Source organism: Neotabrizicola sp. VNH66, from assembly GCF_049445895.1.
Taxonomy (GTDB): Bacteria; Pseudomonadota; Alphaproteobacteria; order Rhodobacterales; family Rhodobacteraceae; genus Pseudogemmobacter.
In genome coordinates, this window is sequence record NZ_JBMSDW010000003.1 from 108,392 (window position 1) to 219,285 (window position 110,894).

The 110,894-nt window shown below is 66.8% G+C and carries 106 protein-coding genes (2 of these 106 running past the window's edge); 52 read left to right on the plus strand and 54 right to left on the minus strand.

Annotation, left to right across the window (positions count from 1 at the left end):
• The 8 genes from ACO2Q5_RS05290 to ACO2Q5_RS05325 all read left to right on the plus strand — a co-directional run.
• On the plus strand, nt 1-250 hold the final stretch of the coding sequence (locus ACO2Q5_RS05290) for an acyl-CoA dehydrogenase C-terminal domain-containing protein (RefSeq protein WP_423288642.1). Its footprint begins 1,523 nt before the window's first position; only the last 250 of its 1,773 coding nucleotides appear in the window; the start codon falls outside the window, past its left edge; its stop codon occupies nt 248-250.
• 59 nt (nt 251-309) lie between these two features.
• Nucleotides 310-522 (plus strand): hypothetical protein, encoded by a 213-nt coding sequence (locus ACO2Q5_RS05295; protein ID WP_423288644.1) that lies wholly within the window; start codon nt 310-312, stop codon nt 520-522.
• A 295-nt stretch (nt 523-817) separates the two neighbouring features.
• Entirely contained in the window at nt 818-1,453 is a 636-nt protein-coding gene (locus tag ACO2Q5_RS05300) for a glutathione S-transferase family protein (RefSeq protein ID WP_423288646.1), read from the plus strand.
• A gap of 3 nt (nt 1,454-1,456) precedes the next feature.
• Nucleotides 1,457-1,822 carry a membrane protein insertion efficiency factor YidD gene (gene yidD, locus ACO2Q5_RS05305; protein WP_423288648.1) on the plus strand — a complete coding sequence of 122 codons (366 nt, stop codon included), beginning with the start codon at nt 1,457-1,459 and terminating at the stop codon, nt 1,820-1,822.
• A 19-nt stretch (nt 1,823-1,841) separates the two neighbouring features.
• A complete protein-coding gene (locus ACO2Q5_RS05310) occupies nt 1,842-3,053 on the plus strand; it encodes an acetyl-CoA C-acetyltransferase (RefSeq protein ID WP_423288650.1) in 1,212 nt (403 codons plus the stop codon).
• On the plus strand, nt 3,053-3,523 hold the full coding sequence (locus ACO2Q5_RS05315; protein ID WP_423288652.1) for a cupin domain-containing protein: 471 nt from the start codon (nt 3,053-3,055) through the stop codon (nt 3,521-3,523). Before ACO2Q5_RS05310 ends, ACO2Q5_RS05315 begins: the two co-directional genes overlap by 1 nt.
• Nucleotides 3,520-4,488, plus strand: coding sequence for a cupin domain-containing protein (locus ACO2Q5_RS05320; protein ID WP_423288654.1), 969 nt, complete (start codon nt 3,520-3,522; stop codon nt 4,486-4,488). Before ACO2Q5_RS05315 ends, ACO2Q5_RS05320 begins: the two co-directional genes overlap by 4 nt.
• Nucleotides 4,485-6,674 (plus strand): 3-hydroxyacyl-CoA dehydrogenase NAD-binding domain-containing protein, encoded by a 2,190-nt coding sequence (locus ACO2Q5_RS05325; RefSeq protein ID WP_423288656.1) that lies wholly within the window; start codon nt 4,485-4,487, stop codon nt 6,672-6,674. Before ACO2Q5_RS05320 ends, ACO2Q5_RS05325 begins: the two co-directional genes overlap by 4 nt.
• A 39-nt stretch (nt 6,675-6,713) precedes the next feature.
• On the opposite strand, the gene ACO2Q5_RS05330 is transcribed toward ACO2Q5_RS05325, so the two are convergent.
• The 6 genes from ACO2Q5_RS05330 to trpS form a co-directional block, all read right to left on the minus strand.
• Complete coding sequence (locus tag ACO2Q5_RS05330; RefSeq protein WP_423288658.1) at nt 6,714-7,364, minus strand: Type II secretory pathway, pullulanase PulA; 651 nt, start codon at nt 7,362-7,364, stop codon at nt 6,714-6,716.
• 8 nt (nt 7,365-7,372) lie between these two features.
• Nucleotides 7,373-7,705, minus strand: a complete 333-nt coding sequence (locus tag ACO2Q5_RS05335; protein WP_423288660.1) for a tRNA-binding protein — start codon at nt 7,703-7,705, stop codon at nt 7,373-7,375.
• A complete protein-coding gene (gene proC / locus ACO2Q5_RS05340) occupies nt 7,702-8,514 on the minus strand; it encodes a pyrroline-5-carboxylate reductase (protein WP_423288662.1) in 813 nt (270 codons plus the stop codon). Before proC ends, ACO2Q5_RS05335 begins: the two co-directional genes overlap by 4 nt.
• A 30-nt stretch (nt 8,515-8,544) precedes the next feature.
• Nucleotides 8,545-9,045 (minus strand): YbjN domain-containing protein, encoded by a 501-nt coding sequence (locus tag ACO2Q5_RS05345; RefSeq protein WP_423288664.1) that lies wholly within the window; start codon nt 9,043-9,045, stop codon nt 8,545-8,547.
• Nucleotides 9,046-9,422: 377 nt separating this feature from the next.
• Nucleotides 9,423-10,523 (minus strand): hypothetical protein, encoded by a 1,101-nt coding sequence (locus ACO2Q5_RS05350; protein ID WP_423288666.1) that lies wholly within the window; start codon nt 10,521-10,523, stop codon nt 9,423-9,425.
• A 14-nt stretch (nt 10,524-10,537) separates the two neighbouring features.
• Complete coding sequence (gene trpS / locus ACO2Q5_RS05355) at nt 10,538-11,593, minus strand: tryptophan--tRNA ligase (protein ID WP_423288668.1); 1,056 nt, start codon at nt 11,591-11,593, stop codon at nt 10,538-10,540.
• A 95-nt stretch (nt 11,594-11,688) separates the two neighbouring features.
• Between trpS and ACO2Q5_RS05360 the strand changes: the two genes are divergently transcribed.
• The gene (locus ACO2Q5_RS05360; protein ID WP_423288670.1) at nt 11,689-12,378 is read left to right on the plus strand and encodes a rhomboid family intramembrane serine protease; all 690 of its coding nucleotides are present in this window, start codon (nt 11,689-11,691) and stop codon (nt 12,376-12,378) included.
• On the opposite strand, the gene murJ is transcribed toward ACO2Q5_RS05360, so the two are convergent.
• The 3 genes from murJ to ACO2Q5_RS05375 are packed head-to-tail and all read right to left on the minus strand — an operon-like array spanning nt 12,375 to nt 17,932.
• Nucleotides 12,375-13,919, minus strand: coding sequence for a murein biosynthesis integral membrane protein MurJ (murJ, locus tag ACO2Q5_RS05365; RefSeq protein ID WP_423288672.1), 1,545 nt, complete (start codon nt 13,917-13,919; stop codon nt 12,375-12,377). The genes ACO2Q5_RS05360 and murJ overlap by 4 nt on opposite strands.
• 37 nt (nt 13,920-13,956) lie before the next feature.
• The gene (locus tag ACO2Q5_RS05370; RefSeq protein ID WP_423288674.1) at nt 13,957-16,725 is read right to left on the minus strand and encodes a [protein-PII] uridylyltransferase; all 2,769 of its coding nucleotides are present in this window, start codon (nt 16,723-16,725) and stop codon (nt 13,957-13,959) included.
• Nucleotides 16,726-16,759: 34 nt separating this feature from the next.
• Entirely contained in the window at nt 16,760-17,932 is a 1,173-nt protein-coding gene (locus ACO2Q5_RS05375; protein WP_423288676.1) for a penicillin-binding protein activator, read from the minus strand.
• 88 nt (nt 17,933-18,020) lie between these two features.
• Between ACO2Q5_RS05375 and rsmI the strand changes: the two genes are divergently transcribed.
• From rsmI to gshB, 3 genes are read left to right on the plus strand one after another with little or no spacing between them, the layout of a single operon-like run.
• Nucleotides 18,021-18,896 carry a 16S rRNA (cytidine(1402)-2'-O)-methyltransferase gene (gene rsmI / locus ACO2Q5_RS05380; protein WP_423288678.1) on the plus strand — a complete coding sequence of 292 codons (876 nt, stop codon included), beginning with the start codon at nt 18,021-18,023 and terminating at the stop codon, nt 18,894-18,896.
• A gap of 17 nt (nt 18,897-18,913) precedes the next feature.
• Nucleotides 18,914-19,312: a YraN family protein gene (locus ACO2Q5_RS05385; RefSeq protein WP_423288680.1), complete on the plus strand. Its 399-nt coding sequence runs from the start codon at nt 18,914-18,916 to the stop codon at nt 19,310-19,312.
• A gap of 59 nt (nt 19,313-19,371) precedes the next feature.
• On the plus strand, nt 19,372-20,316 hold the full coding sequence (gshB, locus tag ACO2Q5_RS05390; RefSeq protein WP_423288682.1) for a glutathione synthase: 945 nt from the start codon (nt 19,372-19,374) through the stop codon (nt 20,314-20,316).
• A 188-nt stretch (nt 20,317-20,504) separates the two neighbouring features.
• Here gshB and ACO2Q5_RS05395 read toward each other — a convergent pair whose 3' ends face one another.
• The 6 genes from ACO2Q5_RS05395 to hrpB all read right to left on the minus strand — a co-directional run bounded on the left by ACO2Q5_RS05395 (nt 20,505) and on the right by hrpB (nt 27,993).
• The gene (locus ACO2Q5_RS05395) at nt 20,505-22,016 is read right to left on the minus strand and encodes a YifB family Mg chelatase-like AAA ATPase (RefSeq protein WP_423288684.1); all 1,512 of its coding nucleotides are present in this window, start codon (nt 22,014-22,016) and stop codon (nt 20,505-20,507) included.
• A 138-nt stretch (nt 22,017-22,154) separates the two neighbouring features.
• Nucleotides 22,155-23,027, minus strand: coding sequence for a glutathione S-transferase (locus ACO2Q5_RS05400; RefSeq protein ID WP_423288686.1), 873 nt, complete (start codon nt 23,025-23,027; stop codon nt 22,155-22,157).
• Nucleotides 23,028-23,102: 75 nt separating this feature from the next.
• Nucleotides 23,103-23,666 (minus strand): histidine phosphatase family protein, encoded by a 564-nt coding sequence (locus ACO2Q5_RS05405; RefSeq protein WP_423288688.1) that lies wholly within the window; start codon nt 23,664-23,666, stop codon nt 23,103-23,105.
• Complete coding sequence (cobU, locus tag ACO2Q5_RS05410; protein WP_423288690.1) at nt 23,663-24,190, minus strand: bifunctional adenosylcobinamide kinase/adenosylcobinamide-phosphate guanylyltransferase; 528 nt, start codon at nt 24,188-24,190, stop codon at nt 23,663-23,665. The genes ACO2Q5_RS05405 and cobU overlap by 4 nt, the downstream gene beginning before the upstream one ends.
• Nucleotides 24,187-25,548, minus strand: coding sequence for a 30S ribosomal protein S12 methylthiotransferase RimO (rimO, locus tag ACO2Q5_RS05415; RefSeq protein WP_423288691.1), 1,362 nt, complete (start codon nt 25,546-25,548; stop codon nt 24,187-24,189). Before rimO ends, cobU begins: the two co-directional genes overlap by 4 nt.
• 42 nt (nt 25,549-25,590) lie before the next feature.
• Nucleotides 25,591-27,993 carry an ATP-dependent helicase HrpB gene (hrpB, locus tag ACO2Q5_RS05420; RefSeq protein ID WP_423288693.1) on the minus strand — a complete coding sequence of 801 codons (2,403 nt, stop codon included), beginning with the start codon at nt 27,991-27,993 and terminating at the stop codon, nt 25,591-25,593.
• Nucleotides 27,994-28,258: 265 nt separating this feature from the next.
• On the opposite strand from hrpB, the gene ACO2Q5_RS05425 reads away from it, so the two are divergent.
• Nucleotides 28,259-29,443 (plus strand): MFS transporter, encoded by a 1,185-nt coding sequence (locus tag ACO2Q5_RS05425; protein WP_423288695.1) that lies wholly within the window; start codon nt 28,259-28,261, stop codon nt 29,441-29,443.
• On the opposite strand, the gene ACO2Q5_RS05430 is transcribed toward ACO2Q5_RS05425, so the two are convergent.
• From ACO2Q5_RS05430 to ACO2Q5_RS05440, 3 genes are all read right to left on the minus strand, one after another.
• The gene (locus tag ACO2Q5_RS05430) at nt 29,422-29,973 is read right to left on the minus strand and encodes an isochorismatase family protein (protein WP_423288697.1); all 552 of its coding nucleotides are present in this window, start codon (nt 29,971-29,973) and stop codon (nt 29,422-29,424) included. The two genes, ACO2Q5_RS05425 and ACO2Q5_RS05430, sit on opposite strands and share 22 nt — an antisense overlap.
• 14 nt (nt 29,974-29,987) lie before the next feature.
• Nucleotides 29,988-30,914 (minus strand): ornithine carbamoyltransferase, encoded by a 927-nt coding sequence (gene argF / locus ACO2Q5_RS05435; RefSeq protein ID WP_423288699.1) that lies wholly within the window; start codon nt 30,912-30,914, stop codon nt 29,988-29,990.
• A gap of 88 nt (nt 30,915-31,002) precedes the next feature.
• On the minus strand, nt 31,003-32,181 hold the full coding sequence (locus ACO2Q5_RS05440) for an aspartate aminotransferase family protein (protein ID WP_423288701.1): 1,179 nt from the start codon (nt 32,179-32,181) through the stop codon (nt 31,003-31,005).
• 286 nt (nt 32,182-32,467) lie between these two features.
• Between ACO2Q5_RS05440 and ACO2Q5_RS05445 the strand changes: the two genes are divergently transcribed.
• On the plus strand, nt 32,468-33,112 hold the full coding sequence (locus ACO2Q5_RS05445; RefSeq protein WP_423288703.1) for a GcrA family cell cycle regulator: 645 nt from the start codon (nt 32,468-32,470) through the stop codon (nt 33,110-33,112).
• Nucleotides 33,113-33,175: 63 nt separating this feature from the next.
• On the opposite strand, the gene ACO2Q5_RS05450 is transcribed toward ACO2Q5_RS05445, so the two are convergent.
• Nucleotides 33,176-33,502 (minus strand): GNAT family N-acetyltransferase, encoded by a 327-nt coding sequence (locus ACO2Q5_RS05450; RefSeq protein WP_423288705.1) that lies wholly within the window; start codon nt 33,500-33,502, stop codon nt 33,176-33,178.
• 205 nt (nt 33,503-33,707) lie between these two features.
• On the opposite strand from ACO2Q5_RS05450, the gene ACO2Q5_RS05455 reads away from it, so the two are divergent.
• The 3 genes from ACO2Q5_RS05455 (at nt 33,708) to ACO2Q5_RS05465 (ending at nt 37,265) form a co-directional block, all read left to right on the plus strand.
• Nucleotides 33,708-34,637, plus strand: a complete 930-nt coding sequence (locus tag ACO2Q5_RS05455; protein WP_423288707.1) for a response regulator — start codon at nt 33,708-33,710, stop codon at nt 34,635-34,637.
• On the plus strand, nt 34,637-35,008 hold the full coding sequence (locus ACO2Q5_RS05460) for a hypothetical protein (protein WP_423288709.1): 372 nt from the start codon (nt 34,637-34,639) through the stop codon (nt 35,006-35,008). The genes ACO2Q5_RS05455 and ACO2Q5_RS05460 overlap by 1 nt, the downstream gene beginning before the upstream one ends.
• A gap of 76 nt (nt 35,009-35,084) precedes the next feature.
• A complete protein-coding gene (locus ACO2Q5_RS05465) occupies nt 35,085-37,265 on the plus strand; it encodes a histidine kinase N-terminal 7TM domain-containing protein (protein WP_423288711.1) in 2,181 nt (726 codons plus the stop codon).
• A 4-nt stretch (nt 37,266-37,269) separates the two neighbouring features.
• Here ACO2Q5_RS05465 and ACO2Q5_RS05470 read toward each other — a convergent pair whose 3' ends face one another.
• From ACO2Q5_RS05470 to ACO2Q5_RS05485, 4 genes are all read right to left on the minus strand, one after another.
• Nucleotides 37,270-37,635, minus strand: coding sequence for a response regulator (locus ACO2Q5_RS05470; protein WP_423288713.1), 366 nt, complete (start codon nt 37,633-37,635; stop codon nt 37,270-37,272).
• Between the two features lie 201 nt (nt 37,636-37,836).
• Nucleotides 37,837-38,517 (minus strand): response regulator, encoded by a 681-nt coding sequence (locus tag ACO2Q5_RS05475; RefSeq protein ID WP_423288715.1) that lies wholly within the window; start codon nt 38,515-38,517, stop codon nt 37,837-37,839.
• Between the two features lie 585 nt (nt 38,518-39,102).
• Nucleotides 39,103-40,086 (minus strand): response regulator, encoded by a 984-nt coding sequence (locus ACO2Q5_RS05480; RefSeq protein WP_423288717.1) that lies wholly within the window; start codon nt 40,084-40,086, stop codon nt 39,103-39,105.
• Nucleotides 40,087-40,204: 118 nt separating this feature from the next.
• Nucleotides 40,205-43,480, minus strand: coding sequence for a PAS domain S-box protein (locus ACO2Q5_RS05485; RefSeq protein ID WP_423288719.1), 3,276 nt, complete (start codon nt 43,478-43,480; stop codon nt 40,205-40,207).
• Nucleotides 43,481-43,936: 456 nt separating this feature from the next.
• Between ACO2Q5_RS05485 and ACO2Q5_RS05490 the strand changes: the two genes are divergently transcribed.
• Nucleotides 43,937-44,104 (plus strand): hypothetical protein, encoded by a 168-nt coding sequence (locus ACO2Q5_RS05490; protein WP_423288721.1) that lies wholly within the window; start codon nt 43,937-43,939, stop codon nt 44,102-44,104.
• A 43-nt stretch (nt 44,105-44,147) separates the two neighbouring features.
• On the opposite strand, the gene ACO2Q5_RS05495 is transcribed toward ACO2Q5_RS05490, so the two are convergent.
• A complete protein-coding gene (locus ACO2Q5_RS05495; RefSeq protein ID WP_423288723.1) occupies nt 44,148-44,609 on the minus strand; it encodes an Lrp/AsnC family transcriptional regulator in 462 nt (153 codons plus the stop codon).
• Nucleotides 44,610-44,712: 103 nt separating this feature from the next.
• Between ACO2Q5_RS05495 and putA the strand changes: the two genes are divergently transcribed.
• The 3 genes from putA (at nt 44,713) to ACO2Q5_RS05510 (ending at nt 49,541) form a co-directional block, all read left to right on the plus strand.
• Entirely contained in the window at nt 44,713-48,168 is a 3,456-nt protein-coding gene (gene putA / locus ACO2Q5_RS05500; protein ID WP_423288725.1) for a bifunctional proline dehydrogenase/L-glutamate gamma-semialdehyde dehydrogenase PutA, read from the plus strand.
• A 190-nt stretch (nt 48,169-48,358) separates the two neighbouring features.
• A complete protein-coding gene (locus ACO2Q5_RS05505; RefSeq protein WP_423288727.1) occupies nt 48,359-49,096 on the plus strand; it encodes a rhomboid family intramembrane serine protease in 738 nt (245 codons plus the stop codon).
• An 85-nt stretch (nt 49,097-49,181) separates the two neighbouring features.
• Complete coding sequence (locus tag ACO2Q5_RS05510; protein ID WP_423288729.1) at nt 49,182-49,541, plus strand: GFA family protein; 360 nt, start codon at nt 49,182-49,184, stop codon at nt 49,539-49,541.
• A gap of 375 nt (nt 49,542-49,916) precedes the next feature.
• On the opposite strand, the gene ACO2Q5_RS05515 is transcribed toward ACO2Q5_RS05510, so the two are convergent.
• From ACO2Q5_RS05515 to ACO2Q5_RS05535, 5 genes are all read right to left on the minus strand, one after another.
• Entirely contained in the window at nt 49,917-50,705 is a 789-nt protein-coding gene (locus ACO2Q5_RS05515) for an inositol monophosphatase family protein (RefSeq protein WP_423288731.1), read from the minus strand.
• 86 nt (nt 50,706-50,791) lie between these two features.
• A complete protein-coding gene (locus ACO2Q5_RS05520) occupies nt 50,792-51,286 on the minus strand; it encodes a hypothetical protein (RefSeq protein WP_423288733.1) in 495 nt (164 codons plus the stop codon).
• A complete protein-coding gene (locus ACO2Q5_RS05525) occupies nt 51,283-51,708 on the minus strand; it encodes a L,D-transpeptidase (RefSeq protein ID WP_423288735.1) in 426 nt (141 codons plus the stop codon). The genes ACO2Q5_RS05520 and ACO2Q5_RS05525 overlap by 4 nt, the downstream gene beginning before the upstream one ends.
• A gap of 37 nt (nt 51,709-51,745) precedes the next feature.
• Complete coding sequence (locus tag ACO2Q5_RS05530; RefSeq protein ID WP_423288737.1) at nt 51,746-52,504, minus strand: DUF1194 domain-containing protein; 759 nt, start codon at nt 52,502-52,504, stop codon at nt 51,746-51,748.
• Nucleotides 52,505-52,682: 178 nt separating this feature from the next.
• Nucleotides 52,683-53,591, minus strand: coding sequence for a LysR family transcriptional regulator (locus ACO2Q5_RS05535; protein WP_423288739.1), 909 nt, complete (start codon nt 53,589-53,591; stop codon nt 52,683-52,685).
• Nucleotides 53,592-53,678: 87 nt separating this feature from the next.
• On the opposite strand from ACO2Q5_RS05535, the gene metF reads away from it, so the two are divergent.
• From metF to ACO2Q5_RS05555, 4 genes are all read left to right on the plus strand, one after another.
• Nucleotides 53,679-54,548, plus strand: a complete 870-nt coding sequence (gene metF / locus ACO2Q5_RS05540; protein WP_423288741.1) for a methylenetetrahydrofolate reductase [NAD(P)H] — start codon at nt 53,679-53,681, stop codon at nt 54,546-54,548.
• 131 nt (nt 54,549-54,679) lie between these two features.
• Entirely contained in the window at nt 54,680-55,120 is a 441-nt protein-coding gene (aroQ, locus tag ACO2Q5_RS05545) for a type II 3-dehydroquinate dehydratase (protein ID WP_423288743.1), read from the plus strand.
• 15 nt (nt 55,121-55,135) lie between these two features.
• Entirely contained in the window at nt 55,136-56,260 is a 1,125-nt protein-coding gene (locus ACO2Q5_RS05550; protein ID WP_423288745.1) for an AMP-binding protein, read from the plus strand.
• On the plus strand, nt 56,257-57,312 hold the full coding sequence (locus tag ACO2Q5_RS05555; RefSeq protein ID WP_423288747.1) for a thiolase family protein: 1,056 nt from the start codon (nt 56,257-56,259) through the stop codon (nt 57,310-57,312). The genes ACO2Q5_RS05550 and ACO2Q5_RS05555 overlap by 4 nt, the downstream gene beginning before the upstream one ends.
• Nucleotides 57,313-57,364: 52 nt before the next feature.
• Here ACO2Q5_RS05555 and ACO2Q5_RS05560 read toward each other — a convergent pair whose 3' ends face one another.
• The 5 genes from ACO2Q5_RS05560 to ACO2Q5_RS05580 all read right to left on the minus strand — a co-directional run bounded on the left by ACO2Q5_RS05560 (nt 57,365) and on the right by ACO2Q5_RS05580 (nt 61,304).
• The gene (locus ACO2Q5_RS05560) at nt 57,365-57,907 is read right to left on the minus strand and encodes a biotin transporter BioY (RefSeq protein WP_423288749.1); all 543 of its coding nucleotides are present in this window, start codon (nt 57,905-57,907) and stop codon (nt 57,365-57,367) included.
• A 27-nt stretch (nt 57,908-57,934) separates the two neighbouring features.
• A complete protein-coding gene (locus ACO2Q5_RS05565) occupies nt 57,935-58,531 on the minus strand; it encodes an energy-coupling factor transporter transmembrane component T family protein (RefSeq protein WP_423288751.1) in 597 nt (198 codons plus the stop codon).
• Nucleotides 58,506-59,246: an energy-coupling factor ABC transporter ATP-binding protein gene (locus ACO2Q5_RS05570; protein ID WP_423288753.1), complete on the minus strand. Its 741-nt coding sequence runs from the start codon at nt 59,244-59,246 to the stop codon at nt 58,506-58,508. Before ACO2Q5_RS05570 ends, ACO2Q5_RS05565 begins: the two co-directional genes overlap by 26 nt.
• A gap of 387 nt (nt 59,247-59,633) precedes the next feature.
• The gene (locus tag ACO2Q5_RS05575) at nt 59,634-59,903 is read right to left on the minus strand and encodes a glycine zipper 2TM domain-containing protein (protein ID WP_423288755.1); all 270 of its coding nucleotides are present in this window, start codon (nt 59,901-59,903) and stop codon (nt 59,634-59,636) included.
• 123 nt (nt 59,904-60,026) lie between these two features.
• Nucleotides 60,027-61,304, minus strand: coding sequence for a 4-aminobutyrate--2-oxoglutarate transaminase (locus ACO2Q5_RS05580; protein WP_423288757.1), 1,278 nt, complete (start codon nt 61,302-61,304; stop codon nt 60,027-60,029).
• 230 nt (nt 61,305-61,534) lie between these two features.
• On the opposite strand from ACO2Q5_RS05580, the gene dprA reads away from it, so the two are divergent.
• Both dprA and topA read left to right on the plus strand, forming a co-directional pair.
• The gene (dprA, locus tag ACO2Q5_RS05585) at nt 61,535-62,686 is read left to right on the plus strand and encodes a DNA-processing protein DprA (RefSeq protein WP_423288759.1); all 1,152 of its coding nucleotides are present in this window, start codon (nt 61,535-61,537) and stop codon (nt 62,684-62,686) included.
• Between the two features lie 223 nt (nt 62,687-62,909).
• Nucleotides 62,910-65,507, plus strand: a complete 2,598-nt coding sequence (gene topA / locus ACO2Q5_RS05590) for a type I DNA topoisomerase (protein ID WP_423288761.1) — start codon at nt 62,910-62,912, stop codon at nt 65,505-65,507.
• 82 nt (nt 65,508-65,589) lie between these two features.
• Here topA and choV read toward each other — a convergent pair whose 3' ends face one another.
• The 3 genes from choV to choX form a co-directional block, all read right to left on the minus strand.
• Nucleotides 65,590-66,636 (minus strand): choline ABC transporter ATP-binding protein, encoded by a 1,047-nt coding sequence (gene choV / locus ACO2Q5_RS05595; protein ID WP_423288763.1) that lies wholly within the window; start codon nt 66,634-66,636, stop codon nt 65,590-65,592.
• Nucleotides 66,633-67,466: a choline ABC transporter permease subunit gene (choW, locus tag ACO2Q5_RS05600; RefSeq protein ID WP_423288765.1), complete on the minus strand. Its 834-nt coding sequence runs from the start codon at nt 67,464-67,466 to the stop codon at nt 66,633-66,635. The genes choV and choW overlap by 4 nt, the downstream gene beginning before the upstream one ends.
• Before the next feature lie 131 nt (nt 67,467-67,597).
• Nucleotides 67,598-68,527: a choline ABC transporter substrate-binding protein gene (gene choX / locus ACO2Q5_RS05605; protein WP_423288767.1), complete on the minus strand. Its 930-nt coding sequence runs from the start codon at nt 68,525-68,527 to the stop codon at nt 67,598-67,600.
• A gap of 105 nt (nt 68,528-68,632) precedes the next feature.
• Between choX and betI the strand changes: the two genes are divergently transcribed.
• The 4 genes from betI to ACO2Q5_RS05625 all read left to right on the plus strand — a co-directional run bounded on the left by betI (nt 68,633) and on the right by ACO2Q5_RS05625 (nt 72,749).
• Nucleotides 68,633-69,217 (plus strand): choline-binding transcriptional repressor BetI, encoded by a 585-nt coding sequence (betI, locus tag ACO2Q5_RS05610; RefSeq protein ID WP_423288769.1) that lies wholly within the window; start codon nt 68,633-68,635, stop codon nt 69,215-69,217.
• A complete protein-coding gene (gene betB / locus ACO2Q5_RS05615) occupies nt 69,214-70,668 on the plus strand; it encodes a betaine-aldehyde dehydrogenase (RefSeq protein ID WP_423288771.1) in 1,455 nt (484 codons plus the stop codon). Before betI ends, betB begins: the two co-directional genes overlap by 4 nt.
• Before the next feature lie 121 nt (nt 70,669-70,789).
• Complete coding sequence (gene betA / locus ACO2Q5_RS05620; RefSeq protein ID WP_423288773.1) at nt 70,790-72,439, plus strand: choline dehydrogenase; 1,650 nt, start codon at nt 70,790-70,792, stop codon at nt 72,437-72,439.
• A 70-nt stretch (nt 72,440-72,509) separates the two neighbouring features.
• The gene (locus ACO2Q5_RS05625; RefSeq protein WP_423288775.1) at nt 72,510-72,749 is read left to right on the plus strand and encodes a YdcH family protein; all 240 of its coding nucleotides are present in this window, start codon (nt 72,510-72,512) and stop codon (nt 72,747-72,749) included.
• Between the two features lie 59 nt (nt 72,750-72,808).
• Here ACO2Q5_RS05625 and ACO2Q5_RS05630 read toward each other — a convergent pair whose 3' ends face one another.
• The 5 genes from ACO2Q5_RS05630 to secG form a co-directional block, all read right to left on the minus strand.
• Nucleotides 72,809-74,212, minus strand: coding sequence for a helix-turn-helix domain-containing protein (locus tag ACO2Q5_RS05630; RefSeq protein ID WP_423288777.1), 1,404 nt, complete (start codon nt 74,210-74,212; stop codon nt 72,809-72,811).
• Nucleotides 74,213-74,261: 49 nt separating this feature from the next.
• The gene (locus tag ACO2Q5_RS05635; RefSeq protein ID WP_423288779.1) at nt 74,262-75,473 is read right to left on the minus strand and encodes a multidrug effflux MFS transporter; all 1,212 of its coding nucleotides are present in this window, start codon (nt 75,471-75,473) and stop codon (nt 74,262-74,264) included.
• 7 nt (nt 75,474-75,480) lie between these two features.
• Nucleotides 75,481-75,834, minus strand: coding sequence for a DMT family protein (locus ACO2Q5_RS05640; protein WP_423288781.1), 354 nt, complete (start codon nt 75,832-75,834; stop codon nt 75,481-75,483).
• A 178-nt stretch (nt 75,835-76,012) separates the two neighbouring features.
• The gene (locus tag ACO2Q5_RS05645) at nt 76,013-77,656 is read right to left on the minus strand and encodes a CTP synthase (protein WP_423288783.1); all 1,644 of its coding nucleotides are present in this window, start codon (nt 77,654-77,656) and stop codon (nt 76,013-76,015) included.
• Nucleotides 77,657-77,802: 146 nt separating this feature from the next.
• Nucleotides 77,803-78,237, minus strand: coding sequence for a preprotein translocase subunit SecG (gene secG, locus ACO2Q5_RS05650; RefSeq protein ID WP_423288785.1), 435 nt, complete (start codon nt 78,235-78,237; stop codon nt 77,803-77,805).
• A 151-nt stretch (nt 78,238-78,388) separates the two neighbouring features.
• Here secG and ACO2Q5_RS05655 point away from each other — a divergent pair, with 151 nt between their 5' ends.
• Nucleotides 78,389-79,330 (plus strand): DMT family transporter, encoded by a 942-nt coding sequence (locus ACO2Q5_RS05655; RefSeq protein WP_423288787.1) that lies wholly within the window; start codon nt 78,389-78,391, stop codon nt 79,328-79,330.
• On the opposite strand, the gene ACO2Q5_RS05660 is transcribed toward ACO2Q5_RS05655, so the two are convergent.
• The gene (locus ACO2Q5_RS05660) at nt 79,320-79,985 is read right to left on the minus strand and encodes a thiamine diphosphokinase (RefSeq protein WP_423288789.1); all 666 of its coding nucleotides are present in this window, start codon (nt 79,983-79,985) and stop codon (nt 79,320-79,322) included. The genes ACO2Q5_RS05655 and ACO2Q5_RS05660 overlap by 11 nt on opposite strands.
• A gap of 135 nt (nt 79,986-80,120) precedes the next feature.
• Between ACO2Q5_RS05660 and ACO2Q5_RS05665 the strand changes: the two genes are divergently transcribed.
• Complete coding sequence (locus ACO2Q5_RS05665; protein WP_423288791.1) at nt 80,121-82,883, plus strand: hypothetical protein; 2,763 nt, start codon at nt 80,121-80,123, stop codon at nt 82,881-82,883.
• Nucleotides 82,884-82,926: 43 nt separating this feature from the next.
• Here the strand turns inward: ACO2Q5_RS05665 and ACO2Q5_RS05670 are convergent, their stop codons facing one another.
• Together ACO2Q5_RS05670 and ACO2Q5_RS05675 are read right to left on the minus strand one after the other, a co-directional pair.
• Nucleotides 82,927-83,172 carry a DUF2842 domain-containing protein gene (locus ACO2Q5_RS05670; protein WP_423288793.1) on the minus strand — a complete coding sequence of 82 codons (246 nt, stop codon included), beginning with the start codon at nt 83,170-83,172 and terminating at the stop codon, nt 82,927-82,929.
• Between the two features lie 51 nt (nt 83,173-83,223).
• Nucleotides 83,224-84,516, minus strand: coding sequence for an adenylosuccinate synthase (locus ACO2Q5_RS05675; protein ID WP_423288795.1), 1,293 nt, complete (start codon nt 84,514-84,516; stop codon nt 83,224-83,226).
• A gap of 196 nt (nt 84,517-84,712) precedes the next feature.
• Here ACO2Q5_RS05675 and ACO2Q5_RS05680 point away from each other — a divergent pair, with 196 nt between their 5' ends.
• From ACO2Q5_RS05680 to ACO2Q5_RS05710, 7 genes are all read left to right on the plus strand, one after another.
• Nucleotides 84,713-85,324 carry a (d)CMP kinase gene (locus tag ACO2Q5_RS05680; RefSeq protein ID WP_423288797.1) on the plus strand — a complete coding sequence of 204 codons (612 nt, stop codon included), beginning with the start codon at nt 84,713-84,715 and terminating at the stop codon, nt 85,322-85,324.
• Nucleotides 85,325-85,417: 93 nt separating this feature from the next.
• Nucleotides 85,418-87,499, plus strand: a complete 2,082-nt coding sequence (locus tag ACO2Q5_RS05685) for a CHAT domain-containing protein (protein ID WP_423288799.1) — start codon at nt 85,418-85,420, stop codon at nt 87,497-87,499.
• Entirely contained in the window at nt 87,496-88,161 is a 666-nt protein-coding gene (locus ACO2Q5_RS05690; RefSeq protein WP_423288801.1) for a hypothetical protein, read from the plus strand. The genes ACO2Q5_RS05685 and ACO2Q5_RS05690 overlap by 4 nt, the downstream gene beginning before the upstream one ends.
• Before the next feature lie 217 nt (nt 88,162-88,378).
• Nucleotides 88,379-90,058, plus strand: a complete 1,680-nt coding sequence (gene rpsA / locus ACO2Q5_RS05695; protein ID WP_423288803.1) for a 30S ribosomal protein S1 — start codon at nt 88,379-88,381, stop codon at nt 90,056-90,058.
• A gap of 192 nt (nt 90,059-90,250) precedes the next feature.
• Nucleotides 90,251-90,532, plus strand: a complete 282-nt coding sequence (gene ihfB, locus ACO2Q5_RS05700; RefSeq protein WP_423288805.1) for an integration host factor subunit beta — start codon at nt 90,251-90,253, stop codon at nt 90,530-90,532.
• A 71-nt stretch (nt 90,533-90,603) separates the two neighbouring features.
• Nucleotides 90,604-90,966 carry a LapA family protein gene (locus ACO2Q5_RS05705; RefSeq protein WP_423288807.1) on the plus strand — a complete coding sequence of 121 codons (363 nt, stop codon included), beginning with the start codon at nt 90,604-90,606 and terminating at the stop codon, nt 90,964-90,966.
• Nucleotides 90,963-91,634, plus strand: a complete 672-nt coding sequence (locus tag ACO2Q5_RS05710; protein WP_423288809.1) for a phosphoribosylanthranilate isomerase — start codon at nt 90,963-90,965, stop codon at nt 91,632-91,634. Before ACO2Q5_RS05705 ends, ACO2Q5_RS05710 begins: the two co-directional genes overlap by 4 nt.
• A gap of 24 nt (nt 91,635-91,658) precedes the next feature.
• On the opposite strand, the gene ACO2Q5_RS05715 is transcribed toward ACO2Q5_RS05710, so the two are convergent.
• Nucleotides 91,659-92,435, minus strand: a complete 777-nt coding sequence (locus tag ACO2Q5_RS05715) for a DUF4394 domain-containing protein (protein WP_423288811.1) — start codon at nt 92,433-92,435, stop codon at nt 91,659-91,661.
• 339 nt (nt 92,436-92,774) lie between these two features.
• Between ACO2Q5_RS05715 and trpB the strand changes: the two genes are divergently transcribed.
• From trpB to ACO2Q5_RS05735, 4 genes are all read left to right on the plus strand, one after another.
• Nucleotides 92,775-94,007 (plus strand): tryptophan synthase subunit beta, encoded by a 1,233-nt coding sequence (trpB, locus tag ACO2Q5_RS05720; RefSeq protein WP_423288813.1) that lies wholly within the window; start codon nt 92,775-92,777, stop codon nt 94,005-94,007.
• A 223-nt stretch (nt 94,008-94,230) separates the two neighbouring features.
• Complete coding sequence (locus ACO2Q5_RS05725) at nt 94,231-94,665, plus strand: PepSY domain-containing protein (RefSeq protein ID WP_423288815.1); 435 nt, start codon at nt 94,231-94,233, stop codon at nt 94,663-94,665.
• A 108-nt stretch (nt 94,666-94,773) separates the two neighbouring features.
• The gene (locus ACO2Q5_RS05730; protein WP_423288817.1) at nt 94,774-95,172 is read left to right on the plus strand and encodes a hypothetical protein; all 399 of its coding nucleotides are present in this window, start codon (nt 94,774-94,776) and stop codon (nt 95,170-95,172) included.
• A gap of 30 nt (nt 95,173-95,202) precedes the next feature.
• Nucleotides 95,203-95,775 carry a helix-turn-helix transcriptional regulator gene (locus ACO2Q5_RS05735; protein ID WP_423288819.1) on the plus strand — a complete coding sequence of 191 codons (573 nt, stop codon included), beginning with the start codon at nt 95,203-95,205 and terminating at the stop codon, nt 95,773-95,775.
• Here the strand turns inward: ACO2Q5_RS05735 and ACO2Q5_RS05740 are convergent.
• From ACO2Q5_RS05740 to ACO2Q5_RS05750, 3 genes are all read right to left on the minus strand, one after another.
• Nucleotides 95,729-96,118 carry a group III truncated hemoglobin gene (locus ACO2Q5_RS05740; RefSeq protein WP_423288821.1) on the minus strand — a complete coding sequence of 130 codons (390 nt, stop codon included), beginning with the start codon at nt 96,116-96,118 and terminating at the stop codon, nt 95,729-95,731. The genes ACO2Q5_RS05735 and ACO2Q5_RS05740 overlap by 47 nt on opposite strands.
• 38 nt (nt 96,119-96,156) lie before the next feature.
• Nucleotides 96,157-96,531: a DUF2237 family protein gene (locus ACO2Q5_RS05745; protein WP_423288823.1), complete on the minus strand. Its 375-nt coding sequence runs from the start codon at nt 96,529-96,531 to the stop codon at nt 96,157-96,159.
• Nucleotides 96,532-96,594: 63 nt separating this feature from the next.
• Entirely contained in the window at nt 96,595-97,773 is a 1,179-nt protein-coding gene (locus tag ACO2Q5_RS05750) for an FAD-dependent oxidoreductase (protein WP_423288825.1), read from the minus strand.
• 186 nt (nt 97,774-97,959) lie between these two features.
• On the opposite strand from ACO2Q5_RS05750, the gene ileS reads away from it, so the two are divergent.
• Nucleotides 97,960-100,899, plus strand: a complete 2,940-nt coding sequence (ileS, locus tag ACO2Q5_RS05755) for an isoleucine--tRNA ligase (RefSeq protein WP_423288827.1) — start codon at nt 97,960-97,962, stop codon at nt 100,897-100,899.
• Nucleotides 100,900-100,965: 66 nt separating this feature from the next.
• Here ileS and ACO2Q5_RS05760 read toward each other — a convergent pair whose 3' ends face one another.
• Nucleotides 100,966-101,151: a DUF1127 domain-containing protein gene (locus tag ACO2Q5_RS05760; RefSeq protein ID WP_423288829.1), complete on the minus strand. Its 186-nt coding sequence runs from the start codon at nt 101,149-101,151 to the stop codon at nt 100,966-100,968.
• A 100-nt stretch (nt 101,152-101,251) separates the two neighbouring features.
• On the opposite strand from ACO2Q5_RS05760, the gene ACO2Q5_RS05765 reads away from it, so the two are divergent.
• The 4 genes from ACO2Q5_RS05765 (at nt 101,252) to ACO2Q5_RS05780 (ending at nt 104,094) form a co-directional block, all read left to right on the plus strand.
• Nucleotides 101,252-102,151: a LysR family transcriptional regulator gene (locus ACO2Q5_RS05765; protein WP_423288831.1), complete on the plus strand. Its 900-nt coding sequence runs from the start codon at nt 101,252-101,254 to the stop codon at nt 102,149-102,151.
• A 20-nt stretch (nt 102,152-102,171) separates the two neighbouring features.
• Nucleotides 102,172-102,621: a methylated-DNA--[protein]-cysteine S-methyltransferase gene (locus ACO2Q5_RS05770; RefSeq protein ID WP_423288833.1), complete on the plus strand. Its 450-nt coding sequence runs from the start codon at nt 102,172-102,174 to the stop codon at nt 102,619-102,621.
• A 73-nt stretch (nt 102,622-102,694) separates the two neighbouring features.
• Complete coding sequence (locus tag ACO2Q5_RS05775) at nt 102,695-103,183, plus strand: ABZJ_00895 family protein (RefSeq protein ID WP_423288835.1); 489 nt, start codon at nt 102,695-102,697, stop codon at nt 103,181-103,183.
• 74 nt (nt 103,184-103,257) lie between these two features.
• A complete protein-coding gene (locus ACO2Q5_RS05780) occupies nt 103,258-104,094 on the plus strand; it encodes an EamA family transporter (RefSeq protein WP_423288837.1) in 837 nt (278 codons plus the stop codon).
• 11 nt (nt 104,095-104,105) lie between these two features.
• Here the strand turns inward: ACO2Q5_RS05780 and ACO2Q5_RS05785 are convergent, their stop codons facing one another.
• The 4 genes from ACO2Q5_RS05785 to fsa all read right to left on the minus strand — a co-directional run bounded on the left by ACO2Q5_RS05785 (nt 104,106) and on the right by fsa (nt 107,383).
• On the minus strand, nt 104,106-104,810 hold the full coding sequence (locus tag ACO2Q5_RS05785; protein WP_423288839.1) for a CDP-alcohol phosphatidyltransferase family protein: 705 nt from the start codon (nt 104,808-104,810) through the stop codon (nt 104,106-104,108).
• Nucleotides 104,811-104,869: 59 nt separating this feature from the next.
• Nucleotides 104,870-105,808, minus strand: a complete 939-nt coding sequence (locus ACO2Q5_RS05790; protein ID WP_423288841.1) for a tyrosine recombinase XerC — start codon at nt 105,806-105,808, stop codon at nt 104,870-104,872.
• Entirely contained in the window at nt 105,805-106,497 is a 693-nt protein-coding gene (locus ACO2Q5_RS05795; protein ID WP_423288843.1) for a DUF484 family protein, read from the minus strand. Before ACO2Q5_RS05795 ends, ACO2Q5_RS05790 begins: the two co-directional genes overlap by 4 nt.
• 232 nt (nt 106,498-106,729) lie before the next feature.
• A complete protein-coding gene (gene fsa / locus ACO2Q5_RS05800) occupies nt 106,730-107,383 on the minus strand; it encodes a fructose-6-phosphate aldolase (RefSeq protein WP_423288845.1) in 654 nt (217 codons plus the stop codon).
• A 111-nt stretch (nt 107,384-107,494) separates the two neighbouring features.
• Here fsa and ACO2Q5_RS05805 point away from each other — a divergent pair, with 111 nt between their 5' ends.
• The 3 genes from ACO2Q5_RS05805 to ACO2Q5_RS05815 form a co-directional block, all read left to right on the plus strand.
• Nucleotides 107,495-109,684, plus strand: coding sequence for a primosomal protein N' (locus tag ACO2Q5_RS05805; protein ID WP_423288847.1), 2,190 nt, complete (start codon nt 107,495-107,497; stop codon nt 109,682-109,684).
• Nucleotides 109,685-109,748: 64 nt separating this feature from the next.
• Complete coding sequence (locus ACO2Q5_RS05810; protein ID WP_423288849.1) at nt 109,749-110,327, plus strand: nitroreductase family protein; 579 nt, start codon at nt 109,749-109,751, stop codon at nt 110,325-110,327.
• Nucleotides 110,324-110,894: the 5' portion of an EI24 domain-containing protein gene (locus ACO2Q5_RS05815; protein ID WP_423288851.1), read on the plus strand. The gene runs 125 nt beyond the window's last position; the window shows 571 of its 696 coding nt (coding positions 1-571); it begins with the start codon at nt 110,324-110,326; its stop codon lies beyond the right edge, outside the window. The genes ACO2Q5_RS05810 and ACO2Q5_RS05815 overlap by 4 nt, the downstream gene beginning before the upstream one ends.

Sequence of the window (110,894 nt, forward strand, 5' to 3'; positions counted from 1 at the left end):
GGCGCTGTCCGGCTCCTATGACTTCATGCATCTGATGGGCCATGTCTGCCTTGGCCTGATGTGGACGCGGATGGCGAAGGCGGCTTTCGTGGCGCTGGATGGCGGCACCTCGGACAAGCTGTTCTACGAGACCAAGATCGCCACCGGCCGCTACTACATGGCGCGCCAGCTGCCGGCCTGCGCGATGCATCTGGCGCGGATCGAAAGCGGTGCCGATCCGGTCATGGCCTTGGCGGCCGAGGCGTTCTAACCTGCGGCGAAACGGGGCCGTCCGCGGCCCCGCCCACCCGCTCCGAAAGGCCCCCGCCCATGCCCCGCCGCTTTCGCCTGACCCGCCGCTTCCCCGTCGCCATGACCGAGGACGGCTACCGCAGGCTGAAACGTTTCGCGACCGAGGCGGGGCTGGACGAGGGCGAGGCTTTGTCCTTCCTGTTCGAGAATTTCGACAGCGTGATGCATGGCGAAAACCTTGGCCATCGCCTGCGGCTGTTCAATGCGGAGCTGGAGGCGCGGAAGAAATGACGGCCCAGTCTTGTCCGCGTTGCGCCCCGCCACCCCTTCGGACGCCTCCGGCGGGGGAGTATTTAAGTCAAGAGGAAGCCGCAAAGTCCACCTCATCCCGCATCACCCCCGGTTTGGTTGCCCGGTTGGCGGGATGAGGCTTCCCCTTGAACGGTCATCGGCTCTCCAGCCTGTACCGTGCTGAACTGTGTAGAGGAAAAGGGTTAATGAAACCTGTCTTCCTCTTGATCCAAATACTCCGCGGGGGTGCGGGGGCGCGAAGCCCCCGCGGTCTGCGGATCAACAGGAGGAACGCATGGTCACGAAACTCTGGTGCTTCGGCGAAAGCGGTAATGCCTACAAGGTCGCGTTAATGCTGACCCTGACCGGCGCCGAATGGGAACCGGTTCATCTGGATTTCTTCGCGGGTGCGGCGCGGAGCCCGGCCTTCCGGGAGATCAATCCGATGGGCGAGGCGCCTGTGCTGGAGATCGGCACCCGCAGGCTGACGCAATCCGCGGTCATGCTGCGCCATCTGGCCAAGTCCTCTGGCCAGTTCGGCTGGACCTCGGAGGAGGAAGAGGATGAGATCCTGCGCTGGCTGTTCTGGGACAATCACAAGCTGTCGACCCAGGTCGGCACCACCCGGTTCCTGATGAACTTCCTGCCCGCCGAAAAGCGCCCGGCCGAGGCCATCGCCTTCCTGCAGGGGCGGATCAAGGCCGCCTTTGCCGTGCTGAACGACCATCTGGCCAGTCGTGACTGGGTGGTGGCGGACCGGCCGACCATCGCCGACCTGTCGCTGTGCGGCTATCTCTATTACCCCGAGCCCTTTGGGTTCGACCGGGCCGACTGGCCCCATATCGACCGCTGGCTGGACCGGATCGCCGCGCTGCCGGGCTGGCAGCATCCCTACAGCCTGATGCGCCGGGCCTTTCCGCCCGCGGCATGATCCATGCTCAGCCGGGGCGCGCTTCTGGCCATCGGGGCCTATCAGCGGCACCTCTCGCCGCGGAAGGGATATGCCTGCGCCTATCGCGTGGCCCATGGCGGCACCGGCTGTTCCGGATTTGCCAAGGCGGCGATTGCCGAGGCGGGTCTCTGGCGGGCGATCCCGGCGATCCGCGCGCGGTTTGCGGCCTGCCGTGACGCGGCGGAAGAATTGCACAACTCCCCGGCAGGGGGTGAAAGTGACACCAAACGCCGGCGCGACAGCTGCGATCTGACAGGCTGTTCGGGTTGCGATCTGCCTTTCCGCGGCTGTGGCCGCGCCGATGACACACCGAATTGCGACTGCGCGCCGGATGGCTGCGGGTCCTGAGAACCGGAGGAGACGACCGATGACCGAAGCCTATATCTACGACGCCCTGCGCAGCCCGCGCGGCAAGGGCCGCCCCGATGGCGCGCTGCATGAGGTGACCTCGGTGTCGCTGTCGGCGCAGATGCTGAACGCGGTGGCGGAACGGAACAACCTGTCGGGTCACGCGGTCGAGGATGTGATCTGGGGCAATGTCACGCAGGTGGGCGAACAGGGCGGCTGTCTGGCGCGCTCGGCCGTGCTGCTGTCGGATCTGGACGAACGGATTCCGGGCCTGTCGATCAACCGCTTTTGCGCCTCCGGGATGGAGGCGGTGAACCTTGCCGCCAATCAGGTGAAGGGCGGCGCCGGTCAGGCCTATATCGCCGGCGGGGTCGAGATGATGGGGCGCGTGCCCATGGGGTCTGACGGGGCGGCGATTGCGGTAGACCCGGCGCTGACCTTCAAGACCTATTTCGTGCCGCAGGGCATTTCGGCCGATATCATCGCCACCAAATTCGGCTTTACCCGCGAACAGGCCGACGTCCTGGCCGCCGAAAGCCAGCGCCGCGCGGCGGAGGCGTGGGAGGCCGGGCGGTTTCAGAAATCCATCGTTCCGGTGCGCGACCGCAACGGGCTGATCATTCTGGATCATGACGAATACATGCGCCCGGGCACCACGGCGGAAACGCTGGGGGCGCTGAAGGCCAGCTTCAAGGATCAGGGCGAGGTGATGCCCGGTTTCGACAAGATGGCGCTGATGAAATACCCCGAGCTGGAGCGGGTGACGCACATCCACCACGCGGGCAACTCCAGCGGGATCGTGGACGGGGCGGCGGCGGTGCTGATCGGCAATGCAGAATTTGGCCGCGCCCACGGGCTGAAACCCCGCGCCCGCATCCGCGCCACGGCCAAGATCGGCACCGATCCGACGATCATGCTGACCGGTCCGGTCCCGGTGACCGAGAAGATCCTGAAGGATGCGGGCATGAAGATCGGCGACATCGACCTCTTCGAGGTGAACGAGGCCTTCGCCGCCGTGGTCCTGCGCTTCATGCAGGCCTTCGATGTCTCGCCCGATGTGGTGAACGTCAACGGCGGCGCCATCGCCATGGGCCACCCGCTGGGCGCCTCCGGAGCGATCATCATCGGCACCCTGCTGGACGAGATGGAACGGCGCGACCTGACCACCGGCCTCGCCACGCTCTGCATCGCCAGCGGCATGGGCGCGGCCACCATCATCGAGAGGGTGTAATGCCCAAGCTGGACCTCTCCACCGTCCCGCTGAAAACCGGGTCGATCTACCCCTCGCCCTATGCCGAGATGATGGCGGGGCGGTCCAGCCTGCGGTTGGGGCAGGCGGCGGGGCTGACGCAGTTCGGGGTGAACCTTGTCCGGCTGGAGCCGGGGGCCGTCTCCAGCCTGCGGCACTGGCATATGGCGGAAGATGAATTCGTCATGGTGCTGACCGGGCAGCTGGTGCTGTTGCAGGACGAAGGCGAAATCCCGATGGGACCCGGCGATTGCGCGGGCTGGCCGGCGGGCGACACGAACGGCCATTGCTTCCGCAATGATACCGCGGAAGTGGCGACCTTTCTGGTGGTGGGCAGCAAGGCCCCGCGTGAGGTGGCGACCTATTGCGACCACGATTTCCGGGTCGAGATGGAGGCGGGCGCGGCAAAGTTCACCTACCGCGACGGCACGGACTGGAACGGCGTGCGATGAAAGTCGATCCCGCCACCGCGCCCCTGAACCGCAATGCGCAGGGGGTAGAGACGCTGCACCTGTCCGATGCGGGCGGGCTACGGCAGTTCGGCTGCTATCTGGAAACGCTGCCGCCCGGCGCCGCCAGTTCCGAACGGCATTGGCATTCGGCCGAGGATGAATTCCTGTTCCTCCTCTCCGGCAGCGCACTGATGCTGGATGATGATGGCGAGACGCTGCTTTTGCCCGGCGATGCCGTGTGCTGGCCGCATGGCAACCCGAATGCGCACCGCATCCTGAATGACGGCGATACGCCCTGCCGCTATCTGATCGCGGGCAGCCGGGTGGCGGGGGATATCTGCACTTACCCCGACAGCGGGCGGAAACTGGTGAACCATGCCACCACATGGGAGGTGCTGGAGGCCGACGGCACCCGCATGCGCGGGGGCGACCTGCCACCGCATCTGATGGAGCTGATGCCCGCATGGGGCCTGCCGTGGGACCCGTCCCGCCCGGCCCTGCGCCACCAATCCGCCACGACGCGGCAATGGGTTTGGGAGCGGGGCTATGTCCACCCGGTCTTGGGGCCGCTTGGCGATTACCACCATGCCGTGCTGGGCGATCCCGGTGGGCTGACCCAGTTCGGCGTGCATCTGGAGACGCTGCCGCCCGGCGGCACTTCCTCCTTCCGGCACTGGCATGAGACCGAGGATGAGATGATCTATGTCCTCTCCGGCTTTCCCACGCTGGTCGAGGAGGAAGAGACCCGGCTTGCCCCCGGTGACGCCGCCTGCTGGCCCGCGGGCCATCCGACAGGCCACCGGCTGGAGAACCGCACGCCGGAGCCCGCGCAATACCTGACCCTTGGCACCCGCCTGCTGCGGGATGTCATCCACTATCCCGACCATGATCTGATCACCATCAAGGAGGGGGCGGCCCGGCGCTATCTGCATGCCGACGGCACGCCCCGAGGAGGAGCGAAATGAGCGATTTCACCAGCGTCACCGGCGCCGACGGCGTGGCCGTCATCACCTGGGATGTGGCCGGAAAGTCGATGAATGTCATGTCCACCGCGGGCTTTGCCCTGCTGTCCGATCTTGTCGATCAGGCTTTGGCCGATCCGGGCGTGAAGGGCATCGTCATCACCTCGGGCAAGAAGGATTTCGCCGGGGGCATGGATCTGAACGTCATCGCCCAGATGCGGGCGGGCGGTGCGCAGGCGATCTTTGATGGCGTCATGATGATGCACAAGGTCCTGCGTAAGATCGAACTGGCCGGGATGGACCCGAAAACGAAAAAGGGCGGCAAGCCGATTGCCGCGGCCCTGCCGGGCACCGCGCTTGGCATCGGGCTGGAACTGCCTTTGTCCACGCACCGCATCTTTGCGGCCGAAAACCCCAAGGCCAAGATCGGCCTGCCGGAGATCATGGTCGGCATCTTCCCGGGCGCGGGCGGCACCACGCGCCTTGTCCGCAAGATGGGCGCGATGATGGCGGCGCCCTTCCTGCTGGAGGGCAAGCTGAGCGATCCGAAGGCCGCCAAGGGCGCCGGGCTGATTGACGAGGTGGTCCCCGCCAATGAACTCCTGGACCGGGCCAAGGCCTGGGTCCTGTCCGCCAAGGACGCCGATCTGGTGAAACCGTGGGACGACAAGGGCTATAAAATGCCCGGCGGCAACCCCTATCACCCGGCGGGCTTCATGACCTTCGTCGGTGCCAGCGCCATGGTGCATGGCAAGACGATGGGCGTTTATCCGGCGGCCAAGGCGCTGCTGTCGGCGGTCTATGAAGGCGCGATGGTGCCCTTTGACACCGCCCTGAAGATCGAGGCGCGGCATTTTACCAGCGTTCTGCTGAACCCATCGTCTTCTGCGATGATCCGCAGCCTCTTCATCAACAAAGAGGCGCTGGAGAAGGGCGCGAACCGCCCGAAGGTCGAAGATCAGGCCGTGCGCAAGCTGGGCGTCCTTGGCGCGGGCATGATGGGCGCGGGCATCGCCTATGTCGCGGCGCAGGCCGGGATCGAGGTCGTGCTGATCGACGCCACGCAGGAGTCGGCGGACCGCGGACGCAAGCACAGCGAGGACCTGCTGGACAAGGGCGTGAAGCGCGGCAAGGTCACGGCCGAGAAGAAGGCCGAGGTTCTGGGCCGCATCACCGCCACCACCGATTATGCCGCGCTGAAGGGCGTTGACCTGATCGTGGAAGCGGTGTTCGAAGACCCGAAGGTCAAGGCCGAGGTGACGAAGAAGGCCGAAGAAGCTGCGGGTGAGGGCGCGATCTTCGCCACCAACACCTCCACCCTGCCGATCACCGGGCTGGCCCATGCCAGCGCGCGGCCTGAACAGTTCATCGGCATCCACTTCTTCAGCCCGGTGGATAAGATGATGCTGGTGGAGATCATCCGCGGCAAGGAAACCGGCGATGTGGCCGTAGCCAAGGCGCTGGATTTCGTGCGCCAGATCCGCAAGACGCCCATCGTGGTGAACGACGCGCGGTTCTTCTACGCCAACCGCTGCATCATCCCCTATATCAACGAAGGCATCCGCATGGTGGCGGAAGGCGTCGAACCGGCGCTGGTCGAAAACGCGGCCAAGCTGGTGGGCATGCCGCTGGGTCCGCTGCAGCTGGTGGATGAAACCTCGATCGACCTTGGGGTCAAGATCGCCAAGGCGACCAAGGCCGCCATGGGCGCCGATTACCCGGATGAGGCGGTGGACAAGGTGCTGTTCTGGATGGCCGATCAGGGCCGTCTGGGCCGCAAGGCCAATGCGGGATTCTACGCCTATTCCGACAAGGGCGAACGGCTGGAACTGTGGGCCGGGCTGGATGACAAATACCCGCTGGACAAGGTGCAGCCCAGCCTGACCGATGTGCAGCACCGGCTTCTCTTCGCGCAGGTGCTGGAGGCGGTGCGCGCCTTGGAAGAGGGTGTGCTGACCGACATCCGCGAAGGCGATGTGGGCGCCATCCTCGGCTGGGGCTTTGCGCCGTGGTCGGGCGGCCCGTTCTCGTGGCTGGACATCCTGGGCGCGGAACGCGCGGTCGAAATCTGCCGCGGCCTGACCGCGCAATTCGGCCCACGCTTCCACGCGCCGAAGCTGCTGGTCGAGATGGCTGAAAAGGGCGAGACCTTCTATGGCCGCTTCGGTCAGGGCGCCAAGGCGGCCTGAGGCCCCGCCGGGCCCTCCCGTCGTGCCGGGCCCGGTTCGTTACGGATCGAAGCGATAGCTGAAGCGGGCAATATCCTCGGCGCAGCACTCGGCCAGCAGGGCGGCATCCGCGTCGCTGTAATATCCCCGCCAATCCCTGTCGCGCGCGCTTTCATTCGCCTGCGGCAGGGTCAGGCGGAAGCCCAGATGCGCCTCGAACGGGGCGGCATCTTCGGCGAAATGTTCCAGCCGCAGGAAATGGCAGGGCCATTCCGTGCCGTCCGCGCGACGCACATAGGCCCCCGCAGGCCAAAGCCGCAGCGCCGCCACGGTCTGGGGATGGTTCAGGAACCCGCTGAACTCATGCGATTTCGCCAGCCCGACCGCGGGATGGGCAAAGCCCTGCGCGCGCAGCCAGTGATAATAGCTGACCGCGCGGTCCCAGGGGTTGCGGACCATGGCGACGATCATGAACCCGTCCAGCTCTACCGCGGTCACCAGCCCGATCACATCGGCCAGGGTGGAGTGTTTCCAGACCCGCCCCGCCGTCTTTACCCCATGCAGCCGCGCTTTGCGGGCGCGGGCCTTGGGCGTGTCGCCGATCAGCAGATCATCCTTCATCGCCCGCGCCTCCAGCGCGAGGCTGAGCGCCGTGCCACCGGTTTTCGGAATATGGACAAAGGCATAGCGGCGCCCGCGAGACAGGATCATAGGTGCCCTTAGAACATCCGCCCGCCCAGAGGCACGTCCTGCCCGGGGCCGATCAGCACGACCTCTCCCGTCTCATCCGGCAGGCCCAGAACCAGCACCTCGCTGCGCACGGGGCCGATCTGGCGGGGCGGGAAGTTCACCACGGCCAGCACCTGCCGGCCGATCAGCGCCTCGGGTGTGTAATGCTTGGTGATCTGCGCGGAGGAGCGTTTCACCCCGATCTCCGCCCCGAAATCGACCCGCAGCTTGAAAGCGGGCTTGCGCGCCTCGGGGAAGGGTTCGGCCTCGACAATGCGGCCGACGCGGATGTCGATCTTCTGGAAATCTTCGTAGGTGATCATTTCCCCAGCTCCCGCCCGCGGTCGGCGGCGGCTTTCACGGCCCGCTTCAGCAGCGGCGGAAAGCCGGTTTCCGGGTCCATCAGCACGGCCAGCGCGGCGGCGGTGGTGCCGCCGGGCGAGGTGACGTTGATCCGCAGCTGCGCCGCGGTTTCCGGGCTTTGATGCGCCAGCTCTCCGGCGCCGGTCACCGTCGCGCGGGCCAGTTGCATGGCCACATCCGCAGGCAGCCCCTCTGCCTCTCCCGCGGCGGCCAGCGCCTCGATCAGGTGGAAGACATAGGCCGGGCCGGAGCCGGAGACGGCGGTGACCGCGTCGATCTGATGTTCACCCTCCAGCTCCACCACCTGACCGACGGCACCCATCAGATCCTTGGCCAAGGCCAGCTGCGCTGCGCTGGTATGGGTGTTGCCGCACAGGCCCGAAATGCCGCGGCCCACCATGGCGGGCGTGTTCGGCATCACCCGCACCACCGGCGTCTGCGCGCCCAAGGTGCCCTCCAGCGTGGCAATCGTGGTGCCTGCGGCGATGGAGATGAACAGCGTCGCCCCGTTGCCAAGCGCCTGCAACGCGGGCAAGGCGGCGCCCATCATCTGCGGTTTCACCGCCAGCAGGGCCACCGCGGGGGCAGGGGGCAGGCCGTCATTCAGATGCACCCCGGTGCCGCGCAGCCAGTCCGACGGATGGGGTTCGCTGACCCAGACCGAGGATGCGGGCAGCCCCGCCTCCAGCCAGCCCGCCAGCAGGGCCGATCCCATCTTGCCGCAGCCCAGAAGGACAATCCCGTCCTTTGCGACGCTTTCCAGTGCCATTCCAAAGCCCCCGTCTTTTGGGGCCGGAGGTTAGGCGCGGCCGTAAGCCTCTGCAATGGCAACCTTCAGCGCATCGGCCGGGGACTGGTCCCCCCAAAGCACCATCTGGAAGGCGGGATAGAACCGCTCGGACGCCATGACGGCGCCACCGATCAGCTTGTCGATCTGCTCCGGCCCGGCGATCTGGCCACCGGCAAGGCACAGGCCATAGCGCCAGACCATCAGCTTTTGTTCAGCCCACCAGGTGAAGCCGCCGGTCCAGACCATGTCGTTGCAGCGGTTCATCAGGTCATAAAGCGCGGGCATCCGCGCCTCGGGCGGGTCCATCTCAAAGGTGCAGATCAGCCGCAGCGTCTCATCCTGCGCGGACCAGGCCAGCGTCAGGGCATAGCTGCGCCACTGGCCTTCGACCGCCATAGCGATCTGGTCGTCGGTCACCCGGTCGAATTCCCAGGCATGATGGGCGGCGAGAGTCTCGACGATGTCGATGGGATGAATCTCATCCCCGAGGTAGTCTTCGGATAGCGCCATTCCTGCCCCGCCTCGTCCTTGGGCTTCGTCGGGTCGTTGCCACCAGAAGCTGCTGTTCCGGCAAGGTGCTGCGGAAAGGCGCAGACAAATCACCAGATATTGTTGTCCGCATGGTGAGTCGAAAGCACCCGCCTGTAAAGTCGTTTCTTGTGGGAAGACTTGTGGAAAACACAGGTTCTTGTGGGGAACCCCAGCATCTGGAGGGGAAAACCGGCGGCCTTCCGCAGCAATGGAGAAAAAAGCCCCGTGTCAGGGTGACACGGGGCGCGGAAGGGGCGGGACCCGGAACCGGGGGGGGATGGGGCCGGGCTGGGGAAAGGGGGACAGACCCGCCTGAACCCATCCAGAGCAGCGGTTGGATTCATCCGTATGACAGATCAGCGCGCCGCCGCCCGCAGCCCGCGACGCAGGGCCCGCAGACACAGTGACTGCACCAGCCCCGCCACCGCGAGGCCAAAGCTGAGCATCAGCCCCACCAGCCCGGCAACCAGCGCTGCCGCCTCGTCCGACCAGCGGATCGCGGCGCGCATGAACCGCGACTTGCCCAGAATTTCCAGCGTGCCGATGGTGCGCGGCCCCATCACGCTGACCGCCTCGGCCAGACGGCGGGCGTCGTCCGGCCCGTCGATATGGCGCAGAAGATGCAGGGTGCGGGTGCTACCCAAAGCCTCGTCGAGCCGGCCAAGGTCCGATGCCACCGCCGCCACCGGGGCAACGGCGTCGGCGTTCAGCAGCCGCGCGGGATCGGTCACGCTGTCCCATTTCAATGCCGCATCCCAGCGGATGCCCTTCGTGGCGGCCTCGGTCACCAATGCCAGCAGGCGCGGGGGCACAAGGCTCATCTTCCGGGCCAGTTTCAGAAGGCCCGCCCCCGCCTTCAGCGTGTAGGAGGTGCCGCCCGTTGCCGCCACCGCCACTGTCGCGCCAAGGCCGATCAGCGACAGCGCAAGATCCAGCCGGTCCACCTCTCCCCCGGTTGCCGCGGCGTAGCCGGCCTTGCCGATACCAATGGCGTCGCCCACCGGGGTAAAGGCCACCGGCGCGTTGCAGATCAGCGCCTGCGACAAGGAGCAGCTCGCCGCATCCACGGTGCAGGACAGGCAGGCGCCCGCGATGGAGAGATAGCTGGAATCCTCGTCCCACGCCGCCTGACGCGCCGCCACCAGATCGGCTGGCAGGTCGATGGCGCGGTCCACGGCGATTTCCTCGACCGCCTGAATGGCAATCCAGTTGCGCGGCAGCTGTGTCAGCAGAACCCACATCCGCGAGGTCACCGCCTGCGGGGTGGCGGCCTCGGCCATCTCGCGCTCCACCGCGGCGGCAAGGTCCTGTCCCACCCGGTCGATCACCGGGCGCAGCAGGGGATCGCGGGAAATCCGCAGCGCCGACCAGCCCGACAGGGCCAGCGACACCACCAGCATCAGCGTCAGGCCGGCACGGGCGGTCCAGCGTGCAAACCGCCGGAGCCGCCCGCGCATCCGCCCGTCCCCGCTCAGCGCCGGCGTGAGCGGATCATGCCCACAAGGTCATAGGCCCGCTCAAGGATCGGCGCGGCAATCGCATCGGCCCGGTCGGCGCCCTGACCCAAGGTCCGGTCGATCTCAGCCGGGTCGGCCATCAGCCGGTTCATCTCGGTGGAAATCGGCGACAGGACCGACACGGCCAGATCGGCCAGCTTCGGCTTGAACACGCCGAACTGGGCGCCCGCATATTCGGCGACCACCTGATCCACCGTCCGGCCCGAGAGGCCCGCGTAGATGTTCACCAGATTGCGCGCATCGGGCCGGTCCTTCAGCCCCTCGGCCGTCTCCGGCAGGGGCAGGGGGTCGGTCTTGGCGCGGCGGATCTTCTTGGCGATGGTGTCCGCATCGTCGGTCATGTTGATGCGCGAATTGTCCGAAGGGTCGGATTTCGACATCTTTTTCGTGCCGTCGGTCAGGCTCATCACCCGGGTGGCGGCGCCTTCGATCACCGGCTCGGTCACCGGGAAGAAATCGGTCTTGTAGTCATGGTTGAACTTGATCGCGATGTCGCGGGTCAGTTCCAGATGCTGCTTCTGATCCTCGCCCACGGGCACGTGGGTCGCGTGATAGAGAAGAATGTCCGCCGCCATCAGCGACGGATAGGCCAGCAGGCCAAGGGACGAGTTCTCGGCGTTCTTGCCCGCCGTCTTGTCCTTGAACTGCGTCATCCGGTACATCCAGCCGATGCGGGCGATGCAGTTGAAAATCCATGCCAGTTCGGCATGGCCCGAGACTTGGCTCTGGTTGAACAGGATTGAGCGGGCAGGGTCGATCCCCGCCGCGATGAAGGCGGCCGCCGCTTCGCGCGTCTGGTGGCGCAGCTTTTCGGGGTCCTGCCAGACGGTGATCGCATGCAGATCGACGAGGCAATAGATCGTCTCGATCCCCTCGTTCTGCTTTTCGACAAACCGCTTCAGCGCGCCCAGATAATTGCCAAGCGTCAGGCCACCCGAAGGCTGGATGCCCGAGAAGATGCGGGGTTTGAAGGCTTTCGGCGTTTGGACCGCCGTTGCTTCTGCGGACATGGTCTCGCTCCGGCTGGAAAATGCAACCCGCACGGCGTAAGCCATGGGGGAGGGGGCGTCAACGGCCCCGCTTGGACCCAGGACAGAAGGCAGGCATGCAGAACCGATCCGATCCCTCTCCGCTGAACCCGCTGCCGTGGATCGTCTGGGCGCTGACCCTGCCGCTGATCGCGATGGAGGTGGTGCTGGCCCTTGGCGAAAGCGGGCTGGCCGGGGGCGATTCAGGGATCGGCTGGCGGCTGCAGGCGGTGCAGGATTTCGCCTTCAGCCCGCAGTTCCTGCAGGTGGCCTGGGGGGATGGCCGCTGGCTGCCCTATGAGCCGTGGCGGATGCTGACCTATCTTTTCGTCCATCCGACGACGACCAGCACGATCTTTGCCGTGGTCATCCTGCTGGCCCTGGGAAAGATGGTGGCAGAGCTGTTCCGCTGGTGGGCGGTGCTGGTGATCTGGGCGGGGTCGGCATTTGTCGGCGCGCTGGTCTATGCCGTGGCGCTGCCTGCTGAACGGGCGCCCCTGATGGGCGCGTTTCCGGCGGATTACGGGCTGATCGGGGCCTTCACCTTCCTGATCTGGGTGCGGCTTGCCGGGACGGGCAGCAGCCAGTTCCGGGCCTTTACCCTGATCGGCTTTCTTCTGGGCACGCAGCTTCTCTTCGCGCTTCTGTTCGGCGGCGGATATGTCTGGGTGGCCGAGCTTGCGGGCTTTGCCACCGGCTTCCTTCTGTCCTTCGTGGTCAGCCCCGGTGGTCTGTCACGGGTGCGGGAACGGCTGCGCAGCCGTTAGTCCTTTGCGGCCGGGCGGCGGCGCAGAAAGCCTTTGATCTCGGCCGGTCTCATCGCGCCCGTGACTGCGGCTGCGGCGAAATAGGACCCGGCCCCCGCCACGATCAGCAGCAGAAGCGGCAGCGGCCGCGTGCTGGCGGCCCCCATCAGCCAGACAAGGCCCCAGAGAACCGCGGCCATCACGCCTGAGGACAAAAGGATGCGCTGGCTGCGGTAAAGGAAGCGGTCATCCAGTGCCGCCGCCTCGCCCATGCTGCGGGTGCCGCGCCAGAGCTGCCAGACCATGACCCAGCTGGAAAGGGTGGTCGCCAGCGCGGCGGCCAGATAGCCGGTGAAGGGCATCAGCCCGAAGGCCACGACAGCATTCACCACCATCGACACCACGGCATAGTTGAACGGGCGCCGGGTATCCTCGCGCGCATAGAACAATGGCTGCAGAACCTTGTGCAGCACGAAGGCGGGCAGGCCTAGCGCATAGATCGCCAGCGCGGGCGCGGTCATCGCGCTGTCCTGCGCGGTATAGGCGCCGCGCTCGAACAGCACGGTGATGATCGGCAGCGCGATCACGGCCAGCGCCACGGCGGCGGGCACGGTCAGGAACAGCGCGAATTCAGCCCCGCGGTTGAAACTGGTGCGTCCGCCCTCGGCATCGCCCGCCCGCAACCGGCGCGACAGGTCCGGCAGCAGCACCACGCCGATGGCGATGCCCACCACGCCCAAGGGCAGCTGATAGAGGCGGTCCGCGTTGTACAGCCAGGCCACCGCCCCTTCGGTGAAGCTGGCGACCTGGCGGCCCACGATCAGGTTGATCTGCACCACGCCGCCGGCCAGCACTGCAGGTGCGGCGATCAGGAACAGCCGTTTCAGTTCCGGCGTCAGGCGGGGGCGGCGAAAGGGAATACGGAAGCCCTGCATCCGCAGCACGCCCCAGACGAACAGCAGTTGCAGCGCCCCGGACAGCGTCACGGTCCAGGCCAGCACCTCACCCACGTTCCAGCCGAACCAGTCGGCCGCGAACATAGAGATGACGAGGAAGACATTCATCAGGACGGGCGCCACCGCCGTGGCCAGAAACCGGCCCATGGCATTCAGCACGCCCGACAAAAGCGCCGTCAGCGAGATGAAGAGGATATAGGGAAAGCAGATGCGGCCAAGCGTGACGGCGATATCGAACCGCTCATCCCCGGCAAAGCCCGCCGCCATGGCCAGAACCAGCGCGGGCATGATGAAATGGCCGAAGACGGAAAACACGCTCAGGAACGCCGCCATGAACCAATAGGCATCGCGGGCGAAACCTTCGGCATCTTCCTCCGCCTCAAGCTTTTTGGCGAACATCGGCACGAAGGCCAGATTGAAGGCGCCTTCGGCAAAGAAGCGGCGGAACATGTTGGGCAGGCTTTGCGCGATATAGAACGCCTCGGCCACCGGGCCGGAGCCGAGCCATGCGGCGACCATCGCGTCACGGACAAAGCCCACGATGCGCGACAGAAGCGTCCACATCCCCACCGTCAGAAAGCCCGAGACCAGCCGGATCGGTTTCATGCCCTGTGCTTTCCTCTGGCGCGCGCCCGCGGCCCGTTCATGCCTGCGCCCGCTCCGCGCCTTCGATGATGGCCTGACGCAGTTTGCGCTCCAGACTGTCCTGCTTGGATTTCTGGTGCAGCTTCAGGCCGAACATGTCCTTGACGTAGAACGTATCCACCACCTGCGCGCCATAGGTGGCGATCACGGCCGAGACGATGGAGATGTTGTTGTTCGCCAGCGTCCGCGTCAGGTCATAGAGAAGGCCGGGCCGGTCGCGGGTGTCCACCTCGATGATCGTGTAGATGTCCGACCCTTCGTTGTCGAACATGACATGGGTGGGGAAGCGGAACTCGCGTTCGCGTTTCTTCACGCGGTCGCGGTCCTTCAGCGCCTCGCGCGCGACCACTTCGCCACGCAGCGTCTTGCCGATCATCTGCCGCAGGCGGAGGAGCTTCGAAGTCTCATAGGGTTTGCCCTCGGCGTCCTGAATCCAGAACACCGCGGTGGCATAGCCGTCCTTCGACGTATAGGTCCGCGCGTCCCGCACATTGGCGCCGACCAGCGCCAGCGCGCCGGAAAGGCGCGAGAAGATGCCGGGATGATCGGCCAGCGCGAAACAGGCGCGCGTCGCGTCGCGGTCGGGGTCGGGGTGCAGGTCGATGCGGATTTCATTGTCGCCGATGCCCTGCAACAGCAAGGCAAAGACCAGATGCGTCTCGGTCGGCAGGCCCTGCCAGTAGGGGGCATAATGCCGGGACAGTTCCGCCCGCAGGTCCCGGCTCTCCCAGCTGGTCAGCTTTTCGCGCAGCGCGCGCTTGGCCTCATCCTCGCGGTTCTCGCGGTTGACACCTTCCAGCCCGCCTTCCAGCGCCGCCGCCGTCACGCGGTGCAGCTGGCGCAGCAGCGCGGCTTTCCAGTTGTTCCATGTGCCCGGACCCACGCCGCGGATGTCGCAGACCGTCAGCACGGTCAGCAGGTCCAACCGCTTTCTCGTCTTCACCGCCTTGGCGAAATCCCGCACCGTGCGCGGATCGCCGATATCGCGCTTCTGCGCCATGTCGGACATCAGCAGGTGATGGCGGACCAGCCATTCCACCGTCTCGCATTCCTCGTCCGTCAGCCCAAGCCGCGGGGCCACCCGGCGCGCGATCTGTGCGCCCAGGATCGAATGATCCTCGGGTCGGCCCTTGCCGATGTCATGCAGCAGAAGCGCCACATACAGAACCTTGCGGTTCACCCCCGCCTTCAGGATTTCCGATGACAGCGGCAGTTCTTCCCGCAGTTCCTCACGCTCGATCTGGGCGAGGGTCGAGATGCATTGGATGATGTGCTCGTCCACCGTGTAATGGTGATAGACGTTGAACTGCATCATCGCCACGATCGGCTCGAACTCGGGGATGAAGGCGGAGAGGACGCCCAGTTCGTTCATCCGGCGCAAGCTGCGTTCCGGGTTGCCGTGCTTCAGCAGCAGGTCCAGGAAGATCCGCGCCGCCTCCGGGTCTTCGCGCATGTCGTCGTCGATGCGGTCCAGATTGGCCGCGACCAGACGCATGACATTGGGATGCAGCAGATATCCGGTGCGCAGGCCTTCCTCGAACACCCGCAGCAGGTTCAGCTTGTTCCTGAGAAAATCCTTCGGGTCGCGCAGGTCGATGCGGCCCTGCACCAGCGTATAGCCCGATTTCACCCGCTTGCGCAGCTTGAACATGCCGGTCAGCGAGGCTTCGCGCTTGGCGTGGCGGGCCTCCAGTTCGGTCAGGAAGACGCGGGTCAGCTCGCCCACGCGGGTGGCGTGGCGGAAATAATCCTGCATGAAGATTTCCACCGCCCGGCGCCCGCCGCTGTCGGCATAGCCCATGCGGGCGGCGACTTCGGGTTGCAGGTCAAAGGTCAGCTGGTCCGTGGGGCGGCCCGCGATGTAATGCAGATGGCTGCGCACAGCCCAGAGGAAGTCTTCGGCATTACGGAAGGTCTCATATTCCTCCTGCCGGAACAGGCCCGCCTGCACAAGGCCAGCGGCGCGTGGCACCCGGTTCAGGTATTTGCCGATCCAGTAAAGCGTCTGCAGGTCGCGCAGTCCGCCCTTGCCCTCTTTGACGTTGGGCTCCAGCACATAGCGCTGGCCACCCTGCCGTTTATGCCGCTCGGCCCGTTCGGCCAGCTTCGCCTCGATGAACTCCGGCCCTGTGCTGCGGAAAAGTTCGGTCCACAGCTTCTCGGCCAGTTCCTGCGCCAGCGCCCGGTCGCCGGTGATGAAGCGGTGCTCCAGCAAAGCGGTGCGGATGGTGATGTCCTCGCGTCCCAGACGCAGGCAATCGCGCACGGTGCGGCTGGAATGGCCGACCTTCAGCTTCAGATCCCAGAGCATATAGAGCAGGGATTCGATGACGCTTTCCGCCCAGGCGGTGATCTTCCAAGGCGTCAGGAACAGCAGGTCCACATCGGATTGCGGCGCCATCTCGGCCCGGCCATAGCCACCCACGGCGATGACGCAGATCCGTTCGCCTTCGGTCGGGTTCGGAAGCGGATGCAGGCTGCGCGCGACGGCGAAGGCGCTGATGACCAGGCCGTCGGTCAGATGGGCCTGCGCGGTGACCAATGCGCGGGCCGCCCGGGGATGGGCCGCAAAGGCCGCGGCAAGGGCCGCATTGCCGCGGGCCTTCGCTTCGGTCAGATGGCGGACCGCAATGCTGCGCGCGGCCCGGGGATCGGTCTCTCCGGCGATCTCGGCCAGAATGGTGGCAGCCAGCGCATTGGCATCGACGATCTCTGCCGCCGGAAGCAGCAGAGGTTCGGCGGGCAGATCGGCGCCGGAATCGGGCATGGTCTGGGGGCCGGTGGCGGTGGCGCGGCCCGTATCAGAGGCCGGCGCCGGAGAAGCTGCGGGGAGCGGGGTCAATCACGACGACCTGATTGTTGCGGATTTCGGCCACGGCAAGGCCGCGGTCATTGGTGCCGTCCGTGCGCAGACGGAAGATGCCCGAGACGCCGACGAAGCCCGCGCTCTGGGTCAGGGCGCCCGCCGACAGGTCACGGCCCTGCCGGGCCAGCGCGCCGATGGCGGCGATTCCGTCATAGGCCAGTCCGGCGATCGGATGGGGCGGCTGGCCAAAGGCAGCCTGATAACGGCTTTGGAACTGGGCATAAAGGTTGGGATCCGGCAAAGCGAACCAGCCGCCCTGAACCCCCGGCAGGCCAAGGGTCTGGGGGAGCACGTCCCAGCGGGTCAGCCCGATGAACCGGGTCGTGGCCGGTGTGGCACCGTTCTCAAGCAGAAGCTGGGACAAAAGCGGCAGGGCACCCGCGGTGTCGGCGGTCAGGAACATGGCATTCGCGCCGGTGTCGCGTGCGGTCTTCACGATGCCCGGCGCGGCGGAGGCGATGCCGGCCTGGCTGAATTCGTAGGAGGAGACGGCGACGACGCTACCCCCGGCCGCGGCGACGCCGCGCTGGATGGCGGCCTTGCCCAGATCGCCTACCGTGTTGCGCTCATGCACGATCATGATCCGGGTCTTGCCGGTGCGGACGGCATAACCTGCCAGCCGGCGCGCGGTATTGTCGAAGGTCGGCCCCAGAACAAAGACATTGCCGCCGGCGATGTCGGGGTTGTTCGAGAAGGCCAGCACATTGATTCCGCGGCTTGCCATGGCGACGCCTGCGGCATTCGACTCCTGCGCGAAGACCGGCCCCAGAATGATCTCGGCCCCTTCGTCGGCCGCGCGCAGGGCCATGGCCTGCGCCTGACCGGGGTTGGCGCCGGTCTGATAGACCTTCAGCTCGATCGACACGCCGGAAAGATCGGCAATCGCCAGATTCGCCGCATTCACAAGGCTGTCCGCCAGCACCTGATCGCTGGCATTGCCAGATCCGCCGGGCACCAGCAGCGCGACCTTGACCGCGCCGGAGCGGCTTGGCGATCCGCCGCCACCGGAGGGCTGGCCTGCGGGCACGCAAGCCGCGGCCAGCATCAGGGCACCAACGGTGGCGATTCGGCTCAGGGCCTTGCGGGCCGTGCGGATTAGAGACAACATGAAACTCCCTCACGGATCGGAAAGGCGCAGACGGTTTGGGCAGGTTAAAGGCTTCCGGGGCCGAAGTAAACTTGGCGCGGCACCGGGGATGAGCGGATCGGCCCCCTTCCGCCCCGCAGCCGGTGCCGTGGCGCCCGGGCTGCATCTGGTCTCGACACCCATCGGGGCGGCGCGCGACATCACGCTGCGCGCGCTGGATCTGCTGGCAGGCGCCGATGTGCTGGCGGCCGAGGACACCCGCACCCTGCGGCACCTGATGGAAATCCATGGCATCGCGCTGAACAAGCGGCCCCTGCTGGCGGTGCATGACCACAACGAACAGGGCGCGGTGCCCCGGGTGCTGGCGGCGCTGGAAGCGGGGCAGAGCGTGGCCTATGCCTCCGAGGCGGGCACGCCGCTGGTCTCGGACCCCGGGTTCATTCTGGCGCGTGCCGCGGCCGAGGCCGGGCATCCGGTGCTGGCCGCGCCCGGGCCGTCTGCCGTGCTGGCGGCGCTGACGGTGGCGGGGCTGCCGGCCGACCGGTTTCTGTTCGCAGGCTTCCCCCCCGCCGCGGCGGGAGAGCGGAAGCGGTTTCTGGAAGACTTCGCCCCGGTGCAGGCCACGCTGATCCTTTACGAATCGCCGCATCGCGTGGCGCGGACGCTGGCCGATCTCGCCGCGGTTCTGGGCGGCGACCGCCGCGCCGCGCTGTGCCGCGAGCTGACCAAACGCCATGAGGAGGTGATCCGCGACAGCCTGTCGGCGCTGGCGGAACTATATGAAACACGCGAGCCGCGCGGCGAATATGTGCTGGTCGTGGACCGGGCCGCCCCGCAGGAGGCCAGCGCCGAAAGCGTGGAACAGGCGCTGAAAAATGCGCTGGAGAGCATGAGCGTTAAGGATGCAGCAGCTTTTGTGTCGCAGACTTTGGGGATTCCGCGCAAACTGGCCTATCAGATGGCGCTGACACTTGGCCGCAGCTGACGATCCCCGGGGGGCACATGGCACTCGATTTTCTGGCGGATGACGGGGCCCGGCGCGAAACGCGTGGGCGGCGGGCGCATCTGTCCGGCGCTGCCGCGGAAACCGGGGTGGAACGCCATTATGCAGCGCGGGGCTACCGGCTGGCCGACCGGCGCTGGCGCGGCTTTTCCGGCGAAATCGACCTGATCTTCCTGTCGGAAACCGGCGTCACCTTTGTCGAAGTGAAACAGGCGCGGACCCATGCGCTTGCCGCGGAACGGCTGGGCCGGGCGCAGGTGCTGCGGATCCACGGCGCCTCGGACGAATATGTGGACCGGGTGCTGGGCCAGCCCTTCACCGAACGCGCCTATCACCTTGCGCTGGTCGATCAGTCCGGCCAGATCGAAGTGGTGGAGGATGCCTTTTTCGTGATGTAGCCGGTTTGCATCGGCCCGGCCTTTGCGCCATCAAGGGGCGGTCAGAACGGAGTTGCCCCATGACGCTGAAGGTCGCCCTGCAGATGGACCCGATCGGGTCGGTCAATATCAACGCCGATTCGACGTTCCGCATCGCGCTGGAGGCGCAGGCCCGCGGCCATTCGCTGTTCTTCTACACGCCCGACAAGCTGGCCTTTGTGGAAGGCAGGGTGATCGCACGCGGCTTCCCGATCGAGCTGCGGCGTGAGCAGGGCAATCACGTCACCTACGGGCCGGAGACCGAGGTCGATCTGGCGGATTTCGACGTGGTCTGGCTGCGGCAGGACCCGCCCTTTGACATGGGCTATATCACCACGACCCATCTGCTGGAGCTGATCCATCCTAAAACGCTGGTGGTGAACGACCCGTTCTGGGTCCGGAACTACCCGGAAAAACTCCTCGTCCTGCGCTTCCCGCAGCTGACGCCGCCCACGGCGATTGCCCGCGATCTGGCCACGATCCGCGCCTTCAAGGCAAAACATGGCGATATCATCCTGAAGCCGCTCTATGGCAATGGCGGCGCGGGGGTGTTCCGGCTGGATCCGAACGACCGCAACCTCGCCTCTCTGCACGAACTCTTCACCGGGATGAGCCGGGAGCCGATGATCGTGCAGAAATTCCTGCCCGACGTGGCCAAGGGCGACAAGCGGGTGATTCTGGTGGATGGAGAGTCGGTCGGCGCCATCAACCGGGTGCCACAGGCGGGGGAGACCCGGTCCAACATGCATGTCGGCGGCCGCCCCGAGAAGATCGGCCTGACCGAGCGCGATCTGGAAATCTGCCGCACCATCGGCCCGGTTCTGAAGGAAAAGGGACAGGTCTTCGTCGGCATCGACGTGATCGGCGACTGGCTGACCGAGATCAACGTGACCTCGCCCACCGGGATTCAGGAGCTGGAGCGGTTCGACGGCACCAATGCCGCGGCGCGGATCTGGGAAGTGATCGAGGCGAAACGCGCCGGCTGAGGGTCAGGCGGCACAAGCGCCGGGCCGGAAGCCGGTCTTGCGGCCGGCCTTGGCAGACGCAGGAGCAGGTGTCCGGCCGGCTTGATCGCTCTCCGGCCAGGCCTCTCCGCCAGACCTCTCCGCGCGGATCGCCAAAGGATTGTGGAGCGCCATGGATCGCCGCCCGCCGGCTGGCCAAGGTCATCCCCTCAGGGCCGCAGGCCTGTGGTCAGGCGAAAGCTGATCGCTTCGGCCAGATGCTCCTTCCGCACTGCCTCGGCCCCGGCCAGATCGGCGATGGTGCGGGCCACCCGCAGCACCCGGTGATAGCCGCGTGCCGACAGCCCTATCCGTTCCGCCACGCGCGAGATCAGCGCCCGACCTTCGGCATCTGGCCCGGCGAAATGCTCCAGAGCCTCGCCCTGAAGGTCCGCATTGGTGCGGTGCGGCGCCTCGGGGAAGCGGTCGGCCTGAATGGCACGGGCCGCCGCCACCCGCGCGGCAATGACGTCCGAACGCTCTCCGGTCGCGGGCAGGTCCAGATCGGCATAGGCCACGGGCGGCACCTCGACCCGCAGGTCGAACCGGTCCATCAGCGGGCCGGAAATCCGGCCAAGGTAATCTTCGCCGCAGGTGGGCGCCCGGCCGCAGGCCCGCTCCGGATCGGTCAGGTAACCGCAGCGGCAGGGATTGGCCGCCGCCACCAGCAGGAACCGGCAGGGATAGCGGACATGGGCCGCGGCGCGCGCCACCACCACCTCTCCGGTCTCCAGCGGCTGGCGCAGGGTTTCCAGCACGGCCCGGGGGAATTCGGGGAATTCGTCCAGAAACAGCACCCCGTTATGGGCCAGCGAGATCTGCCCCGGCTTCGCCCCCTTGCCACCGCCCACCAGCGCGGGGACCGAGGCGGTGTGATGCGGGTCCTGAAACGGGCGCTGCCGGGAAATCCCGCCCTCGTTCAGCAGCCCGGCCAGCGAATGGATCATCGAGGTTTCCAGCGCCTCCACCGGCGACAAGGGCGGCAGGATGCCCGGCAGCCGCGCCGCCAGCATCGACTTGCCCGAACCGGGCGTGCCCACCATGAACAGATGATGCCGCCCGGCCGCTGCAATCTCCAGTGCGCGCTTCGCGCGTTCCTGCCCCTTCACCTCGCGCAGGTCCTGCGCGCCGGGCCGGGCCGTCACCTCTCCCGCGGTGGCGGGGGGCAGCGGGGCCTGCCCGGTATAATGCCGCACCACCTCGGCCAGGGACCCGGCGGCCAGCACCTCGGTCGCGCCGACCCAGGCCGCCTCGGCCCCGCAGGCGCGCGGGCAAAGGAGGGCGCAATCCGCCTCGGCCGCGGCCATGGCGGCGGGCAGGGCGCCTGCGACCGGCACCAGCCGCCCGTCCAGCGACAATTCCCCAAGCGCAACGGTATGTTCCACCTCATCCTTGGGCACGATCTCCAGCGCGGCCAGCAACGACAGCGCGATCGGCAGGTCGAAATGGCTGCCCTCCTTCGGCAGATCGGCGGGGGAGAGGTTCACTGTGATCCGCCGGGCGGGCAGGGCGATGGACAGGGCCTGCAGGGCGGTGCGGACCCGTTCCTTCGCCTCGCTGACGGCCTTGTCCGGCAGGCCCACCAGATTGAACGCGGGCGACCCGGTCGAAAGCGCGCATTGCACCTCAACCATGCGGGCCTCGACCCCTTCGAAGGCCACCGTATAGGCCCGCGCCACCATTCGCCGCCTCCGTTCATCTTCGTTAACGTAGGCGGCGAATGGTTAGGGATTGGTTAAGGGCAGGGGGTCTGAACCGCGCCTGCAATCCACTTTGTCCAAATATCCCCGCCGGAGGCACCTTGCCGGCGGGGCGCAGGCCTAGCGGTAAATTGCCATGAACTTCGGCCAGGCCTCGGGGTCGGCCACGGTCTTGTCGCGGCAAAAGGCGTTGCAGAAGCCGAAGCGGCGGCCCGCCAGTTCCAGCACATGGGTGACGGGCTTGCCGGAATAGGGGCAGGCCCTGTTTTCCGCCTCGGTCCCCGTCACGGCACGCGCGGCCAGCGTCACCGGACCGGGCCAGTCTCGCCGAGGATAGTCGCGGCGGTAGAACGGCTGATCCGCGCCGTCCACCAGCCCCATCGCCCGCCAGCGGCGGAAGGAGGGATGCGCCAGATGGGCGTTCACATAGGCCAGCGCGGCGGCGCCCACGGGCAGGTTATAGGTGGCGATCCGCGTCGCCACCGGGGCAAAGAACGCATCCGCCGCCGAATAATCGCCGCAAAGCCACGGGCCTTTGGCCCCGGTCACCTGCCGCGCCCAGGCCCACAGGACCTGCAGCCTTTCCAGATCGGCCAGCACCTCATCCGGGGGCGCGCAATCGGTATAGCTGACGCGCAGGTTCATCGGGCAATGGCTGCGGAGGGCAGTGAACCCCGCATGCATCTCGGCTGCCAGAACCCGGGCGGTGGCGCGGGCTTTGGGATCGGCGGGCCAGATTCCGGCCTCCGGGTGGCGGCTGGCCAGTTCCTCGGCAATGGCGATGGTTTCGGGCACCACCACGCCGTCGGGCGTGCGCATCGTGGGGGCGGTGCGACCGGGGAAGAAGCCGTCGGCCAGAAGCTTCGGCAGTTCATCGGTGTAAAGCCGGGCGGAATGGGTGCGGACCGGAATCCCGAAGGCATCGAACAACAGCCAGCCGCGCAGGGACCAGCTGGAATAACCGCGGTCGCCGATCACAAGGTCATAGGTCATGGAACACTCCGTTTCTGCGGCGCAGATTAGGGCGCTGCGCAGCGCGGGGGAAATGCCGTTTCGTGGCGGGTTCCATCACGGAATGTGATTGATTCCATGCACCGCGGGGTGGGGGCCAAGGTCCAGACAGGTGACGGAAAGGTTTTCGATCCGGTGGCCCGTCGCCTCGACCGGGTCCATCCGGCCCGCCAGCTGGATCGCGGCGACGATCACGCCGAAATGGGCGACGACGATGGTCTCTGCCCGGGCGGCGGCGATGCGGTGCAGGGCGGGGCTGACACGGGCGACCATCTCATCCCAGCTTTCGCCGCCGGGCGCGCGGACGGATCCGGGCGGGTCCCAGAAAGCGCGGGCCAGCTCGGGGCTTTCGGCCTCGATCTCAGGATAGCTGCGCATTTCCCAGCGGCCGAAGTTCAGCTCGCGCAGCGCGGGATCGTGCGGCAGACGCGGGCGGGGGGCAAGGGCATCGGCGGTGGCCACCGCGCGGCTGAGGTCCGAGGAAATCACCGGCACCTGCGGCAGATGCGCGTTCAGCCGCGCGAGGGCGGCGGTGTCGGACAGATCGGCGGGAAGGTCGGTCCAGCCGACGATGCCTTTGGCATGGGTCGGGCCATGACGCACGAGCCAAAGCCGGCTCATGGCAGGGTGCCTTTCAACACCAAGGGCAGCCCCGCGATCACCGCCACCGCCAACCCAGAGGCCGCGGCCAGCCGCTGGTTCAGCCGCCCCTGTTCATCGCGGAAGGTGCGGGCAAGCGCGTTTTCCGGAACGATGGACCAGCCCACCTCGTTCGAGACCACGATCACCGGGCCGGGCGCGGCAAGGAGCGCAGCGAGGAGTCCCTCTGTAGCCTGCGCCAGATCGTCGCCCGCCAGCATCCGGTTGGTCAGCCACAGCGTCGCGCAATCGACCAGCGTGACCGCCCCGGCGCCGTCCGCCAGCGCGGGGCCAAGGTCATGCGGCGCCTCCAGCGTCTGCCAATCCGTGCCGCGGTCGGCCTTGTGGCGGGCGATGCGGTCTTCCATCTCGGCATCGAAGGCCTGCGCGGTGGCGATGTAGCGGCGCGGCAGGCCAGAAGCGCGGGCCAGCCCTTCGGCAAAACGCGACTTGCCGGATCGCGCGCCGCCGGTGACGAAGGTCAGCTGCGGCAGCCCGTGGCTCACGCCAGCCGCCCCCAGAGGTCATATTCCCCGGCCTCGTCCACCTCCACCGTGACGATGTCGCCCGGTTTCAGGTCGTCAAAACCTTCGTCGATGAACAGGTTGCCGTCGATCTCCGGCGCATCGGCCTTGGTGCGGCAGGTGGCGCCGTCTGCGTCCACCTCATCCACGATCACCTCGATACGGCTGCCCACCTTGGCGGCCAGCTTCGCCTCGGAAATCGCTTGCGCGCGCTCCATGAAGCGGGCGTAACGCTCTTCCTTCACCTCTTCCGGCACATGGTCGGGCAGGGCGTTGGACCGCGCGCCCTTGACGTTTTCGTATTTGAACGCACCCACCCGGTCCAGCTGCGCCTCATCCAGCCAGTCCAGCAGGGTCTGGAATTCCTCTTCCGTTTCACCGGGATAGCCCACGATGAAGGTCGATCGCAGGACGATATCCGGGCAATCGCGGCGCCATGCGGCGATTTCATCCAGCGTGCGGGCGGCCGCCGCGGGCCGGGCCATCCGGCGCAAGGTGTCGGGGTGGGCGTGCTGGAACGGAATGTCCAGATAGGGCAGCACCAGCCCCTCGGCCATCGCCGGGATCAGCTCGCGCACATGCGGGTAGGGGTAGACGTAATGCATCCGCACCCACGCACCCAAGGACCCCAGATCACGCGCCAGGGGCAGGATCGGGAATTTGGTGTCGCGGTCCTTCCAGTCCACGCCATAGGCGCTGGTGTCCTGCGAAATGACCAACAGCTCCTTCACCCCGGCCTGAACCAACTTCTCCGCCTCGCGCATCACCGCCTTGTGCGGGCGCGACTGCAGTTTGCCGCGCATGTCGGGGATGATGCAGAATTTGCACTTGTGATCACAGCCTTCCGAGATCTTCAGATAGCTGTAATGCCGCGGGGTCAGGCTGACGCTGCTGGCGGGCAACAGGTCAATGAACGGATCGGGCGCGGGCGGCACGGCGCTGTGCACGGCATCCAGCACGGATTCGTATTGATGCGGCCCGGTGACGGCCATCACCTTCGGATGCGCGCCGGTGATATATTCCGGCTCCGCCCCCAGACAGCCGGTGACGATCACGCGGCCGTTTTCCCGCAACGCCTCGCCAATCGCCTCAAGGCTTTCGGCCTTGGCGCTGTCGAGGAAGCCGCAGGTGTTCACGATCACCGCATCGGCGCCGGTGTAATCGGGGCTGATCGCATAACCCTCGGCCCGGAGCCGGGTCAGGATGCGTTCGCTGTCCACCAGCGCCTTGGGGCAGCCAAGGCTGACCATGCCGATGGTCGGCTGGCCCTCGCGCCGGGGCGTGTCGGGCACGGTGGCGCGGGCAAGATCGGGGCGGAGGAGTGGCGGGTTCTGGGACATGGCCGCGCATATAGCGATTCGCGGGCGTCATGGGTAGGGGCGTCAGGTGCCACGCGGCTTTGCACGCAGCGTAGGCTCGGCCTCGGTCGGGTCTTCGGGCCAGGGGTGGCGGGGATACTGGCCGCGCATGTCCTTGCGCACATCGGCGTAAGAGGTGGCCCAGAACCGCGGGATGTCCAGCGTGACCTGCACCGGGCGCTGCGCGGGGGACAGCAGCGTCACCCGCAAGGGCAGGCGGTTCTGGCCCACCACCGGATGGCGGGTGACGCCGAACATCTCCTGCAACCGGACCGAGATGGAGGGGTGATCGCCGTCATAGTCGATGGGCACCGCCCGGCCCAAAGGCGTGACAAAGGCCGCAGGCGCCAGCCGGTCCACCTCGGCCATGCGGTTCCAGCCCAGATAGGCCTTCAGCGGCTCGGACAGGTCCAGCGCGCGCAGCTCCGCCTCGCTCCGCCGCCCGGTCAGATGCGGCAGCAGCCAGTCGCCCGCCAGCAGCGCCTCATTCGTCACCTCGGGCCAGTCCTCGGCCCGGGTCAGCGCGATGCGGGCGCGCAGCCGACGGGCGGCAGGTGTCCATGGCAGGCCAAGGGTGCGCAACCCTTCCAGCGCGGCACGGGCCAGCGCCTCGGGCGGGGCATCGGGCCATGCGCGGTCAGCCAGCGGCAGGGCGCCGAACATCTCCTGCCGCCGGGCGCTGATCCGCCCCTCGCGCCGGTCCCACGCCACCGCTTCGGTCCAGCGGATCGCGTCGCCATGCACGGCGCGCAGCTCTTCTTCGGAAATCTCGATGCCCTGCCGGACCTGCGCCTCGCGCGGGTCGCCGTCCAGATCGGTGGCGACGATCAGCCGGGCCCTGGCCAGGGCCGTGCCCTCGGCCACCACCGCGCCCTTGCCACCGGACAGCAGATAGCGCGGCGCGTCCCCCTTGCGGCGCAGGCCCACGCGGTCCGGGTAAGCCAGCGCCGCCATCTGTGCCGTGCTCAGCCCCGTGGCGGTGCCTGAAGGGACGGCCCGCGCCAGCCGTTTCGCCTCGGCCCTTATGCGCTCGATCACCGCCCGGTTCGCCTCCGCCGGCGGACGGTCGATGGCGCGCAGCCGCAGGCCAAGATCCGGACCGGCGCCCCGCAGCGGATCGCGCTCCTCCAGCAGGGCCGCCAGAGGCGCAGCGGAAGGTCCCGCCACGGCCAGCATATGCGCCAGCCGCGGGTGCAGCGGCAAAGCGGCCAGCTGTCGCCCATGCGCGGTGATCCCGTGGCCGTCCAATGCGCCGAGGCCCGCCAGCAGCGCCCGCGCCTCGGCCAAAGTGCCTGGATGCGGCGGCGTCAGGAACGGGAGCGCATCAGACCCCCATTGCGCCAGTTCCAGCGCAAGGGGCGCCAGATCGGCGGCCTCGATCTCGGCCGGAGGAAAGGCGGCAAGGCCCCCTTCTTCGCCGCGGGTCCAGAGCCGGTAGCAGATTCCCTCGGCCACCCGGCCCGCGCGGCCACGGCGCTGCTCGGCCTCCGCCTTCGTGACCCGCTCCGTCACCAGCCGCGACATGCCGGAGGCCGGGTCGAACCGCGCCCGCCGCGCCCGCCCGCCATCCACCACCACCCGGATATCCGGCAGGGTCAGCGAGGTTTCGGCGATGGAGGTCGCCAGCACCACCTTGCGCCCCTCCGCGGGCGCCAGCGCCGCGCGTTGCGCCGCGAAATCCATCGCCCCGAACAGGGGGCGCAGCGCAAGGCCGGGGATGCCTGACAGGGCCTGTTCCACCCGCCGGATCTCGCGCTCGCCGGGCAGGAAGACCAGAACGCCGCCCTCGGTCTCCTCCAGAGCCTGCCGCACAAGGCCCGCCACCGCCGCCTCATAGCGCAGCGAAGCGTCCACAGGCCGCGGCAGCCAGCGGGTCTCGACCGGAAAGGCGCGGCCCTCGGCGGTGATCATCGGCGCATCGCCCATCAGCGCGGCCACCGGTGCCGCATCCAGCGTGGCCGACATCACGACCAGCGCCAGATCGGGCCGCAGCGCCGCCCGCACCTCCAAAGCCAGCGCCAGCCCCAGATCCGCGAAGAGCGAGCGTTCGTGGAATTCGTCGAAGATCAGGCAGGACACGCCCGGCAGTTCGGCATCGGACTGGATCATCCGCGTCAGGATGCCCTCGGTCACCACCTCGATCCGGGTCGCGGTCGAGACCTTCGCCTCGCCCCGGATGCGGTATCCCACGCGCTGGCCGACCGGCTCGCCCAAAGTCTCGGCCATCCGCTCCGCCGCGGCGCGCGCGGCCAGCCGCCGCGGCTCCAGCATCACGATGCGTCCGGGGAACAGCCCCGCCGACAAAAGGTCCAGCGGCACCACAGTGGTCTTGCCCGCCCCGGGCGGCGCCTGAAGAACGGCCAGCCCCCGCGCCGCCAGTGCGGCACGCAGTTCGGGCAGGATGGCAGAGACGGGCAGGGCGATCATCCCCGCCTTATGCCAAGCCGCAGGCGCCAAGACCAGCGCCGCGCCCGATACGGGCCGGAGATGCCTCCGGCGGGGATATTTGGACCAGTATGAAAGACCTTTGCCCATTCATACTGGTCCAAATATCCCGGGGGTGAGCGCGCCAGCGCGAGGGGGCAGAGCCCCCTGCGACGACTGTTTCAGCCCTGAAATCCGATGTGACGCGCGCGGGCTTCCGGTCGCTTTGCGGCCGCGCTAGGACTGTTTGCGCAAACAGGAGAGGCAGATGACGGGTCAGGAAGCGCGGAATGCGCGGCGCGCGGTGGCGGCGATGTTCACGGCGAATGGCTTTGCCATGGGGGCCTGGGCGCCGCAGATTCCGCTGCTGTTGCCCCGCCATGGCATCACCGAGGCGCAGCTGGGCCTGCTGATCCTGGGCCTGGGCATCGGCGCGGTCGGTGCGATGCTGTTCGCCGGGCGGCTGATCGGGCGGTTCGGCACCGTGCCGGTGTTGCGGGCCTTTGCCTTCCTGCTGGTGCCGATGCTGCCTCTGGTGGTGCTGGCGCCCAATGTCGTGCTGCTGGCCCTTGCCATGGCGGCCTTCGGCGGCATCACCGGCTCCATGGATGTGGCGATGAATTCCAACGCGGTCGAGGTGGAGCGGCGGCTGGGGCGGGCGATCATGTCCTCGTCCCACGGGTTCTGGAGTCTGGGCGGTTTCGTGGGCGGCACTCTGGGCAGCTGGCTGATCGCCCATGTCTCGGCCGAGGTGCAGGCGCTGAGCACCTCGGCGGCGATGCTGGCCACGATCCTGATCGCGCTGCGTTTCCTGCGGGGCGAGCCGCCGCATCCCGTGACACAGGATGCGCCGCGGGCAAGGCTGCTCCCGCGGGAGGCGGGCATCTGGCTTCTGGGAGTGATGGCCTTGTTCTGCGTGGTGCCCGAAGGCGCGGTGCTGGACTGGGCGGCCATCTATCTGGGGCAGGAACTGGCGGCCTCTCCCTTTGCCGCGGGTCTGGGCTTTGCCTTCTTCTCGGGGGCGATGGCACTGGTGCGCTTTGCCGGAGACGGCATCCGCAACCGGTTCGGCGCGGTGGCGACCTTGCGCGCCTCGGGACTTGTCGGCGCGGCGGGGCTGCTGATCGGGGCCTTGGCCCCCACGGCACCGGTGGCGATTGCGGGCTTTGCGCTGGCGGGTCTCGGGGTGGCGAATATGGTGCCGATCCTGTTCTCGGCCGCCGGGAATTACCCAGGGCAGCGGGCTGGCGCGGCCATGGCGGCGGTGACCATGCTGGGCTATGCGGGCATTCTGGTCGTGCCCGCCTTGATCGGCTGGCTGGCCGAGCATGTGGGCTTCCGCTACACCTATGGCGGGCTGGCGACCCTTCTGATCGTGGTCATGCCGCTGGCGGGGCGGGCAGCCATGGCCGACGGGCGGGCGGTGCCAGCTCAGACCAGCGTGGCCACCTGACCTGCGGTCACCAGCCGGGCGAAATCGGCGCCCAGAAGTGACAGCGTGACCCGCAGCACGGTGTCGGCGTCGATCCGCCCGCCATCATGGGCGGCAATGTCGAAACCGATCAGCGCATCGCCGGGCAGGATGACCTCGAACCCCAGATCGCTGGCCCAGCGGGTGCTGGAGGTGACGCAGAAGGCCGCGACCGCCCCGATCAGCACGATACGGCCGATGTCCTGCTGCCGCAGCCAGGCCTCCAGCCCGGTTCCGGCAAAGGCCGAGCTGCCGGATTTCCAGAACACCGGTTCGTCCGGCAGCGGGCGGGCGCAGGCCATCGGAGCGCCCAGCGGGTTGTCCCGCCGGAACGGCGACCCGGGGTCCGGGTCGTCGTGATGGACATGAACCACCGGCAGGCCGCGGCTGCGGAACAGCGCCAGAAGACCGGCGGTATGCGCTTCGGCCTGCGGATTGGCACGCTCGCGGCCGGCACGGCTGCGTTGGGCCATACCCTCCTGCATGTCGATGACCAGAAGCGCGGTTTTCATGTCTCCTCTCCGGATCAGAGGCCAAGGCACCAGCGCATCACCGCCTTCTGGGCGTGCAGGCGGTTTTCGGCCTCGTCGAAGATCACCGAATGCGGGCCGTCCATCACGGCGCTGGTCGCCTCGTCATTCCGGTGCGCGGGCAGGCAATGCATGAACAGGGCGTCGGGCTTGGCCCGGCTCATCAGCTGCTCGTTCACCTGATAGGGCCGCAGCTGGTTGTGGCGGCGTTCCTTGGCGCTTTCGGGGTCATGCATGGAAACCCAGGTGTCGGTGACGACCAGATCGGCACCTTCGACCGCGGTGAACGGGTCGCGCTGGATCGTGACCTTGCTGCCCTTCTCCCGGGCGAAGGCCACGAATTTGTCTTCCGGATCCAGCGTTTCCGGCCCGGTGAAGGTGAAGTCGAACCCGAACTGCCCCGCGGCATGCAGGAAGCTGGCGCAGACATTGTTGCCATCGCCCGCCCAGACCACCTTTTTCCCGGCGATCGGGCCGCGGTGCTCTTCATAGGTCAGCACATCGGCCATGATCTGGCAGGGGTGGGTGCGGTTGGTCAGCCCGTTGATCACCGGGACGGTGGCATGTTCGGCCATTTCGAGAAGGGTCATCTCCTCGAACGTCCGGATCATGATCATGTCGACATAGCGCGACAGGACGCGGGCGGTATCGGCAATGGTCTCGCCATGGCCGAGCTGCATTTCCTTGCCCGACAGCACCATCGTCTCGCCGCCCAGTTGCCGGACGCCCACATCAAAGGACACGCGCGTGCGGGTGGAGGGCTTTTCGAAGATCAACGCGACCATGCGGCCTTTCAGCGGCTGGTCGTCGTCCGGCGCACCCTTGGGGCGGCCGTTGCGGGCGACCTTCATCGCATGGGCGGTGTCGATCATCGACCGCAGATGGGCGGGGTCGGTTTTGTGGATATCAAGGAAATGGTTCATGACGTTCGCTTTTCGGATGCCGACGGCTTTTGAGCGAAGGCCGGGGGCCAGCCCCCGGACCCCCGGGATATTTAGGGACAGAAAATGATCAGAGGGATTTTTCGATCTCGGTCGCGGTGCGGTCAAGGCGGGCCAGCGCCTCGGCGATATCCTCGTCGGGGATGTTCAGCGCCGGCAGCAGGCGCAGCACATTGTCCGCCGCGGCGACGGTCAGGATCTCCTGCGCATAGCCCGCCTTGACCACATCGGCGGGGGCGGGGCGGCATTTCAGGCCCAGCATCAGCCCTTCGCCGCGGACCTCTTCGAAGACCTTGGGGTGGCTGGCGACGAGGCCTTCCAGCCCCTGCCGCAGGAGGGCGCCCTTGCGGCCCACCTCGGCCAGGAAGGCCGGGTCCGAGACCAGTTCTACCACCCGCGCGCCCACGGCGCAGCCGAGCGGGTTGCCGCCATAGGTGGAGCCATGGGTGCCCGCGACCATGCCCTTTGCTGCGCGCTCGGTGGCCAGCACCGCGCCCAAGGGGAAGCCGCCGCCGATGCCCTTGGCCACCATCATGACATCGGGTGTCACGCCCTTCCATTCATGGGCGAAAAGCTTGCCGGTGCGACCCATGCCGCATTGCACCTCATCCAGGATCAGGAGTGTGCCGGTCGCATCGCAAAGCGCGCGGATTTCCTTCAGCATGGCATCGGGCAGCGGGCGGATGCCGCCTTCGCCCTGAATGGGTTCGACGATCACCGCGCAGGTCTGATCGGTCAGCGCCGCGCGCAGGGCCGCCATGTCACCCCAGGGCAGGGTGGTGAAGCCGGGCATGAGGGGGCCGAAACCCTTGACCATCTTCTCGGACCCGGCGGCCGCGATGGCGCCGGTGGAACGGCCGTGGAACGCGCCTTCGAAGGCGATGAAGCCGGTGCGTTCGGGCTGGCCGTTCTCATAATGGAACTTGCGCGCCATCTTGATCGCCAGTTCGGCGGTTTCGGTGCCGGAATTGGTGAAGAAGACGGTATCCGCAAAGGTGCGTTCCACCAGAAGCGCGGCCAGCCGCTCCTGTTCCGGGATCGAATAGACATTCGACACATGCCAGAGCTTCTGCGCCTGTTCGGTCAGGGTCCGCACCAGTTCCGGGTGGCAATGGCCAAGCGCGTTCACCGCAATGCCCGAACCGAGGTCGAGGAAGCGTCGCCCGTCCGTAGCGGTCAGCCAGCTGCCCTCGCCATGGTCAAAGGCGACGGGGGCACGGTTGTAGGTCGGCAGGACGGCGGAAATCATGGAATGACCCTTCGTATGGGGAAGCCTAGCCGTAAGGCCGGGCGATTGCAGGTGTCAACAGGGGGGTGCCCGGAAACGGCCGGGCAGGCCGGGACCATCGCCTTATCGGCGTCGTGCGCGCAGAATCTGATGCGGGGCGTTGGTCATGGCGCTGCCATAGCCGGATTTCCCGCTTCGGGAAAGCGGTTTCTGCGCCGGGATGCCCGGTCATGCACCGGCTGCCCTTGCACCCCCCCTGCGGCAACCGTTAGGATAGCGCGGTTACTTTGCAGAGGCGGAGCCTTCGATGTCCTGGACGGACGAACGTGTCGAACTTCTGAAACGGATGTGGGTGGAGGGCCAGTCGGCCAGCCAGATCGCCAAGGAACTTGGCGGTGTAACCCGCAATGCCGTGATCGGGAAGGTCCATCGGCTTGGCCTCTCGAACCGTGTGGGCGGCAAGGAGGATGAGGAGGGCACGGCAGAGGCCGCGCCCGCCGCAGCCCCGGTGTCCGCCCCGAAGGCCGAGCCTGCGCAGGCCGCCGCGCCCAAGGTGGAACCGGCGCCTGCCCCGCGGCCCGAAGCCGCCCCTGCGGCCGCGGCTGCGCCCCGCCCTGCCGCCGAACAGCGGCCGGCGCCGGCCGCGTCGAATGTGACGCCCCTGCCGGTGCGCAAGCCGATTGTGCCCGCGGGCCAGCCGCTGCCGCCGCAGCCCAGCCAGAATGAGATCAGCCCCGAGGCGCTGGCCTCGGTGCGCGAGGTGGAAAAGCGCGCGCGCAGGCTTACGCTGATGGAACTGACCGAGCGGACGTGCAAATGGCCGATCGGTGACCCGGCGACGGATGATTTCTGGTTCTGCGGCCTGCCCAGCCTGCCGGGCAAACCCTATTGCGAGGCCCATGTCGGCGTGGCGTTCCAGCCGATGAGCGCGCGGCGCGACCGTCGCCGCTGAGGCCGTTTTTGCAGAATGCCGAAGGCCCCGGGGATTTCCCCGGGGCTTTTGCATTTGGGGCCGTTACAGCGGCGCGGGGTCCTCACCCGGTGCGATGGTGAACAGGTCTGCCCATTCCGGGTGGCGGGCATATTGCTTGCGCACGAAGGGGCAGAGCGGGATGATCCGGAACCCCTCGGCCCTTGCATCCTCCAGCATGCGTGCCAGGAGCGCCTGAGCCACGCCATGGCCGGCCATCGTCTCCGGCACGCCGGTGTGGTCGGCGCTGATCCGGCCGGGGCCGCGGCGGGTGAAGGTGATCTCGCCCTCGGCGTCGATCCCGGCGATGCGGGCAACCCAGCGGCCATGGCGACTGTCTCGGTCCTCGCGGGTGATGGTCAGCTCTGTCATGCCGGGTCTCCTTGCGCGGTGGCGGTCTTCAGTACGGGCGCGGGGACCTTTTTCCTGCCCCGGTATCGTTGCCGAAGTTCCGACAATAGGTCTAATTTTCGCCATTTTCGCCACCCCTAATAAGGAAAATCGCCCGGAAATTGAGTGGCCGCCCCACGAGTCGCGCGCCCGCCCCGACCAGAAGGATGAATGCAGGATGACACCGATGCGTATATTGGCCGTCGATGACGATCCCGTCTTCCTGATGCTCCTTGAGCATGTGCTGACAGCGATCGGATACAAGGATCTGCGCACCGTGGAATCCGGTGCCGAGGCAATGACACTGCTGCGCGACCCGCGGCAGAAGTTCGACTGCCTGCTGCTGGACATCGACATGCCCGGCATGACCGGGATCGAGCTGTGCCGCCGCGTGCGGGCGCTGCAAGACTATCACGATACGCCCGTGGTGATGATCACCGCGATGAAATCGCTGGATTTCGTCGAACCGGCCTTCCGCGCCGGGGCGAATGACTATGTGCACAAGCCGATTGACGAGCTGGAGATGCGCACCCGGCTGCGCATGGTGGGCGACCTGATCGAGGAACGCCGCCGCCGGGCCTCGGTCGAAAGCCGCTTCTCCACCGATCATGGTCTTCCGGTCATCAATGTGCGTTTTGACGAGCCGGTCGCGCTGAGCGAGGCGGGCAGCGTGATCGACTATCTGGCGCTGGAAAACTATGCGCTGACGCTGGGCCGGCTGCGGCTTTATGGCCATAGCGTGCTGGGCTTCAAGGTCACCAATGCCGAGAGCATTTTCTGCTCGACCGACGGTATCGGCTATATCGACACGATGGCCAATGTCGCATCGGTCATCGACGGCGCGCTGAAATCCTGCAACCATCTGATCGCGCATGCGGGCCGCGGCGAATTCGTCGCCATGATCTCGCAGCGCACCGATCTGGACGTGGATCTGCTGCAGGACGAGATTGATCTGGCCATGGACCGTTATGCCCATCTGCACGAGGCGCTTGGCATTCCGCTGCCCGATGTGACGGTGGGCCGGATCCTGCATACCGGGTTCTTCACCCGCACCTCTGTCAGCAGCCTGTTCAAGGAAGCGCGCCAGTCCGTCCGTGACGTGGCCATGGTGCGCTGATGGATCGTCTTGTCCTTGGTCCTGCGATGGCGGCCCCGGTCCGTCCGTCGAACGATCCGTTGGCCGCGATCCGGCGGCGGTTTCTGGAAATGGTCGAAGGCTATGTGCTGGACGTTGCCCTGCATCGGCGCGAAGCCGAAACGCCGGCGCAGCTGCGCCCTGCGCTGGCCGGAATCGCCATGATCGCCCATCGCGTTTCGGGTGTGGCGGCCACGCTGGGTCATGAGGGCCTGGGCGAAACCGCGGCAGCGCTGGATCAGAAGCTGACCCAGGCGCTGAAAAGTGGCCCTCTCAACCTGCGCGAGTTTGACGGGATGATCGTTCTCTTTCATTCTGCGCTGAGCAACACGCTGGACGAAGCCGCAACCTGAGGGCAGCATGGCGCCCTGACACGAAAACGCAGACGGTCCTGCACCGGCCCCGGCCGAGGATCGCCAAGGAATCCTAATGCTCAAGTGCATCGAGGTCTCACGTATCGACGCGCTCGGCGGCGTCACCTTGTTCTTCTGGTTTGCAATCGTCTTCCTGCTTTATCGTTCGGCGCAGGAATACTTCTTCGGGCGGCGGTATTTCGTCGTCACGCTGATGGCGATGCTGGGCTGGCTGGTCGCGGTCTTTCTGGAAATCAGCGCGATCACCCCCACCTGCAAGATCATCTGGGCGCAGGCGGCCTGGCCGTTCATCGTGGCATTGCCCACGGCCTGGGCGTTCTTCCTGACCGATTATGCGGCGGGCTCTGCGGGGCAGGGACGGCGCTGGCGCATCGTGCCGCTGATCGTCGGGCCGGTGGCGGCGGCGGTCGTGGCCGCGACCAACAGCCGGCACCAGATGTTCTATGGCCCGGATACCGGTCCTGTGGTGGTGGACGGCCGGCTGGTCGTGTCCTTCGACCATGGTCCGCTGTTCTATGCCTTTGCCGCCTATATCTACATTTTCCTGATCTGGGCCGTTGTCGTGGCGCTGATCGGCTCGCTCAAGGCCAGTGCGCAGCACCGCACCTTCTTTATCGGGCTTCTTCTGGTGACATTGGTTCCGGGGCTGAGCAATGTGCTCTACATCGGGTTTGGCGTTACATTCGAAGGCTTCGACCCCACGCCCTTTGCCTTTTCCGTCGCGCTGTTCATCCTGTCGCTGATGATTGCGCAGAACCGGCTGATGGATGTGGGGTCAGTGGCAAAGGACCTGCTGTTCCACAATTCCCCCGATCCGATCATCGTGCTGGATGCCGAGGGGCGCCAGATCGGCGCCAACCCCGAGGCGCGGCGCCTGTTCGGCCCCGAGGTGGATCTGACGCAGGGCGTGGATGACCAGCATCTGAAGATGCGCGACTTCTTCGATGAGATCATTCAGACAGGCGGGCAGCCCGCGCGCCGCACCCTGACCGCCCGCCGCCGCTATTTCGAGCCGGACGTGTTCCCGGTGCGCTCGGTCTATGGCACCAATCGCGATGTCATCGGCTGGGTGCTGCGGCTGCAGGACTCGACCGAACGCAGGTTTCTGTCCAGTGCGCTTCAGGCCGAGCGGGACTTTCTGTCGCAACTGATGGAGACCAGCCTTTCCGGCATCATCGCGCTGGATGCCGAAGGCGCCATCATGTTCATCAATGCCGAGGCCGAGCGTCTGCTGGGGCTGCAGGGCATTCCGGTGCGTGAGGTGAACCTTTCCGATCCGGACTGGGCCTTTGAATGGCCCGAAGGTGTGCCCGCCACCGGGCTGGGTCATGTCTTCGCACGCCTGCTGGAAGACAGCCGGCCGATCCGCAACCGGCGGCTGGCACTGCGCCGCCGCAGCGACCGCGAACGGCGCATCATCTCGTGCAATGCCTCGCTTTTGCAATCGGCCGACGGAGAGGCGCGGGTTGTGGTCTCGTTGACCGATGTGACGGACCAGCACCGGACCGAGAACAACCTGCGCGATGCGGTGGCGAAATCGGAATCGGAAAGCCGCAGCAAGAGCCAGTTCCTTGCGAATATGAGCCATGAGATCCGCACGCCGCTGAACGGCGTCCTTGGCATGGCCGAGGTTCTGGACCGGCTGGTGCACGATCCGGAACAGAAGAAGATGCTGACGACGATCCGGCATTCGGGAGAGCTGCTGCTGACGATCCTGAACGACGTGCTGGACATGTCCAAGATCGAGGCGGGCAAGCTGGAGCTGGAGGCGGCGCTGTTCCGTCCCGATCATCTGGCGGCGCGGATCTATGATCTCTACATCGTCTCGGCCGAGGAAAAGCAGCTGGAGCTGGACGTCTTCACCAGTGGCCGCGCCGAGGTGCAGCGCATTGGCGACCCGCACCGGGTGATGCAGATTCTGCAGAACCTTGTCAGCAATGCGATCAAGTTCACCCACAGCGGCGAAATCGCGGTCAGCTTCTCCTGCCCGGTGGGCAAACCCATGGTGATCGAGGTGCGCGACAGCGGCATCGGCATGACAGAAGAGCAGCTTGGCCGGATCTTCAACGCCTTTGAACAGGCCGACGGCAGCGTCACCCGGCGCTTTGGCGGCACCGGGCTGGGCATGTCCATCGTGTCCAAGCTGGTCGAGATCATGGGCGGCCATGTGACCGTGGAAAGCCGCCTGGGCGAGGGCACCGCAATCCGCGTCACCCTGCCGCTGGAAGAGGCCTGAGCGCCTAGCGGCGTCCGGTCAGCAGGTTGATGGCGGCCAGAAAGGCCGCGGCCCGGATCGGCTTTGACAGCAGCATGTCGGCCAGTCCGGCTGCCCGGTTGCCGGGCACATGGCCAGACGCATCCAGTGCGGCGGTGAACAGTACCATGGCCGATCCTGCATTGATCGACCGGCTGGCGCGCAGATGGCGGATCAGCCGGTCACCACGGATTTCGGGCATGTTCAGATCGAAGATCAGCAGGTCAAAGCGCTGCGTCTGCGCCATTTCCAGCGCCTGCCGCCCATCCTCGGCCTGTGCCAGCACCACATCGGGCAGCGGCTGGATCAGATGTTCGACGATGGCACGGTTGATCTCGTCATCATCGGCCACGAGAATCTTGATTGGTCGGCGCGGAGCGGTCTGGCCGAATCTGGTGTCCGACGGAGCCGCTTTTTGGCCGCCGCTACTCAGGATACCTTCCGGCCCCATTAGTCCCTCGCCATAATCGTTCAAATAAGCCCGTGTAACGCACCACATATACTGTGGAAATTGGGCCGGGCGGAAGGAAATTCCCGCATAGCGCGAAGCTTTTCAGCGGCGAAGCGTCAGGATTGCATGCATCAGGTCAGTGCGCCGGAAAGGCTTGGCCAGATGGGTGTCAAATCCGGCAACCAGATAATCGGCGACCTGATTGACCAGCGCATTGGCAGTGACGGCCACGGCCGGGGTTTCGGTCATGCCCTTTTTCTGCTCGATCGCGCGGATTTCGCGGATGGCGGTCACGCCGTCCATCACCGGCATGGAAATGTCCAGAAGCAGCAGATCGAATTTGGCGGCCTGCCAGCGGTCCAGCGCCTCTTTGCCATCCTGTACGCTGACAAGGGCGGCGCCGGTATCGGCCAGCATCTCTTCCAGCACCAGCCGGTTCGTCGCACTGTCGTCAGCGATCAGGATCCGCATGCCGTCCAGACGGTTGCTTTCCTCTTGCGGCGAGGCTTCGGCCTCCACCGTGTCCAGAGGCGCTTCCTCCAGCGGCAGCGAAATCTTCACCCCGGTGCCCCCGCCGGTCGGCGTTACCGTTCCGCCCATGCCGGTGACCAGTGCCACGGCGGCAGGGTCGGGGGTCAGCCCGGCGGAGGAAACCACTTCGATCACGACGGGTTTCTCGGGGCGGGCGCTGAATTTCAGCCGAACACTGCTGTCGGGGCCGGTAAAGGGTGCGGCGTCCAGAAAACCGCGCACCAGCTGTTCCACCGCATCCGTATCACCCAAGCGGCCGTTTTCACACCCGAGGCTTCCGAAAGCTTCGAATGTCGCATCGACCTGCTCAGCCATGGAGCCGTAGTGGGCTTCCAGACGGCGAAGTACGTCAACTGGCCTGAAGGGAGTAAGGCTCATTATGTGTCCGTCTTTGGGCGATTGCCCGCTTCTTTTTGAGGTGTTGCGAACGAACGAACCGAGTAGCCAGGAAACACACAAAGGACAGAGTCGCGCCACCGTTATGAGGGGTAAACGCACGAGCTTGTCACCGGTTCCGGGACAATCCGGAAAAAAGTAACCATATAAAATCTGATCAACTTATAGCATTCAACGGTGACGGAACACAACCGAAAGGAAGCGAAAATAAGGCTGCAAGATGTGATTCTTTGCAGCCAAAAATCTAGCTATATCCGTGATTTAACAAGATTCTGAAGGGCCGCCAAACAGATTTGGGCCACCGCGTCCCGGGAAAGCGGGACGGGTCGCCTGCGGGCAGAAAACTGCCCGTCCAAACGGCAGCCGGGGGATGCATCGCCCGTTTTCGGGCGATGCAGATTCGATCCCTTTGGCTGATGTCTTGCGCTGCGCTGCGGCCGGTCAGAGACCGGCGGCCCGGCGCGTCTCCTCCGGCAGGGGCACAGTGCCCGCCTTTGCTGCCGCAATGGCCGAACGCAGCATGTTCGGTCCGTCGGGACGCATGAACAGCGACTTGCGCACTGCGGGTCCGACGGCAATCATCGGCGAAGGCAGGTTGTCGCGTTCGTAGATCTGCTCGAAATCTTTCAGCCGGTTCTTGATCTGATCCTCGATCTGCAGGATGTCGGGTTCGCGGCCTTCGGACAGGGCAGAGACAAAGATCCCCGATCCCGCATAGGCCGTCAGTGCCTTTGCAGGCTTCAGCACGGTTTCCACCGTCACGCCCACATCGTACAGCATATTGATGAAATCCACCCGGCTGGCCTTTTCGAACAGGCGCGGGGCATTGCTGATCGCGATGGCCATCACCGAGGCGGTGTAGCTTTCCTTCGCGCTCAGCGATTTCAGGTAGTTCTCCAGCGCGGGATAGTCGATCACCCGGTCGAAGCCCAGAAGCGTGACCGGCGTCTCAAATTCGAAATCCACCTCGTCCAGCGCGATGGCGTCTTCGTCATCGGGCGCGAAGGGCAGGTTGGAGCGCTGCTCCAGCAACACATTGCGCGACTGTTCCACGATCAGCCGCTCGACCATGGTCATGCGGGCTTTCAGTTCCAGCGTGTCCAGTGGCTTGGTCAGATAGTCCGAGGCGCCCGCCGCAAAGGCATCGTCGATGAACTCTCGGTCGGTCATCGCCGTGATCATCATGATCGGCGTGCGCTTGTATCCGGGAACGGCGCGGATCTTGCGGCACAGTTCCACCCCGCTCATCCCGGGCATGCGAATGTCCAGGAGGATGCAGTCGAACACCTTCTTGCCCGATTCGAGTTCGCGCAGGGCTTCCTTGGCCGAATAGATCGGCGTCATGTCGGTGAACCCAAGGTCCTGCAAGGCAACATCAAGCACCTCCAGGAACAGAGGTTCATCATCGACAGCCAGGATTCTCATCTTTGCACCTTTCGCCGCAGTGGTCATGTCTCCGGGCCGCTTTCGGCCCTCGGCAAGAGACTCAACCTTTAGGCAATCTGTAGAAGACAAAGTTGGTCAGAATTGGGCGGGACTGTGGCTAGGCCTTGCTTGGTTCCGTCGTGCGGAGTTGCAGGGCAGGGGCTTCGACGGCGGGTTTGTCGTCGGCCATGTCCAGCGGCAGCGAGACGCGGACGGTGGTGCCCTCTCCGGCCTCGCTGTCGAGGGTGATTTCGCCGCCCATCAGCACGACCAGTTCGCGCACGATGGACAAGCCCAGCCCGGTGCCGCCGAATCGCCGCGTCACAGTGCCATCGGCCTGCTCGAAGCTCTGGAAGACCCGTGCAGATTGTTCGGGCGTCATGCCCACGCCGGTGTCCGTGATCTCGAAGACGACCGGCTTGCCCGGCCGACACGAGACCATCAGCGAGATGGACCCTTCGGTCGAGAATTTGATCGCATTGTTCAGCAGGTTGTAGAGGATCTGCTGAATCCGGTGGGGGTCGCCGATACGCAGCCGGTCGATCCCGTCCGAGGTGATGACCTCGAAATCCAGACCTTTTTCAGCGGCTTGCACGGCATAGACCGTCTCGATCTGCTGGATGATGTCGCGCAGGCGCAGCGGCACATATTCGATCTCGATCTTGCCCGCTTCGATCTTCGACATGTCGAGAATCGAGTTCAGGACCGCCAGAAGCGTCTCGCCCGAGCGGCGGATCGTGGCGATCATCCGGCTGTGCTCGGGGTCCTTGATCTGCAGGCTCAGCACCTCGGCCAGACCGAGGACACCGTTCAGCGGCGTGCGGATCTCATGGCTCATATTGGCAAGGAAGATGGTCTTGGCGCGGCTCATTGCCTCGGCATTGGCCAGCGCTTCCTTCAGCTTGTCGGTCATCTCCAGTTCTTCGGTGATGTCCCAGAAGGAGATGGCCGTGTTCATGCGACCGTTGCCGGCGTCAAAGGGGGTGGCGTTGCAGGTCAGGATCTGCCGCCGCCCGTCCGACCAGCGGATCGCATAGCGCATGTCACGCAGGATGGTGCCCGCCCGCCGTGCACGGTTGCAGGGGCCGTCACCCTCGCTCAGCGGCTGGCCGTCCAGCGTCTCCATCTTCCAGACGGGGCCTTCCATCTGCCGGCCATACAACAGGCCGGGCTTCAGGCGGATCAGCCGCTCTGCCTCGGTGTTGCAGTAAAGCAGGATGTCGTCTTCATCGTAGATGGCGAAAGCTGCCACATTGCTTTCCAGCGCCGATTTCAGCAGCGCATCGCTTTGCCGGATCTCCTCTTCCAGCCGCTTCTGGTCGCTGACGTCGATGTCGACGCCGACAAAGCCGACCGGCTGGCCATGGTCGTCGCGGCGGGTGATCCGGCCGCGCGACAGCACCCAGATCCAGTGGCCGTCACGGTGGCGCATGCGGAATTCATGCTCGAACATATCGGGCGAGCGGCCATTGACCTGCGGGGTCGAGGATTCCAGCATGGCCCGTTCCTCGGGGTGGACCATATCCAGAAAATCGGCATGCGACAGCACCAGTGCGTCGCGGCCCATGCCCAGAACCCGCGCCCAGTGCTGGCAGACCGACAATGTGCCGCGGCTCAGGTCCAGCTCCCACGTGCCGACGCGGGTTGCCTCCATGATGCTGCTCAGCCGCTGTTCGGCCAGCTCGCGCTCTTCCAGCGCGCGCCAGAGCCGCAGGTTCGCACTGTCCAGTTCCGCCATCTGCCGCTGGCGGGCGGTGATGTCGATCATCGCCGTGATCAGGCCGCCGTCCGAGGTGCGCTTGTTCACCCGGCGGAACCAGCGTCCGTCCTTGATGCGGAACTCGTCCGCATAGCTGGCCTGATGATAGGGTTCCAGCAGGCCTTCGATGAAATCCTCCATCTCTGCCGGGTCCGAGGGACCTTCATAAAAGCCGCGCTCGATTGCGGCGACCATCAGATCCCGCAGCGGGATGCCGGGGCGCAGCACGTCGGACATGCCGGGGAACAGCGCCGCATGGGCGGGGTTGCAGATGATCAGCCGGTCGTCGGCATCGAAAATCATCATGCTGTCGGGCAGTGCATTCAGCGCATTCTCCAGCCGCACCTGCGCCGCCGCCGCGGTATGGGCCAGATTCTCCAGCGCGATCTGCTGGTGCTTCAGGTCGGTCACCACGGTTTCGACCGAAACGAAGCCCTGCAGCTTGCCGCTCATGTCATGCAGCGGCTGGATGTTGAAATCCACGTAGAACCGGTTGCCGTAGCGGTCCTTGTTGATGGTCTGGCCGCTGAACGGCTTGGCCTCTGCGATCGCTTCGGCCACGCCTGCGGCGGCAATGGGATCGCTTTCCTCGCAGCGGACCAGCTTGGCGATCTTGCGGCCGCGGATCTCGTTCAGGGTCCAGCCCATGTGCCGTTCGAAGGCGGCATTCACCCAGCGGATCTTGGTGTCCGGGTCCACGATGACGACAAGATTGCTCATCATCTGGGTGACGCTGCCCAGCTGGTGCAATTCCTCGCGCATCTTATGTTCGGCGGTCACATCACGGATGATGAACAAGGCGGCGCTGTCCGACTCGCCGGGCAGCGGCTTGCGCCGTGCGCCGCGCGCCTCGAACACGTGGCGGCCATCGGGAAGGTCCAGCGCATAGCTGATTTTGCTTGCCTGCCCCTCGTCAATGACCCGGCGCACGGCTTCCCGCGCGGTTCTGGCCGCATCGGGGGGCAGGACCTCGCCCACCTCGCGCCCGACAAAGGTGTTGCGGTCGTGAAGGAACATCTCTTTCGGCCCGGCCACAAAGCCGGTGTAGCGGCCTTCGGGGTCGATCTCGAACAGAAGGTCCGGCAGGGCGTCCATCGTCGCCTCCAGCCGGGCCTGGGTCTCGATCCGCTGCCGCTCGGTCTGGGCGCGGTCGAGCGTGGCGCCGACCATCGCCGCGAATTCCGTCAGCAGCTCCAGGATCACCGGATCGTCGCCGCTGTCGCCGTTCATCTCACAGCCGAGAATGCCCTTGCGGCCGTCCAGCAGCGTCATCGGCCAGAAGCCGCAGCGCCGGACCGACAGTGCTTCGAGTGCGGCGGACAGGGCCTTTCCGCCCGGCAGTGCCGCGACCTCTGCCACGGTCAGCGGCCGTCCGGCCATCCGTGCGGCAATGCCCTTGGGCAGAAACCCGGCCTCATTCGACAAGGCATTCGACAAGGCGGCCACGAAATCAGGCGCGTCGGCATGGCTGACGCGGAATCCGGATTTGGCGGCGGGAAGCATCAGCCACGACCGTCCACCCTGCAGCAAGCTGCGGGTCTGGGACAGGGCACGCTGCAAGGCGGCATCGACCTTGGAAGGCGGAGAGCCGACAAGTTCCCGAATCGCCTTGATCAGCCCGATGTCTCGTTCCATGCGGAATTCCTCTGCGCATGGGGACGTCTGCACTCCGCGCGTCTCCATGGCCCTTTCGGTTTCGCTGCTCTGGTCCGCAGCGTAGTGCATGCCCGGCCCCCGGTCCATCGCCGTTGCCTTTCGTTCTGACGTCCGGACCCGACTAGAACAGCATAAATGCAGCGGAAAAGGGGCAGGATCGCGCAATTGACACCGCAACGCCGAAAAACAGGCACGGCCGGCACGGGGCTTTGGCAAAGCCGCCGGAGCAGGTCGTTGACCGCGATATGGGTTGCGGAATTGCAATGGGCAATCCGGAATGCCGCGCTGCCGCATGTGACCTTGCGGCACGTGCGCCGATCCGCCCGCCTCAGGTCCGCACAGCCCGGTCTGCCTTGCGGCCGCTGCATGCCGGGAATGCATGATGCTGCATTGCGGCATGGGGCGCGGAGGTCCATCTATGGGGCACGAGAGAAAGTGAGCAAGATCATGAACAGCTTCCTGAATTCCGTCGGCCAGGTTTTCACCACCCTTGGCGCCGCCAGCCGCGCCGCCAGCGCCGTGCGGTCGCACCGCGTACCGGATACGCTCACCCTGCGCCAGCTGGGGATCGACCCCGAGGCCTTCCGCCGCATCCGCCTCTGACACGCCCGTCCGGGCCACGCCGTCGTCTGTGCGGCGGGTCCGGTTACGGCGTTTCCTTCACGGCCTCCATCGCGACATAGGTGGAGGTCTGGGCCACATGGGGCAGGGCGCTGATCCGCTCGGCCAGGACACGGCGGTAATCGGCGATATCCGCCGTCCGCACCTTCAGAAGATAGTCGAACCGGCTGGCGATCATGTGGCATTGCTCCACCTCCGGCACCGCCAGCACCGCCTTGTTGAACGCCTGCAATGCCGCCTCGCGCGTGTCGGAAAGGCGCACTTCGACAAAGGCCACATGGGCCTGTCCCATTTTCACCGGGTCCAGAATCGCACGGTAACCTGCGATCACCCCGGTTTCCTCCAGCCGTTTCATCCGTGCCTGCGTCGGGCTTTTCGACAGGCCGATCCGCCGCGCCAGCTCTACCGCGCTGATCCGCCCTTCGGTGGCAAGGACGCGCAGGATGGCATGGTCGAACCTGTCCAGCGGTGAAAGGTCATCCGGCATGCTGTTCCCCTTGATTTCAAGCGTTCGGGCTGCATAGCACAGATCAATCGGGAAGATCGACTGCGACTTTGCGTGTATGCTGGTCCAAACGCAGGAGCGCCCCATGACCAGCCCGCCACCCGATCTCCGGCCCGATCCCTGGACCCTCATCACCCGCCACAGCCTGACGGACGAACCCGCGCTGGTGCGTGGGCTGATTGCACAGGCCGCGCTGGACACCCCCGCCCGTGCCCGCATCGCAGGCGAGGGCGCCGCGCTGGTTTCGCGCATCCGGTCCAGCACGAAGCCGGGACTGATGGAGGTGTTTCTGGCCGAATACGGCCTGTCCACCGACGAAGGCATCGCTTTGATGTGTCTGGCCGAGGCACTGCTGCGCGTGCCCGACGCCCCCACGATGGATGCGCTGATCGAGGACAAGATCGCCCCGTCGGACTGGGGCCGCCATCTGGGGCATTCCGCCTCCAGCCTCGTCAACGCCTCGACCTGGGCACTGATGCTGACCGGCAAGGTTCTGGATGACCGCGAACCGGGGGTGGCGGGCCATCTGCGCGCCGCCGTCCGCCGGTTGGGAGAGCCGGTGATCCGCGGGGCCGTGACCCGCGCGATGAAGGAGATGGGCCGCCAGTTCGTGCTGGGCGAGACGATCGGCAAGGCGATGACCCGCGCGCGAGAGCTGGAGGCGAAGGGCTATACCTACAGCTATGACATGCTGGGCGAGGCCGCGCGGACGGAGGCCGATGCCCGCCGCTATCACCTTGCCTATTCCCGCGCGATCACTGCGATTGCCGAGGCGGCCACGGGCGTGGATATCGGCGCCAATCCCGGGATTTCCGTCAAGCTGTCGGCGTTGCATCCGCGGTATGAGGTGGCGCAACGTGACCGGGTGATGGCGGAACTGGTGCCGCGGGTCCGCGCGCTGGCAGGTCTGGCGCGCGCGGCGGGTCTTGGCTTCAACATCGACGCCGAAGAGGCCGACCGTCTGGCCCTGTCGCTGGAGGTGGTCGAGGCGGTGCTGTCGGACCCCTCGCTGGCGGGCTGGGACGGGTTCGGCGTGGTGGTGCAGGCCTATGGCCGCCGCTGCGGTGCGGTCATCGACTGGCTTCATGCTTTGGCCACCCGGCTGGACCGCCGGATCATGGTGCGGCTGGTGAAGGGCGCCTATTGGGATGCCGAGGTGAAACGGGCGCAGGTCCTTGGCCTGTCCTCCTTTCCGGTCTTCACCCGCAAACAGGCCACCGATGTCAGCTATATCGCCAATGCGAAGAAGCTGTTGTCGATGACCGACCGGATCTATCCGCAGTTCGCGGGCCATAACGCCCATACCGTGGCCGCCGTGCTGGACATGGCGCGCGAACAGGGCGTGACCCCGGAAATGTTCGAATTTCAACGGTTGCACGGCATGGGGGAGCGTCTCCATGACCTCGTAGTGTCCGATCACTCCACCCGCTGCCGCATCTATGCGCCCGTTGGTGCGCATCGTGACCTGCTGGCCTACCTCGTCCGGCGGCTGTTGGAGAATGGCGCGAACTCCAGCTTCGTGAACCAGATCGTGAATGAGGAGGTGCCGCCTGAAGCGGTTGCCGCCTGTCCGCTGACCTTCATGGAACAAGTGTCGCCGATGCCCGGTCCGGCGGTGGTGCCCCCAGCCGATCTGTTCCTCGGGCGGCGCAATTCGGCGGGGCTGGACCTGACCGATGCCGCCGATCTGGACCTGATCGCCGACGCACGCGCGCCGTTTGCAGAGGCGCTGTTCGAGGCGTCGCCACTCATCGCGGGGCGCCCGGCGGGCGGGCTGCGGCATGAGGTCAAAGACCCGGCCACCGGCGCCCGCGTGGGCCATGTCGTTGACGCCTCGCCTGCCGATGTGGACACGGCCCTGCGTCTGGCCGAGCCTTGGGCGGCGGCCCCCGCCATCCGGGCCGAGGTCCTGTCTCGCGCGGCGGACCTGTATGAGGCCGAGATCGGCCCCATCTTCGCCCTACTGGCGCGGGAGGCGGGGAAGACCCAGTCCGATGCCATGGCCGAATTGCGCGAGGCGGTGGATTTCCTGCGCTACTACGCCGCCGGGGCCACGACGTTGGCTGCCCCGCCGCGCGGGATTTTCGCCTGCATCAGCCCGTGGAATTTTCCGCTGGCCATTTTCACCGGCCAGATTGCCGCCGCTCTGGCCGCGGGGAATGCCGTCGTCGCCAAGCCCGCGCCGCAGACGCCGCTGATCGCCGCGCTGGCCGTGGGGCTGCTGCACCGCGCGGGTGTGCCGGACACCGCGCTGCAGCTCTTGCCCGGCGGGGGAGAGGTCGGCGCCATGCTGACCCGCGATCCGCGGGTGGCGGGCGTGGCCTTCACCGGATCGACCGCCACCGCGCAGGCAATCCGCCGGTCGATGGCCGACCATCTGGACCCCGGCGCGGTGCTGATCGCGGAAACCGGCGGGCTGAATGCGATGATCGTCGATTCCACCGCGCTGCCGGAACAGGCGGTGCGCGACATCCTCGTCTCCGCTTTCCAGTCGGCCGGGCAGCGCTGTTCGGCGCTGCGGTGCCTTTATCTGCAGGAGGATATTGCCCCCGCCGTGTTGGAGATGCTTTCGGGCGCCATGGCCGAGCTGCGGGCGGGCAACCCGTGGGATCTGTCCACCGACACCGGCCCCGTGATCGACGCCGCGGCGCAGGCCGGGATTGCGGCCCATGTGGCACAGGCCCGGGCGGAGGGGCGCATTCTGGCCGAAGGCCGGGTGCCCGCGACCGGCACCTTCATCGCCCCGGTGGTGATCAGGGTGGGCGGCATCGCCGATCTGGGGCGCGAGGTGTTTGGCCCGGTCCTGCATGTGGCAACTTTCCGCGCCCGCGACCTGCCCCGGGTGGTGGCGGAGATCAACGCCACCGGCTACGGGCTGACCTTCGGCCTGCACAGCCGCATCGACGACCGCGTGCAGCAGGTGGTGGAGCAGGTGCGGGCGGGCAACCTTTATGTGAATCGCAACCAGATTGGCGCGGTGGTCGGCAGTCAGCCCTTCGGGGGCGAGGGGCTGTCGGGCACCGGGCCAAAGGCGGGCGGGCCGGATTATCTAGCCCGCTTCACCCGGACCAAGGCGCCGGTGCAGGGCACCCCCGGCACCCCCGCCGAGGAGGAGGCGGTGGCCCGCCGTCTGGCCGCGCCGATGGCCGCCGCGCCCGACCGCTTTCACGATCTGCCGGGGCCAACGGGCGAATCGAACCGCCTGCGGCTGACCCCGCGGGCGCCGCTGCTGTGCCTTGGCCCCGGGCCAGAGGCCGCGCTGGCGCAGGCCCAGACGGTGCGGGCCCTGGGCGGCGAGGCGGTGGAGGCCGCGGATCTGCCCGCCGCCGCCCTGACCCGTCTTTCGGGGTTCTCCGGCGCGCTGTGGTGGGGGGAGGGGGGACGCACTTATGCGCAGGCGCTGGCGGCCCGGCCCGGCCCGATCCTGCCGCTGATCACCGGCCTGCCGGATGTGGCCCATGCGATGCTGGAACGCCACGTCTGCATCGACACCACCGCCGCGGGCGGCAATGCGCGCCTGCTGAGCGAGGTGGCCGACTGACCCGAACCCGCCGCTGCGCTCTTGTCCGAGGGGACCGGGAACCGCGGCACCCGCCTGCCGCGATCCGGCGGATGCCGCCGAGCGCTGAGTGGCCATATTCGGCCGTGCACATGGTGAAGATCTGCGCCCGACACTCTGCGCCTTGGCCGGGGATTGACGGGCCGCGCCGGGCCGGGCAAGGCTTGGCCCCATGTTCCCGATCCGCGACCACAACCCCTCGGGGCGCACGCCCTATGTCACGCTGGCGCTGATCGCGCTGAATGTGATCGTGTTTCTGGCCACCTATGTCAGTGCATCCGACTGGGACCTTGCCCGCACCTATGCCACATGGGGTATGGTGCCCGGCCGCCTGATGGCGGGGCAGGGGTATGAGACGCTGATCACCCATATGTTCCTGCATGGCGGCTGGATGCACATTCTGGGCAACATGCTGTTCCTCTGGATCTTCGGTGACAATCTGGAGGATCTGCTGGGCCATGTGCGGTTCCTGCTGTTCTATCTTGTCTCCGGCCTTGCCGCCGCCGCGCTGCAGATCGCGCCGGACCCGATGTCGCCGGTGCCGATGGTCGGTGCCTCGGGTGCGATTGCCGGGGTGATGGGCGGGTATCTCCTGATGTTCCCGAAGGCGCGGGTGGATGTGCTGGTGATCATCATCATCTTCTTCCGCATTTTCACTTTGCCTGCCTGGGTAATTCTGGGCCTCTGGCTGGGCATTCAGGTGTTCTCGGGCCTTGCCACACCCACGGATGCGGGGGGCGTTGCCTATTGGGCGCATGTCGGCGGCTTTGCGGCCGGGCTGGCGCTGATGGTGCCGGTCTGGAGACGGCGGGGCGCGCAGGGTTACTGGCAGGAAACGCAGGGCCAGCCGCCCCATGCCGAAGCGCGCTATCCGCTGTCGCGCAGCAGCATCCCCCGGGTCCGGCGCTGAGAATGGCGGCATCTGCCCTGCGCCCTGCGCTTTTCATGCCCTTCCGCCGGAATATGCCGATGAGGCCGCGGAAAGGAGACTGACAATGCACGGGTCCTGCCATTGTGGCGCGGTCGAGATTGAGGTCACACTGAAGGACGGTTTCGCCACCGCTCGCCGCTGCGACTGCAGCTTCTGCCGCAGGCGCGGCGCCATCGTCGTCTCGGCTCTGGTCGAGGATCTGAGGGTGGTCAAGGGGCAGGAGGCGCTGCGGCTTTACCAGTTCGGCACCCGCACGGCCGAGCATTTCTTCTGCGGCACCTGCGGAATCTACACCCACCACCGCCGCCGGTCGAATCCGCGCGAATACGGGGTGAATGTCGGTATTCTGGACGGGATCAACCCGCGCGATCTGGGCGAAGTGCCGTGGTCCGACGGGGTGAACCATCCGTCCGACCGGGTTTGAGCCGCAAACCCTGCCGCCGCTTGCGGTGCAGCCGTCCTCAGCAGAGGTGCGGGGGCGGCTTCATCGGGTTGCACGTGCGGCACCGTGGCCCTGGCCTTTGCCAGCACGGCAGAATGGCGTAGGCCTCTGACCAGGCCCCGGCACACAGCCCAGCCTGTCCGTCGACCCATTCGCGACTGAGCCGCGCCAAGACCCCGGCAGGAGCCAGGTCAACCGCCAGTGCGCGCTGCAAGGATGGAAGCCAGCTTGCTTGTCGGCAACCGGGCAGCAGACTGGCAGGCGGCGTCAGCAGGCACGAAATGGATGGCCGCCCGCCACCTTGGCCGTGGGGGAATGACCACAAGCGCCGCCCGGGCTGGCCCGGCTGGCGGCCTCTCAGCCGCGGAGGATCTTGGCCATCGGGCTGAAGATCTGGTCGTTCGCCGCCAGCACCGAACCGGAGGTCAGCGGGTCCTGTCCCTCGCGGATGCCTTCGACCATGCCGCCGGCTTCCTTGACCAGCAGAATCCCCGCGGCCATGTCCCAGGCCTGCAGCTCCCGCTCCCAATAGCCCTCGACCCGGCCCGCCGCGACCCAGGCCAGATCCAGCGCGGCCGAGCCCATGCGCCGCACGCCTGCGGTGCCCGGCATCAGAAGCGACAGGTCCTTCAGCGTGGCAGGCAGAGTCTTCTTCGCGCCGAAGGGCACGCCGGTGGCGAACAAAGCCTCATTCATCGCGCGGCGGCCCGAGACGCGCAGACGGCGGTTGTCGTTCAGCCAGCAGCCACCGCCCTTTTCGGCATAGAACATCTCGTCCTTGGTCGGGTCATAGACCACGCCCGCCACGATCTCGCCCTTGTGCTCCAGCGCGATGGAGACCGACCAGTGCGGGATGCCGTGCAGGAAGTTGGTCGTCCCATCCAGCGGATCGACGATCCAGCGCCGGGTGGGGTCCTGCCCTTCGGTCCCGCCGGTTTCCTCGCCCAGCCAGCCATAGGTCGGTCGCGCGCCCAGCAGGTCTTCCTTGATGATCCGTTCCGCCTCGCGGTCGGCCTTGGACACGAAATCGCCCGGCCCCTTGGACGAAACCTGAAGGTTCTCGACCTCGCGGAAGTCCTTGACCAGCGAACGCGCGGCCTTGCGCGCGGCCTTGATCATCAGGTTGAGATTGGCGCTTCCCTGCATGGGGCTCTCCATGGCGATGTCCGGAACGCGCAGCCTCTACAGGCAAAGCGGCAGGAAGGAAAGGGGGCGACCTGCGGTTGCGGGGATCAGCAGATCACGCGGTCGGGGATATGGTCGCGTGGTTGGATGTCATCGACCCAGTGCTTCTTCGGTTCGTCCACGTTTTGGCGAAGGCAGTCTGACAGCGGGGCCGATGCCGCATGATCGTTCAGGCACAGCCGGACCGCGCGCGCCACCATAAGTGCCTTGTCGCTGAAGTCGGCCAGCACCTGATTTGGCCCATTTTCAGTGTATTCTGTCGTCGGCGGCAGACCGTATTTCTCGAAACTCTCCCTCTTGACCGGTTTGTAGGCCCAGCTCTGGCTGGCATAAAGCGTCGCCATCGAGATACAGGCCGAGGCCCGCCCCTCGACTGAGGCCCGGAAAACCGCCGTCCGCGTCTGCTGCCACTGGATCAGCGCGGTACCCATGGCAACGATGACCGCCACGGCGGCGATGACAAGACCGGCAACCTCGGGCCAAGGGCGTGGCTTGTGTGGTGGAGGGGCCGAAATCTCGGGGAACGGGTCCGTCGCCCTCACTCCACGATGACCACGCGCATGTTTTCCATCCCCTCGGCCTTCACCATCGAGAACAGGATTTCGGCATTGGCCCGCGACAGCCGCACGCAACCGGAACTGGCGGGGCGGCCCAGCTTGCGTTCTTCATCGGTGCCATGGATGGCATAATCGCCGTCATAGAAGATGGCGAAGGGCATCGGCGCGTTGTTGTACAGGCTGGAGCGGTGGTATTTCGACAGGATCCACGGTTTCCAGATGCCCTTGGGCGTGACCTTGCCCTTGCGCGCGGTCGAGACCGGCCATTCGTGGATTTCCCGCCCCTCATGGAAGACGCGCATCGTCTGGCTGGCGATGGACACCCGCACCTCGATCCGCTCGGCCCGGGCGATACCGGTTGTGCCAAGCCCAAGGGCCAGAGCAAGAAGGATTGTGCAAACGCGCATGGCAATGACCCCTAAGAACCCCTGACCGGCAATGCGGTCAGGATTTTCCTGCAGGGCGGGTCGAGTCAACCGTCTCCCTCGCGGAACGGGGTGGGGAATCGCCACCATCGGGGGGTGACAAGGCGGCAAAAGCCTCGGTCAGCTCGCGCTGCAGCTTGCGCCGCATCGCCGCCGGAAAGTCGGTCTGCCGCACTGCCATTTCGACAAAGGCGCCGGGGCCGCGGATCACCACCTCAGAATAATAGCGTTCGATGCTCATCTCATGCGCACCGATGGCCAGCCCGTTGACCGTGATCCCGGCCCAGTCCGTCCCGGCATAGACCCGCTCCGGCGTCGGCCCGTTGTTGTTGCGCCCGTCGCCCGACACGTCGATCACCCGGCGGCGGCAGTCCGGCGCCCGGTCCAGAAGCGCCCGCCCGAAGGCCAGGGCCTGGCCGATCGCGGTCGACAGCCGCAACTCCGGCGGGCGCAGCGCCTCCAGCGCGGCCACCACCGGGGCCAGATCCTCGGGGCGGCGGATCAGCGCCCAGTCCACCACGATCTCCTGATGGCTGTCCCCGCTCCACTGAAACACCGCCAGTGCCACATCGCCCGCAGGGGCAAAGAACGCGGTCTGCACTTCGGGCGCCTGAAGGGCCGCGATCAGCCCGCCGGTCTGGATCGCGAAATCCTCGGCATCCACCGAACGCGAGACATCCAGCGCCAGAACCAGCGCCAGCCGGCACTCGGCCCGCGCCGCCGGGTCCGACAGCATCAGGGCGAAAAGAACGGTCAGGACAAGGCGGATACGCGGCATCGGCAAACCCCCTGACCGCCACCCTGACACATTCCGCGGCGCCATGGGGTGATTCCCGCGCCGTGCAGGCGTCCCTGCCGCGCTCTGCCCTGCTGTGCCCCCCTTTATCTTGGCAAAAATATCCTGCGGGGAGGTCTGGAGGGGTGCAAAACCCCTCCAGCGCGTGCGGCGGTGCGCCTCAGATCTCCCGTTGAAGCTTCACGGCTTCCACCCGCGCCAGCCGTAGAAAATGTGCCATGAAGGGGCGGCTGGCATCCTCTTCGCGGGTGGCCGCATACATCCGCTTCTGCGCGGGTGGGTTGCCCAGGGGCCGCGTCACATAATCGGCACTGCTCTTCACCTCGCGCATCACCCAATCCGGCAGGACCGACACCCCGCGGTTCGACCCGACCAGCATCAGGATCACCGCCGTCAGTTCCGCGGTGCGGTGGCCGCGGGGTTCCACCCGGGCGGGGGTCAACAGTTCGGTGAACACATCCAGCCGGTCGCGGCTGACGGGATAGGTGATGATCACCTCCTCCCGCAGATCCTCGGCCGTGATGAAAGGCTTGGCCGACAAGGGGTTCTGCGACGAACACAGGAAGGTGGGGTGATAGTCGAACAGCGGGTTGAACAGGATCCCCGGCAGGTCCTTCGGGTCCGAGGAGATGACAAGGTCCACCTCCTCGCGGTTCAGCGCGGGCAGGGCATCGAAGGCCAGACCGGCGCGGATGTCCACATCCACCTCGGGCCAGGCGCGGCGAAACATCTCCAGCACCGGGAACAGCCAGTCATAGCAGGCGTGGCATTCCAGCGTGATATGCAGCCGCCCGGTCTTGCCGGACCGCAGGGCGGCGAACTCCTGCTCCATCGCGTCGATTTCGGGCAGGATGCGCTCAGCCGCGCGCAGCATGCGGAACCCGGCCGCCGACAGGCGCATGGGTTTCGACCGTCGCACGAACAGCTCCATCCCGGCCTGATCCTCCAGCCCGGCCACCTGATGCGACAGCGCCGATTGCGTCATGTTCAGCATTTCAGCCGCCCGGGCGAGGCCGCCCGCCTGATGGATCGCCCGGATCGTGCGCAGGTGTTTCAGCTCAACGTACATGAACAGTTCTCATGATCATTCTGAAGATTATGAATTGGTCTCACATCCGGGAATCTGCGACAAGGGGCGCGTTGAAGGAGAAGTCCCATGTCCAAGGCCCCGCGCATTTCGTTCGAGTTCTTCCCGCCGCAGACGCTGGATGCGTCATTCCGGCTGTGGGAAACCGTGCAGGCGCTGGCGCCGATGCAACCGAATTTCGTTTCGGTCACCTATGGCGCGGGCGGCACCACGCGCAAGCTGACGCATGAGGCCGTGGGGACGATCCACCGCAACTATGGCCTGAACGTCGCGGCCCACCTGACCTGCGTCGATGCCTCGAAGGCCGAGACGATGGAGATTGTCGAGGCCTATGCCGCCGCCGGCGTGACCGAGATCGTGGCCCTGCGCGGCGATGCCCCGAAGGGCGCGGCGAAATGGGAAAAGCACCCCGACGGCTTTGCCTCTTCGGTTGAACTGGTCGAGGCGATCGCAAAGACCGGCAAGTTCAAGGTCCGCGTCGGCGCCTATCCCGAACCCCATCCCGACAGCCCCGGCACCGCCGCGGATGTGGAATTCCTGAAGCGCAAGATCGACGCGGGGGCCACCAGCGCCATCACCCAGTTCTTCTTTGAAGCCGACACCTTCTTCCGCTTCCGCGATGCCTGCGTGAAGGCGGGGATCACCGCGCCGATCATACCCGGCATCCTGCCGATCATCAGCTGGGATGGCGCGAAGAAATTCGCCCGCCGCTGCGGATCGGACGTGCCGGTGAAGCTGGACGAGGCGTTTACCCGTGCCGTGCGCGACGGGCGCGAGGAGCTCTATTCGCTCGCCCAATGCACCCAGCTTTGCGACAAGCTGATCGAAGGCGGCGTGGACGATCTGCATTTCTACACGCTGAACCGCCCGCATCTGACCCGTGAGGTGGTCCGTGCGCTTGGCATCCAGCCCGAGGTTGTTCTGGAAAAGGTTGCCTGAGTTTCCTGAGGTTCTTCCGACCTGAGTCTCCCTGTACGGCCCCTTAGCGTAAGCGGGGGCCGCTTTTTTGGGCAGCAGCCTTGCCCCGCGGGACGAATGGATTACTGTCCGCGGGGACGAAAGGACGCCCCATGACCAAGCTTATCACCCTTCTGAACGGCCCGAACCTGAACCTGCTGGGCAAGCGGCAGCCCGAAATCTATGGGCGCGAGACGCTGGAGGATGTGGTGGCCGCGGTCACCGCGCTGGCGGGCGATCTGGGGCTGTCGGTCGCGGCAGTGCAGTCGAACCACGAAGGCGCGCTGGTCGATGCCATTCAGGCCGCGCGCGAGACTTCGGCCGGGATCATCATCAATCCGGGCGCCTATTCGCATACCTCGGTGGCCATTCTGGACGCGCTGAACACCTTCGAAGGCCCGGTGCTGGAGGTGCATATCTCCAACATCCACAAGCGCGAGGCGTTCCGGCATCATTCCTTCGTCTCGTCGCGGGCCGAAGGGGTGATCGCGGGCTTCGGGACCGAAGGGTATCTGCTGGCGCTGCGCCGGATGGCGACGCTGGTCGGCGGCTGAGCCGCAGGCCGGGCGATGGAGGATCATTTCCGCGCCCATCCTGCGGCCCGGCTGTTCGGTCCGGACGGTGCGGAGGTGCCGGTGGCAGGTGCGGGTGGGCTGATCCCGGCCGATCCGCCCGCGCAGGCCATCGCACGGGCGCTTGCGGCGGGGCAAGGCTTCCGCATCGGGGGCGACGGTCCCGCGCCGGATCAGGGGTTTGAGACGCTGACCTCCGGCTCCACCGGCCAGCCGCGGCGTATCGCCCGCAGCGTGGCCAGCTGGACGGCCAGCTTTGCCGTCAATGCGCGTCTCTTCGGCATCGGGCCGGGGCGGCGGCTGGCGGTTCTGGGCGGGTCGGTGCATTCGCTCTCGCTCTATGGCGCGCTGGAGGGGGCCTGTCTCGGGGCCGATGTTCACGTGCTGGCCGGGCTGCGGCCTGACCGGCAGGCGGCACGGCTGGCGGCCAGCGAGGTGGATACGCTTTATGCGACGCCCGCCCAATTGCGGGGGCTGGACCGCCCGCTGCCGGGCCTGCGGTTGGTGCTGGTCGGCGGGTCGAAGCTGGACGCGGCCCTGCGCGCGCATCTGGCGACGCTGGCGCCGGAGGCTGAAATCCGGGAATTCTACGGCGCGGCCGAGACCAGTTTCATCACCCTGGCCGATGCGGAGACGCCGGAAGGATCGGTCGGGCGGCCCTATCCCGGGGTGGAGATCCGGGTTGATGCCGGTGAGGTCCGGGTCCGCAGCCCCTATCTCTTCACCGGCTACGCCTCGGACCCCGGCGGTGCGGTCTGGCAGGACGGTTGGCTGTCGGTGGGGGAAATGGGTCGGATGGAGGGAGGTTTTCTCTGGCTGGACGGGCGCAAGGGCCGGATGGTCACCGTGGCCGACCAGAACGTGTTCCCCGAAGCGATCGAGGCGCTGATGGAGACGCTGCCCGGCATCACCCGCGCCGCCGTCCTGCCCGAACCGGACCCCCGCCGCGGCACGGTGCTGTATGCCGTAGCCATGGGCGATCCGGCGGCGGAGGCGGCGGTGCTGGCGCATCTGCGGCAGGTCCTTGGCCCGCTGAAGGCGCCGCGGCGGATCCTCTGGCGCGACGACTGGCCCGAGACGGCAGCGGGCAAGACCGATTTTGCCGCTTTGGTGCGGGCATGACCGCGCGGATCATCGCCGCCCGCCGCAGTGCGGTTGTGCCCCGCGGCGGCGCCTTTGCGGGCCTTCGCGTTGAAGACATGGCCGCCCCGGTGATTGCCGCGCTGCTGGCCGATGCCGGGATGGCGCCGGGCGCGGTGGAGGAGGTGATCTGCGCCGAATCCATCGGACAGGGCGGCAATCCGGCGCGGCGCATTGCACTTGCCGCGGGGCTCCCCGAGGGGGTGGCGGGCCTGAGCATCGACCGGCAATGCGCGGGGGGGCTGGATGCCATCGCGCTGGCCGCCGCGCTGGTGACGGCGGGCCGGGCGCAGGTGGTGGTGGCGGGCGGGGTGGAAAGCGCCTCACGCAGCCCGTTTGCCCAAGGGGCGGGGCGCGGCTTTTTGCAGGCGCCCTTTACCCCATGGCCCGGCCGTGACCCCGATATGGCAGCGGCGGCAGACCGGCTGGGCATCCCGCGGGCCGAACAGGACGCCTGGGCGGTGGACAGTCACGCCAAGGCGCTTTTGGCGGCAAGCTGGCCCGAGATCGTGCCGCTGGCGGGGCAGGGGCGTGATGCCTTTGCCCGTGCCCTGACCCCCGCGCTGGCCGCGCGCGCGCCTGTACTGCATGGCCAGATCACCGCGGCCAATGCGGCGGTGGCGGCGGATGCGGCGGCTTTCGTTCTGGTGGTGTCCCCCAAGGTGGCACAGGGCCGCGGACTGCGGATCGCGGGTGCGGCCACGGTCGGCGCGCGGCCCGAAGAGCCGGGGCTGGCGGCCATTCCCGCGATGCAGGCGGCGCTGGTTGAGGCCGGAGTGCAGCCTGGGGTGCTGGAACGGGCCGAGGTGATGGAGGCCTATGCCGCGCAGGCCATCGCCTGTGTCCGGGGCACGGGGCTGGATCCGGCCCGGGTGAACCTGAAGGGCGGCGCGCTGGCGCGGGGCCATCCGATCGGAGCATCCGGCGCCATTCTGGCGGTGCGGCTGTTCCATGATCTGACGGATGGCCCCGGCCTTGCCGGGATCGCGGCGGCCGGGGGGATTGGTGCGGCGCTGGTGCTGGCACCGGGCTGAGCGACCTGCTTCTCGCAGGCCCGGCGACGAGACGCCCGAGGAGTGTCTAGGATTACGCCCGCGACAAGAGCGAGGCCGGGCGCATCTTTGCCAGCGAGACGGTGATGAATGCGGCCAGAACCGCCTTGATCACATCGCCCGGCAGGAAGGCCCCGGCCAGAAGCGCCGCCTCGGGCAGGGTCTTGCCCAGCATGATCGCCATGCCCGGAATGCCGAACAGATACATCGCGCCGATGCCGCCGATGACCGAGCCGGCCCCGGCCGCGATGCCCAGGGGCAGCGTCGTCCGCTCCACCACGAAGCCCGCGACGAAAGCGGCGACCGGGAAGCCGATCAGGAAGCCCACGGTGGGCGAGGCAAAGACGCCAAGGCCACCGCGCCCGCCCGACAGGATCGGCAGGCCCGCCGCGACCAGCGCCAGAAACAGCAGAACGGCCAACGCGCCCCGGCGGGCGCCCAGCACGGTGCCGCAGAGCATGATGCCCAGCGATTGCGCCGTGATCGGCACGCCGAAGGACAGGGTGATCTGCGGCACGAGGCCCAGAATGGCGATCAGCGCGGCGAACAGGGCGATATGGGTCAGGTTGCGTTCCATCGGGGCCTCCTCTTTCTGCGGCTGCATCTAATCCGTGCCGCCGCGGGCGCGCAAGGCATCTGCGGCATGGTCCGCATCGTCCAGCGCGGCCAGAACGCCGGGCACCAGCACCCGCCAGCCCGGCCGGCGCGGGCTGCGGGCGCGCCAGGCCTCGTGCAGGCGGGCCATGGTCAGCGCCATTGCCGGAAGAAAGCGGATCACCAGCGCGAAGGCCAAAGCCAGCCGCCGCGGCGGGATCAGCGGGGCCAGCGGGCGGGCCAGCCACTCGAAGACCGAAAGCATGTCGGACAGTCGCGTCGTCATGGTCACGAGATTGGCCGCAGCCACCGCGGTGACCATGCGCAGCAGCACCACGGCCCCGGCCCGCGCCTCTCCGGTCCAGAGATGCCAAAGCGCCACCACCGCCACAAAGGGCCAAAGCGGGCGCAGCATCCGCAGCGCATGGGCCGCGAAAATGCGCCCTCCCGGCAGGTGCAGCACGGCCACGCCGGCCAATGCCAACGCCAGCGCTTCGGGCGTCTTCAGCGCAAAAAGCCCGACCGTGCCCGCCGCCAGCGCCGCCAGCTTCGTCCCGGCGGACAGGCGGTGCCATGGCGTTTCAACCGGCGAGGTCAGCGTCAGCATCCAGCGCCCCCTGCCGCTCCATCTCGGCCTGCCACAGGGGCAGCACCCGTGCGGGCGGCCCGTCTGCGGCGATGCGGCCTGCCTCCATCCAGATCAGCCGGTCGGCCCCGGCCAAAGCGGCCCCATCATGGCCGATGGTGATCAGCCGCTGCGGCAGCGCTGCCAGCCGCCGCCGGAGGCGGATCAGCGTGGGAAGATCCAGCCCGGTGAAGGGTTCGTCCAGCAAAAGCGTGCCGGGCTGCATCAGCAGCAGCGACAGCAGGCACAGATACTGCCGCTGCCCGCCCGACAGGGTGGAGACCGATGCCTGTGCCCAATGCGCGCGCCCTTCGGCAGCCAGAGCCGCCCGGGCGCGGGCCAGCGCCTCGCGCTGCGGCAGTCCGGTCTGGCGCAGGCCGAAGGCCAGTTCCTCTTCGGCCGTGGGAAACAGGATCTGGTGATCGGGATTCTGGAACAGGATGCCGATGGACCGCAGGGCGGCCTTGCGGTCGCGGAACGGGTCGGCCCCGCCGATGGTCACCTGACCGGAGACGGGGGCGATCAGCCCGGCGATCATCCGCATCAGCGTGGTCTTGCCCGAGCCGTTGCGGCCCAGAATGCCGATCCGCCGTTCGGTCAGCACCAGCTGCAGCGGCGCCAGAACCTCGCGCCCGCCCAGCCGGACCGGCCCGCATTCAAGGCGGATCTCATCGGGGAGGGGGTCGGTTGCGGGCATCAGGCTCCGGCACGGGACAAGAGGGCAGGGCAGGACAGCGCCGCCCGTCTTAGGCCGCAATGCGCCCTGTGCCAAGGCTTTGAAAGGCAGATGTTCGGGATACCGGACAGGGGAAAATCGGGTTGGCGCAGTTAGACTAAGCGGCGCATGGGGCTGACGCGGTTACGGGGCGTCAGAGCCGTGCGTTTGCAGAGGATCGCGGATCGGCAAAGCATTGGGTTAAAACAGAGTGGCGCGACGTCGGTTGCCTGAAACGAATGCCCGGAGCGCGGGTCTGAAGCCTTCGGGAGCGCAAAGCCTTGTGGCAATGCGAAGCCCTGCACCCTGGCCGAAAAAGCGAAAGGGCGACCATCCTTGGCCGCCCTCGCCCCTGCACACGGCGCAGGATCAGCAGTTGGCGATATAGGTGCCGCCGCGGCCGTCGCTGTAATAGCACTTGCCGGGCTGGTTGGCCTGACCCATCAGCGTGCCTGCCACCGCGCCCAGTGCCGCGCCGGTCAGCGCGCCCTGCAGTTTATCGTCGCCCGACGAAACGGCCGCGCCAACCGCCGCACCGGCCAGTGCGCCGACGGCCGTGTTCTGGCCGGGCGTCGTGGTCGTGGTGCAGGCAGACAGTGCCAGCGCCGCCACGGGAAGGGCGATAAGAATGGTTTTCATGATGACCTCTCGAGGACCTGTTGTAAGGACTCAACGCAATGCGTGGAGAGAGGTTCCTTCTTCGCCCGAATTTCGTCAACGGTCATGATGGCCGCCTTGACAGCGGCCACCACGCACGGCCGCTCAGCCCTGACGGGCCGCGGCGACCGCCTCTTCCAGAATGCCAAGGGCCTCGGTGAAATGCGCCTCGGGGATGGTGATGGGCGCAAGGAAGCGGATTACATTGCCGTAGACCCCGCAGGTCAGCAGGATCAGCCCGCGCTTCAGCGCCTCCACCCGGACGCGGCCGGTCAGACCGGCATCGGGTTCCGTCGTGCCGGGCTTGCCGAATTCGACGGCGACCATGAAGCCCGGGCCGCGGATGTCGATGATTTCCGGCGTGGTGGCGCGGATCGCCTCCAGCTTCTGCTTCAGCCGGCTGCCAAGTTCATTGGCGCGGTTGCAGAGGTCTTCCTCTTCGATCACATCCAGCACGGCATTGGCCGCGGCCACGCCCAGCGGGTTGCCCGCATAGGTGCCGCCAAGCCCGCCCGGCTGGCTGGCATCCATCAGATCGGCGCGGCCGGTCACGGCCGAGATCGGCAGACCGCCGCCCAGACCCTTGGCCATGCAGGTGATGTCGGCGGCCACACCATGGGCCTCCATCGCAAACATGGTGCCAGTGCGGGCGAATCCGGTCTGCACCTCGTCCGCGATCATGACGATGCCGTGTTCGTCACACAGCTTGCGGACCGCTTTCACCAGATCGGTCGGGGCGGGGTAGAAGCCGCCTTCGCCCTGCACGGGTTCAAGGATGATCGCGGCCACCCGGGCGGGGTCCACATCGGCCTTGAAAAGCTTGGCCACACCCTCCATCGCCGCCGCGGTCGAGATGCCGTGCACATCCTGCGGGAAGGGGACGTGATAGACATCGCCCATCATCTGGCCGAAGCCCTTCTTGTAGGGTTCCACCTTGCCGGTCAGGGTCATGCCCATGAAAGTGCGGCCGTGGAAGGCACCGCCAAAGGCCACCACGGCATTGCGGCCGGTGGCGACGCGGGCAATCTTGATCGCGTTTTCAACGGCTTCGGCGCCGGTGGTGGCAAAGATCGTCTTCTTCTTCCAATTGCCCGGCACCTTTTCGTTCAGACGCTCGGCCAGACGGATGTAATTCTCATAGGGCAGCACCTGATGGCAGGTGTGGGTGAACCGCTCCAGCTGTTCGGAGACGGCGGCCATCACCTTGGGGTGGCGGTGACCGGTGTTCACCACGGCAATCCCGGCGGCAAAGTCGATGTAGCGGTTGCCCTCGATGTCCCAGACTTCCGAATTCAGGGCGCGGTCGGCATAGATCTGGGTGGTCATCCCCACCCCGCGCGAGACGGCATCCTCGCGCCGCTTGGCGACATCGGCGTTTTTCATCCTGTGCTCCATCACATCGGGGCCTTGGCCCGCTGAACCCTGCGGGGCTGGCCCGCGACGGCGCCATTTGACCAAAACCACCGCCGCGCTTCAATCCAGACGAAGGGCCACGGTAAGTCCAGTTCGCGCCCTTCGGTGAACCCAGAGCCGCGCGGCAGGAATCGGACCGGGATTCAGATTCCGTTAACCAGCCCGGGCCTAGGCTGAGCCAGCGAATGAGGAGAGGCGGTATGGCGGACGGTCAGCTTTCGAACACCCCACACCCCACCCCACCCCGAACGGAGGAGGACCGGCTGGACTGGCTTCGCCTCATTCGCTCCCGCAGGGTGGGTGCGGTGACGTTCCACCGGCTGATGGCAGAACACGGATCCGCGCGTGCGGCGCTGGCGGCGCTGCCTTCCGTCGCGCGGGCGGCGGGCGTGACGGATTACAGCGCCTGCCCGGTTGAGGTTGCGCGGGATGAGGTGGCGAAGGCCCGCGTCGCTGGGGCGCAGGCGCTGTTCTATGGCGGGCCGGGCTATCCCGCCCTGCTGATGGAGCTGCCAGATGCGCCGCCGGTTTTGTGGGTGCAAGGCAACCTGTCACTGCTGGAACGGCCCATGGTGGCGCTGGTGGGCGCGCGGAATGCCTCATCCCTCGGGGTGCGGATGGCACGGCGATTGGCCGAGGGGCTGGGGCAGGCGGGGTTCACTGTCGTCTCGGGCCTTGCCCGCGGCATCGATTCCGAGGCGCATATGGCGGCCATGGCCACCGGCACCGTGGCGGTGCAGGCGGGCGGCGTCGATGTGGTCTACCCCGAGGAAAACGCCGGTCTGGCCGAGGAAATCCGCCGCAGCGGCCTGCGCCTTTCGGAACAGCCGATGGGTCTGGCGCCGCAGACCCGGCATTTCCCATTGCGCAACCGCATCATCGCCGGGCTGGCCCATGCGGTGGTGGTGGTCGAGGCGGCGGCGCGGTCCGGCAGCCTGATCACCGCCCGCGCCGCGCTGGATCAGGGGCGCGAGGTGCTGGCCGTGCCCGGCCATCCGTTCGACGCCCGTGCCTCGGGCTGCAACCTGCTGATCCGCGACGGGGCCACGCTGGTGCGCAGCCCCGCCGATGTGCTGGAGGCCTTGGGCCAACCCGCCGCGGTGGCCGCCGATACCGGCGAAGTGCGCGAGACGGTGCTGCCCGGGCCGCCGCCCGCCGCCACCCCGTCGCTGGGTGATGTGACGCAGATCCATAATCTGATCCTTGACCGTCTTGGCCCCAGCCCGCTGGCGGAGGACCAGCTGATCCGCGATCTGGCGCTGCCTGCGGCGCGGCTGGCGCCCGAGCTTCTGGCGCTGGAACTGGAGGGGCGGATCCGCCGACAGCCCGGCGGGCTGCTGTCCCGGACCTGATCCGGTCTTCTGCCGCCGCTGGTCAAAGCCCTGCGGGCAGTCCTCGCAACACCTGTCCCGGGCCTTCAAGAGCTTGCGGCGCAGGTCCCGGGTCATCGGCGCGCGCCCGGGTCCGGGCCGCAAACCGCCGCGGATTTTGCCACCGCAGCATGCCGGTTGACAACTCGTCCCTTCCCCCCACATCTAGCCCGCGCTGGTTGAAAGCGGTTCGGAAGGGGAATTCATGCCTGTCGTCGTTGTGGAATCTCCTGCCAAGGCCAAGACAATCAACAAATATCTTGGCCCCGACTTCGTCGTCCTTGCGTCTTATGGCCATGTCCGCGACCTGCCCCCGAAAGATGGTTCGGTCGACACCGAGCACGATTTCGAGATGAAATGGGAGGTCGCGGCCGAGTCGAAAAAGCACGTCCGCGCGATTGCCGAGGCGCTGAAGACCGATGACACGCTGATCCTTGCCACCGACCCCGACCGCGAAGGCGAGGCGATCAGCTGGCACCTGAAAGAGGCCCTCGCCTCCAGCCTGAAGAAGGGCAAGACGGTCGCCCGCGTCACCTTCAACGCCATCACCAAGGATGCGGTGACCAAGGCGATGAAGGAACCGCGCGAAGTGGATGGCCCGCTGGTCGAGGCCTATCTGGCCCGCCGCGCGCTGGACTATCTGGTGGGCTTTACCCTCTCGCCCGTGTTGTGGCGCAAGCTGCCCGGCGCGAAATCCGCGGGTCGGGTGCAGTCGGTCTGCCTGCGGCTGATCGTTGAACGCGAGATGGAGATCGAGGCGTTCAAGGCCCGCGAATACTGGACCGTGAAGGCGGTCTTCACCACCCCCCGCGGGCAGGAGTTCGAGGCGCAGCTGGCCGTTCTGGGTGGCGAGAAGCTGCAGAAATTCGACATTCCGACTGCGGCTGCCGCCGAACTGGCGGTGCAGGCTGTCACTTCCCGAACCTTCAGCGTAGCGGCGGTGGAATCGAAGCCTGCCACCCGCAACCCCTGGCCGCCCTTCATGACCTCCACCCTCCAGCAGGAGGCCAGCCGCAAATACGGCATGGGTGCCAAGCAGACGATGAACGCCGCGCAGCGCCTTTATGAGGCGGGGCACATCACCTATATGCGGACGGATGGCATCGACATGGCACCCGAGGCGGTGACCGCCGCGCGCGCCGAGATCGCCAGCCGCTTCGGCGCGGCCTATGTTCCGGACAGCCCACGGATCTACAAGAACAAGGCCAAGAATGCGCAGGAAGCGCATGAATGCATCCGGCCGACCGACATGGCGCTTGGCCCGGAGAAGATCCGGGTCGAGGACGACCAGCGCAAGCTCTATGAACTGATCTGGAAGCGCACGCTGTCCAGCCAGATGGCAGCGGCGCGGCTGGAGCGGACGGCGGTGGACGTGGCCAGCCCCGACGGGCAGGTCATGCTGCGGGCGAACGGGCAGGTCGTGCTGTTTGACGGCTTCCTGAAGGTCTATGACGAATCGCGCGATGAAGAGGGCGAGGACGAAGGCCGCCTGCCGCAGATCATGCAGGGCGAAGCGGTGGGGAAGGGCGCGATCACGCCCGCCCAGCACTTCACCCAGCCCCCGCCGCGCTATACCGAGGCGACGCTGGTCAAGCGGATGGAAGAGCTTGGGATCGGCCGACCGTCCACCTATGCCTCGATCCTGACCACGATCGTGGATCGCGAATATGTGCGCAAGGACAAGAACCGGCTGATCCCCGAGGACAAGGGGCGACTGGTTACGGCCTTCTTGACCAACTTCTTCCGCCGCTATGTCGAATATGATTTCACCGCCGATCTGGAAGGCGAGCTGGACGACGTTTCTGCGGGAGAGCGGGATTACAAGGAAGTCCTTGCCCGGTTCTGGCGCGATTTCTCGGCCGCGGTGGCGGAAACCGCCGATCTGCGGATTGGCGAGGTGCTGGACAAGCTGGACGATTTTCTGGCGCCGCATCTTTATCCGCCGCGGGCGGATGGCGGCGATCCGCGCGCCTGCCCCACCTGCGGCACCGGGCGGTTGCATCTGAAGACGGCGCGTTCGGGCGGGGCCTTCATCGGTTGCGGCAATTACCCGGAATGCCGCTACACCCGGCCGATTGCCGGCGATGCCGAGGCGGTGGCCTCGGACGGGCGGATTCTGGGGCAGGATGAAAACGGCAATGAAATCAGCCTGCGCGCGGGCCGGTTCGGGCCCTATGTCCAGCGCGGCGAGGCGACCGAGGCGCAGCCGAAGCCCGACCGCTCCAGCCTGCCGAAGGGCTGGTCGCCGGACAGCCTGACGCTGGAACGGGCGCTGGCGCTGTTGTCGCTGCCGCGGCAGATCGGTCCCCATCCAGAGGACGGGGCCATGGTGGAAACCGCGATCGGCCGGTTCGGGCCGTTTGTGAAGCACAACAGCACCTATGCGAACCTGCCGGATGTCGAGGAAGTATTTACCCTTGGCATGAACCGCGCGGTGGAACTTCTGGCGCAGAAGGCGGCACGCGGCCCCGGCGGGCGGGGGGCGGCGGCGCAGCCCCTGAAGGTGCTGGGCGAACACCCGGACGGCGGCGAAGTGCAGGTGATGCCCGGCAAATACGGGCCTTATGTGAAATGGGGCAAGGTGAATGCCACCCTGCCCAAGGACCTGCCGCCCGAGACGGTGACGCTGGAGGAGGCGCTGGCGCTGGTGGCCGAGAAGGCGGGCAAGTCGGGCGGGGCAAAGAAGAAGGCCCCGGCGAAGGCCGCGGCCAAGCCCAAGGCCGCCACAAAGGCCGAGGCCAAGCCCAAGGCGGCGGCCAAACCCAAGGCTGCGAAGAAGACGGCCGCCAAGGCGGCCGACTGACCCCGAGCCGGTTGGCCGGAACGGCCAGAGGCGAGGCAAGAGGCTTGCGGCCTTGTCCGTTTCCGGGCAAGGCCGCGCTGCTTTACTGGCCCTGCGGTTTCAGAAGGCGGGCCAGAACGCCGGTGGCGCGCACCGTGCCGATGCGGCGCCCGGCCTCCACCACGGCCAGGGCCTCGGTTCCGGCGGCCAGCGCCTCCATCACCGATTTCACCGGCATGTCGGGGGCAATCTCGCGCCCGGCGGGGCCACCCTCTGCTCCGCCGGCCATCACGTCGCGCGCGGTGAGAACGCCCAGAGGGTTCATATGGGCGACGAAATCCGCCACATAATCCGAGACGGGATTGGCAATGATCTCGCGCGCAGTGCCGCATTGCACGATGCGCCCGCCCTCCATCAAAGCGATGCGGTTGCCGATCTTGAACGCCTCGTCCAGATCGTGGCTGACGAAGATGATGGTGCGCTTCAGCCGCGCCTGCAGCTCCAGCAATTCGTCCTGCAGCTTGGCGCGGATCAGCGGGTCCAGCGCACTGAACGGCTCGTCCATCAGCAGGATCGGCGCTTCGGTGACGAAAGCCCGGGCCAGACCCACGCGCTGCTGCATCCCGCCCGAGAGGTCGCCCACCCGGCGGTCGGCCCATTGGCTCAGGTTCACCAGCGCCAGCTGCGCATCCACCCGTGGCGCGCGTTCGGCTGCGGACAGGCCCGCCAGTTCCAGCCCAAGGCCCACATTCTCGCGCACGGTGCGCCATGGCAACAGACCGAACTGCTGGAACACCATCGCGACGCGGGTGGCGCGCAGACGGCGCAGGGTGGCGGCATCGGCGCGGGTGACCGAGACCATGCGGTCGCCGTCATGTACCCGCACCTCACCCCGCACCACGGGGTTCAGCGCGTTCACCCCGCGCAGAAGCGTGGATTTGCCCGAACCGGAAAGGCCCATCAGCACCAGAATCTCGCCCTCGGGCACCGTCAGGCTGCAGTCATGCACACCCAGAACCTGCCCGGTTTTCTGCTGGATTTCGGTCCGTGACAGCCCTTGGTCCATCAAGGGAAGCGCCTGGTCGGGCCGGTCGCCAAAGACGATGGACACGCGGTCGAATTCAACGGCGGAACGCGGCTGGCCGGTCATTTGCGGGTCACCTTCAGCATGCGGTCCAGCATGATCGCCACCACGACGATGACGAAGCCCGATTCAAAGCCGAGCGCAGAGTTGTTCTGGCCCAGGGCCCGCACCACCGGAATGCCCAGTCCATTGGCGCCCACCATGGCGGCGATCACCACCATGGACAGCGACAGCATGATGGTCTGGTTCAGCCCGGCCATGATCTGCGGCAGCGCCCAGGGCAGTTCCACCTTCCACAGCTTCTGCCGTGGCGTGGCGCCAAAGGCCGTTGCCGCCTCGACAAGTGCCGAAGGCGTCGAGGAGATGCCAAGGCAGGTCAGCCGGATCGGGGCGGGGATGACAAAGATCACCGTGGCCAGCAGGCCCGGCACCATGCCCAGTCCGAAGAACACCACCGCCGGGATGAGATAGACGAAGGTCGGCAGGGTCTGCATCAGGTCCAGCACGGGCGACAATGCGGCATAAAGCCGGGGCCGGTGCGCACAGGCGATGCCGATGGGCACGCCCACGGCCATGCAGAGCATGCAGGAATAGAACAGCAGGACCAGACTTTCCGTGGTGGCCTTCCAGTAGCCCTGATTCAGGATGAACAGGAAGCCCAGAAGCACCAGCAGGCAGATCCGCCACGACCGCTGCAGATACCAGGCCAGCGCCACGAAAAGCGCCACCAGCACCAGCGGATGGGGCCACTGGATCACCGCCAGCGTGCCGTCGATCAGCCATTTCAGCGCATCGCTCAGGCTGTCGAACAGCCAGCGTCCGTTTTGCTTCAGCCAGTCCACGACCTGTTTGGCCGCCCAGCCGACCGGAATTTTCGGAATGTCCAACCCGTCCAACCCTGTCCCCGTTGCGCTGAGTTCGGGCGCTCCGCCTTGGCGGCGGATGCGCGAAAGACCTGCCGGGCGGATCTGTGGCCGCCCCGCAGGCATGGTTGCGATGGTCCGGCCCGATCCGGGCCGGAGCGGGATTATTGCAGCGCGGCGGTCACCGCGGCCTTGGCATCGCCGCCATCCTTGGTGGTGACGCCGTCCAGCCAGACCTCCCAGGTTGCGGGATTGGCGGCCAGCCAGGTCTTGGCGGCAGCCCGCGGGTCGGTGCCGTCGTTCAGGATGGCGCCCATGATCTCATTCTCCATCGGGAGCGAGAAGACGAGGTTCTGCAAAAGCTTGCCTTGATTGGGGCATTCCGCGACATAGCCCTTGCGGGTGTTCGTCGCCACGATGGCGCCGCCGAAATCGGGGCCGAAGACATCATCCCCGCCGGACAGATAGGTCAGCTTGAAGTTGGCGTTCATCGGATGGGGTTCCCAGCCCAGAAACACGATGGGCTGGCCTGCGCTGGTCTTGCGGTCCACTTCGGCCAGCATGCCCTGCTCGCTGCTTTCCACCAGTTCAAAGCCCGACAGGCCGAACTGATCCGCCGCGATCATGTCAAGGATCAGCCGGTTGCCGTCGTTCCCGGCCTCGATGCCGTAGATCTTGGATTCCAGCGGGCCGGCCTGATCCTTGATCTTTGCGAAATCGGTGATGCCAAGGGCGGCGCCCGCCTCGTTGGTGGCCAGCGTGTATTTCGCGCCTTCCAGATTGGTGCGCACCGTCTCGACCGTGCCCGCGTCACGGTATTGGGCGATGTCGCCCTCCATCGTGGGCATCCAGTTGCCCAGAAACACGTCGATGTCGCCCTCGGCCAGACCGGCATAGGTCACCGGGACGGAAAGGATCTGGGTCTCGGTCTCATAGCCAAGCGCCTCCAGCACCAGAGTGGTGGCGGCCGTGGTGGCGGTGATGTCGGTCCAGCCGACATCCGAAAAGACGATCTTGTCGCAGCCCTCGGCAAAGGCGCTGCCGGCAAGGGCAAAGGTCACCGTGGTGGCCAGAAGGATGGAACGGCGGGTCATGGCGGGCTCCCTGTGGGGTGGCGGTTTTTTGTTGATTGACGAGTCAATAAACTTCGTGCTTCGTCGGTCTTGCAAGTGTTTTGTTGAGCCACGGACACAGGAAAGATGCCGAAGCTTGGGATGGAGCCTATTCGAAAGGCGGCGCTGGTCAAAGCCACGATCGTCGAAATCGGGCGGGCCGGGTCGCTGGATGTGACGGTCAGCCAGATCGCCAAAAGGGCAGGGATGTCCTCGGCGCTGGCGCATCATTACTTTGGTTCCAAAGAGGAAATGTTCCTTGCGGCGATGCGGCATATCCTGACGCTTTACGGGGCCGAGGTGCGCGGCGCGCTGGCTGCGGCGCAGGGGCCAGAGGCGCGGGTGCGGGCGGTGCTGCATGCCAGTTTCAGCCCCGGCAACTTCCGGCGCGAGGCGGTCAGCGCCTGGCTGAATTTCTGGGTCATGGCGCAGACCGTGCCCGAGGCGCGGCGCCTGCTGGCGGTCTATCAGCGGCGTCTGCGGTCGAATCTGATGGTGGGGCTGCGGGTGCTGGCCGGTCCGCAGGCCCCGCGAATCGCCGAAGGGCTGGGCGCGCTGGTGGACGGGCTTTACTTGCGTGAAGTGCTGAAATCCGGGCCACCGGACGGGCAGGCCGCGGCGGCCACCGCGCTGGCCTATCTTGAGACCGAACTGAAAGGGATTCCCGCATGAAGGCGCAACCTGCCGCCAGCCATTTCGTCGATGGCGCCTATGTCGAGGACAAGGCCGGTGCCGCGATCGAGGTGGTCTATCCCGCCACCGGCGAAGTGATCGCCGTTCTGCACGAGGCGACGCCCGCCGTGGTCGATGCCGCGCTGGCCAGTGCCGCGCGGGCGCAGAAGGACTGGGCCGCTTTGCGCCCGGTGGAGCGGGCGCGCATCCTGAGCCGTGCTGCCGCGCTGATCCGCGAAAAGGGTGAGGAACTGGCCCGGCTGGAGACGCTGGACACCGGCAAGCCCTTGCAGGAAACCCGCGTGGCCGACTGGCCCTCGGGCGCGGATGCACTGGAATATTTCGCCGGGCTGGCCCCCACGGTGACGGGCGAGACAATCCCGCTGGGCCGCGACATGGTTTATACGATTCGTGAGGCTTTGGGCGTCTGCGTGGGCATCGGGGCGTGGAACTATCCCAGCCAGATCGCCTGCTGGAAATCCGCGCCCGCGCTGGCCATGGGCAATGCGATGGTGTTCAAACCGTCCGAAGTCACGCCCCTTGGCGCGCTGAAACTGGCGGAAATTTATATTGAGGCCGGGTTGCCTGCGGGCCTGTTCAACGTGGTGCAGGGCCGGGGCGCCGTGGGCGGCGCGCTGGTCACCGATCCGCGGGTGGCCAAGGTCTCGCTGACCGGATCGGTGCCCACGGGGCGCAAGGTCTATGCCGCCGCCGCGGAAGGCGTGCGCCATGTGACGATGGAACTGGGCGGCAAGTCGCCGCTGATCGTCTTTGACGATGCCTCGGTCGAGGATGCGGTGGGCGCGGCCATGCTGGGGAATTTCTATTCCGCCGGGCAGGTCTGTTCCAACGGCACCCGGGTGTTTGTGCAGAAGGGCATCAAGGCACGGTTTCTGGACCGGCTGGCCGAACGGTCGGCGCGGATCGTGCTGGGCGATCCGATGGAAGAGGCGACCCAGATGGGCCCGCTGATCTCTGCCGCTCAGCTGGAGAAGGTGACGGGCTATATCGCGCGGGCGAAGGCCGAAGGCGCGCGTCTGATCGCCGGCGGCGGGCGCGGCCCGGCGAATGACGGCTGGTTTGTCGAACCCACCGTCTTTGCCGACGTGACCGATGCGATGGAGATTGCCCGCGAAGAGGTATTCGGCCCGGTGATGGCCGTGCTGGACTTCGAGACCGAGGAAGAGGCCGTGGCCCGCGCCAATGCCACCGAATTCGGGCTGGCGGCGGGGGTGTTCACGCAGGACATCGCCCGCGCGCATCGGGTGATCGCGCAGCTGGAGGCGGGGACCTGCTGGATCAACGCTTATAACCTGACCCCGGTCGAGGCGCCGTTTGGCGGCGCCAAACGCTCGGGCGTGGGGCGCGAGAACGGCCATGCGGCCATCGAACATTATAGCCAGGTGAAGAGTGTGTATCTGGGCCTTGGGCCGGTAGACGCGCCGTATTGACGGCGCCCCGGCGGGCCGTTTCCCGCCGGTCAGCAAGGATCATCCGGGCCGGTGGCCCGGTGCCCGGGCCGCGTGCCCGGCACCGGCCTCTTGACCCATGCGGAAAGAAGGGGCGGGCGGGATGCACGCGGATTATGTCATCGTGGGTGCAGGCTCGGCCGGATGTGCCATGGCCTACCGGCTGGCCGAGGCCGGCCGGCGGGTCATCGTCATCGAATATGGCGGCAGCGATGCCGGGCCGTTCATCCAGATGCCGGGCGCCTTGTCCTATCCGATGAACATGGGGATCTATGACTGGGGCTTTCAGTCCGAACCGGAGCCGGGCTTGGGCAACCGCCGTCTGGCCACGCCCCGCGGCAAGGTGGTGGGCGGGTCCAGCAGCATCAACGGTATGGTCTATGTCCGGGGCCATGCCCGCGACTATGACACCTGGGCCGAGATGGGGGCGCAGGGATGGTCCTATGCCGATGTGCTGCCCTATTTCAAACGGATGGAGCATTCGCACGGCGGATCGGGCCCGGAATACCGCGGCACCGACGGCCCTTTGCACATCACCCGCGGACCGCGAACCAATCCGCTGTTCGATGCCTTCATCGAATCCGGCCGCGCCGCGGGCTATCCGGTGACGCAGGACTATAATGGCGCCCAGCAGGAGGGCTTTGGCCCGATGGAGGCGACGATCTGGAAAGGCCGCCGCTGGTCCGCCGCCAATGCCTATCTGAAACCCGCCGTCGCCACCGGCAATGTGCAGGTCGTCCGCGGCTTTGCCCGCAAGGTGGTGATCGAGAACGGCCGCGCCACCGGGGTGGAGCTGGACACCCGTGCAGGCCGTCAGGTCATCCGCGCCGGGCGCGAGGTGATCCTTGCCGCCTCCTCGATCAACTCGCCCAAACTGCTGATGCTGTCCGGCATCGGCCCCGCCGCGCATCTGCGCGAGCATGGGGTAGAGGTGGTGGCAGACCGGCCCGGCGTTGGGCAGAACCTGCAGGACCACCTTGAAATCTATATGCAATTCGCCGCCGCGCAGCCGGTGACGCTGTATAAATACTGGAACCTGCTGGGCAAGGCCTGGGTCGGCGCCAACTGGCTGTTCCTGAACCGCGGCCTTGGCACCTCGAACCAGTTTGAGGCCTGCGGTTTCATCCGCTCCCGCGCCGGGATCGAATATCCGGACATTCAGTATCACTTCCTTCCCATCGCCGTGCGCTATGACGGCAAGGCGGCGGCGGGCGGGCACGGGTTTCAGGTCCATGTCGGGCCGATGCGGTCGAAATCCCGTGGGGCGGTCACGCTGCGGTCGGGCCGGCCCGAGGATGCGCCGGTCATCCGCTTCAACTATATGTCGCATCCTGACGACTGGGAGGAGTTCCGCGCCTGCATCCGGCTGACGCGCGAAATCTTTGCACAGGCGCCGATGACCCCATTCGTAAAGCATGAAATCCAGCCGGGGCCGGGCGTGGTGACCGATGAGGAGATCGACGCCTTCATCCGCGACCATGCCGAAAGCGCCTATCACCCCTGCGGCACCGCGCGGATGGGCCGGGCCGAGGATCCGATGGCCGTGGTCGATCCGGAATGCCGGGTGATCGGCGTGCAGGGGCTGCGGTTGGCCGACAGCTCCATCTTTCCGCAGGTGACGAACGGCAACCTGAACGGCCCCACGATCATGACCGGAGAGAAGGCGGCGGATCATATCCTTGGGAAGACACCCTTGCCGGCCTCCAATCTTCCGGCATGGATCAACCCGGACTGGCGGGAAAAGCAGCGCTGAGTTGATCAAGGTCAAAGCAATATTCGGGGTATTGATTTAGGCTTCGGGTGTCACTGGAAGGAGAGACCCGATGGCCAACACGCCGCATACGCTTCAGGACGAATTCCCCGGAGAGGCTGCGAAAATCAGTGCGCTGAAGACCAGCGACGCACATTTCGCCCGGCTGCTGGAGGAGTACGATTCCGTCAACGACAAGGTGCATCGCGCCGAGGCGCGGATCGACGCCGTGTCCGAAGAGCATGAACAAGGCCTTCGTCGCCAGCGGTCGCGCCTGAAGGATCAGATCCGGTCGGCTTTGAGTGCTGCCTGACGCCGGAACGCCTGTGTAACGAGTGCGGGGCGGGCCGTAGGTCCGCCCGGGTTCATGGTTCAGCCCGCGATTTCATAGGGCAGCAGATCGCGCTGGTTCGGGTTGACCCGCAGCGGGCGTTCCAGCGGGGGGACCGACCGCTGATGGCAGTTGGGGCGTTCGCAGATCCGGCAGGAAATGCCGATCGGCTCGAACCGGCCCTTGGGGTCCAGCCCGTCGGAATAGACCAGTTCGGCGGCGTGCTGCACCTCGCACCCCAGACCGATGGCATAGCGGCGCACAGGGGCCAGAAAGGCGCCCGCAGGTTTCGACACTTCGCGCGCGAGGCACAGGTATTTCACCCCATCCGGCGTTTCGACAAACTGGCGCAGGAACTGGCCCGGGGTTTCGAACGCGCGGTGCACCACCCACAGCGGGCAGGCGCCGCCGAACCGGGCGAATTGCAGCCGTGTGGCCGAATGGCGTTTGGTGATCGTGCCCGCCTGATCGACCCGGACAAAGAAGAACGGAATGCCCTTGGCCCCGGGCCGCTGCAGCGTGGACAGCCGGTGCGCCACCTGTTCGATGCTGGCGCCGAAGCGGTCGGCCAGCCGCTCCAGATCGTGGCGGGTGTCGCGCGCCGCTTCCAGAAAGGCGCGATAGGGCATCAGCGCCGCCCCGGCGAAATAGTTCGCAAGCCCGATCTTCGCGATCCCCCGCGCCTCGGGCGTGGAGAAACGGGCCAGATCCAGCGTCGCCTCCAGCAGATCGTTCTGCGTCAGCAGCGCCAGCTGGTGCAAAAGCTGGAAGCGCCGCGTCGCATCCTGCACCCGGCTGGAAATCTCCAGCCGCCGCGTGGCCGGATCATAATGGCGGATGCCCGGCACGTCGGATTGCACCAGCGTGATGCCGCTGCGGCGCAGCTGATCTTCGGCCAGCTGGGCCACGTCGCGGCGGTTGCCGGTCGCGGCACCCTGCGAGACATGCTCGGCCGCGCGGTCGATGGCGTCGATGTAATTGTCGCAATAGTGAAAGAAATCCCGCACTTCTTCCCAGGGGCTGGGCTTCAGGCTGGCATCCTCGCGGCCCAAGGCCTCATCCAGCGAGGCAAGGCGTTCATGCGTCTGGCGATAGGCGCGGTGCAGATCCAGAAACGCCCGCGCCAGCGCCGGCGCGTTCGATGCCGCCAGCCGCAGATCCGCCAAGGGCGGCGTGCCGGAGGTGAAGACCGGATCGGCCAAAGCCTCACGCATGTCAGAGACCAGCCGTTCGCTTTCGCCCACGGTCAGTTCCGTCACATCCAGCCCGAATTCCTGCGCCAGAGCCAGAACCACGGCCGCACTGACGGGGCGGTGGTTGTTCTCCATCTGATTCAGATAGGGCAGGGACACGCCCAGCTTGTCGGCAAAGGCCTTTTGCGTCAGTGACAGGCGGGCGCGGATTTCCCGCAGCTTGACCCCGGCGTAAAGCTTTTGCGTGGCCATAGCTGCCTCCATTTTGCAAAGCGCAGGATTGCTTTGCAAATCCGGGCCGTCAAGGGGCAAGGCCCAGTCTGCGCGCGCGCCGCATCACCGCAAGGATCGCCCCGATGGAGGCCACGGAGGAGGCCAGCATCAGAAGGATCAGCGGCATTTCCGATGAGCCGGGCCCCAGCATCGCCCCGGCCAAAGCCGCCAGAGCCGAACCGCCGCCGATCATGATGGCGCCGCCAAGGCCCGAGGCCGATCCTGCCAGATCGGGGCGGACCGAGACGATGCCCGCATTGGCGTTGGGCATGCAGACCCCGTTGCCCACACCCATCACCATGGTCATGCCGAAGAACAGCACCGGCCCCGACAGACCGGCCGCCGTGATCAGCAGCAGCGCCAGCAGTCCCGCCGTGGTGATCACCGTGCCGATCAGCACCATCCGGTTCATCCCCACCCGCACCGAAAGCCGTCCGGCCAGATAGTTTCCGCCCGCATAGCCAAGCGCCGTCAGTGCGAACAAGGCGCCGACCGCGAAGGAGGACAGGCCAAAGATTTCTGTGCCGACAAAGGGCGCCCCGCCCAGAAAGGCAAAGAAACAGCCCGAGGCAAAGGCCGCAGACAGGCTGTAGCCCCAGAACCGGACGGAGCGCAGCAGAACAGGATAGAGCCGGAACTGCGACCAGACCGAGATATCGTGGCGCGGGCGGCCGGTCTCTCCCAGATCGGCTGTCACCAGTGCCGTCACACCCAGCCCGCAGAGCAGAAGGAAGGCAAAGCTCGCCTGCCAGCCGAAGGCCTCGTCCAGCAGTCCGCCGATGACGGGACCGATCATCGGCACAAGGCTCATCCCCATGGTGACATAGCCGATCATCGACGCGGCTTCGGCATCCGGCACCATGTCGCGCACGATGGCGCGCGACAGCACCATCCCGGCGGCGATCACCGCCTGTGCCATCCGGCAGATCAGGAAAACCGTGGCATTCGGTGCAAAAAGCGTACCGACAGAGGCCAGCAGGAACAGCACCAGCGCCACCAGCAGCACCGGGCGCCGGCCGTAACGGTCGGCCAAGGGCCCGATCAGCACCTGCAGGACGGCCGACAGCAACAGATACAGCGAGACGGATTGCTGCATCACCCCGTAAGGCACGTCATACCATTCGGCCATTCCGGGCAGCGACGGCAGGAAGATGTTCATCGACAGCGCCGAAAGCCCGGCCAAAAGCACCAGCGTCAGCAGGGCAGGCGGGCTGCGGCGGTCCAGAAAGCGGCGCTCCATCCTGTCGTCATCCCCATTTGTGGAAGATGAAGAAGGCCCCCAAGGCGATGAAGGCAAAGCCAAGGATGTGGTTCCACATCAGCGGCTCCTTCAGATACAGCACCGAGAATGCGGCAAAGACCGTCAGGGTGATGACCTCCTGAATGGTCTTCAGCTGGGCCGCGTTGAACGTGCCGTATCCGATGCGGTTCGCGGGCACCATCAGCACATATTCGAAAAACGCGATGCCCCAGCTGGTGAAGATCACCCACATCAGCGGCGTGGATTTGTCCTTCAGATGCCCATACCAGGCAAAGGTCATGAAGATGTTGGAGGCCAGCAGAAGGCCGATGGTTACAACGGGAACGGGCAGATTGAACATGGGGGCACCGGGGCTGAGCGTCGCCGGACCCTAATCCCGCCCGCGGGCAGGGGGAAGGGCGAAACATAAGGCCGCCGCGCGCCCTTATTTTCTGTCTGAAAATATCCTCGGGGGGGCGGGGGGCGGACAGCCCCCGTGCGACGGCAGGACCGGGCGCCCGGTCCCGCCTGTGCGCGGATCAGACCAGCCGTCCGCCCTGCACCGCGGCGCGGACGAAGTCGGCGAAGAGGGGATGGGGCGCGAAGGGTTTCGATTTCAGTTCGGGGTGGAACTGCACGCCGATGAACCACGGATGGTCCTTCACCTCGACGATTTCGGGCAGGCGGCCATCGGGCGACATGCCCGAGAAGATCAGGCCGCTCTGCTCCAGCTGCTCCCGGTATTTGATGTCCACCTCATAGCGGTGGCGGTGGCGTTCCTCGATCACGGTGCCGCCATAGACCTGCGCCACGCGCGAGCCGTCCTTGAGATTGGCCGTATAGGCGCCAAGCCGCATGGTGCCACCCTTGGCGTCACTGGCCTTGCGGCGCACGGTGTGGTTGCCCTGCACCCATTCCTTCAGGTGATAGACCACCGGCTCGAACCGTTTGCCGCCCTTTTCATGGTCGAATTCCTCGGACCCGGCATTGGCCAGACCCACCACGTTGCGGGCGCTTTCGATCACCGCCATCTGCATGCCAAGGCAGATGCCCAGATAGGGGATCTTCTTTTCGCGGGCGAATTGCGCGGCCTTGATCTTGCCCTCGGTCCCGCGTTCGCCAAAGCCGCCGGGAACGAGGATGGCGTTGAAGCCGTCCAGCCGGGGCGCGACATCCTCGCGCTCAAAGATTTCCGCGTCGATCCATTCCGCCCGCACCCGGGTGCGGTTGGCCATGCCGCCATGGGTCAGCGCCTCGGCAATGGATTTATAGGCGTCTTCCAGCTGGGTGTATTTGCCGACGATGGCGACCTTGACCTCGCCCTCGGCATTGTCCAGCCGGTCCATCACATCTTCCCAGCGGTCCAGATTGGGCCGCGGCGCGGGCGAGATGCCGAAGGCGTCCAGCACCGCCTGATCCAGACCGGCGCGGTGATAGGCCAGCGGCGCCTCGTAGATCGACTTCAGATCATAGGCAGGGATCACCGCCTCTTTGCGGACGTTGCAGAAGAGGGCGATCTTCTCGCGCTCCCGCTCCGGGATCGGGTGTTCGCTGCGGCAGACCAGCACATCAGGCGCAAGGCCGATGCTTTGCAGCTCTTTCACGCTGTGCTGGGTGGGCTTGGTCTTCAGCTCTCCGCTGGCCGAAAGATAGGGCAGCAGCGTCAGGTGCATCAGGATCGACTGGCCGCGCGGGCGTTCGTGGATGAACTGGCGGATCGCTTCGAAGAAGGGCAGGCCTTCGATATCGCCGACGGTGCCGCCGATCTCGCACAGCATGAAATCGACCTCATCTTCGCCGATGCGGAGGAAGTCCTTGATTTCGTTGGTGACGTGGGGAATGACCTGGATGGTCTTGCCCAGATAATCGCCGCGGCGTTCCTTTTCCAGCACGTTGGAATAGATCCGGCCCGAGGAAATGCTGTCGGTCATCCGCGCCGACACGCCGGTGAAGCGTTCGTAATGGCCAAGGTCCAGATCGGTTTCCGCGCCATCATCGGTCACGAAAACCTCGCCATGTTCGAAGGGCGACATCGTGCCGGGGTCGACGTTCAGATAGGGGTCCAGCTTGCGCAGCCGTACGGTGTAGCCCCGGGCCTGCAACAGGGCCCCAAGCGCCGCAGACGCGAGACCCTTGCCCAGCGACGATACCACGCCGCCGGTGATGAAGATGTAACGCGCCATTGGGAGCTCCCGTAGTTCAGATAGGGCGATTCGAGCGGGTGGAATCGCTGCACCACGGGAGTCGGGATATAACGCGGCACGCAGAAATGCGCAACCGCTGCCGCAAGATCATGTCTGCGGCCCGGTCAGCCCGTCAAAGGGTTGTATCAGGGATTGGTGGCCGGGGCGGGGGGTGCTACCGGTTCCGTGGGGGTGGTCTCCGCCGGTGCGGCCTCAGCAGGGGCCGTCTCGGCAGGCGCGGCAGCTTCCGGCGCCGGCGGAGCCGCGGGTTCATCGGTGGCTGCGGGCGGCAGCGACAGATCCGGGGTTGCCGGTGCGGATTGCGTGGGCGCAGGCGGCATCAGCCCGTCCACGACGGATCCGGAATTGCCGCGGGTGGCCAGGATCGTCAGCGCGATGGAGGTGACGATGAACGCCGCCGCAAGGATCCACGTCAGCTTGGTCAGCGCGGTGGCCTGACCGCGGGCCTGCATGTTGCCGCCGCCCGACAAAAGCGCCGCGCCTTCGTTCTTCTGAAGCAGCACGACGCCGATCAGAAGCAGGGCGAGGATCAGGTGGATCGTGAGGACGACGCTTTCCATGGGGAGGGGCTCCTTGCGGCCGATGGGGCTATCTAGGCGGAAGCGCGGGGGCGCGCAAGGGCAGGGCGGCCTGCCGGGGCAATATTGCAGGACGGTGTGCAATGTCGTTTTCGGAATGGCGGGCCGGGGGCGAAGCGGATAGCCAAAGTCCATGACCCAGGACCGCATCCTTCCCGGCATCGTGCTGATGCTTCTCTTCTGCCTTCTGGCGCCGCTTCTGGACGTATCGGCCAAGCTTGCCGCGGGCGGCGGCCTTCCCGTGGGGCAGGTGACGACCGCCCGTTTCATGGTGCAGGGCGCGCTGATGGTGTTGGTCGTGGCGGCGCTGCGGGTGCCTTTGGGGCTGACGCACCGGGCCTTCTGGCTGGTGACGCTGCGGGCGGTGTTCCTGATCGCCTCGACCTTTTCCTTCATCGCGGGGATCAAGGTCATGCCGATTGCCGATGCCCTTGCCATCGCCTTTGTCGAGCCGTTCGTCCTGTTGATCCTTGGCAGCCTGATCTTCGGCGACAAGGTCGGGCCGCGCCGGATCGCGGCCTGCGTGGTGGGCTTCGGCGGCGCGCTTCTGGTGATCCAGCCCTCGCTGGCGGTGTTCGGCATGGTGGCGCTTTGGCCTTTGGGCACGGCCTTTGCCTTTGCCTTCTATATGCTGGTGACGCGGTCGCTCTCGGCCGTCATGCCGCCGGTGGCGATGCAGTTCCACACCAGCTGGGTCGGCCTTGCGATCTGTCTTCCGGTGATGCTGGCCTTTGCGGGCGGCCCGGTGGAGGAACTGACCTATGTGCCGCCGCAGGGGCTGCAATGGCTGTGGTTGTTCGGCGTGGGGTTCTGGGCGGCAGTCAGCCACATGTGCATGACCTATGCGCTGAGCTATGCGCCCGCCTCGACCCTTGCGCCGCTGCATTATTCGGAAATCGTGGTGGCGGTGATCCTGGGCTATCTGATCTTCGGCGATCTGCCGGATGCGCTGGCCTTCAGCGGCATGGCGGTGATCGTGGCCTCCGGTCTTTATGTCATCCACCGCGAGCGGCTGGCCGCGCGGGCGCGTGTTGCGGTTCCTGCCGTCCCGCCGGAGGACCCTGTCAGCGGCTGAGCGCGGCCAGCGCGGCATCCAGCCGCCGCCGCGGCAGGATGACGACCATCCCCGGCCCGTCTAACTCCAGCCGGACCTGCGCGGCCGAGGCCCGGTTCGACGTGCCGATCATCCCGTCCGGCGCGAAATTCAGCCCCTCGATGGGCCAGTGCAACCCCTGGGACCGGCCCGTGACTGGGGCGAATGGGAAGAGCGAGACCACATCTCCCGGCCGCAGCCGCAGGTCCAGCCGCTCGGGCGGCGCGGCAAAGGCCACGTCCTTGGGTCCCAGCACAAGGCAGGCGCGCCCGCTGTGGCGGACCAGCGTGTTCAGCACCGCCAGCCCGTGATCTGTCCGCGCGCCGGTAAAGCCAAGCGCCAGCACGAAGGGCGCCGCGATGGACCGCAACGCCTTGTCGAAATCGGTTGTGGCCTGTTCGGTCACCGGATGCAGCCGGTCGGCCGGGATCGCAGCCCGCGCACGGTCCGAGATCGAATCCATGTCGCCGATCACGGCATCCGGCATCACCCCCGCCGCCAGAAGCCGGTCTGCCCCGCTGTCGGCCGCCACGGCCAGTGGGGCACGCGCCAGCGCAAGGCGCAGATCGCGGGCGGAAACCGGCCCGCCTCCCACAAGTGTGACGCCACGCGGGGATTGCACAAGGATGGATTTCATGCGGATACTGATCGAATTAAGGCAATGAAGGTGGCACGGGGCCACAATCAATCCTTCAAATTACCCCGGTCTGTCCATGGATTCGAACAGCCGCGCGGCAATGTTTCCATCATGGAAAGCAAGAGGTCCTGATCCATGATCGGTGCAAGCAAGATCCTGACAGTGTCCTATGGCACCTTCAGCTGTACGCTGGAGGGGTTTGACGATCCCTTCAACACCATGAAGGCGATTGCCGAATATTTCCGGGATCTTGCCGCAGAAGACCGCTATTTCGGGGCCGAGCCGCCCCAGCCCGATGCCGCCATGCTGCACCGCATTGCCGAGCGCGAGATCCAGCGCCGGGTTGAGGCGCGGGTGCAGGACAATGGTGTGGTCCTGCGTGCGGGCGAGGGGCTGGTGCCCGCGTCTGCGCCTGTGCCTTCGGTTGCGCCCTCCGTCGCGCCCGCGGCGGCGGTTGTGACGGCCCCGGCCCCCGTTGTGCCCGAAGAGGCCAAGGTTGCGCCGGAAGCTGAGCCTGCCACGATTCTGCCGGAAGTTGCCGCAGATGAGCCGGCCGAGGCAGAGCCGGCTGAGGCTGTGCCCGAGGAAACTGTTTCAGAAGAAGCTGGGGTCGCCCGCGCTGAAACGGATGAGGACCTGGCCGAGGCAGCGCAGCTTGTGGATCTGCCGGAAGAACCCGCCGCTGCCGAAGATATGGCTGCGCCCGATGCAGTGGTGCCCGCCAGCGAATCTCCTGATGACGAATTCACGGCGGCCGAGGTGGCTGCCTCGGCGGAAGAATCCGAAGAGCTGACTGGCGCCGCTCCGGATGCCGATTTCTCGCTGCCGCTGGTGGCGGATCTGCCCGCGTCAGAACCGGAGGCTTTGGCCGAGGAAGAGGCGCCTGCGCCGCGCCTTGCGCCCGTGATGCCCGAAGGTGTGGCGGCGAAGCTCGCCCGCCTGCGCCGTGCCGTGGCCGTGACGGCGCCCGCCGCAGCGATGCCCGCGGCGCTGGATGATTTCGATGATGAACCCGCGGTTCTGCCCGAAATCCTTGACCCGCTGGCAGCGGATACGGTGGCCGGGGATCTGTCGGCCGCCTTTGCCGATGCGCCGGAAGCGGTGCCCGGCCTGTTCGCTGCCGAATCGCTTTTTGTGGAAGAGGGACAGGACGACCAGGACGAGGACCGCTCTGATGCGGATCGGGCCGAGGACGAAGAGGATGTGCTGATCGCCGCACTGCCCGAGGCGGACCTGCCCGCGGCGGAGCTGCCGGAGGCCGATATCGACGCGGCGGACCTGCCCGAAGCAGACCTGCCCGACGCTGATCTTCCCGAAGCAGACCTGCCTGCGACCGATCTTGCCGCGTTTGAGCCCGCGCCCGAGGATGAGGTGCTTGGCCGCCTTGATGCGCTGTTGGCTGAGGATGCGCCTGCTGAAGGGCAGGCGGAGGAACCCGCCGTTGCGGTGGCTGCGGCCCGGCCGGATGATGATCTGGACGGTCTGATCGCCAAGCTGACCGGCACCTCGCTGGCGCCGGTGACCCCGGCCGAAACCTTGGCCGAAACCGCCGCCGATCCTTTCGCGGATGACCCGGAGTTCGACGAGGATGCCGAGGCTTATGGGCTTTCGCCCGAAACCTTGGTGGCGGGGGAGATCGCTTTTGACGGGGATCTGGACGGTGACCTGCCCGAAGAGCTGACGACCGAGGCCACGCAGGACGACAGCGCGCCCGAATCCTTCGAAACAGCAGAAGCGGAAGCATCGCTTGGTGTCGAGGCGGCCACGCCAGCGACGATGGACGAGCCGCCTGAGCTGCTGCCCGAGGCGGTGGCAGAAGAGGCCGCGCCGGTCCCCGAAGCCCCCGGTCTGGCCCCTGCCGCCGCGCCGGAAGTGGCGGAAAAGATTCAGCGCGCCCGCGCCCGTGTGATCAAGATCCGCCGGGCCGATGCGGTTCCGCCTGTGGCCTCCCCCTCGGACGTGGCCGGCGCAGAACCCGCCGAAACCGCCGCTTCCGCGCTGGCTGCGCCTTCGGCCGCAGATGCGGGCGAGATGGACCGGCTGCTGAAACAGGCCGAGACCGGCATGGCCGATCCCGAAAGCCAACGGCGGCTGGCAGCGATCCAGCATCTGAAGGCGGCGGTCGCGGCCACGGTGGCCGAGCGCCGCGCAGGCCTGCCTGCGCCCGATGCGGGCGCGCGCGAAACGGCCTATCGTGCCGATCTGGCGCGGGTCGTGCGTCCGGTCCGCCCGCGCAGCGCCGCTGCTGCGGCAGCTGAGGCCGAGGCTGCGGATCGTCCGGCGCCGCTGGTGCTGCTGTCCGAACTGCGGGTGGACCGGCCTGCTGCGGCAGAGTCTTCGGGCCCGGTCCTGCCGGTGCGTCCGCGCCGGGTGGCGGGTGCCGCGCCGGCCGTGCTGCCTGCCGCCGCTTTGGTGGCCGCAGCGGAACCGGAAGACGAGGATGACGCTTTCGACGCCGCGCTGCGTGCCGCGCTGGAAGACAATGACACCCTGGCTGATGTGGTCGCGGCCGATCCTTTCGCCGAGGACGGGTCCGATCTGGACAGTGCCGATCCGGATGGGGCCGATGCGGAAACGGATGACACCGACAATATCTTCGCTGCAGCGGGCGATTTCGAGGAATTCGCCGAACGGCTGGGGGCCAGCGATCTGCCGGAACTGCTGGAAGCTGCCGCGGCCTATGCGGTCTGCGTGGAGAAGCGCGAATATTTCAGCCGGCCGCTGCTGATGCGCCGGGTGCAGTCGGGCGAGATGGCCGAGGGCTATACCCGCGAGGACGGTCTGCGCAGCTTCGGCGCGCTGCTGCGCGAGGGTCGCATCCGCAAGCTGCGCCGCGGTCAGTTCGCCCTGACCGAGGCTTCGCCCCTGCTGGCCGAGGCGCGGCGTATCGCGGGCTGAACGGGCTGCAAATCAAAAGAAAAAGGCCGGGGGTGACCCCGGCCTATTCGTTTTTGTCCTGCGGCTGGTCCGGGTCGGGCTGGCCGATGCCGCGGAAGATGCGGCGGAAGGGCAGGGCCCACATGAGGCCAAGCCCGATGAAGACCGCAAGTTCGGCCAGAATCGGCAGCCTGCCGAACCGCGCATTGGCCCAATCCACCACATTGACCGCCACGACGACGTAAAGCGGCATGCCGATGACAAGGATCAGCAGGGCCAGTCTCTTGCGGCTGCGGTAGCTCAGGGCCATCGGTCTCTCCCGTGTGGCGCCCCTGCGCCGCTGGCGAAGGGGCGCGGCGGATCAGTCGGCGAAGGGATCGGTGACGAGGATCGTGTCGTCGCGCTCCGGGCTGGTGGACAACAGCGCCACCGGGCACTGGATCAGCTCTTCGATGCGCTTCACATATTTGATCGCGGCGGCGGGCAGGTCGGCCCAGCTGCGGGCGCCGGCGGTCGATTCGCTCCAGCCTTCCATCTCTTCATAGACGGGGGTGACGCGGGCCTGATGCTTGGCAGCGGTCGGCAGATAATCCAGCCGCACGCCGTCCAGCTCATAGCCCACGCAGATTTTCAGCGTCTTGAAGCCGTCCAGAACGTCCAGTTTGGTCAGCGCAATGCCCGACACGCCCGAGGTGGCGCAGGTCTGCCGCACGAGCACCGCATCGAACCAGCCGCAGCGGCGCTTGCGCCCGGTGACGGTGCCGAATTCATGGCCACGTTCGCCCAGACGGTCGCCGTCGGCGTCGAACAGCTCGGTCGGGAAGGGGCCTTCGCCCACGCGGGTCGTATAGGCCTTGACGATGCCAAGGACGAAGTCGATCGAGGTCGGCCCAAGGCCCACGCCCGTCGCCGCCATCCCGGCAAGGGTATTGGACGAGGTGACATAGGGATAGGTGCCGAAATCCACATCCAGAAGCGAGCCCTGCGCGCCTTCGAACAGGATGCGTTTGCCCGCACGGCGCGCCTCGGTCAGGATTTTCCAGACCGGCTTGGCATAGGGCAGGATCCGGCCCGCCACCTCTTCCAGCTGCGCCTTCAGCGCGGCCACGTCGATCGGCTCCAGCCCCAGCCCGGCGCGCAGCGCATTGTGGTGGGTCAGCAGGCGTTCGATCCGGGTGTCCAGGGTTTCGGGATCGGCCAGATCGGCCACGCGGATCGACCGGCGGCCGACCTTGTCCTCATAGGCCGGGCCGATGCCACGGCCGGTGGTGCCGATCTTCGACACCGAATTCTGCGCCTCGCGCGCGCGGTCCAGTTCGCCATGGAAGGACAGGATCAGCGGAGTGTTCTCGGCGATCATCAGGCTGTCGGGGCTGATCGAGACGCCCTGCGCCGCCAGCTTGTCGATTTCCGCCAGAAGCGCCCAGGGGTCCAGCACCACGCCATTGCCGATGACGCTGAGCTTGCCGCCGCGCACGATGCCGGATGGCAGGAGGCTCAGCTTGTAGACATTGCCGTCGATGACCAGCGTATGGCCCGCGTTATGGCCACCCTGGAATCGCGCCACGATGTCGGCGCGCTCCGACAGCCAGTCGACGATCTTGCCCTTGCCCTCGTCGCCCCATTGGGCGCCCACGACAACCACGTTGGCCATTTGGCTCCGGTCCCTTCGGTCAGGAAAATGCGTGCGGGGTATAACGACAGCCGCGGCCGGGGGAAACAGGAAAAACCGCGCGCCGCTGTGCCGAAACGCCGCCCCGGTGGAGGATCGCGCCCGGGGGGCGGGGCTTTCTCTCTCCCGTCGGCCGGGCTATGACGGCAGACGGATAAGGGCCGGTGGAGGCGGAAAAGTGCAGTTCACGGTTGCCATCGACGGGCCCGCCGCCGCGGGCAAGGGCACGATCAGCCGCGCTGTGGCGCTGCGCTTCGGCTTCCGGCATCTGGATACCGGCGCGCTTTACCGTGCTGTGGGTGTCATGGGCGGCGATCCCGTCGCCGCGGCCCGCGCCCTGACGCCTGAAGATCTGGCCCGCGACGATCTGCGCACGCTGGAGGCCGGGCAGGCCGCCAGCCGGGTGGCGGTGATCCCCGAGGTGCGGGCCGCGCTGCTGGAGTTCCAGCGCCGCTTTGCCCGGCGCGAGGGGGGGGCGGTGCTGGACGGGCGCGACATCGGCACGGTGATCTGTCCCGCCGCCGAGGTGAAGCTGTTCGTGACCGCCAGTCCCGAGGTCCGCGCCCGCCGCCGCTGGCTGGAACTGGGGGGCGAGGCTGCGGCGAAGCCCTATGATGCCGTTCTGGCCGAGGTGCGCGAACGTGACGGCCGCGACATGAACCGCGCCGACGCTCCGCTGAAGCCCGCGGCCGATGCCGTGCTGCTGGACACCGGCGATCTGTCCGCGGATGCCGCAATCGCCCGGGCCTGCGATCTGGTTGCATCGCGCCTGCCCGGCAAGGGCGCCTGATCCCCGGTCTGCTGTGTGGTGTGCCGTGAACGCGGCCGGAACCGCATTGACGGCTTTTCCCGTCCCGGCAATCGTTGCCGCAGGAGAAAGCCCATGCCGCTGCGCGTCGTCTGCCGTTCCCTGCCGGTTCTGATCGCCGTTTCCCTGACGCTCCTCCTCCCGGCGTCGGTGCCCGCACAGATCGTCTTCGAGAAGGATCTTCCCGCCATCCCGTTCGGGCGGCCGGATGCGGCGACCTGGGGCATGTCGGACCCGATCCTGTGGCCGCACTGGATTCTGGTCGATGCAGCGCTGAAGCGGGCCGGCGCGGCGGGGAATACCCCTCAGGCGCGGGCCGGGCTGGCGGCGGAACTGGCCGCCGTGGACGGGATGATCGCAGCCAGCGTTGCGCCAAACGGGCGGCAGATGGCGGAATGGCTGGCGCTGACGCTGTGGGCCATGCGCATCGCCCAGGGGCCGGAGGCGGCGATGGCCCGTGCCGACCGTGCCGTCGCGGTGGAACGTCAGCTGGCGGTGAACGGCTTTGTTCTGGGGGATTACCTGTCCGGCGCGCCGGTCGTGGGTGCCGCCCCGGCTGCGATTGCCGCCCGGGCCATGGCGGTGGACTGGGCGATGGAAGAGGCCGCAGCCACCCGGGCGGCGGGCGATGCGGCGGGGGCTGCCCGGCTGGAGGGGCGGGCGTTCTTCTGGGCGCAGACGCTGGTGCAGGGGGCGGCGGCGCGCGCGGGGATCCGCACCCTGCGTGACCCGCGGCTTCTGGCGCGGATCGACGCTCTGGCCGGGCGCATCGCCATGGTTGCCACGGGCCGCGGCGCTTTGACCGGCGCCCTGCGCCTGAATGCAGATGCCCTGGCCTCGACCCTTGCACTTGTACAGCAGGCCTCGGCGCAGAACTGGGCCGATATGGGCCAGCTGGCGGGCGAGGGGGTGGATTTCGCGGCGACCCTGCTGCCCCGCCCCCTGTCGCTGGGCGAGGTGCAGGCGCTGCTTGGCCCCGATGAGGCGCTGGTTCTGATGGTGCCGGGCGGGCTGGCCTATCACCTGTTTGTCGTCACTGCCGAAGACCGGCTGTTCTACACGACCGCCGCCAGCCAGATCGAGGTGGATGCCGCCGTGGAGGGTCTTCTGCGTGGGGTGGGGGCCTGGAACAGCCGCGGCGCCGTGCCGCTGGAGGATCAGCCGCAGACTCCCGCCGCCGGGATGGCCGACCGGGCGCACTGGCTTTATGCGCAGATCCTTGGCCCCGCGGCGGGGCTTCTGGACGGAAAATCCCGGCTTTACCTGACGGCCACCGGATCGGGGGCGCAGCTGCCTTGGGCGATGATGGTCGCCTCCCCCCCGGCGGCGGGGGCGGGCTACGGCGATCTGGACTGGCTGATCCGGCATCATGCGATCCATCAGCTGCCCGCGGTGGAGCTTCTGTTGCAGCCCCGCCTTGTGCCGCGGGAAGGCGGGCTGTCCTATCTGGGGCTGGGGGCGCCGGATTACACCACCGCCGCGGGCACATGGGCCGCGGGCCTTACCGCTGCCGCCGTGCCGGGCCTGCGCCCGCTGCCCGAAGCGGCGGGAGAGGTGCGTGACGTGGGCGCACTTTACCCCGAGCCGCGGCGTCTGGTCCTGACCGGCGCGGCGGCGACCGAGGACAAGCTTTATGCCCTGTCCGACGCCGGTCAGCTGCGCCATTACGATGTGCTGCATTTTGCCACCCACGGGCTGATCTGGGGCGACGATCCGCGGATCACCGGCGACGGGCTGATCGCGCTGGCCCGCGGCCCGGACCCCTTGCCCCCGCCGGGCGAGCCGCTTCTGGCATTGCGGGGCCGGTTTGCCGACGGCGCGTTGCATGATTACGAAATCCGTGGCCTGCGGCTGGAGGCGGCGCTGGTGATCCTGTCGGCCTGCAAGACTGCCGCGGGGCAGGCGTTCGAGCGCGACGGCGTGACAGGCCTTGCCGCGGCCTTTCTTCAGGCGGGGGCAGACCGGGTATTGGCCACGCACTGGCCGGTGAACAGCCGTGCGGCGGTGAACCTTGTCACCGCGATGATGGCGGCAGACCCGGCATTGTCGGACCCCGCAGGCGCATTGCGCGGCGCCATTCTGGCCGAGATCGCCGCCGGAGGCCGCCGCGCCGATCCGGCATGGTGGGGGCCGTTCAGTCTGATAGGGGCGCCATGACCGAGACAGAGACGATCATCTTGGCCACTTTGCTGTTTGCGGTTCTGGGGCTGGTCTGGCTGCTGCCCATGGCGCTGCTGGGGTGGTTTGCGACCCGGCGCCGGGCGGGGGTGCGGGGCGCCGCCGGGCTTTTGGTGTTCGGGCTCAGCGCCTCGGGTTCGGTGTTTCTGATGACCGGACCCGGGCCCCATGTCGGCGCGGTCGAGGCTTTGGTCCTGCTGCTGGTGGCACCGCCGCTGCGGCTGGCCGAGGTGGTGGATGCGCGGTTGTGGCTGGCGCTGGTGGTGCTGGCGGCGGGACTCCTTGTGGCGATTCTGGCGTTGCGGCGGCTGCGGGCTGTGCCCGCTCTGATGGTCGCGCTGGCGCTTGGGCTGGGCATGGTGCCCGCAGCCGTGCATCTGCAATACCGCTGGTCCCGCGCGGCCATGGTGGCGGGCGCGATGGAGGCGGGGCTGACCTGTCACCGCATCACGCCTCTGGCGGATGTTCTGCGGGATCTGGCAGCCCCCGATCCGCTGGGGGTGCATTTCGGCGCATTCCATGGCCTTGGCCGCAAGGATGAGGTTCTGTGGGTCTGGAGCTACCGCGCGGCTGCATGGGTGCCGCTGAAGATACGGGAAAGCCAGAATATGGCGACGTTCCGCAGCTGGCTGGACTGCTGACCGCCTGGCCGTGCGCCGCGAGGGGCAGGTTCCGCCGCTTTCCGGCGTTCTGACCGCTTTTCCTTGCCCCGTTCCGGCTTTGCCGCTATAGGCCCGCCATCCTGAGACAGAAATGCGCCCGCCGGTCCGCCGGAGGGGTTGTTTCGTTTCATGGGCCACCAAAGACCGGCGGAGCCAACCGCATGGCCAGTAAACATCGAAAAAGGATCAAACTCGCATGTGCGCTAAGAACGCTATGGAAGAATTCGAAGCCCTCCTGAAGGAGAGCTTCGAGATCGATACCCCCGAAGAGGGTTCGGTCGTCAAGGGCCGGGTCATCGCCATCGAGGCGGGCCAGGCCATCATCGACGTCGGCTACAAGATGGAAGGCCGCGTCGACCTGAAGGAATTCGCCAACCCGGGCGAGGCCCCCTCGATCGCCGTGGGCGACGAAGTGGAAGTCTACCTCGACCGCGTTGAGAACGCGCGGGGCGAAGCGGTCATCAGCCGCGAGAAAGCCCGCCGCGAAGAAGCATGGGATCGCCTGGAAAAGGCCTATGCGAACGAGCAGCGCGTCGAAGGCGCGATCTTCGGCCGCGTCAAGGGTGGCTTCACCGTGGATCTGGGCGGCGCTGTTGCGTTCCTGCCGGGTTCGCAGGTCGACGTCCGTCCGGTGCGCGATGCCGGCCCGCTGATGGGCATGAAGCAGCCGTTCCAGATCCTGAAGATGGACCGTCGCCGCGGCAACATCGTTGTCTCGCGCCGCGCGATCCTCGAAGAGTCGCGTGCCGAACAGCGCGCCGAAGTCATCGGCAACCTGCACGAAGGTCAGGTCGTGGATGGCGTGGTCAAGAACATCACCGAATACGGTGCGTTCGTTGATCTGGGCGGCGTGGACGGCCTGCTGCACGTCACCGACATGGCCTGGCGCCGCGTCAACCACCCGTCGGAAATCCTGTCGATCGGCGAGACCATCAAGGTCCAGGTCATCAAGATCAACAAGGAAACCCACCGTATCTCGCTCGGCATGAAGCAGCTGCAGTCGGATCCGTGGGATGCGGTCGAAAAGGCCTATCCGATCGGTTCGGTCCACAAGGGCCGCGTCACCAACATCACCGATTACGGCGCCTTCGTGGAGCTGGAAGCCGGTGTGGAAGGTCTGGTCCACGTCTCGGAAATGAGCTGGACCAAGAAGAACGTGCACCCCGGCAAGATCGTCTCGACCTCGCAGGAAGTCGACGTCATGGTTCTGGAAATCGACTCCGCGAAGCGCCGCGTTTCGCTGGGCCTGAAGCAGACCATGCGCAATCCGTGGGAAGTCTTTGCCGAGCGTTATCCCGTCGGCTCGACCATCGAAGGCGAAGTCAAGAACATCACCGAATTCGGTCTGTTCGTCGGCCTCGACAACGATATCGACGGCATGGTCCACCTGTCGGACCTGTCGTGGGACAAGCGCGGCGAAGAAGCCATCCAGGAATACCGCAAGGGTGACGTGGTCAAGGCCGCCGTCTCGGAAGTCGACATCGACAAGGAGCGGATCTCGCTCTCGATCAAGGCTCTGGGCGACGACACCTTCACCGAAGCGGTGGACGGCGTGAAGCGCGGCTCGATCGTCACCGTTGCGGTGACCGCGATCGAGGATGGCGGGATCGAAGTGGAATACAACGGCGCCAAGTCGTTCATCCGCCGCTCGGACCTGTCGCGCGACCGTGGCGACCAGCGCCCCGAGCGTTTCTCGGTCGGCGACAAGGTGGATGTCCGCGTCACCAACATCGACCCGAAGACCCGCAAGCTGGGCCTGTCGATCAAGGCGCGCGAGATCGCCGAAGAGCAGGAAGCCGTGGCCCAATACGGCTCGTCCGATTCGGGCGCTTCGCTGGGCGACATCCTCGGTGCGGCCCTGAAGGACCGCAACTGATCCTTCGCTTCGCCTGATTACGGCAAAGGCCCCGCCCCATGGCGGGGCCTTTGTTCTTTCCGCTATCGGCCAAGTGCCGCCAAGTGCCCGTTTTCGTTTGCCTCGCGTGAAAATCTGCTCTTATAGTTCGCGGTAACATCGGCGTGTCCGCCCCCGCGGGACGGGGGCCGCGCGGGCAACAGGGGGATGGGAATGATCCGGTCTGAACTGATCCAGAAGATCGCGGATGAGAACCCGCATCTCACGCAACGCCATGTGGAGCGGATCGTGAATACGGTCTTCGAAGAGATCATCGAGGCGCTGGCCAAGGGCGACCGGGTCGAGCTGCGCGGCTTCGGTGCCTTCTCGGTCAAGGCGCGCGACGCGCGCGTGGGCCGCAACCCCCGCACGGGCGAGGCGGTGCAGGTCGATGACAAGAAGGTGCCCTTCTTCAAGACCGGCAAACTTCTGCGCGACCGGCTGAACGGGAACTGACGCCGCCGGTCCCGGGTTGCGCCTGCGCCCTCTGCCGCCGATATAGGGGCAAACCCTGACGGAGCGCTGCCATGCTGCGATACCTGCGCCTTTTGTTCGTGGCCGTGACGGCCCTGACCCTGCTGTTCCTTGCGCTGGCCAACCGGGACCCGGTGACGGTGCGGCTGTTGCCGCAGGACCTGTCGATGATGCTGAACACCGAAGGCGCATGGTCGATGCCGCTGTTCCTGGTGATCTTCGGCGCCATCGCTGTCGGTGTCTTCATCGGCTTTGTCTGGGAATGGTTCCGCGAAATGCGCCTGCGCGGCGAGGCCAAGCAGAAGACCCGCGAAGTCACCCGGCTGGAGCGGGAATTGGCTGTGCTGAAGGATGCCAATTCCATTCCGCCGCAGGATGAGGTTCTGGCCATTCTGGGCGAGGGCGCGCGGAAGTGAACGGTGTCCGCGTGAAGGTCTGTGGGCTGAAGACGCCTGCGGATGTGGCCGCCGCCGCCGCGGCGGGCGCGCAGTACATTGGGCTGAATTTCTTTGCAAAATCGCCGCGGTCGGTGGATGTGCAGACCGCGCGCGCGCTGGCGCTGCTGGCGCCCGGGGGGATGTGCAAGGTCTCGCTCACCGTCGATGCCGACGACGCCATGCTGGATGCGATCACCGCCGCGGTGCCTTTGGACATGCTGCAGCTTCACGGCCATGAGACACCCGCGAGGGTGGCCGAGGTGCGGGCACGCTATGGCCTGCCGGTGATGAAGGCCGTGGGCGTGGCGTCGGAGGAAGACCTGCCGCAGCTTCTGGATTATTCGCTGGTGGCCGATCAGATCCTGGTCGATGCCAAGGCGCCGAAGGGCGCCGCGCTGCCCGGCGGCAACGGCCTGCCGTTCGACTGGCGGCTGGTGGCGCAACGCCGCTGGCTGCGGCCGTGGATGCTGGCGGGGGGGCTGACGCCCGAGAATGTGGCCGAGGCGGTGCGGCTGACCAATGCGCGACAGGTCGATGTGGCTTCGGGTGTGGAAAGTGCGCCGGGGGTAAAAGATGCCGCCCGTATGACCGCATTTGTAAGGGCGGCCACCGCGATGGCCGCCCCCGGTATTCCGAAACTCCGGTAACCGCTTACAAACGGGACGCTCCGCTTACATCGCCGGGAGGACGGTGATGTCGCGGATCGCGCCCTCGGCCCCGCTCAGGGCCCAGGTGCCGCTGACGGCCCCGGTCGCCAGATCCACCGTATGCAGGTTCTGCCCCGCCACCAGCCAGGCAGTGTTGGTGCCGTCAGCCGTGGTGGCGATGTCAAAGGCATAGGTCTCGGCCGCGTCGATCCCCAGCTTGCCCACGGCGGCCAGCGTGCCATCGTTCGGGGCAGTCTGCTGGATCAGCCCGACGATGGTGGCGTCGATGTCATACATCGCGGTCTTTTCCGGCTTGCCATGGCTGTTGGTATAGGCGGCGGCCACGATCATCGGCGCCTCGCCCGCATGCATATCCCCCTCCACGAAGGCCAGCGGCTTGTCCACCGTCACGGCGCCGGTGGCGGGGTCGATACGGTGGTTCACCGTGCCCGACATGAAGCGCAGCTTGTCGGCGGCCGGGTTGAAATCCACCACGACCGAGCCTTCGGTCAGCTCCAGCGGAATGTCGAACTTCGACACTTCGGCCGTTTCGCCGGTCATGGGATCGATGGTCACCAGCGTCTGATCGGCGGTCACGCCATAGACCTTGCCGTCCGAGGGGCGCAGGTCGATGCCCAGAAGGCGATCAACCCCCTGAACCTCGGCGCTGCCGGTAACCGTGGCGGTGGCGGTGTCGATCCACAGAAGCGTCCGGTCCCCGGTCAGGGCGACGGCAGTTTCGGCAGCGGCGGGAAGGGCGGCAGCACCGGCCAGAACGGCGGCAGCGGCAAGCGTTTTCATGGGTCTCTCCTTCGGGTCGTTGCAGGATTGCAGGAGAGCTACGAAGGATCCGGGGTCAGAGTTTCAGCGCGCCCGATCACGAAACCGTCAGTTGCGGGCCGCACCCGCCGCACAAGGAGCGGCTGCGCCGCAAGCCTTTTGCCTCGTCGTCGCGCCTGCGCGCTCCTCCTCAGGGGCGCTCCGCGCGGGGATATTTGGACAAAGTGGAAAGCCAATTCCAGTTTGCCCAAATATCCCGGGGGAGTCCCCGCCGTTTTGGCGGGGACGGGGGCAGCGCCCCCTTCCCCCCGGGGGGCAAGGGCGCTACACCCGGCAAGACGAGAACACGGGGTGTGCGCCATGGCCGAGGACGGGTTGAACAGCTTCATGACGGGGCCGGATGAAAACGGCCGCTTTGGCATTTTCGGCGGGCGCTTCGTCTCCGAGACGCTGATGCCGCTGATCCTGGAGCTGGAGCGGCAGTATGAGATCGCCAAGACCGACCCGAGCTTCTGGGCCGAGATGGACGATCTGTGGAAATATTATGTCGGCCGGCCCTCGCCGCTGTATTTCGCCCCCCGCCTGACCGAGCATCTTGGCGGCGCCAAGATCTATCTGAAGCGCGAAGAGCTGAACCACACCGGCAGCCACAAGATCAACAATGTTCTGGGCCAGATCCTGCTGGCGCGCCGCATGGGCAAGGAGCGCATCATCGCCGAGACCGGCGCGGGCCAGCACGGCGTGGCCACGGCCACGGTCTGCGCGCGCTTCGGGCTGAAATGCGTGGTCTATATGGGCGCCCATGATGTGGAGCGGCAGGCGCCGAACGTCTTCCGGATGCGGCTTCTGGGGGCGGAGGTGATTCCCGTCACCTCGGGCCGCGGCACGCTGAAGGATGCGATGAACGACGCGCTGCGCGACTGGGTCACCAATGTGCGCGACACGTTCTACTGCATCGGCACCGTCGCCGGGCCGCATCCCTATCCGGCCATGGTGCGCGATTTCCAGTCGGTCATCGGTCGCGAGACGCGCTGGCAGCTGGAAGAGCAGGAAGGTAGGGGCCGTCTGCCCGATACGGTGATTGCGGCGATCGGCGGCGGATCGAATGCCATGGGGCTGTTCCACCCGTTCCTGGACGATCCTTCGGTGAAGATCATCGGGGTCGAGGCCGGGGGCAAGGGCGTGGATGAGCGGATGGAGCATTGCGCCAGCCTGACCGGCGGCCGTCCCGGCGTGCTGCACGGCAACCGCACCTATCTGTTGCAGGACGCGGACGGGCAGATCCTTGAGGGCTTTTCCATCAGCGCCGGGCTGGATTATCCGGGCATCGGGCCGGAGCATGCCTGGCTGCATGACATCGGCCGCGCTGAATATGTCAGCGTGACGGATACCGAGGCTTTGGAGGCGTTCCAGCTCTTGTGCCAGACCGAGGGAATCATTCCCGCGCTGGAGCCGAGCCACGCGCTGGCGCATGTGACTAAGCTCGCCCCCACCCTGCCCAAGGACCATATCATCGTGGTCAACCTCTCGGGCCGGGGCGACAAGGACATTTTCACCGTCGCCCGCCATCTGGGGGTAGAGATCAAGGGCTGACCCGCCTCTGGTCGGACCTCATGCAGTCAGGGCCCGCGCCGCAAGGTGCGGGCTTTTGCATTCCGGGGCGGCATGGGCGGCATAAACCGGAGTTTATGCGGATAATCCCGGGATTTACGGCACCCGGTCTAAACCCGCAGCACATGGAATAACGCTGCTTTTGCCGGTCTTTCTGGATCCGTCGCCGCGACAGGCGCCGACCATCCATGAAAGGACCAGCATGATGAAACGCTTTCTGATCACCGCTGCGGCGGTTCTGCTCTCGGGGCAGGTGGCACAGGCCGCGGTGACGGCCGGCACGCTGATCAGCGATCTGCAGGCGCAGGGCTATACCTGGATTGAGGTGAAACGGGGTCCGGCCCAGATCAAGGTTGAGGCGGTGCGCGGCACCGAAAAGGTGGAATTCGTGGTCGATGCCGCGACGGGCGCGGTTCTGGAGCGCGAGGTGGAGCGGGCCGACCGGGACGAGATCGGCCGCACCGGGGTGCAGGTTGCCGACCGCAGGGGCGATTTCGTATCCGCCGATGGTCGTGACCTGGATGACGACGATGACCATTATGACGATGACGACCGTTATGACGACCGCGATGACCGGGACGATGATCACGGCCACGACCGGGACGATGACCGGGATGACGACGACGGTGATGATGACTGATCCGGCTGCGTGCTGACCCCTGGCATCCCGGCCCTTGCCGGGGTGCCGCGCTTCGGCGATCCTTGCCGCCGGTTCCGTGCCGCCAATTCCTTGCCCGGGAGGGCGCCCATGCAGCGACGACATTTCCTTGCCGGTCTGGCGGCTTTGGCCGTGGCGGGGCCCGCTTTGGCCGATGATGACACGGTGGATGAAATCCTGCGTGAGCTGGAGGAGGACGGCTATACCGTGATCACGCTCAGCAACACCTGGCTGGGGCGTGTGCGCATCCTGGCGTCGGGGCCGCGGGGCACGCGCGAAATCATCGTGAATCCCGCCACCGGCGAGGTGCTGCGTGATCTGCGGCGCGCCTCCTCGGACAAGGGTGGCGGGGACAAGGGTGGGGGCAGCGGCAAAGGCGGGGACGGGTCGTCACATGGCGGGTCTGATGATGACGACGATTCCGATGACGACGATTCCGATGATGATTCGGATGGCGGCGGTTCGGGGCATGACGATGACGACGACTGACCGTCGCCCCAGCCGGACCGGAGGTGCGGGGTGAGGCGCCGCATCCTTCTAGGTCTGATGTTCCTGTTACAGGCGCTCTGCGCGCTGTTTTTCGTGTCGGACATCCTGTCGGCGCTTCTGGGCCTGCCGCTGCCGCCGCTGCCGTGGGAGCTGCGCGAACTCATGGAGGTGTCGGCCGCGCTTGGCCTTCTGGCGGGGCTGGCGCTTGGCGGGCTGACGCTGTGGCGGGCCATGCAGGGCCGGGCGCGGGCGGAAGAACGGCTGCGCCGCGCCTCGGCCGCATTCATGGACCTGTTGCAGGAGCGGTTCGCCGAATGGGGCCTGACCGCGGCCGAGCGCGACGTGGCGCTGTTTGCGATCAAGGGCCTGTCGACGGCCGAGATCGCCGCGGTGCGCCAGACCAGCGAAGGCACGGTCAAGGCGCAGACCGCCGCGATCTACCGCAAGGCCGGGGTCTCTGGCCGCCCGCAGCTGCTGAGCCTGTTCATCGAGGATCTGATGCGCGAGGACAGCCCGGTCAAGGCGCCGTTGGCGCTGCCTCCGGCCGATGCGGCGGTCAGCGCAGCAGCGGCGGCCCTTCCTGCACCTGAAGCCCGAGGCTGAGCCCGCGGCCAATCCGGTGCGCCAGCGCCGACCATTGCGCCGCCGTTGCCTCGGGCAGTTCGGCCCGCAGCGTGGCATCGAACAGCGCCAGCCATGGGGTGAACATGCCGGGCATCACATTGCCCGCGGCCCGGTGCACCGCCATCGGATTCCCGTCATAGCTGCGTTCATGCAGGATGGCGTTACGCCAGAAGCGGGCGATCTTCGCCTCATGCGCGGGCCAATCGCTCACATGGCGGGCGAAGACCGGACCCAGCACGCTATGCTGCCGCACGCCTGCATAAAAGGCGGCGACCACGCGGTCGATCTGGTCCGGGGTGATATCGAAGCGCGGCGGGATCATGGCTGCATTCTTTGCCGCGCGGAGGCCGGCCGCAAGGATCAGTCGTCGTCGGTGGCGTATTGCCGCAGCACCTCCAGCGGGACGACATAAAGCGTGTTCACATGGGTGGCCTTCAGGCGGATGCGCGGGGCGGCGCCTTCCTCATGCGCCTGAAGGAAGCGGTTGGCGCAGAGGCACCACTGATCGCCCGGCTTCAGCCCGGCAAAGCCGAATTCGGGGCGCGGGGTGGACAGGTCATTGCCCAGATACTTGGACAGCGCCAGAAATTCAGCCGTCATTTCGGCGCAGACCGTGTGCAGCCCGCGGTCCTGCGGGCCGGTGTTGCAGCAGCCGTCGCGGAAAAAGCCCGTCAGCGGATCGCGCGAGCACTCCTCCAGCCGCCCGCCCAGAACATTGACCGAAGGTTCTCTCATGCGCCCCTCCCTCTCGCCGGCCAGCCTGAGCGAGCGGGGCGAAGCGGTCAAGTCCCCGGGCGGTCAACCCTTTGGCGGCCAGCGGGTGGAGGCCAGCGGCGGGATCAGATCGCCCGCCACCAGCCGTGTCAGCACTGCGGGCATCGGCCAGACCTGCGACAACGGCGCCAGCAGATGGTCGCGCACAGGCGGCAACAGGCGCGAACCGGACTGGTAGGCCGGGGTGAACATCGCACTCATCGCCTGATACAGCCGCACATGCCAGCGGCGCAGGCGGGCGTATTCCGTCAGGGCCTCATCACGCGGGCCGCGCAGGGCAAGGGCAAGCGCAAAAGCATCCAGCAGCGCCATATTCGCCCCCTGTCCCAGCTGCGGGCTGGCCCGGTGCGCGGCATCGCCGATGAAGGCCAGCCCTTGGGCATAGGGCCGCCGCAACGTGCCGTGGCCGTAAAGCGCGGGCGTCATCTGTGAACGGTCGGTCAGGGCGGCAAGGAAAGGCGCCAGTTCGGGCCAGAAGGCCGCCGCCTCTGTCTTCCATGCCGCAAAGTCGCTCTGCGGCCAGTCCGCCAGCGCCGCGCGGGGCAGGGACCAGAACACCGCCGCCCGCGGTTGCGGGTCTCCCGGCAGGTGGCCGATGGGCAGGATGCCCGCCATCCGGTCGGCGCGGCGGTATCTTTGCCGCAGCTCATCGCGGGGCAGGGCGGTCTCCGGCCAGGGCACATGGCCCCAGACCGCGCCATAGGACAGCGCCCGCGCCTTCAGGGGCGACAGGACCGACCCCGCGCCGGAGGCATCTATGACCAGATCGAACCGGCCCAGAGGCCCGTCCGCCGTCTCCACCTCCCGGCCGCCAGGGCACAGCGGCACGGCGGTCACGCGGGCGCCCGTCACCAGCCGCACGCCCGAGGCCTGCATCCCCGACCACAGCACATGGAACAGGCTGGCCCGGTGCATGGCCAGCCCCGGCGCTCCCGCGGGATAGCGCACATCCAGCACCGGCCGCCGCCCGGCATGGCCCAGCATGCGGGTCAGCGGCGCGCCCAGCCCCTCGGCCATCGCGCGCAGGTCCAGCGCCTCCAGCACCGCCAGCCCCACCGGCTGCACCACAAGGCCCGAGCCGAGCGGGCGCGGTTCGGCGAACCGTTCCATCAGCGTGACGCGGTGCCCGTCGCGCGCCAAGAGGCTGGCCGCCGCCAGCCCGCCCATGCCTGCCCCGATCACGGCAATTTCCGCCGGTTTCATTGCGCCTCCGCCTCTGGACCGGGACGCGGCGGCGGCCTATAACGCCCGCCATGCCGTATCGCCTTGCGATCACGTTTCGAATTACCGGCCCGGCGCGCTGAATTCCAGCCCGCCGGGTGATGACGCATGGCCGGGCGCCGCCGCGCGCCCCATTCCCCCAAAGCCTGACCGCAAGGACCGCATCCGATGTGCGCCGATACGCCTGAGACCACTGGCCCCGACTACCGCTCCACCGTCTTCCTGCCCGAGACCGCCTTCCCGATGCGCGGCGACCTGCCCAAGCGCGAGCCGGAGTGGCTGGCCCGGTGGGAAAGTCTGGGCATCTATCACCGTCTGCGCAGCCAGCAGGGCCGCCCGCTCTTCGTGCTGCATGACGGCCCTCCCTATGCCAACGGCCATCTGCACATCGGCCATGCGCTGAACAAGACGATCAAGGACATCATCGTCCGCAGCCATCAGATGATGGGCCATGACGCGCGCTATGTGCCGGGCTGGGACTGCCACGGCCTGCCGATCGAATGGAAGATCGAAGAGCAATACCGCGCCAAGGGCCTGAACAAGGACGATGTCGACATCGTCGCCTTCCGTCAGGAATGCCGCAAATTCGCCGAAGGCTGGATCGACATCCAGCGTGAGGAATTCAAGCGCCTTGGCGTCACCGGCAACTGGGACGACCCCTATCTGACCATGGACTTCCACGCCGAAGCCGTGATCGCCGATGAATTCATGAAGCTTCTGATGGACGGGGCGCTCTATCAGGGGTCGAAGCCCGTGATGTGGTCGCCGGTGGAAAAGACCGCGCTGGCCGAGGCCGAAGTGGAATACCACGACCACACCAGCCACACGATCTGGGTGCGGTTTAAGGTGGCTTCTTGTGCCAACTTCCCGGAACTGGATGGCTGCCTGAACACCGAACTGTTGCAGGCCTCGGTCGTGATCTGGACCACCACCCCTTGGACCATCCCGCAGAACCGCGCGGTGGCCTATGGGCCGGGCATTGCCTATGGCCTTTACCGTGTTGATACGGTGGATGAGAAATCCACCGCAACCGTGGATGAGACGCTGGTTCTGGCCGATGCCCTGGCCGACAGCGTGAAGACTGCGGCCAAGATCGAAAGCTGGACCCGGGTCCGCGACGTGGCGGCAAGCGAGTTCGAGGGCGTGATCCTGCGCCACCCCTATGCCGGGGCCGAGGGCGCCAATGGCGAATGGGATTTCGACGTGCCCATGCTGCCCGGCGACCATGTGACCGACGATGCGGGCACCGGCTTTGTCCATACCGCGCCCAGCCATGGCGATGACGACTATCAGATGGGGCTGAAGTTCCGCCTGCCGATGACCTATAACGTCGAGCCGGACGGGACCTACCGCAAGGACCTGCCGATCTTCGGCGGGCAGGCGATCCTTGACCAGAACGGCAAGGAAGGCCCCGCCAATGTCTCGAACATCAAGCAGCTGGCCTATGCCGGCGCGCTTCTGGCCAAGGGAAAGCTGAAGCACAGCTACCCGCATTCGTGGCGCTCGAAGGCGCCCCTGATCTTCCGCAACACGCCGCAGTGGTTTGCCGCCATCGACGTGCCGCTGGAGGACGAGATGAACACCTATGGCCGGACGATCCGGTCCCGGGCGCTGACCTCGATCGAAGAACTGGTGACCTTCACGCCCCCATCGGGCAAGAACCGGCTGCATTCCATGATCCAGAACCGGCCGGACTGGGTTCTGTCGCGCCAGCGCGCCTGGGGCGTGCCGCTGACCTGCTTCGTGAAGAAGGGGGCCAAACCGACCGATGCCGACTTCCTGCTGAAGAACCCACAGGTGAATGCCCGCATCACCGCTGCGTTTGAGGCGGAAGGGGCAGATGTCTGGTATGTGCAAGGATTCAAGGAAAAGATCCTGCAAGGCATCGTCGATCCGTCGGGTTATGAACAGATCTTCGACGTGCTGGATGTGTGGTTCGACTCGGGCAGCACCCATGCCTTCGTGCTGCGCGACCGGGCGGACGGCACGCCCGACGGCATTGCCGATGTCTACCTTGAAGGCACCGACCAGCACCGTGGCTGGTTCCATTCCAGCCTCTTGCAAGGCGCGGCCACCAAGGGCCGCGCGCCCTATCGCAATGTGGTGACCCACGGCTTCACGCTGGACGAGAAGGGCATGAAGATGTCCAAATCGCTGGGCAACACCATCGTGCCGCAAAAGGTGATTGACCAGTATGGCGCCGATATCCTGCGTCTGTGGGTGGCGCAGACCGATTACACCGCCGACCAGCGGATCGGGCCGGAAATCCTGAAGGGCACCGCTGACAGCTACCGCCGGTTGCGCAACACCATGCGCTATATGCTGGGCGCGCTGGAGGGGTTCTCGGAGGCCGAACGCCTGCCCGTCGACCAGATGCCGGAGCTGGAGCAGCTGATCCTGCACCGGCTGGCGGAACTGGATGCCGAGGTGCGCGCGCTTTACCGCGGCTTCGATTTCTCGGGCGTGTTCCAGGCCCTGTTCAACTTTGCCACGCTGGACCTGTCGGCCTTCTGGTTCGATGTGCGCAAGGACGTTCTTTATTGCGACGCGCCGGACAGCACCCGCCGCCGGGCGATGCGCACGGTGATGGACCTGCTGTTCCACCGCCTGACGACGTGGCTGGCGCCGATCCTGCCGTTCACGATGGAGGATGTCTGGCTGTCGCGCCTGCCGGGGGACGAATCTTCGGTCCATTTGCAGGACTTCCCCGACACACCCGCCGTTTGGGCGAACCCCGCGCTGGCCGCGAAATGGAACGCCATCCGTGCCGCGCGCCGCGTGGTGACCGGCGCGTTGGAGGTGCAGCGCACCGCGAAAGTGATCGGTTCCAGCCTTGAGGCCGCGCCGGTGGTGCATGTGGCGGATACCGCGATCCTTGCCGCGCTGAAATCGGTCAGCTTCGCCGATGTCTGCATCACCTCCGGCATCCAGCTGACCGCCGACGCCGAGCCGCAGGAGGCGTTCCGCCTGCCCGAAGTGCCGGGCATCGGCGTGGTCTTTGAAAAGGCTGACGGGCAGAAATGTCAGCGCTGCTGGCAGGTGCTGCCCGATGTGGGCACGCACAAGCATCCGGGCACCTGCGCCCGCTGCAACGCGGCTCTGGGCTGACCGGACACGAAAAAGGCGCCGGAGGGTTCACCTCCGGCGCCAGTCAGTTCCGGGCGGACAGGGAAGTCAGGCCGGAAGGGGAATGCTTTTGCGGGCGGGGACGGCCGGCTCTGCCGGGGGCAGGCCAAGGTGCATGTTCTGCAGCTCGTCCCGGGTCAGCCCGATATCGCGCAACAGATGATCATCCTGCCGCAGCAGCAGGAAGGCAGTGCTGTGACGCAGGTGCAGACCAGCCAGAAAACGGGCGAACATCGGGGCCTCCTTCAGATTGCAAGGCCTTGTCTCATGCTGTTTGACATTTCACCAGTGAATAGGTTTCATGGGTGTCATTGGCAGAATTTATGGGTGTCCCATGTCCATCGCACTGGAAAGCGATCTGATGCGCAGCTTTCTGGCGGTGGCCGATACCGGATCGGTCACGGTGGCGGCGGGCCGTCTGGGGCGGACGCAATCGGCGGTCTCCTTGCAGATCAAACGGCTGGAGGACAGCCTGGGCCAGCCGCTGTTCCAGCGCCTTGCCCGCGGCGTCAGCCTGACCGGGCGGGGCGAACAGCTGGTGCCCTATGCCCGCCGGGTGGTGGCGCTGCTGGACGAAGCGGCCATCGCGCTTCGGGAAAAGCCGCTGACCGGACCGGTGCGGGTGGGCATCCCGGACGAATATTCCGGCACCGTCCTGCCCCGCGCTCTGGCCGCTTTTGACGAACGGCACGAAGGCGTTCAGGTCTCGATCCGCTGCGATTATTCCGCCGGGCAGTTGGCCGCGCTGGAACGGGATGAACTGGACCTCGCCGTGATCTACGACTGGTCCTATGTGGCCGAGGGCGAGATCCTGTGCATCGACCCGACGGTCTGGGTCACCTCGGTCACCCATGACCAGCATCTGCGCCATCCGGTGCCGGTGGGGGTCTATATGCGCTCCGACTGGTGCCGCGATTTTGCCGAGGCGTCGCTGAACCGGCAGGGCATTGCCTGGCGACCGGCCTGGTCCTGCGACATGGCCGGGGGGCTGCGGGTGGCCGCGCGCAACGGCATTGCCATCGCGCCGATGTCGCGCAGCACAATTCCGCCGGGCTGCCGCGAGCTGACGGCGGCGGATGGCTATCCGATCGTCGATTCCTCGCGCGTGGTGCTGCGCCGCAATCCGCGCGGGTCCTCTCCGGCGGTTGAAGGCATGGCCGCCATGCTGCGCGAGGCCTTCCGCCCCATCGCCAGCCGCGGGTCCGAGGGTGGGCCGCAGATGGCAGAACCCTGATCCCGCCGAAAGGAGGCTGCATGACCGCCGCCACATTGCACACCCGGTTCGGTCCCGTCTCGCTGCGCGAGGTCGGGGGGCGGATCGTCGCGCTGGACTGGCATGCCGCCGCGGGCGAGGCCACCGATCTGCAGGCCGAGGGGTTGCGGCAGCTGGCCGAATATCTGGACGGGCAAAGGCAGGTGTTCGACCTGCCGCTGGACTGGGGGCAGGGGCTGCACGAAAGAGTGCGCCGCGCGATGGCGGCCATCCCCTTCGGCGAAACCCGCACCTATGGCGAGATTTCCGCCATGGTCGATGCGCCCGCACAGGCAGTGGGACAGGCCTGCGGGGCGAACCCGATCCCGCTGATCATCCCCTGTCACCGGGTGCTGGGCGCACGCGGCCTTGGCGGCTTTTCCGCCCCCGGCGGGGTGGAGACCAAGGTGGCGCTTCTGCGGCATGAAGGGGCGGCGGGTCTGCTGATCTGACAGGGCGTTCCTGACTTGTGCGATATCCGGGCGGGGCTCAGGCTGTGGCTATTGCCATTGCAGGAGGAATTTCATGGACGACACTGCTGTGCGACCCGATCTGAAGCGGCCGCTTCTGACATTTACGCTGGTGCTGATCGGCGGACAGGCGCTGCTGATCCTGCTGGAAAGCCTGTTTCCGGGCCTGAAGATTCCCGACAGCCTGAATCTGATCGTCACCATCGCCGGGGCCATCATTGCGGGCCGGGGCTTCGCGCAGCGCCATCTGCGCGCGCCGGACAAACGGGAAGCCCTGCGTTTCGGTCTGGCCGCCACGGTGGTATCGGCGCTGCTGGCGCTGGTGACGCTTTGGATCCTGTTCCGCATCTATGATCTGCCGCTGACCATGGAGAATCTGGCGCTTGGTCTGGGCGGGGGCGATTCCAGCCTGACAGGATTTCTGAGGGACTGGCTCTGGGCGATCCTTGCCTTCGGTCTCCTCCTGACCTTCGGTCTGACTGCGGCGGGCCTGTCGTCCGGCGCGCGGGGCTGGCTCAAACGGCAGGCGAAGGCCGCGCGCTGACCACGCCGGCGGCCTTGCGCTAAGCGGCAGTGGATTGTAGCTCTGCCCTGACGGATTTGTGACAGGCGGGCAAATTGAGCCTTGGCGTCTTTCTGGCGGTGATGGCCGCAGCCTTCCTGCATGCTTTGTGGAATGCCCTGATCAAGGTCGGCACCTCCAAGGTGGGCGGCATGGTCATCCTGTCGCTGGTGGAAATTCCCATCGGTCTGGCGGTGGTGGCCTTCACCCCCGCCATCAACCCGGCGGCCGTGCCTTGGGTCATCGCCGCCGGAGCCACGCATTTCTTCTACAAATTCTTCCTGACCTATGCCTATGACCGCGGCGATCTGAGCCGCGTCTATCCCATCGCCCGCGGGGCTGCGCCAATGCTGGTCACGCTGGTGGGGATTTTTGTCCTGTCCGATGCGATGACCGGGCTGCAATATGCAGCCATCGCCGTTCTGGCTGCGGGCATCCTTCTGATGGCGCGGGGCGTCTTTACCAGTGGGGAGAACCGGCGCCTGCTGCCCTTCGCGCTTGGCTCTGCCCTTGCGACCGCGACCTATACGCTGATCGACGGCATGGGCGCGCGGGTGTCGGAAAGCCCGGTGGCCTATGTGGCCTGGGTCTTCGTGGCGGACGGGCTGTTCTTCGGGCTGGGGATGATCCTCTTGCGCGGGGTGGATATCCTGCCGCGCGACCGCAAGGCGTGGCTGATGGGCAGCTTCGCCTCGGCCGCCAGCTATGGCGCCTATGCGGTGTCGATCTGGGCGATGACGCTGGCGCCAATCGCGCTGGTGGCGGCGCTGCGCGAAACCTCGATCCTGTTTGCCGTGCTGATCGGCTGGCTGGTCTTTGGCGAAAGGATGAGCGGCGAAAAGGCCCTCGCAGCCGCGGTGATCGTTCTGGGCGTGATCCTGACCCGGATCTGAGCTTTTCGGGATCAGCGCACCCGGCGGATGCCTTCGGGGATCACCTGCTGCACGATGCCCACCAGCATCAGATAAAGCGAGGTCAACACCAGCCCCCAATGGGCAAGGCTGCCTTCGGTGAAATCGACCCAGGCCGCCCATCCGGCGAAAACCACCCAGGCGATGGAGACCGGAAGCGAGACGTTGCGCCAGCGTTTCGTCCGGGTCGGGTGGATGAACTTCAGATTGGTGAACATCGCCAGTGTCAGGAAGATGACCACCACCAGCGTCACGGTCTGCGACGGATGCACCGCGAACAGCACCAGCACCACCATGTTCCAGCAGGCCGGAAAACCGGCAAAGCTCTTGTCCTTGGTCTTCATCCGGGTGTCGGCGAAATAAACGACCGAGCCATAGGTGATGGCGATGATCGCCAGCCAGCCGGTCCAGCCGCTGAGAAGGCCGTATTTGAACAGGGCAAAGGCCGGGATGAAGACATAGGTCAGATAATCGACGATCAGGTCCATCAGGACGCCGTCATAGGTCGGCCAGTTCTTCTGCGTCTCATACCGCCGGGCCAGCGGGCCGTCGATGCCGTCGACGATCAGCGCGACGACCAGCCAGAGGAACATCAGGCTCCACTTGCCCTCGACAGCGGCCAGCATGGCCAGCATCGCCAGAACGGCGCCGGTGGCGGTGAAAAGGTGAACGGCAAGGGCCTTGAGACGATCAGACATGCCCCGAGTCATGACCCAAACGCGCGGCTTGTGCAATCCGTCCTTCGGTCGGGTTGGCCTTACGGGGCCGCCGGGCGGGCGCGGGGATGGGCTGCCGCATAGGCTTCCATCAGTCGGGCGGCATCCACCGCGGTATAGGCCTGCGTCGTCGACAGCGAGGCATGGCCCAGGAGTTCCTGGATCGCCCGCAGATCGCCGCCCGCGGACAAAAGGTGGGTGGCAAAGCTGTGCCGCAGTGCATGGGGCGTGGCCGTGGCGGGCAAGCCCAGCTGCAGCCGCGCCTTTTCCATCGCCAGCTGGATGATCCGCGGATTGAGCGGACCGCCGCGCGCGCCGCGGAACAGGGGGCCGTCCGCGGGCAGGTCCCAAGGGCAGAGACGCACATAATCCGCGACCGCCGCGCGGGCCGCGGGCAGGGTCGGGACGATCCGGGTCTTGCCGCCCTTGCCGGTGATCCGCAACACCTCGGGCAGGGGAACGGCGGTGCCGGTCAGCGACAAAGCCTCGGAAATCCGCAGCCCGCAGCCATACAGCAGCGTCACCACCGCTATGTCGCGCGCCTGCTGCCAGTCGTCCCGCGCCTGTTCGCCCACCGTCTCCAACATGTCGGCCGCGCCCGTTTCGGTCAGCGGGCGGGGCAGGCGGCGGCGGTATTTCGGCCCGCGCGCCGACAGCAGGACCGTCGCCTCCGCGCCCTCCCGGTCCGCCACCCAGCGGGTGAAGGTCTTCACCGCCGACAAGGCCCGGGCCAGCGACCGCGACGACAGGCCCCGCGCGCGCTCATCGGCCATCCAGGCCCGCAGGTCGGTGGCGCTGGTCTTCAGCAGCGGCGCCAGCCCCGCCGCGCCGCCCTGATGCCGCGCCAGAAAGTCCAGAAACCGCATCACATCGCGGCGATAGGCGTCCAGCGTAAGGGGAGAGGCGCCCTTCAGCGCCGACAGCTGCGCCAGCCAGTCCGCCAGCGCGTCGCGCAATTGCGGCGACAGCGCAGTGGTCACGACAGCCAGCGGCGCATCGTCCGCTCGAACACGCCGCCGAAGAAGGCCAGCAGGTCGCCGCCCTGCGTGGCCTTGAACTGATGCGGATCCTCGGCCCCAAGCGCCAGCATGCCGGGCAGGCGCCCCGCCCCGAAATCCAGCCGCAGCAGCGCCTCGGACCGGACAAAGCCCGCGCGGTCGCCATACAGCGCATCGCCTTCGGGCATGGTCTGGCGCAGGGTGACCGGGCGCAGCGGAATGTTGCGCCCGCCCGCCAGATAACGGCCGACAAAGCCCGGCTCGGCCACATGAAGCACATCGCCCAACCGGCGCAGCGCGGGAAACTCGCCCTCCTGCCGGGTCTCCAGCACAAGCCGCACGCAATCCACCCGCAGCGTCGCCGCCACATCCCCCGCCAGAACCCGCAGGAAATCCTCGAAACTCAGCGGGTCCAGCATCTGCAGGATGGCCCGGTGCACCTGATTGGTGCCGGCAAGGTTCTCATAGGCGGCTGCGATCACCGAACGGTGGGTGTCCTCCAGCCGGTCCAGCCGGCTTTCCAGCCGCTGCATGGCAATGCCGCGCAGATCGACGATGTTCGCCCCCATCGCGCGTTCATTCGCGGCGACCAAGGCGTTCATCACATCGCGGTCTTCCAGCAGCACTTCCGGCTCGGCCAGAATGCGGTCGCGGAGGTCAGGTTCGATCATATGCGGCTGCCCGGTTCGTTTCTGATGATTTTCGGGCGACTATAGCGGAAAATGAAAAGCGCGCGGAAGGAATTTTCCCGCGCGCCCTGTCAAACCCTGCTCTCTGTGGCCAGCCTGCGCTGCCTCCGGCGGGGATATTTGAACAAAGAGGAAAGCCAATTCCAGTTTGCCCAAATATCCCGGGGGTGAGGGCGAAGCCCGAGGGGGCAGCGCCCCCTTGCGCGGGGTGGGATCAGAGGATCTTCTGCCCGGTCTTCGCCCAGTCCTTCATGAACTGGTCCAGCCCCTTGTCGGTCAGGATGTGGTTCGCCATGCCCTTGATGACCGAGGGCGGCGCCGTCATCACATCGGCGCCGACCAGCGCGCATTGCGAGGCATGGTTCGCGGTGCGGACCGAGGCGGCAAGGATCTGGGTGTCGAAGCTGTAATTGTCATAGACCTGCCGGATGTCGGCGATCAGGTCCATGCCGTCCAGATTGATGTCGTCCAGCCGGCCGATGAACGGGCTGATGAAGGTCGCGCCCGCCTTGGCGGCCAGCAGCGCCTGATTGACGCTGAAGCACAGGGTGACGTTGACCATCTTGCCTTCGCCTGACAGCACCTTGCAGGTCTTCAGCCCGTCCCAGGTCAGCGGCACCTTTACCGCAATATTCGGCGCGATCTCGGCCAGTTTGCGGCCCTCGGCGATCATCTCGTCGGCGGTCAGCGCGACGACTTCGGCCGAGACGGGGCCTTCGACGAAGGAGCAGATTTCCTTGGTGACCTCCAGAATGTCGCGGCCCGATTTCAGGATCAGCGAGGGGTTGGTGGTCACACCATCCACCATGCCCAGATCGTGCAACTCGCGGATCGCATCCACATCGGCGGTATCGACGAAGAATTTCATGGCGCTCTCCCTTTGCGGCCAGAGGGGGTGGAGATAGGCGGTCGCGGCGGGTATTACCGCAGACGCGCCCGTTGCGAAAGGGCGGGCTGCGGAGAAATGTGAGCGCAAACGGTGACCGAGCGGGTTTTCGAAGCCGGAGAGATCGTCGGCGTCCTGACGACCGAGCCGCTGGGCCCGTTCCTGGACTATCGCGCGCCCGACGGCGGCTGCGGCACCGGCGATTTCGTCGAGGTGCCCTTGGGCCCGCGCCGGGTGCTGGGTGTGGTCTGGGGGCCGGGCGAGGGCAAGTTCGATCCCGCCCGGGTCCGCCCCATCGCCCGGGTGCTGGAGGCCCGGCCGATGCGGCCCGAGCTGCGGGCCTTTTTGCAGCGCGCGGCGGATTACACGCTGACGCCCTTGCCTGCGATGCTGCGGCTGGCCACCCGGGCGCCGGGGCTGTTCGAGGGGCCGGGCAGCCGCAAGGTCTATCGCCTTGCCGGGCCGGTACCGAACCGCCTGACCGACGCCCGCGCGCGGGTGGTGGAGGCGCTGCGCGACTATGGCGGCGCGGCAGTCACTCTGGGCGAGCTGGCCGAGGCCGCGGGCTGCGGCACCGGCGTGGTGAAGGGGCTGGTCAAGCTGGGCGTTCTGGCCGAGATCGAGGCGCCGCGCGATCTGCCCTATGCCCGGCTGGACCCCGCCCGTGCGGGGACTCTGGCCGGCGATCAGGTCGCGGCGGGCGATGCGTTGGTTCATGCGGTGGCGCAGGAGGCCTATCAGGGGTTCCTCCTGAAAGGCGTGACCGGATCGGGCAAGACCGAGGTCTACCTCGAGGCCGTCGCCGAGGCGCTGCGCCGCCGGCGTCAGGCGCTGGTCCTTCTGCCGGAAATCGCGCTGACCGCGGATTTTCTGGCGCGTGTCGAGGCACGGTTCGGCGCGCGGCCCGGCGAATGGCATTCGGGCGTGACCCAGACCGAGCGGCGGCGGCTGTGGAAGATGGCCGCCACTGGCGACGTGGGGCTGGTCGTGGGCGCGCGGTCTGCGCTGTTCCTGCCGTTTCAGGACCTTGGCCTGATCGTCGTGGATGAGGAGCATGACACCTCCTACAAGCAGGACGAGGGCGTCTTGTATAACGCCCGCGATATGGCCGTGTTGCGCGGCGCCATTCTGGGCTGCCCGGTGGTGCTGGCCTCGGCCACGCCCAGTCTGGAAAGCTGGGCCAATGCCGAAGCGGGGAAATATACAAGGCTGGACCTGACCGCCCGCTATGGCGCGGCGGTCATGCCCGGCATGCGGTCCATTGACATGCGGGCCGAGACTTTGGCCCCGAACCGCTGGATTTCGCCCACCCTCGCACAGGGAGTGGAGGCGCGGATCGCTGCCGGAGAGCAGGCGCTTCTGTTCTTGAACCGCCGCGGCTATGCGCCCGTTACGCTGTGCCGCGCCTGCGGCCAGCAGGTCGCCTGCGACCATTGCGATTCCCGGATGGTGGAACACCGTTTCCAGCAGCGGCTGGTCTGCCATGTCTGCGGCGAGACGAAGCCGATCCCAACCGCCTGTCCCTCCTGCAAGGTGGAGGGCAAGATGGCCGTCATCGGTCCGGGGGTGGAGCGGCTGGCCGAAGAGGTGGCGGAACGCTTCCCCAAGGCGCGGCTTGCAGTGCTGTCGTCGGATCTCTTCGGCTCCTCCCGCGCGCTGAAGGCGCAGATCGAGGATATTGCCGCGGGCGGGGCGGATATCGTCATCGGCACCCAGATCGTGGCCAAGGGGCACAATTTCCCGCTCCTGACGCTGGTCGGCGTGATTGATGCCGATCTGGGGCTGCAGGGCAGCGACCTGCGCGCGGCGGAACGCACGTTTCAGCTGATGCGGCAGGTGGCGGGCCGGGCAGGGCGCGCGGACCGTCCGGGCGAGGCCTGGTTGCAGACCCATCAGCCCGAGCATCCGGTCATCCGTGCCATTCTGGGCGGCGATGAAGAGGGGTTTTGGCGGGCCGAAGCGGCAGAGCGCCGGGCCGCGGGCGTGCCGCCCTACGGGCGGATGGCGGGGATCATCCTGTCCGGCCCCGATCTGGCGCAGGTGTTCGATCTGGGCCATGCACTGGCCCGGGCGGCCGCGCCGCTGCACCGCGCCGGGGCCGAGGTCTATGGCCCGGCGCCCGCGCCGATTGCCCGTGTCCGGGGGCGGCATCGGGTGCGGCTGCTGGTCAAGGCGCCGAAGGCCGCGCCCTTGCAGGCGGCGGTGGCGGAATGGGTAGGGCAGATCAAGGTGCCCTCGCAGGTGCGGCTGGCGGTGGATATCGACCCGCAAAGCTTTTTCTGACGGCCCCGGCTCTGGTATCCGGCGCGGGGGGCGCTTAGCTTCAGCGCCGCAGAAGGAGACGCCGATGCCCGAAAAGAACCCCGCCGCGCTGGATTTTCTGGCCGCGCGCCTGTCGCAGCCCGCGAAGCTGTTCACCCTGCCGGTGCCGGACCGCGCCGCGCTGGAGCCGATCCTGATCGCCGCCCTGCGCGTTCCCGATCATGGCAAGCTGGAACCCTGGCGGCTGATCGTGCTGGGTGCGGAGGATTTCCCCCGGCTGGCCGATCTGGCCGAAGCGCGGGCGAAAGAGCTGGGCGCTGATGCCGAACAGACCGAAAAGGGCCGCGGCCAGTTTGACCGCGGGCTGCTGGCCGTGGCGGTGATCTCTTCGCCCAAACCCTCGGGCAAGATCCCGCTGGCCGAACAGGTGCTGTCGGCAGGTGCCCTGTGCCTGAACCTTGTCACCGTGGCCACGGCGGCGGGCTGGGGGGCGAACTGGCTGTCGGGCTGGCCTGCGCATGATCCGGTGTTCCGCGCCCGCGCCTTTGGCTGCACGGAAGCCGAGACGGTGGCGGGGATCGTCCATATCGGCACCCCGCGCAGCCCCGCGCCGGACCGGCCCCGCCCGGTGCTGGAGCATGTGGTGCAATGGGGGCTGCGGTGATCTTCACCAGCTTTCTGGCGGCCTTCGCGCAGATCTGGGATCCGCGTTTCCTGAGGGTGCTTCTGACCGGGCTTGCGCTTTCCATCGCGCTGCTGGTCGGGGTCTATGCCCTGTTTCTGCTGAGCATTGCTGCCCTGACGCCGGATCAGATCACGCTGCCCTTCCTTGGGGCGGTGGACGGGCTGCATACGCTGCTGGGCTGGGCCTCGCTGTTTTTCATGCTGGGCCTGTCGGTCTTTCTGATGGTGCCCGCGGCCGCGGCCTTTGCCGGGCTGTTCACCGATGAGGTGGCGCAGGCGGTGGAGGACCGGCATTACAGCTGGCTGCCCACGGTACGCCCGCAGGGCTGGGGCGAGACGCTGAAGGCTTCGGTCAACCTGATCGGGCTGATCGTCCTTGTGAACGTGGGGCTCTTGCTGGCGCTGCCCTTCACCGCAGGCTTTGCGGTTCCGGTCTGGTATCTGGCGAACGGGTTTCTGCTGGGGCGGGAGTATTTCACCATGGTCGCGCTGCGGCGCATGACGCCCGAAGCCGCGCAGGAGATGCGGCGCCGGAACGGCATGACCA

Excerpts from the sequence above, each read along its gene's own strand:
- ACO2Q5_RS05295 (WP_423288644.1), top strand. The coding sequence starts at position 310 with ATGCCCCGCCGCTTTCGCCTGACCCGCCGCTTCCCCGTCGCCATGACC.
- ACO2Q5_RS05300 (WP_423288646.1), top strand. The coding sequence starts at position 818 with ATGGTCACGAAACTCTGGTGCTTCGGCGAAAGCGGTAATGCCTACAAG.
- yidD (WP_423288648.1), top strand. The coding sequence starts at position 1,457 with ATGCTCAGCCGGGGCGCGCTTCTGGCCATCGGGGCCTATCAGCGGCAC.
- ACO2Q5_RS05310 (WP_423288650.1), top strand. The coding sequence starts at position 1,842 with ATGACCGAAGCCTATATCTACGACGCCCTGCGCAGCCCGCGCGGCAAG.
- ACO2Q5_RS05315 (WP_423288652.1), top strand. The coding sequence starts at position 3,053 with ATGCCCAAGCTGGACCTCTCCACCGTCCCGCTGAAAACCGGGTCGATC.
- ACO2Q5_RS05320 (WP_423288654.1), top strand. The coding sequence starts at position 3,520 with ATGAAAGTCGATCCCGCCACCGCGCCCCTGAACCGCAATGCGCAGGGG.
- ACO2Q5_RS05325 (WP_423288656.1), top strand. The coding sequence starts at position 4,485 with ATGAGCGATTTCACCAGCGTCACCGGCGCCGACGGCGTGGCCGTCATC.
- ACO2Q5_RS05330 (WP_423288658.1), bottom strand. The coding sequence starts at position 7,364 with ATGATCCTGTCTCGCGGGCGCCGCTATGCCTTTGTCCATATTCCGAAA.
- ACO2Q5_RS05335 (WP_423288660.1), bottom strand. The coding sequence starts at position 7,705 with ATGATCACCTACGAAGATTTCCAGAAGATCGACATCCGCGTCGGCCGC.
- proC (WP_423288662.1), bottom strand. The coding sequence starts at position 8,514 with ATGGCACTGGAAAGCGTCGCAAAGGACGGGATTGTCCTTCTGGGCTGC.
- ACO2Q5_RS05345 (WP_423288664.1), bottom strand. The coding sequence starts at position 9,045 with ATGGCGCTATCCGAAGACTACCTCGGGGATGAGATTCATCCCATCGAC.
- ACO2Q5_RS05350 (WP_423288666.1), bottom strand. The coding sequence starts at position 10,523 with ATGCGCGGGCGGCTCCGGCGGTTTGCACGCTGGACCGCCCGTGCCGGC.
- trpS (WP_423288668.1), bottom strand. The coding sequence starts at position 11,593 with ATGTCCGCAGAAGCAACGGCGGTCCAAACGCCGAAAGCCTTCAAACCC.
- ACO2Q5_RS05360 (WP_423288670.1), top strand. The coding sequence starts at position 11,689 with ATGCAGAACCGATCCGATCCCTCTCCGCTGAACCCGCTGCCGTGGATC.
- murJ (WP_423288672.1), bottom strand. The coding sequence starts at position 13,919 with ATGAAACCGATCCGGCTGGTCTCGGGCTTTCTGACGGTGGGGATGTGG.
- ACO2Q5_RS05370 (WP_423288674.1), bottom strand. The coding sequence starts at position 16,725 with ATGCCCGATTCCGGCGCCGATCTGCCCGCCGAACCTCTGCTGCTTCCG.
- ACO2Q5_RS05375 (WP_423288676.1), bottom strand. The coding sequence starts at position 17,932 with ATGTTGTCTCTAATCCGCACGGCCCGCAAGGCCCTGAGCCGAATCGCC.
- rsmI (WP_423288678.1), top strand. The coding sequence starts at position 18,021 with ATGAGCGGATCGGCCCCCTTCCGCCCCGCAGCCGGTGCCGTGGCGCCC.
- ACO2Q5_RS05385 (WP_423288680.1), top strand. The coding sequence starts at position 18,914 with ATGGCACTCGATTTTCTGGCGGATGACGGGGCCCGGCGCGAAACGCGT.
- gshB (WP_423288682.1), top strand. The coding sequence starts at position 19,372 with ATGACGCTGAAGGTCGCCCTGCAGATGGACCCGATCGGGTCGGTCAAT.
- ACO2Q5_RS05395 (WP_423288684.1), bottom strand. The coding sequence starts at position 22,016 with ATGGTGGCGCGGGCCTATACGGTGGCCTTCGAAGGGGTCGAGGCCCGC.
- ACO2Q5_RS05400 (WP_423288686.1), bottom strand. The coding sequence starts at position 23,027 with ATGACCTATGACCTTGTGATCGGCGACCGCGGTTATTCCAGCTGGTCC.
- ACO2Q5_RS05405 (WP_423288688.1), bottom strand. The coding sequence starts at position 23,666 with ATGAGCCGGCTTTGGCTCGTGCGTCATGGCCCGACCCATGCCAAAGGC.
- rimO (WP_423288691.1), bottom strand. The coding sequence starts at position 25,548 with ATGTCCCAGAACCCGCCACTCCTCCGCCCCGATCTTGCCCGCGCCACC.
- hrpB (WP_423288693.1), bottom strand. The coding sequence starts at position 27,993 with ATGATCGCCCTGCCCGTCTCTGCCATCCTGCCCGAACTGCGTGCCGCA.
- ACO2Q5_RS05425 (WP_423288695.1), top strand. The coding sequence starts at position 28,259 with ATGACGGGTCAGGAAGCGCGGAATGCGCGGCGCGCGGTGGCGGCGATG.
- ACO2Q5_RS05430 (WP_423288697.1), bottom strand. The coding sequence starts at position 29,973 with ATGAAAACCGCGCTTCTGGTCATCGACATGCAGGAGGGTATGGCCCAA.
- argF (WP_423288699.1), bottom strand. The coding sequence starts at position 30,914 with ATGAACCATTTCCTTGATATCCACAAAACCGACCCCGCCCATCTGCGG.
- ACO2Q5_RS05440 (WP_423288701.1), bottom strand. The coding sequence starts at position 32,181 with ATGATTTCCGCCGTCCTGCCGACCTACAACCGTGCCCCCGTCGCCTTT.
- ACO2Q5_RS05445 (WP_423288703.1), top strand. The coding sequence starts at position 32,468 with ATGTCCTGGACGGACGAACGTGTCGAACTTCTGAAACGGATGTGGGTG.
- ACO2Q5_RS05450 (WP_423288705.1), bottom strand. The coding sequence starts at position 33,502 with ATGACAGAGCTGACCATCACCCGCGAGGACCGAGACAGTCGCCATGGC.
- ACO2Q5_RS05455 (WP_423288707.1), top strand. The coding sequence starts at position 33,708 with ATGCGTATATTGGCCGTCGATGACGATCCCGTCTTCCTGATGCTCCTT.
- ACO2Q5_RS05460 (WP_423288709.1), top strand. The coding sequence starts at position 34,637 with ATGGATCGTCTTGTCCTTGGTCCTGCGATGGCGGCCCCGGTCCGTCCG.
- ACO2Q5_RS05465 (WP_423288711.1), top strand. The coding sequence starts at position 35,085 with ATGCTCAAGTGCATCGAGGTCTCACGTATCGACGCGCTCGGCGGCGTC.
- ACO2Q5_RS05480 (WP_423288717.1), bottom strand. The coding sequence starts at position 40,086 with ATGAGAATCCTGGCTGTCGATGATGAACCTCTGTTCCTGGAGGTGCTT.
- ACO2Q5_RS05485 (WP_423288719.1), bottom strand. The coding sequence starts at position 43,480 with ATGGAACGAGACATCGGGCTGATCAAGGCGATTCGGGAACTTGTCGGC.
- ACO2Q5_RS05495 (WP_423288723.1), bottom strand. The coding sequence starts at position 44,609 with ATGCCGGATGACCTTTCACCGCTGGACAGGTTCGACCATGCCATCCTG.
- putA (WP_423288725.1), top strand. The coding sequence starts at position 44,713 with ATGACCAGCCCGCCACCCGATCTCCGGCCCGATCCCTGGACCCTCATC.
- ACO2Q5_RS05505 (WP_423288727.1), top strand. The coding sequence starts at position 48,359 with ATGTTCCCGATCCGCGACCACAACCCCTCGGGGCGCACGCCCTATGTC.
- ACO2Q5_RS05510 (WP_423288729.1), top strand. The coding sequence starts at position 49,182 with ATGCACGGGTCCTGCCATTGTGGCGCGGTCGAGATTGAGGTCACACTG.
- ACO2Q5_RS05515 (WP_423288731.1), bottom strand. The coding sequence starts at position 50,705 with ATGCAGGGAAGCGCCAATCTCAACCTGATGATCAAGGCCGCGCGCAAG.
- ACO2Q5_RS05525 (WP_423288735.1), bottom strand. The coding sequence starts at position 51,708 with ATGCGCGTTTGCACAATCCTTCTTGCTCTGGCCCTTGGGCTTGGCACA.
- ACO2Q5_RS05530 (WP_423288737.1), bottom strand. The coding sequence starts at position 52,504 with ATGCCGCGTATCCGCCTTGTCCTGACCGTTCTTTTCGCCCTGATGCTG.
- ACO2Q5_RS05535 (WP_423288739.1), bottom strand. The coding sequence starts at position 53,591 with ATGTACGTTGAGCTGAAACACCTGCGCACGATCCGGGCGATCCATCAG.
- metF (WP_423288741.1), top strand. The coding sequence starts at position 53,679 with ATGTCCAAGGCCCCGCGCATTTCGTTCGAGTTCTTCCCGCCGCAGACG.
- aroQ (WP_423288743.1), top strand. The coding sequence starts at position 54,680 with ATGACCAAGCTTATCACCCTTCTGAACGGCCCGAACCTGAACCTGCTG.
- ACO2Q5_RS05550 (WP_423288745.1), top strand. The coding sequence starts at position 55,136 with ATGGAGGATCATTTCCGCGCCCATCCTGCGGCCCGGCTGTTCGGTCCG.
- ACO2Q5_RS05555 (WP_423288747.1), top strand. The coding sequence starts at position 56,257 with ATGACCGCGCGGATCATCGCCGCCCGCCGCAGTGCGGTTGTGCCCCGC.
- ACO2Q5_RS05560 (WP_423288749.1), bottom strand. The coding sequence starts at position 57,907 with ATGGAACGCAACCTGACCCATATCGCCCTGTTCGCCGCGCTGATCGCC.
- ACO2Q5_RS05565 (WP_423288751.1), bottom strand. The coding sequence starts at position 58,531 with ATGCTGACGCTGACCTCGCCGGTTGAAACGCCATGGCACCGCCTGTCC.
- ACO2Q5_RS05570 (WP_423288753.1), bottom strand. The coding sequence starts at position 59,246 with ATGCCCGCAACCGACCCCCTCCCCGATGAGATCCGCCTTGAATGCGGG.
- ACO2Q5_RS05575 (WP_423288755.1), bottom strand. The coding sequence starts at position 59,903 with ATGAAAACCATTCTTATCGCCCTTCCCGTGGCGGCGCTGGCACTGTCT.
- ACO2Q5_RS05580 (WP_423288757.1), bottom strand. The coding sequence starts at position 61,304 with ATGAAAAACGCCGATGTCGCCAAGCGGCGCGAGGATGCCGTCTCGCGC.
- dprA (WP_423288759.1), top strand. The coding sequence starts at position 61,535 with ATGGCGGACGGTCAGCTTTCGAACACCCCACACCCCACCCCACCCCGA.
- topA (WP_423288761.1), top strand. The coding sequence starts at position 62,910 with ATGCCTGTCGTCGTTGTGGAATCTCCTGCCAAGGCCAAGACAATCAAC.
- choV (WP_423288763.1), bottom strand. The coding sequence starts at position 66,636 with ATGACCGGCCAGCCGCGTTCCGCCGTTGAATTCGACCGCGTGTCCATC.
- choX (WP_423288767.1), bottom strand. The coding sequence starts at position 68,527 with ATGACCCGCCGTTCCATCCTTCTGGCCACCACGGTGACCTTTGCCCTT.
- betI (WP_423288769.1), top strand. The coding sequence starts at position 68,633 with ATGCCGAAGCTTGGGATGGAGCCTATTCGAAAGGCGGCGCTGGTCAAA.
- betB (WP_423288771.1), top strand. The coding sequence starts at position 69,214 with ATGAAGGCGCAACCTGCCGCCAGCCATTTCGTCGATGGCGCCTATGTC.
- betA (WP_423288773.1), top strand. The coding sequence starts at position 70,790 with ATGCACGCGGATTATGTCATCGTGGGTGCAGGCTCGGCCGGATGTGCC.
- ACO2Q5_RS05625 (WP_423288775.1), top strand. The coding sequence starts at position 72,510 with ATGGCCAACACGCCGCATACGCTTCAGGACGAATTCCCCGGAGAGGCT.
- ACO2Q5_RS05630 (WP_423288777.1), bottom strand. The coding sequence starts at position 74,212 with ATGGCCACGCAAAAGCTTTACGCCGGGGTCAAGCTGCGGGAAATCCGC.
- ACO2Q5_RS05635 (WP_423288779.1), bottom strand. The coding sequence starts at position 75,473 with ATGGAGCGCCGCTTTCTGGACCGCCGCAGCCCGCCTGCCCTGCTGACG.
- ACO2Q5_RS05640 (WP_423288781.1), bottom strand. The coding sequence starts at position 75,834 with ATGTTCAATCTGCCCGTTCCCGTTGTAACCATCGGCCTTCTGCTGGCC.
- ACO2Q5_RS05645 (WP_423288783.1), bottom strand. The coding sequence starts at position 77,656 with ATGGCGCGTTACATCTTCATCACCGGCGGCGTGGTATCGTCGCTGGGC.
- secG (WP_423288785.1), bottom strand. The coding sequence starts at position 78,237 with ATGGAAAGCGTCGTCCTCACGATCCACCTGATCCTCGCCCTGCTTCTG.
- ACO2Q5_RS05655 (WP_423288787.1), top strand. The coding sequence starts at position 78,389 with ATGACCCAGGACCGCATCCTTCCCGGCATCGTGCTGATGCTTCTCTTC.
- ACO2Q5_RS05660 (WP_423288789.1), bottom strand. The coding sequence starts at position 79,985 with ATGAAATCCATCCTTGTGCAATCCCCGCGTGGCGTCACACTTGTGGGA.
- ACO2Q5_RS05665 (WP_423288791.1), top strand. The coding sequence starts at position 80,121 with ATGATCGGTGCAAGCAAGATCCTGACAGTGTCCTATGGCACCTTCAGC.
- ACO2Q5_RS05670 (WP_423288793.1), bottom strand. The coding sequence starts at position 83,172 with ATGGCCCTGAGCTACCGCAGCCGCAAGAGACTGGCCCTGCTGATCCTT.
- ACO2Q5_RS05675 (WP_423288795.1), bottom strand. The coding sequence starts at position 84,516 with ATGGCCAACGTGGTTGTCGTGGGCGCCCAATGGGGCGACGAGGGCAAG.
- ACO2Q5_RS05685 (WP_423288799.1), top strand. The coding sequence starts at position 85,418 with ATGCCGCTGCGCGTCGTCTGCCGTTCCCTGCCGGTTCTGATCGCCGTT.
- ACO2Q5_RS05690 (WP_423288801.1), top strand. The coding sequence starts at position 87,496 with ATGACCGAGACAGAGACGATCATCTTGGCCACTTTGCTGTTTGCGGTT.
- rpsA (WP_423288803.1), top strand. The coding sequence starts at position 88,379 with ATGTGCGCTAAGAACGCTATGGAAGAATTCGAAGCCCTCCTGAAGGAG.
- ihfB (WP_423288805.1), top strand. The coding sequence starts at position 90,251 with ATGATCCGGTCTGAACTGATCCAGAAGATCGCGGATGAGAACCCGCAT.
- ACO2Q5_RS05705 (WP_423288807.1), top strand. The coding sequence starts at position 90,604 with ATGCTGCGATACCTGCGCCTTTTGTTCGTGGCCGTGACGGCCCTGACC.
- ACO2Q5_RS05715 (WP_423288811.1), bottom strand. The coding sequence starts at position 92,435 with ATGAAAACGCTTGCCGCTGCCGCCGTTCTGGCCGGTGCTGCCGCCCTT.
- trpB (WP_423288813.1), top strand. The coding sequence starts at position 92,775 with ATGGCCGAGGACGGGTTGAACAGCTTCATGACGGGGCCGGATGAAAAC.
- ACO2Q5_RS05725 (WP_423288815.1), top strand. The coding sequence starts at position 94,231 with ATGAAACGCTTTCTGATCACCGCTGCGGCGGTTCTGCTCTCGGGGCAG.
- ACO2Q5_RS05730 (WP_423288817.1), top strand. The coding sequence starts at position 94,774 with ATGCAGCGACGACATTTCCTTGCCGGTCTGGCGGCTTTGGCCGTGGCG.
- ACO2Q5_RS05740 (WP_423288821.1), bottom strand. The coding sequence starts at position 96,118 with ATGATCCCGCCGCGCTTCGATATCACCCCGGACCAGATCGACCGCGTG.
- ACO2Q5_RS05745 (WP_423288823.1), bottom strand. The coding sequence starts at position 96,531 with ATGAGAGAACCTTCGGTCAATGTTCTGGGCGGGCGGCTGGAGGAGTGC.
- ACO2Q5_RS05750 (WP_423288825.1), bottom strand. The coding sequence starts at position 97,773 with ATGAAACCGGCGGAAATTGCCGTGATCGGGGCAGGCATGGGCGGGCTG.
- ileS (WP_423288827.1), top strand. The coding sequence starts at position 97,960 with ATGTGCGCCGATACGCCTGAGACCACTGGCCCCGACTACCGCTCCACC.
- ACO2Q5_RS05760 (WP_423288829.1), bottom strand. The coding sequence starts at position 101,151 with ATGTTCGCCCGTTTTCTGGCTGGTCTGCACCTGCGTCACAGCACTGCC.
- ACO2Q5_RS05765 (WP_423288831.1), top strand. The coding sequence starts at position 101,252 with ATGTCCATCGCACTGGAAAGCGATCTGATGCGCAGCTTTCTGGCGGTG.
- ACO2Q5_RS05770 (WP_423288833.1), top strand. The coding sequence starts at position 102,172 with ATGACCGCCGCCACATTGCACACCCGGTTCGGTCCCGTCTCGCTGCGC.
- ACO2Q5_RS05775 (WP_423288835.1), top strand. The coding sequence starts at position 102,695 with ATGGACGACACTGCTGTGCGACCCGATCTGAAGCGGCCGCTTCTGACA.
- ACO2Q5_RS05785 (WP_423288839.1), bottom strand. The coding sequence starts at position 104,810 with ATGTCTGATCGTCTCAAGGCCCTTGCCGTTCACCTTTTCACCGCCACC.
- ACO2Q5_RS05795 (WP_423288843.1), bottom strand. The coding sequence starts at position 106,497 with ATGATCGAACCTGACCTCCGCGACCGCATTCTGGCCGAGCCGGAAGTG.
- fsa (WP_423288845.1), bottom strand. The coding sequence starts at position 107,383 with ATGAAATTCTTCGTCGATACCGCCGATGTGGATGCGATCCGCGAGTTG.
- ACO2Q5_RS05810 (WP_423288849.1), top strand. The coding sequence starts at position 109,749 with ATGCCCGAAAAGAACCCCGCCGCGCTGGATTTTCTGGCCGCGCGCCTG.